The organism is Achromobacter sp. UMC71 (assembly GCF_014170305.1).
Taxonomy (GTDB): Bacteria; Pseudomonadota; Gammaproteobacteria; order Burkholderiales; family Burkholderiaceae_B; genus Achromobacter.
In genome coordinates this window covers 57,672-140,876 of sequence record NZ_LZZT01000050.1, presented here as the reverse complement: position 1 = coordinate 140,876, position 83,205 = coordinate 57,672, and the positions used below count along the sequence as shown (strand labels likewise).

Sequence of the window (83,205 nt, the reverse complement as noted above, 5' to 3'; positions counted from 1 at the left end):
GTGGCCGTCGAGCCTGCCAGCCAGGTTTCCGAGCCGGCCGCGCCCGTCGTGGCCCCGGTGGAGGCCGCTGCCGCCGAACCGATCGTGCCCCCCGTCTTGACAGCGCCGGTCGAACCCGTGGCCGCCCCCCCGGCCCCGGTCGCCGAAACGCCCGCGCCGGTCGCAGCGCCCGTGGTTGCCGCCCCGGTAGCCCCGGCCAGCGCCCAGCCCATCGTGGTGCCGGCAACGGCGCCCTCGGCCAAGGCGCAAGCCCTGCACGACGTGGTGAACGCCGCCGGACTGCAATGGGTGGAAACCGACCCTGAGCGCCACGCTCAGACGCAGGTGCGCATCGCCGCCGCGCACACGCCGGTCCGCCTGGGCCGCGAGCGCAAGCCGGTGGCCGCGGTGTCGAACGAACCCCTGGTTCAGGTCGAAACCCGCCACTAAGCCGCGCCACGCAGGCAAAAGCCCCCATCAATCGATGGGGGCTTTTTTATGGGCCGGCGGTTCGCTGCCAGCGCCCACCCTCACGCCATCCAGAAGGCGCACCTCGGCGTCCCGCCGCAAGTCGGCCTGAACGCCGAAGGACGCCCTCCCTCTGGACGAAAAAAAACCCTCGTTGCCGAGGGTCTTCTTCATGCCGATGCGGGAAGGATCAGAACTGGTACGTGTAGGTCAGCTGAACCGTATCCAGGCCCGGGTTCGGGCGCTTGATGCTGGCGTTGGAGAAGTGCGAGTAACGCACGCCGATGCGGTTGTTCGGGGTCAGGAGGAAACCCATGCCCACGTGGTCGCCGAACTGGAAGGCCGTGCTGATGTTTTCGTTGGCGAAGCGGGTGCTGGAGAACACTGTAGCCCCGATACCGGCTTCGAGGTAGAAGCGCTCGCCCGTCCACCAGCGGAACATCGGGATGGCGTTCAGTTGCCAGACGTGGCCCGGCGAACGGCCGCTGTTGGCCCACCAGTACGAGGCGCCGAGTTCGGGCGTGAGATCCAGCCGACCCCAATTGCCACCAAACTGGTACGTCCAGATCGACGGGGTTTCGTAGCTCAGGGTGAAACGCTGGTAGTGATCGCCAATGCCATAGTGGGCGCTTATCCCGCCCTGGGTTCCCTCGGACGACTGCGCACTAGCAAAAGTAGCGACACCGGCCAGGGCCAAACCGACAAGGCGCGCCAGCATTTTATTCTTCGTCGACTGCATTGGGTGTTGCTCCGTATTTTGTTGGGAATAAGCGTCTCGGTAATATTCACGAGCTTTTTTCCGGTACTGCACAACATAGCAAAAACCGGGCCAGAAGGCTCGCAATGTGTCGCAATATGGCAACAAAGCCGATGGAAAACACTGTTCCGCCGGCCAACAAAATCATGCTGTCACGATTGGCCTGACAAGCCCATGAAAACGCCGCCGGCACACGAAGGTAGCGGCGGCGTTCCATCGTCACGCCATCCACGCCAGCAACGCGTGGACGGACGTCGCGACGCGATCAGGCGGCGGTGACGACGTCAGCCGGCTGGTTGGTCAACAGCGCCAGCAGGCGGGCGATTTCCTCGCGCAGCTGGCGGCGGTCGACCACCATGTCGATGGCGCCCTTCTGCAGCAGGAATTCGGCGCGCTGGAAGCCTTCGGGCAGCTTTTCGCGCACGGTCTGTTCGATCACGCGCGGACCGGCGAAGCCGATCAGCGCCTTGGGCTCGGCGATGACCACGTCGCCCATGAAGGCGAAGCTGGCCGACACGCCGCCCATGGTGGGGTCGGTCAGCACGCTGATGAACGGCAGGCCGGCGGCCGACAGGCGCGTCAGCATGGCATTGGTCTTGGCCATCTGCATGAGCGACAACAGGCTTTCCTGCATGCGCGCGCCGCCCGAGGCAGCCACGCAGATGAAGGGAGTCTTGTTGTCCAGAGCGGCCTGGGCGCCGCGCGCAAAGCGCTCGCCCACGACCGAACCCATGGAACCGCCCATGAATTCGAATTCAAAGCAGGCCAGCGTTGCCGGCACGCCGCGGATGGAACCGCTGACGACCACCAGCGCGTCCGTTTCGCCCGTCTGCTTGACGGCCTCTTGCAGGCGCTCGGGGTACTTGCGGGTGTCCTTGAACTTCAGCGTGTCCACGGAACGCGTGGTCTGGCCGATTTCAACCCGGCCTTCGAGGTCGAGCAGGGAATCGATGCGGGCGCGGGACCCGATGCGCATATGGTGGTCGCACTTGGGGCAGACGTGCAGGTTGGCCGCCAAGTCTTCGCTGTACAGCACCGTTTCGCACGACGGGCATTTCACCCACAGGCCCTCGGGTACGCGGCGGGCGCCGCTGTCGCTGGTCTTGTTGATGCGAGGAGGCAGGAGTTTTTCGATCCAGCTCATTGTTTTTTCATCCCGTTAGGAGGTCGCGCCAAGCCGCTCAGGCGGACGCGTTTTGTCGTTTTACTTGATCCAGCGCCTGCCGGATGGTGCGCAGCCAGCCGCCTGCGGCGGAGACTGCGGCGTCGGTTTGTTGGGCCGCGGGGACGTTCGCCACCGCCTGCTCCATGGTTTCAATCAGTTTGCTGCCGATGACGACCGCGTCGGCCACGCCAGCCACGCGCTGCGCGCTTTCGGCGTCGCGGATGCCGAAGCCCACGCCGACCGGAATATCGCGCACGTAGCGGCGGATGACGGCCACGCGCTCGGCCACGTCGTCGGTATTGAGGGAACCGGCGCCCGTCACGCCCTTGAGCGAGACGTAGTAGACGTAGCCGCGGGCGACCTTGGCGACGGCCTGGATGCGGTCGTCGGTGGACGTGGGGGCCAGAAGGAAGATCGGGGCAATGCCATGCTGGCCGAGGGTGCCGGCAAACTCGACGATTTCTTCGGGCGGATAGTCGACCACCAGGACGCCGTCGACGCCGGCGGCTTCGGCGCGGCGGGCGAATTCGGCTTGACCCATGCGCTCGATGGGGTTGGCGTAGCCCATCAGCACCACCGGGGTGGCCGAGTCTTGGCGGCGGAAGTCGGCCACCAGGTCCAGCACGCGGCCCAGGCCCACGCCGTGGGCGATGGCGCGATCGGCGGCGCGTTGGATCACGGGGCCGTCGGCCATGGGATCGGAGAACGGCACGCCCAGTTCGAGCACGTCGGCGCCGGCCTGGACCAGCGCGTGCATCAGGGGCACGGTGGCTTCGGGCGACGGATCGCCGGCCGCGATGTAGGGGATCAGCGCCGCGGCGCGGCCGGATTCGGCGGTGCGCGCAAAGGCGGCTGCGATGCGGTCAGTGCGGGATGTCGTCATGTTAGAGCTCGATACCGGCACGTTCGGCGACGGTATGCATGTCTTTGTCGCCACGGCCCGACAGATTGACCAGGATGACGGCGTCGCGCGGCAGCGTGGCGGCCATCTTCACGGCTTGGGCAATGGCATGGGAGGATTCCAGCGCCGGCATGATGCCTTCGATGCGGCAGCAGTCGTGGAACGCCTTCAGGGCTTCATCGTCGGTGATGCCGACGTACTCGGCCCGACCCGAATCCTTCAGCCAGGCGTGCTCGGGGCCGACACCGGGGTAATCCAGCCCGGCCGAGACCGAATGCGTTTCCTGGACCTGGCCGTCGGCGTTCTGCATGACGTAAGTACGGTTGCCATGCAGCACGCCGACCTGGCCAGCCGCCAGCGAGGCGGCATGCTTGCCGCTGTCCATGCCCTCGCCCGCCGCCTCGACGCCGATCAGGCGCACGTTTTCGTAGGGGATGTAGGGATGGAAAATGCCCATGGCGTTGGAGCCGCCGCCCACCGCCGCCACGACGTAGTCGGGCTGGCGGCCGATGGCTTCGGGCATCTGCGTCAGGCATTCGTTGCCGATGACGGTCTGGAAGTCGCGCACCATGCGGGGATAGGGGTCGGGACCCGCTACGGTGCCGATGATGTAGAAGGTGTTTTCGATGTTGGTGACCCAGTCGCGCATCGCTTCGTTGAGCGCGTCCTTCAGGGTGCGGGAGCCGGAGGTGACCGGCACGACCTTGGCGCCCAGCAACTTCATGCGGTAGACGTTGGAGGCCTGGCGGCGAATGTCTTCGCTGCCCATGTAGACCACGCATTCCATGCCGTAGCGGGCGGCCACGGTGGCCGAGGCCACGCCGTGCTGGCCGGCGCCGGTTTCGGCGATGACGCGGGGCTTGCCCATGCGCTTGGCCAGGAGTGCCTGGCCGATGCAGTTGTTGACCTTGTGCGCGCCGGTGTGGTTCAAGTCTTCGCGCTTGAACCAGATCTGGGCGCCGCCGACCAGGTCCGACCAGCGGCGAGCATGGTAGACGGGGCTGGGACGGCCCACGAAATGCTTGAGTTCGTAGTTGAACTCTTCCAGGAAGGCGGGATCGACACGGTAATGGTCATAAGCCGCACGCAACTCGTCGAGCGCGTGCATCAGCGTTTCCGCCACGAAAACACCGCCATAGGGGCCGAAATGGCCCTTGGCATCTGGAAAGTCGTAAGGTTTCACCAAGCATCTCCCCCGGCATCGCGGCAGACCACTGCCAGCCGCAAATCCGGTTTGCAACCCGTCATTTTACCTGACGCCGTCGGCGGCGGGGCAGCACCCGCCGCCGCCAGGCGCGTCAGAGCGACTGCCCCAGACGGCGCAGGAAGGTTTCGCAGGACGCCAGCTGGTCGATCGCGACGAACTCGTCGGGCTTGTGGGCCTGCTCGATGTGGCCCGGACCGCAGACCACCGTGGGGATGCCAATGCCCTGGAACAGGCCGGCTTCGGTGCCGTAGGCCACTTTGCGGGTGGCGCGGTCTTCGGTCAGGGCCCGCACCAACTGGGTGATGGCGGCTTCTTCGGAGGCTTCCAGGGCCGGGGCGGCGGCGCCCGTCTCGATCTCGATGCTGGCGCCGTCGAATTCGGCCTTCATGCGCGGCAGGAGCTCATCGCGCACGTATTTTTCGACTTCGGCCTGGATCTCGTCGGGTTGCATGCCCGGCAGGTTGCGGAATTCGTAGGTGAATTCGCACAGTTCGGGAATGGTGTTGACCGCGATGCCGCCGCGGATCTGGTTGGTGGTCATGGTCGAGAACGGCACGTCGTAGAACTGGTCGTACGGGCCATTGGCCTTGAAGCTGTCGGCCAGGTCGCGGATGCGGCAGATCAGGCGGGCGGCGTATTCGATGGCGTTGCAGCCGCGCGGGGTCAGCGACGAATGCGCCGCCTTGCCGTGGACCTTGCAGCGGAACAGGTTGATGCCCTTGTGGGCCACCACCACCTGCATGCCGGTGGGCTCGCCCACCACGCAGCCTTCGGGGCGGATGCCGCGTTCGTGCAGGTCGGCCAGCATGTACGGCGCGCCGGCGCAGCCGACTTCCTCGTCGTAGGAAAACGCCAGGTGGATCGGTTTCTTGCGCGGCATGGCCAGGAATTCCGGCACCAGCGCCAGCGAACCGGCGATGAAGCCCTTCATGTCGCAGCTGCCGCGGCCGTAGAGCCGGCCGTCTTTTTCGACCAGCTTGAACGGATCCGTGCTCCAGTCCTGGCCGTCCACCGGCACCACGTCGGTATGGCCCGACAGGACGATGCCGCCCTGCTGGCCGCCGTCTTGCGCCGGCAGCGTGGCGAACAGGTTGGCCTTGGTGCGCTCGGGATTGTGCGCCAGCCACGCATCGACGCCCTGGCCCTTGAGCCAATCACGGACGGTTTCGATGAGGGCGAGATTGGAATTGCGGCTGGTGGTGTCAAAGCCGACCAGCGTCTCCAGCCAGGTGCGCGCGTTCATGTAGCAACTCTCTTGGGGAAAAAGAGGAGTGTAAAGCCAGGACGCGCTGGCGTCGCGGAGCCAGACCTGTGCCTGGGCATAGAATGTTGCCCTTCAAAGCAAAAGCCCCCCAAGGAGAACCCGTGCAGCACAAAGCAGTTCCCACGCGCAACATCGTGGCGGCAGTCATCGGCAACGCCCTCGAATGGTATGACTTCCTGGTGTTCGCGTTCATGACGCCGATCATCTCGAAACTGTTCTTTCCGACGGACCCCAGCGTCCCCGGCAGCGAACTGAACGCGATCCTGATGACCACGGCGATCTTCGGCGTCGGCTTTTTCATGCGTCCGGTCGGCGGCATCATCCTGGGCATGTACGGCGACAAGAAGGGCCGCAAGGCGGCCATGGTGATGGTGACTTCGCTGATGGCGGTGTCGATCGCGTTGATCACCGTGGCGCCCACCTACCACGCCGCCGGCATCCTGGCCCCTATCTTCATCCTGATCGCGCGCCTGCTGCAGGGCTTTTCGGCCGGCGGCGAATTCGGCACCTCGACCGCCCTGCTGATCGAGATGGCGCCCAACGGCAAGCGCGGCTTCTACGGGTCCTGGCAGATGGCCGGCCAGATGCTGGCGCTGCTGATCGGCGCGGCTTGCGGCACGCTGATCACCGAGTTCTTCACCCAGGAACAGATCGCCGCGTGGGCCTGGCGCCTGCCGTTCGCCTTCGGCCTGGTGATTGTGCCGATCGCCATCTATATCCGCCGCAACATCGACGAAACCGACGCCTTCAAGCAGATGAAGGAAGAAGAACGCCAGGCCGCCGCCCGCGGCGAAGTGCAGCGCCTGAGCCTGGTCGAGATGGTGCGCACGCACACCCGCGAAACGCTGATCGGCGTGGGACTGGTGGTGACGGCGACGGTATCGATCTACATCACCTTCACGTACCTGGTGACCTATTCGACCCAGATCCTGAAGCTGCCGCTGAACCAGACCTTTTTGGTGCAGATGGCGGGCGCGGCGCTGATGGTGCTGCTGACGCCGTTCATGGGCGCCTGGTCCGACCGCGTCGGCCGCCGCCCCATCGTGATCGGCTCGCTGATCGGCTACCTGCTGGTGCTGTATCCGCTGTACTACTGGCTGTCGGATGCGCCGTCGATCGGCCGCCTGCTGACCGTGCAGATTGTGGTGTGCTTCTTCGTGTCGGCCTTCTTCGGCGTCTTCAGCACGGTAATGGCCGAACTGTTCCCGGCCCGGGTACGCTCGGTGGGCTTGTCGCTGGCCTATAACGTGGCGGTGATGATCTTCGGCGGTTTCGCGCAGTTCATCGTGACCTGGCTGATCAAGACCACCGGCTCGCCAATGGCCCCTGCGTACTACGTGATGTTCGGCGTGGCGCTGGGCCTGGTGGCGTCGTTCTACATGCGCGAACGCGCGCACGAGCGGCTGGATCACTGATCCGTGCGCGGGCGCCCGGCGCCCGCGCGAGTCAAGGCGCGCGGCCTAGCGGCGCGTCGCCGACGACACGCCCTGCACCTCGGCCAGGGCGTCCAGCGCGCGGGCCAGCGATTCGCCCCCGCGCACCTCCACCGTGAACACCATGTGGGCCAGCGATTGCCGGCTTTGCGTGTTCACGCCCACCACGTTCAGGCGCAGCCGCGCGAAGACTTCGGACAGATCCCGCAACAAGCCCGAACGATCGTGCGCGCGCACGCTGATGTCGACCGGATAGAAGGTGTCGGCCGGGGTTTCGCCCCAGGCCACTTCGATCACGCGTTCGGGTTCGCGTTCGGCCAGCGCCAGGTAGCTGTGGCAATCGCTGCGGTGAATCGAAACGCCGCGTCCGCGCGTCACGAAGCCGGCGATGGCGTCGGGCGGCGCCGGACGGCAGCAGCGCGCCAACTGCGTCAAAAGCGAGCCCACGCCCACCACCAGCACGCCGCTCTTGCCGCTCTTTTCGGCGCTGCCCGCGCTGGCGTGGCGCAAGGCGGCCGGCTGCGGCTCGACCGCGGGGCCCGGCGCCTGGAACAGCGTATCGATCTGCCGCAGGCTGAATTCTTCCTTGGCGGCGGCCACGTACAGGTCGTCCGCGCGGGCAAAACCCAGGTTCTGCGCCAGCTGCTCCAGATTGACGGCGGTCTTGCCCAGCCGCTGCAATTCCTTTTCGACCAGCGCCTGGCCCTGGGTGATGCGCTGCTGCAGTTCGATGGCGTTGAACCACATGCGCACCTTGGCCCGGGAGCGCGAGCTGGCCAGAAACCCCAGCTGCGGATTGAGCCAGTCGCGCGACGGGCCGCCGGACTTGGCCGAGATGATCTCGACCGTCTGGCCGGTGGCCAGCCGCGTCTGCAGCGGCACCATCTGGCCGTCGACGCGGGCGCCCCGGCAACGGTGGCCCAGGTCGGTGTGCAGGTGGTACGCGAAATCGACGGGCGTGGCGCCCGCGGGCAGCTCGATCACCCGCGCCTGCGGCGTCAGCACGTAGATGCGGTCTTCCGAGGGCTCGGGCGCGGCGGCGTGGCGGCCGCGCCCGGTGGCGGCCCTGCCGGAAGCGGGCTTGCCGCCATCGGGTTTGCCAGCGTCCGCGGCCGGCGCCTCGCCGGATTCGACGTCGGTATTCCAGGCCAGCAGCTGGCGCATCCAGGCCAGTTGCCGGTCGTATTCGCTGGAGGCGGCCACCTGGCCGCCCTTGGCCCCGGCCTCTTTGTAGCGCCAGTGCGCGGCCATGCCGTATTCGGCGAACTGGTGCATTTCTTGCGTGCGGATCTGCACCTCGAACGGCCGGCCGTCATCGTCGGCCACCACCGTGTGCAAGGACCGGTAGCCGTTGGGCTTGGGGCGCGAAATATAGTCGTCGAACTCGTTGGACAGCGGCGTCCACATCTCGTGCACCATGCCCAGCGCCGTGTAGCAGGCGCGCACGTCGTCCACGATGATGCGCAGCGCGCGCAGGTCGTACATCTGGGCGAAGTCCAGCCGCTTGACCCGCATCTTGTTCCAGATGCTGTAGATATGCTTGGGCCGGCCGCTGACCTCGGCGTCGATGCCATGCTTGGCCAGCGCCGCCTGCAGGCGCTCGATAGCGCCGGCGATGAAGGCCTCGCGCTCGACCCGCTTTTCTTCGAGCAGGCGCGCGATCTGCTTGTATTTGTCCGGGTCCAGGAAGCGGAACGCCAGATCTTCCATTTCCCACTTGATCTGCCAGATACCCAGCCGGTTGGCCAGCGGCGCGTACAGGTCCAGAGTCTCGCGGGCAAAATCGGTCGAACACGGCGTCTTGCTTTCGGCGTGCCAGCGCAAGGTCTGCAGGCGCGACGCCAGGCGCATCAGCACGATGCGCAGATCGGCCGCCATGGCCAGCAGCATCTTGCGCTGCATTTCCTTTTGCGTGCCGGTCTCGGCTTCGGCGTCGCTGGCCTGGCGCGCCACCACGCCCAGCCGCAACAGCGCCCGGGCGCCCTGGACCAGCCGGGCAACTTCGGCGCCAAAGGCGGCGGCGACCGGATCATTGCGCAAGGCGGGCGCCGGCGCGGTCAGGTCGGTAGGCAGCGCGGCCAGCAGCGCCGCCGCACGGGTGGCCGAATCGGTGTGCAGGCCCGCCAGGATACGCACGACGCCGGCGCCGTGGGAGGCCAGCGGCTCGCCCGTCAGGGCCTGCTGGCCCTCGAACCGGGGAACCGACCAGGCCACGGCCCGGTCGATAAACCCAAGGCCGTCGGCATCCAGACCCGCGCCAGCCTCCTGTCGCCAGGAAGCGTCGAAAGGCGGAGGCGCATCGAGAACAGGCGGGGCGGACATCGCGGACGTATTGCGGGGTGGGAATGGAAGATTCCGACACTCTACACTAGGAAACAAGTACGGAAACGCCGGCAATGCCCGGGCATATATACAAGGAACTCAAGCTTATGTTGCGCTGGCTCAAGGGCCGGGGAGCACGCCCGTCGGAGGTGGCGGAAATGCAGGCCCGGATCGCTCCCGATCTCTGGCGGCAGGTGTTGCAGACCCACCCGTTCCTGGCGGCGCTGGACGCCGATGAAACCGCCCAGTTGCTGGCGCGGTCGGCGTGGCTGCTGGCCAGCAAGACCATCAACGGCGCCCAGGGCCTGGAGGTGTCCGACTTCATGCGGCTGTCGATCGCGGCCCAGGCCAGCCTGCCGATCCTGAACCTGACGCCTACGCTGTACGAAGGCTGGGACGAGATCATCGTCTACCCCGCCGGATTCCGCATCCCGCGCAAGCGCCTGGACGAAGACGGCGTCATGCACGAATACGTCGAGGACGCGGCCGGCGAAGCCTGGGAAGGCGGGCCGCTGGTGCTGTCCTGGGAAGACGCGCTGCTGTCCGAGGGCGGCTTCAACGTGGTGATCCACGAATTCGCGCACAAGCTGGACCTGCAATCGGGCTTTGCCGACGGCATGCCCTCGCTGGCCGCGCACGGCGACCTGAAGCCGCGCGACTGGCGACGTGTCCTGGACGACAGCCTGGACCGCTTCATCGCCGCGGTGGATGCGGTGGAGGCCGCCATTCCGCGCGACGTGGACCCCGAAAGCGAGGAAGCCGACGCCTGGTACGGGCAACTGCCGCTGGACCCCTACGCCGCCACGGACGAGGCCGAGTTCTTCGCCGTCAGCTCCGAACATTTCTTCGTCGACCCCCACCCCATGGCCGAAGCCCTGCCCGAATGGTTCGGCCTGCTGCAGGCCTACTATCGGCAAGACACCCTGAGGCGCTACCCGTGAAGCAACTGCTGATCGTCTGGCATTCCCGCACCGGCGCGGCCCGGCAGATGGCGCAGGCCGCCGCCCAAGGCGCCCTGGCCGCGGCCACATTGCTGGAGCAGCCGGACGCGTTGGCGGTGGTCCTGCGCCGCGCGGAAGACGCCACCGAGGCCGATGTCCTGGCCAGCGACGGATTCCTGTTCTGCGCGCCGGAAAACCTGGCCAGCCTGAGCGGCGAGATGAAGGAATTCTTCGACCGTTGCTACTACGGCGTGCTGGACCGCATTGCCGGCCGGCCCTATGCCTGCCTGATCAGCGCCGGCAGCGACGGCGCGGGTGCCGCCCGCCAGGTCGAGCGCATCTGCACCGGCTGGCGCCTGCGCGCCGCCGCGCCCGCCCTGATCGTCAATCTGGGCGCGCAGACGCCCGAACAGATCGCCGCCCCCAAGACCGTGGCGCCGGCCGAACTGGCGCGCTGCGAGGACGCCGGCGGCCTGCTGGCCGGCCTGTTGGTGACGGCCGCCTAGCGGCGCCCCCCATCCGGGGCGCAAGCCACGCGACGTGACGGCTTGCTTTCCCATTTGGAAAAAGGCTGGCGAAGCCGTTGCCAGAGGCGCGGATTTTTAAATCACAACAATATCAAAGCGTTTAAATCCCGCGATATTTCCCATGCTATTTCTTTTACCGGTGGCGGAAAGCCCAGCCTTTCCCACGCCCTCTCCCCTTTTGACCTTACCCACACCTCACATGGCAAAATCAAACACGATCAAGAAATTCGCAGTAGTGGCAACCCTGCTTTTCATGACAGGATGCGGCACGGTGGCGTTGCTGCAGGATCGCAATATCACCAGGCTGAGCGAGCCGGGCGTGAAGCAACCGGAAGTCACCGCGATGCTGGGCAAGCCCGTGGCCGTCCTGGATACGATGAACGGCCAGGGCGTCTGCAATGACTATCTGTACACACCGCCCAAGGGCTCCGAAACGCGAATCTGGGTCCATTTTCGCAAGAGCGATGACATGTTGGTGGCATTCAGCATGAACATTACCTGCGAGCAAGCCGGCAAGGCTGGCCATTTGAATACCCTGGTGCCCTACAGAGAAAGAAATAAATAGGGTTCGCCAGGCTGTCGACGCCCGGGCTGGGCCGAGGGCCGATTCGTTTTCACCTTGGAAACAAGGAACAACTACGCCCTCGCCGCAGGCGCCAGCGGGACGCGAAAAAAAAGCCCTCCGGCAGGCCGGAGGGCTTTTCATCGTGCACGCGCCAATCAGGCGACCGCAGCAGTCACGACGATCTCGACCTTGAAGTCGGGATTGGCCAGGCGGGCCTCGACGGTGGCGCGCGGGGGCGAGTTGCCGTCGGCAACCCAAGCGTCCCAGGCCTTGTTCATGCCGTCGAATTCCTTCATGTTGGCCACGTAGATCTGGGCCATCAGGATCTTGGTCTTGTCGGTGCCGGCTTCGGCCAGCAGGCGATCGATGGTCGCGAGCACTTGCTCGGTCTGGCCGGTGATGTCCAGCTTGGCATCGTCCGGCACCTGGCCTGCCAGGTATGCGACGCCGTTGTACACGGCCATGTCCGACAGGCGCTTGGCGACGTGGAAGCGCTTGATGCTGCTCATGAATATTCCCCTAGTGACGAGTTGACGGGTTGGAACAATGCGAAGAATGCCGAACTTTACCCTGCCGCGGCTTCAGGCGGGCGGTAGCTGGAAGACCTGGCGCAGATAGGCCAGGTAGGCCGGATCGTCGCACATGGTCTTTTCGGGCGCGTCGGAGACCTTGGCCACGGGCTGGCCGTTGCAGCGAACCATCTTCATGACGATCTGCAAAGGCTCGTGGCCCAGGTCGTTGGTCAGGTTGGTGCCGATGCCGAACGACACCTTGCAGCGCCCGGCGAACTGGCGCGCCAGCTCGATGGCGCGCGGGAAGGTCAGCGAATCCGAGAACACCAGCGTCTTGGCGCGCGGGTCGACCCGGTTCTTGCGGTAGTGCTCGAGCAAGCGCTCGCCCCAGACGAAGGGATCGCCGGAATCGTGGCGGGCGCCGTCGAACAGCTTGCAGAAATACATGTCGAAATCGCGCAGGAAGGCGTCCATGCCGTAGACGTCGGACAGTGCGATGCCCAGGTCGCCGCGGTACTCCTTGGCCCACACTTCCAGCGCGAAGACCTGCGAATCACGCAGCCGCGGGCCCAGCGCCTGGCAGGCCTGCAGGTATTCGTGGCCCATGGTGCCCAGCGGCAGCACCTCGTGCTGCTTGGCCAGCAGCACATTGCTGGTGCCGGCGAAGTGCGGCCCCATCTGCGCCTTCATGGTCGAGACGATTTCCTCATGCCACACCTTGGAGAAGCGGCGGCGGGTACCGTACTCAGCCACGCGGAAGTCGGCCAGCGCCGGATCGTCCAGCACCAGGTGCATCTTGGACTGCAGGCGCTTGCGGCCTTCGGCCCAGTCGGGATGCTTGCGGGTGTTGCGGAAATAGACCTCGTTGACGATGGCCAGCACGGGGATCTCGAACAGGATCGTGTGCAGCCACGGGCCTTTGACCTCGATGCTGATCTCGCCCGGCGCATCGCCTTCGCTGATGTGGATGCAGCGCTCGGGCAGATGGAACAGTTCGAGGAAATCGACGAAGTCGCTTTTGATAAAGCGCAAGCCGCCCAGATATTTAAGCTCGTCGGCAGTGAAGCGCAGCTGGCACAGCTGATGCACTTCTTCGCGGATTTCGTCCAGGTAGGGGCGCAGATTGGCCCCCGCCGTTCGGCATTTGTAACGGTACTCGACCTGGGCAGCGGGGAATTGATGCAGCACCACCTGCATCATGCTGAATTTGTACAGATCGGTGTCGAGCAGCGAGGTGATTATCATGATTGCGCGTATCGTTTCGCGACACCATAGCATGAAGGCGCCGTCCCACCCCCCAGTGCGCCACGATGTCAACACGGGTATTCACGGCGGTTTGGCGCTGCATTGGGTAAAATCCGCCCAACAAAACACAAATGCCGCCTGCCCGGAGTCCCTGAATGACCCACGTCGTCACCGAAAACTGTATCAAGTGCAAGTACACCGATTGCGTAGATGTGTGCCCGGTGGACTGTTTTCGTGAGGGTCCGAACTTCCTGGTGATCGACCCCGACGAATGCATCGATTGCGCCGTCTGCATCCCGGAATGCCCGGCCAACGCGATCTACGCCGAAGAAGACGTGCCGCAAGACCAATTGAACTTCATCGCCCTGAATGCCGAGCTCTCGCCCGAGTTCGCCAGCATCAGCCGCGCCAAGAAGCCGCTGCCCGACGCCGACGAGTGGAACGGCAAGCAGGACAAGCTGCAATACCTGGAAAAATAATCCGCGAACGCGGGGCCGTTCACGGCCCGCGACGCGCGATGCCCCGATGACCGACGATTCCAAATACACGCGCCAGACCGTCACCCATGTCCACACCTGGGTGCCCGACAAGTTGTTCTCCTTGCGGGTCACGCGCGACGACGCGTATACGTTCCAGCCGGGCCAGTTCGCCCGGGTCGGCCTGCCGGGCGCCGACGATCCCGACGGTCCGCCCACGCTGTGGCGCGCCTACTCGATGGTGTCGGCCCCGCAGGAGCCGTGGCTGGAGTTCTACTCCATCGTGGTTCCCGAAGGCCTGTTCAGCCCGCGCATGGCGCGGCTGCAGCCTGGCGACGCGCTCTACGTCGAAAAAGCGCCCTACGGCTTCCTGACGCTGGAGCGCTTCGCCCCCGGCGGCGACCTCTGGCTGCTGGCCTCGGGCACCGGACTGTCGGCCTACCTGTCGATCCTGCGCGACCCGGCCGTCTGGCGCGCCTATCGCCGCATCATCCTGGTGCACGGCGTGCGCACCGCGACCGAGCTGGCCTACCGCGACGAAATCGAAGGCTGGCGCCGCGATCCGGCCCTGGCCGAGCTGTTCGCGGCCGATCCGCACAAGCTGGTGTACCTGCCGATCGCCACCCGCGAAACCCTGCCCGGCATGCCGCAAGCGCGCCTGACCACGCTGATCGCCGATGGCGGGCTGGAACGGCTGGCGGGCGTGCCGCTGGACCCGGAGCAAGCAAAGATCATGCTTTGCGGCAATCCGGACATGCTGGCCGATGCCCGCAAGTTGCTGGGCGAACGCGGCTTCAAGCCGGGACGCCGCGGCATTCCCGGCAACCTGGCCGTGGAAAACTACTGGTGAATTCCAGTCCGGGCCAGGTGCTTTCCTGGCCCATCCGGCCTAGGCCGGAAATCCCCCTTTTTAGGCCGCTGCCCCCGCTTGATTCCGCCCTAAACTGGTGCACAAGGGATGACGGGTCGCATTTTTGCAACACAAAAGCCGATTTTCGGACGCTTTCGTCAGATGAATTGGAAATACCGTTACTCCCCGGCGCAATAATCGGGGCACACGCACGACCCAGAAGGACTTTCCCCAATGCTGTACCAATTGCACGAAATGCAGCGCGCCTTCCTGACTCCGTTCGCTGCTTTTACGGATGCCGGTTCCCAGCTGTTCTCCAGTCCCTACAGTCCCCTCGCCTACACCCCGATCTCGCGCCAGATGGCCGCGGGATACGAGTTGATGACGCGTATCGGCAAGGAATACCAGAAACCCGCCTGGAACCTGCCCGCCACCGAAATCGACGGCAAGTCCGTCCGGGTGACCGAATCGGTCGTGCTGGACAAGCCCTTCTGCCGGCTGGTGCACTTTCACCGCGATGTGCGCCAAACCCCGAAAAACGACCCCAAGGTGCTGTTGGTGGCGCCCATGTCGGGCCACCATGCCACGCTGCTGCGTGACACCGTGCGCGCCCTGCTGCCGAACCACGACATCTACGTGACCGACTGGATCGACGCCCGCATGGTGCCGCTGTCGGCCGGGCCGTTCCACCTGAACGACTACGTCCGCTACGTGCAGGATTTCATCCGGCACCTGGGTCCCGATGTCCACGTGATCTCGGTCTGCCAGCCGACCGTGCCCGTGCTGGCCGCCGTGTCGCTGATGGCCTCGGCCAACGATCCCTGCCAGCCCCGCAGCATGGTCATGATGGGCGGCCCCATCGATCCGCGCCAATCGCCCACGCAAGTGAACCGCCTGGCCACCACCAAGCCCTACTCGTGGTTCGAGAACCAGGTGATCCACCCGGTTCCGCCGCGTTACCCGGGGTCGGGCCGCAAGGTCTACCCGGGCTTCCTGCAGCACGCCGGGTTCATGGCCATGAACCCCGACCGCCACATGAAGTCGCACTACGAGTTCTACCTGGACCTGCTGCGCGGCGACGACAACGACGCCGAGGCGCATCGCCGCTTCTACGACGAATACAACGCCGTGCTGGACATGCCGGCCGAGTTCTACCTGGACACCATCCGCATGGTGTTCCAGGACTTCGCGCTGCCCAATGGCACCTGGGAGGTCGACGGCCAACTGGTGCGGCCGGCCGACATCAAGAAGGTCGCGCTGTTCACGATCGAAGGCGAACTGGACGACATCTCGGGCCAGGGCCAGACCCGCGCGGCCATCAAGCTGTGCAAGAACATCCCGGCCGAGCGCAAGACGCATTACACCGCCCCCAACTGCGGCCACTACGGGATTTTCTCGGGCCGCCGGTGGCGCGAAATGATCTGTCCTAAAATCGCGGAATTCATCCGGCAATCGGCCTGATCCGTTCTCCGAACCGTCTTCCACGGGGCCCGAGCGGCCCCTTTTCTTTTCATCGCCCGCCATGTCCTGTCGCACATTAGCCGACCGCATCGATGCCTTGCTGCCTCAGACGCAATGCACCAAGTGCGGTTTTGACGGCTGCCGGCCCTACGCCGACGCCATCGCCGAGGGCGCGGCCCCCATCAACCGCTGCCCGCCGGGCGGCGACGAAGGCATCGCCGCGCTGGCCAGCCTGCTCGATACGCCGCCGTTACCGCTGGACCTGTCCCGCGGCGAACCCGGCCCGCTGCTGGTCGCCCATATCGACGAGGCGCATTGCATCGGCTGTACGCTGTGCATCCAGGCCTGTCCGGTCGACGCCATCGTCGGCGCCAACAAGCACATGCATACCGTGCTGACCGACTGGTGCACCGGCTGCGACCTGTGCGTGGCGCCCTGCCCGGTCGACTGCATCCAGATGGTGCCCGCGGGCCGCGCCTGGACCGCCGAGGACGCCTTTGCTGGCCGCCAGCGCCATCGGCGCCACCTGGCGCGCATCGAACGCCTGGCCGCCGACAACACGCGCCTGATGGCCCCCGAGCCCGCCGGCGCGCCCACCGCCCCCGCCCCCGACGATGCGCAGGACGACGACCGCAAGCGCGCCGCCATTGAATCCGCCCTGGCCCGCGCCCGGGCCCGCCGCAACGCCCCGCGCCCATGAACGCCGCCAAACGCCGAGAGATATTCGCCCGCCTGCAGGCGGCCAATCCGCACCCGACCACCGAGCTCGAATACGACACGCCGTTCCAGCTGCTGATCGCGGTGCTGTTGTCGGCGCAGGCCACCGACAAGTCGGTGAACATCGCCACCCGCAAGTTCTTTCCGCGCTACGGCACGCCGCAAGCACTGCTGGCGCTGGGCGAGGAAGGCCTGGCGGACTACATCAAGACGATCGGCCTGTACCGCACCAAGGCCAAGAACACGATCGCCACCTGCCGCATCCTGATCGAACAGCACGGCGGCGAAGTGCCGCAGACCCGCGAAGCGCTGGAGGCGCTGCCGGGCGTGGGCCGCAAAACCGCCAACGTGGTGTTGAATACTGCATTCGGCCAACCCACCATGGCCGTGGACACGCACATTTTCCGGGTATCGAACCGCACGGGCATCGCCCCCGGCAAGAACGTGCTGGAAGTTGAATTGAAACTTGAAAAGTTCGTGCCGCGCGAATATATGCAGGACGCACATCACTGGCTGATCCTGCAGGGCCGCTACGTCTGCGTGGCGCGCAAACCGAAATGCCCGCAATGCGGTATTTCGGACCTGTGCGAATTCAAGGATAAAACGCCGGCGTAAATAACCGCGCGTTGAATTCCGTCTGCGCTGCGCGGGCTCGCGCAGCGCCAGCCAGCCGGGTTTTCCCCATGCCCGCCGTGATGACGGATTGATGACGATCAATGCGGATTTGCTGCAACGCATTGCATACGTATATCGGGTTTTTACCCAATGAGGATGCGAATTGTCAGCCACCCGACAATTCACCTTTCCGCACTGCAAAACCTATGACAAACCCTCATGGAATTTTGATCTGGAGGTGCGCATACTCGCCGGCAACTCTTGTAGAAAACTGAGCGGATAGGGCAGTTTTCAGACCCCACGGGGGCCCTGCGCATGACGCTGGGCAGAGTCCACATATAAATACAACGCCGGTGCAGCGGACATGGACGACACGATCCTGGAGACAAAAGGCCTCACCAAGGAATTCCGCGGTTTTGTCGCGGTCAATGGGGTCGATTTGCGTATCAAGCGAGGCGAGATTCATGCCTTGATCGGGCCGAACGGCGCGGGCAAGACCACATGCTTCAACCTGCTGACCAAATTCCTTTCCCCCACGTCGGGAACCATCAAATTCAACGGTCTGGACATCACGGGCGAACGCCCGGCGCAGATCGCGCGGCGCGGCGTGATCCGCTCGTTCCAGATCTCGGCGGTGTTCCCTCACCTGACCGTGCTCGAGAACGTGCGCATCGGCTTGCAGCGCAAGACGGGCCTGTCGTTTCACTTCTGGCGCAGCGACAAGCGCCTGGCCGAACTGAACGAACCCGCGCGCGCCCTGCTCGAGCAGGTGGACCTGGGCGCGTTCGCCAACGAAACCACGGTAAACCTGCCTTACGGCCGCAAGCGCGCGCTTGAAATCGCCACCACGTTGGCGATGGAACCCGAACTGATGCTGCTGGACGAGCCCACGCAAGGCATGGGCCACGAAGACGTCGACCGCGTGACGCAGTTGATCAAGCGCGTCAGCGCCGGCCGCACCATCCTGATGGTGGAACACAACATGAACGTCGTGTCCTCCATCGCCAACACCATTACCGTGCTGGCGCGCGGCGCGGTGCTGGCCGAGGGATCCTACGCCGAAGTCTCCCGCCATCCGGCCGTGATGCAAGCCTACATGGGCACCACCGACGGCGAACTTCAAGGAGCGCATGCATGAGTACCCCGGCACTGGAAATCTCGGGCCTGCAGGCCTGGTACGGGGAATCGCATATCCTGCACGGCGTGGATATGCGGGTCGCGCAAGGCGAAGTCGTGACGCTGCTGGGCCGCAATGGCGCCGGCCGCACCACCACGCTACGCGCCATCCTGGGCCTGACCGGGTCCCGCAAGGGCTCGGTGCGCATCCATGGCACCGAAGCCATCGACCTGCCCACCTACAAGATCGCGCATCTGGGCGTGGGCTACTGTCCCGAAGAGCGCGGTATTTTCGCCAGCCTGTCGTGCGAGGAAAACCTGCTGCTGCCGCCCGTCGTGGGTTCGCTGGGCGGCGGCATGTCGCTGGCCGAAATCTACGACATGTTCCCCAACCTGCAGGAACGCCGGCATTCGCCCGGCACCCGCCTGTCGGGTGGCGAACAGCAGATGCTGGCCGTGGCGCGCATCCTGCGCACCGGCGCGAACCTGCTGCTGCTGGACGAAATCTCTGAAGGCCTGGCCCCGGTCATCGTCCAGGCGCTGGCCCGCATGATCACCACGCTCAAGCAGCGCGGCTACACCATCGTCATGGTGGAGCAGAATTTCCGCTTCGCGGCGCCGCTGGCCGACCGCTTCTACGTCATGGAGCACGGCCAGATCGTCGAGCATTTCGAGGCGTCGGAACTTTCAGAAAAACAGGACACGCTCAACGAACTGCTGGGCGTCTAAAGGGCTATCGCCCGACATAACCTGTGTCACCCGCCGGACATCCCGGCACCATACACCGAAGGGAAGAGGAGTCATCCCATGAAGCTGCACACCATCACTGCTGCACTGGCCATGGCGGGCCTGGGATTTGCCGGGGCACCCGCTCAGGCGCAAGGCATCTCCGACGATGTCATCCGCATCGGCTTCATCACCGACATGTCGGGCGTGTATTCCGACATCGACGGCAAGGCCGGCCTGGATGCGATCCGCATGGCCATCGAGGATTTCGGCGGCTCGGTCAACGGCAAGAAGATCGAAGTGCTGTCGGCGGACCACCAGAACAAGGCGGACGTGGCCTCGGCCCGTGCCCGTGAGTGGTTCGACCAGCAGAAGGTCGACGTGATCATCGCTGGCACGAATTCCGCGACCAGCCTGGCGATGGCCGCCGTGGCGGCCGAGAAGAAAAAGCCCTTCATCGCCATCGGCGCGGGCGCGTCCGACCTGACCAACGCGCAATGTTCGCCCTACACCGTGCACTATGCCTACGACACCGTGGCGCTGGCGCGCGGCACCGGCTCGGCGGTGGTGAAGGACGGCGGCAAGAGCTGGTTCTTCCTGACCGCTGACTACGCCTTCGGCCATGCGCTGGAACGCGATACGATGGCCGTGGTGAAGGCCGCCGGCGGCGAGATCAAGGGCCAGGTGCGCGCACCGCTGGGCGCCTCCGACTTCTCGTCCTTCCTGCTGCAGGCACAGGCGTCCAAGGCACAGATCCTGGGCATGGCCAACGCGGGCGGCGACACCATCAACACCATCAAGGCCGCCAATGAGTTCGGCGTCACCAAGACGATGAAGATGGCCGGCCTGCTGGTGTTCATCAACGACGTGCACTCGCTGGGCCTGGAAGCCACCAAGGGCATGTACCTGACCGACGGCTGGTACTGGGACCAATCCGACGCCTCGCGCGCCTGGTCCAAGAAGTTCGAAGCCAAGGTCGGCCGCAAGCCTTCCATGCTGCAGGCGGGCGACTACTCGTCGGTCACGTTCTACCTGAACGGCGTGAAGGCCACCGGCACCGACGACGCCGACACTCTGATGAAGTGGATGAAGTCCAATAAGATCAACGACTTCTTCACGCAGGGCGGCTACGTGCGCGAAGACGGCCGCATGATCCACGACATGTACCTGATGCAGGTCAAGACGCCCGCCGAATCAAAGGGCCCGTGGGACTACTACAAGGTTGTCGCCACGCTGCCGGGCGACGAGGTCTACACCAAGCTGTCCGAGTCGACCTGCAAGCTGGTCAAGAAGTAATCCCCATGTGACCTTCTCGATGCGATCCGGCCCTTCCGGCCGGGTCGCCTCTTGAATTTGCCCGCTTCCCCTCGTACGCGCAGGATTTTCACAAGATGACTGATATTTTCGGCATCCCCATACAGGCCTTGTTCGGCCAGCTGTTGCTGGGCCTGGTCAATGGTTCGTTCTATGCCATGCTGTCGCTCGGCCTGGCCGTTATCTTCGGACTGCTGAACGTCATCAACTTCGCGCACGGTGCGCTCTACATGCTGGGCGCCTTCCTCGCCTGGATGGGGCTGTCGTACCTGGGGTTGAATTACTGGGTCATGCTGATCCTCGCGCCGTTGGTCGTCGGGCTGTTCGGCATCGTGATCGAAAAGCTGCTGCTCAAGCACCTGTACAAGCTGGACCACCTGTACGGCCTGCTCCTGACATTCGGACTGACACTGCTGATCGAGGGGCTGTTCCGCAGCTTCTATGGCGTGTCGGGCCAGCCCTACCCCACGCCCGATGCATTGCGCGGCGCCACCAACCTGGGCTTCATGGTGCTGCCCAACTACCGCGGCTGGGTCGTGGTGGCGTCGGTGGTGGTCTGCCTGGCGACCTGGTTCGTGATCGAACGCACCCGCCTGGGCGCCCTGCTGCGCGCCGGCACCGAGAACCCGCGGCTGGTCGAGGCCTTCGGCGTGAACGTGCCGCGCATGATCACGCTGACCTACGGCTTCGGCGTGGCACTGGCCGGCTTTGCCGGGGTGCTGGCGGCGCCGGTGCTGCAGATTTCCCCGCTGATGGGATCGAACCTCATCATTGTCGTATTCGCAGTGGTCGTGATCGGCGGCATGGGGTCCATCATGGGCGCCATCGTCACCGGGCTGGGCCTGGGTGTGATCGAAGGCCTGACCAAAGTGTTCTGGCCTGAAGCCTCCAGCACGGTCGTGTTCATCATCATGGCCATTGTTCTGTTGATCCGCCCGGCCGGGCTGTTCGGAAAAGAGAAATGAATCGTCAACTCCTGGGCTATGCAGTCCTGGCCGTCGTGGTGGCCATTCTTCCTTTCGTCGGGGTGTATCCGATCTTCGCCATGAAGATCATGTGCTATGCCCTGTTCGCCTGCGCCTTCAACCTGCTGCTGGGCTTCACGGGCCTCTTGTCGTTCGGGCACGCGGCCTTCCTGGGCAGCGCGGCCTACGCCACCGGCCACGCGCTGAAGGTCTGGGGCGTGCCCACGGAGATCGGCCTGCTGTTCGGCGTGGCCGTGGCCGCGCTGCTGGGCCTGGCGATGGGTGCGCTAGCCATCCGCCGCAGCGGCATCTATTTCGCGATGATTACGCTGGCCCTGGCGCAAATGGTGTTCTTCTTCTTCCTGCAGGCCAAGTTCACCGGCGGCGAAGACGGCCTGCAGAGCGTGCCGCGCGGCACCCTGCTGGGGATCATCGACCTGTCCAAGGACTTGAACCTGTACTACCTGGTGATGGGCGTGTTCATCATCGGCTACTTCATCATCTGGCGCACGGTGCATTCGCCGTTCGGCCAGGTGCTGCAGGCGCTGCGCGAGAACGAACCGCGCGCCGTCTCGCTGGGCTACGACGTGGACCGCTTCAAGCTGCTGGCCTTTGTGCTGTCGGCCGCCATCGCCGGCCTGGCCGGCGCCACCAAGACGCTGGTGTTCGTGTCGGCCACCCTGTCCGACGCGACCTGGCAGATGTCCGGCCTGGTCATCCTGATGACGCTGATCGGCGGCCTGGGCACCTTGACCGGGCCCATCCTGGGCGCCTTCATCGTGGTGCTGCTGGAAAACAAGGTGGGCGACTTCGGCCAGTTCATGGCCAACCTGACGGGCGTGGACTGGTTCCTGCGCCTGGGTGAATCCGTCACCATCGTGATCGGCCTGATCTTCGTCATCTGCGTGCTGGCGTTCCGCCGAGGCATCGTCGGCGAAATCAGCGCCTTCATCGAAAAGCGGCGCGCCGCGCGCGCCTGAGCCTGGCGGCCGTGCGCCGCACCCTCGCCAGACCCCTCGGGGCCGCTGATTGCGGCCCCGATCACATGGGGCGCCCCCGGCTCGGCCCGCATTCGGCCTTTACAATGGCCGGCACGCAATCCGAAAGGGGCTCCCCCATGCGCACGAAGCCTTTGCTCGCCGCCGTCCAAGGCGCCCTGGCGCTGACCGCCGCCCTGCTGCTGCCGCCCTCCGCCCACGCCGCCGGCCCCGCCTGCGAGGTCAACCGCCCGGTGCGATTCAGCGGCCTGAACTGGGAATCCAACCTGGTGCTGGCCGGCATCGAACGCTACGTGATGGAGCACGGCTACGGCTGCAAGACGTCAGTCGAGATCGGCGAGACACTGCCGATGCTGGCAGCGCTGCAACGCGGCGACGTGGACGTCACGCCCGAGGTCTGGCCCGGCCAGATCGAGGGCGCCTGGAAAAAGGCGCTGGCCAGCGGCCGCGTGCTGGGCGTGGGCCACGTCTACGACGCGGGCGAAGGCTGGTACGTGCCGCGCTACACCGTGCAGCGCCATCCCGAACTGAAAACTGCCGCCGACCTGGCGCGCTTCAAAGAAGTCTTCGCCGACCCCGAAGACCCGGGCCGCGGCCGCATCTACGGCTGCCCGGCAGGCTGGGCCTGCGGCACGCTCAACGACAACCTGCTGCGCGCCCTGGGGCTGGACCGCGACTACACGCTGTTCGCGCCCGGCTCGGGCGCCGCGCAGAAGGCCGCCATCATGTCCGCTTACAAGCGCAAGCGCGACATCGTCTTCTACTACTGGACGCCCACCGCCCTGGTCGGTGCGCTGGACCTGGTCAAACTGGAGCTGCCGGCCTTTGACCAGGCGGCCTACACCTGCCTGACGGACCCCAAGTGCGCCAAACCCGTCGCCACCGAATTCAAGCCCAATCCCGTGGTGACGGGGGTCAACGCGGCCTTCGCCAAGGAGGCGCCGCAATTGGCCGGATTCCTGGCCAAGCTGACCATCCCCAGCGACGCCATCGATGCCACCCTGGGCTGGCTGGAAACCGAAGGCAAGGAACCCGAGGACGCCGCGCGCTATTTCCTCAAGCAATACGGCCCGGTCTGGCGCCAATGGATGCCGGCGGATGCCGCCCAACGGGTACAGGCGGCCCTCGACAAGGAATGAGTCAGCGCGCTCATGTATCCTGACGTTTCGGCGCCTCGCGGCGCCATGACAAGACACGACGAGACAAGCTAAGGAAGCACACCATGGACGCCCTGTTCTGGCACAACGGTCACTGGACCACCGAAAACCCCAAACTGCTCGGCCCCGCCGACCATGCCTTCTGGATGGCCAGCATGGTCTTTGACGGCGCGCGCGCCTTTCGCGGCCTGACGCCCGACCTGGACCTGCACTGCCAGCGCGTGATCCGCTCGGCGGAAAAGATGCTGATGAAGCCGCAGCTGGGCTGGCAAGAGATCCAGGCGCTGTGCCTGCAAGCTGTCGCCAAGTTCCCCGAAGGCACCGAGCTCTATATCAAGCCCATGTTCTTCTGCGCCGACGGCTTCCTGCTGCCCGACGCCGACAAGACCCAATTCGTGCTGCACGTCTTCAAGGTGCCGATGCCGGGCGAACAGGGCTTTGCCGCCTGCTTCTCCAGTTTCGCGCGGTCCTGGCCCAACATGGCGCCCACCGACGCCAAGGCCTCGTGCCTGTACCCCAACGGCCAGCGCGCCATCCGCGAAGCGATGGACAAGGGCTTTGACAACGCCATCATGCTGGACGGCAATGGCAACGTGGCCGAGTTCGCGTCCAGCAACCTGTGGATCGCCAAGGACGGCGTGGTCTCCACGCCGGTGGACAACGGCACCTTCCTGAACGGCATCACCCGCCGCCGCGTGCTGGCCCTGCTGCAGGCAGACGGCGTGCAGGTGCAAGAGCGCAGCCTGACGCGCGCCGACATCGAGGCTGCCGACGAGGTTTTCTCGTCCGGCAATTACGGCAAGGTGGTCCACGTGAACCGCGTCGAAGACCGCAAGCTGGAATATGGCCCGCTGGCCCGCCGCGCGCACAAGCTGTACATGGACTACGCGGAAGGCACCCGCGGCAAGTAGGTCCGCGCCGCCCCGCCCATTCCTGCCCTGCTGCCCGCCTCGCGCGGGCAGCGCCGTATCCGCCGCAAGCCGTGTGACGCCAGCCGCAAGACCAGAGCCGGCATCGCGCCGCCTACCGCGGTACCGTGAAAAGGAAACCTGTCATGCACACCCGAAGAGCCTTCCTGCGCGGCAGCGCCGCGGCCGCCGGCGCCGGCAGCGCCCTGGCGCTGTTGCCGGCCTCGATCCGCCGGGCGCTGGCCATTCCCGCCAACCAGCGCAAGGGCACGATCGAAGACGTCGAGCACATCGTCATCTTCATGCAGGAAAACCGCTCGTTCGACCATTACTTCGGCGGACTGGCGGGCGTGCGCGGTTTCGGCGACCGCTTCCCCATTCCGGTGCCCGACAGCCCCGACCTCAAGCGCCGCACCGTCTGGGCCCAATACAACAGCCGGCCCGACGAGGGTTTGCCGCGCAGCGTGCTGCCGTTTCACCTGGACACCCGCGAAGCCTACGAGACCATGCGGGTGGCCAGCACGCCGCACACCTGGTCCAACGCCCAGGACGCCTGGGACGGTGGCCGCATGGGCCAGTGGCCGGCCGCCAAGAAGAACCATTCGATGGCGTATTTCACGGAAGGCGACATGCCCTTTCAGTACGCCATGGCCCGCGCATTCACGGTCTGCGACGCCTACCACTGCTCGTTCACCGGCGGCACCAACACCAACCGGCTGTTCGTCTGGAGCGGCACCAACGATGGTCTGGGCCGCGGCAACGGCCCGGCGCTGGGCAATATCTACAACAAACTGGGCAGCGGCGACCCGGCCGGCGCCTACACCTGGACCACCTATCCCGAACGCCTGGAACGCGCCGGCATCAGCTGGCGCATTTACCAGAACATGGCGGACAACTATTCACTCAACCCCACTGCCGGCTTCAAGGCCTACCGCGATGCGCATCAGGGCCTGCCAGGCTCGCTGGCCGCGTTGAAGGACAAGGCCCTGACCACCCGCGACCTGGACCTGCTGCGCCAGGACGTGCTGGACGGCAAGCTGCCGCAGGTGTCGTGGATCTGCGCCACCAAGGCGGGCTCCGAGCACCCCAGTCCCTCCAGCCCGGCGCAAGGGGCGGACTACACCGCCCACGTGCTGGACGCGCTGACCGCCAACCCCGAGGTCTGGAGCAAGACCGTCCTCTTGCTGATGTTCGACGAGAATGACGGCTTCTTCGATCACATGCCGCCGCCCGCGCCGCCATCGCGCCGGCCCGATGGCACGCTGGCAGGCGCGTCCACCGTGGACACCGCGGGCGAATACCACGAGATCATGACGGGGGTCGAGAAGGACGACACGCCGGCACACTTGCATGGCGTCTATGGGCTGGGGCCGCGGGTCCCGATGTACGTGCTGTCGCCATGGACCCGTGGCGGCTGGGTCAATTCCGAAGTGTTCGACCACACCTCGGTGCTGCGCTTCGTCGAGCGGCGCTTCGGCGTGGCGGAGAGCAATATCTCGCCCTGGCGTCGGGCGGTCTGCGGCGACCTGACGTCGATTTTCGATTTCGCCACGCCCAACCACGCCGATCTGTTGCGCGGCCTGCCGGCCACGGCCGAGCGCGCGGCCCAGGCCGCCGCGCTGCCCGGCACCGTGACGCCGCCCGCGCCCGACAGGCCCGCGCTGGCGCGCCAGCAACCCGGCACGCGGCCATCGCGCGCCCTGCCCTACGCGCTATCGCTGCGGTCGCGCGCCAACCGTGACGGCATCCTGCTGCGCTTCGACAACACCGGCACCGCCGGCGCGGTGCTGCACGTCTACGACCGCCTGCACCTGGAAGACGGACCACGCCGCTACACCGTGGAGACCGGCAAGCAACTCGAAGACGTATGGACCACCACACGCGACGAGGGGCGATACGACCTCTGGGTGCTGGGCCCCAACGGTTTTCACCGCCACGTGGCGGGCCGCCAGGGCACGGGTACCGGCCTGGAGGCCGAAGCCGCTAGCGAGTCGATCGGCCCGCGGCTGCGCGTCACCGTGCGCAACCCCGGCCCCCAGGCCCGCGTGTTCCGGATCGACGCCAACGCCTATGATTATCCGGGCCAGCCCGACGCTGCCCTGCCTGCCGGTGCCGAAGCCGTCTTCACCTGGGACTTGGCGCCCACCGGAGGCTGGTACGATTTCAGCCTGCACGCCAGCGACGAACCCGGCTTCGTGCGCCGGATGGCCGGCCGCATCGAAACCGGCGCGCCCTCCACCTCGGACCCCGCGATGGGGCAGGCACTCGTTGTGCAATGGGCACCGACCGCATGAAACCGCCCCCTCCCTATGAAGAAGCCGTAACCTTTCAGTTCGGCGATTCGCCTGAACTGGCGGACAAACTGCTGGCGTTGGTGCTGTCAGGCGCCAAGACGGCAACCTGCGGGGCGCTGCGTGATTTCACCGAGCAGGAACCGGTACCCGAAGCCGGCCGGCGCGACGTGGTGCTCGATGGCCGCGGCCGCCCGGCCTGCGTCATCGAGACGCTCAGCGTGATGATCCAGCGCTTCGACCAGGTTGACGACGCCTTTGCAGTGGCCGAGGGCGAAGGTCCGTACGAGGTATGGCGGTCGGAACACATTGCGTATTTCGACCGCAACGGCGGCTATGCGCCCGACATGATGCTGGTGTGCGAACGCTTCCGCGTGGTTGAGGTGTTCGAGCGCGGGACGGACTGAACGCCCGTCCCGCCAGGTGGCCGGGGCGCCGTCAGGCGGCTTCTTCGGCCGCGGCCTTGCCCAGGCCCAGATAGCTTTCGATCACCTTGGGGTCGCCGGCCAATTCACGCGCCGGGCCGTGCAGAATGACCTCGCCGGTTTCCAGCACGTAGCCGTAGTCCGCCACCTGCAGCGCCGCGCGGGCGTTCTGCTCGACCAGCAGGATTGCCACGCCGGTCTCGCGCAGCCGCGCGATGATGTGGAAGATCTCGCGCACGATGCGCGGCGCCAGCCCCAGGCTGGGCTCGTCCAGCATCAGCAAGGTAGGCTTGGCCATCAGCGCGCGCCCGACCGCCAGCATCTGGCGTTCGCCGCCCGACAGCGTGCCGGCCTGCTGGGCACGGCGCTCGCGCAACCGCGGAAACAGATCGAAGACCTCGTTCAGCGTATCGCGCCAGCCGCTTTCGCGGGCGCGGTAGCGGCGAAAGCCCCCCAGCAGCAGATTGTCTTCGACCGACATCGTGCCGAACAGCTCGCGCCGTTCAGGCACCAGCGACATGCCCGCGGCGACGCGGCGTTCGACCTGCCAGCCGGACACGTCGGTGCCCGCGTACTGCACGGTACCCGCCGCATGGCCGGTCTGGGGCAAGGAGCCCATCACGGCGTTCAGCATGGTGGACTTGCCGGCGCCATTGGCGCCGATGACGGTGACGATACTGCCGGCCGGCACGGTCAGGGTAGCGCCGGCCAGCGCGCCGACCTTGCCATAGCGGGCCGACAGGTTGCTGACTTCAAGAACAGGTTTGGACGCGCTCATTGCACACCTCCCGCGGTCACGGGCTTGGCCTGGTCGGCTTCGGGCAGGTCGTCGTCGATGCCGCCCAGGTAGGCTTCCAGCACTGCGGGGTTCTGCTGCACCTCGGCCGGCACGCCTTCGGCCAGCTTGGTGCCGAAATCCATCACCACCAGGTGGTTGGTCAGACGCATCACAAAATCCATGTCGTGTTCCACCAGCAAAATGCTCATGCCCTCGGCGCGCAGCTGTTCCAGCACGCGGGCCAGGTCCTGCTTTTCCTTGTAGCGCAGGCCGGCCGCGGGTTCGTCCAGCAACAGCAGCACCGGATCGCTGGCCAGGGCCCGCGCGATTTCCAGGATGCGCTGCTGGCCCAGGGCCAGGTTGCCCGCCTGCTCGTACAGGTATTCGCCCAGGCCAACGCGCTTGATCTGCTCGGCCGCTTCGTGCAGCAGCTGCGCCTCGCGCGAACGGTCCGCATGCAGGGCGCCCGCCCAGACGCCGACGTCCGAGCGCAGGTGCGCGCCCAGCGCCACGTTTTCCAGCACCGTCATGCCCGGCAGCAGCTGCACGTGCTGGAAGGTACGGCCGACGCCCAGCTTGGCGATCTCGCGCGCCGAGCGGTTGTCGATGCGCTCGCCCATGAACGTGACCTTGCCGCGCGTCACCGGTAGCACGCCGCTGATCAGGTTGAAGGTCGTGCTCTTGCCGGCGCCGTTGGGGCCGATCAGGCCCATGATTTCGCCCGAGCGCACCTTGAAGGTGATGTCATTGACGGCAACCAGGCCGCCGAATTCCTTGCGGATGGCGTCCACTTCCAGCACCACCTGCCCCGCCTGGGGCCGCGGGCGCAGCGGCAAGGCCGGCGCCGGCGCGGGCGGCGCCAGGTTGCGGCGCGAACCATCGGTGCGCGTAAGGCTGCCCCACCAGCCGGCCAGAATGGGCCACAGGCCATTGCGGGCGTATTGCAGCATCAGGATCAGCAGCACGCCGAAGACGATCATCTCGAAGTTGGCGTTGGTGTCCAGCAGCTTGGGCAACAGGTTCTGCAACTGGTCTTTCAGCACCAGAATGACGCTGGAGCCGAGCAAGGCGCCCCAGACGTAGCCCGCGCCGCCCACCACCGCCATGAACAGGTATTCGATGCCGTAGTTGATGCCGAACGGGCTGGGGCTGACCGCGCGCTGCATGTGCGCGTAGAGCCAGCCCGACACGCATGCCAGCAAGGCGGCCCAGACGAAGATCACGACCTTGTACGCGGCCGTGTTCACGCCCATCGACTCGGCCATGCCCGCGCCGCTCTTGAGCGCGCGGATGGCGCGGCCCGGACGCGAATTCAACAGGTTGCGGGTCGCCCACAGCGCCAGCAGCACGAACACCCAGATCAGGTAATAGATGTGGCGGCCGCTGGCCAGCGACATGGCGAACAGGCTGATGGGCTCGATGCCGGCGATGCCGTCATGCTTGCCCAGCGCGTCCAGGTTGCCAAACAGGAAGAACAGGGACAGGCCCCAGGCGATCGTGCCCAGCGGCAGGTAGTGGCCGGACAGGCGCAGCGTGATCGCGCCCAGCAGGTAGGCCACCACCGCCGTCAGGATCAGGCCGGCAGGCAGCGCCAGCCAGGGCGACACGTCGTATTGCGTGGTCAGGTAGGCGGTGGTGTAGGCGCCCAGGCCGACGAACGCGGCCTGGCCGAAGGACGTCAACCCGCCCACGCCGGTCAGCAGCACCAGGCCCAGCACGACCAGGCTGGCCAGGCCGATGTAATTCAGCTGCGTCACCCAGAACTCGGGCGTGACCGGCAGCAGCGGCAAGCCGGCCAGGACCACGATGAAAACGGCAAGCAAAATGCGGTTCATGACGTTTATTCCTCTTCGTCCACGTGATGGGTGCTGAACGAACGCCAGACCAGAACCGGGATAATCAAGGTGAAGACGATCACTTCCTTGTAGGCGCTGGCCCAGAAGGACGAGAACGATTCCAGCACGCCCACCAGCAGCGAGCCGGCGGCCGCCACGGGGTAGCTGGCCAGGCCGCCGATGATGGCGCCGACGAAGCCCTTCAGGCCGATCAGGAAGCCCGTGTCGTAGTAAACCGTGGTGATGGGCGCGATCAGCATGCCGGACATGGCGCCGATGGCCACCGCCAGCGTGAACGTCAGGCTGCCGGACATGCTGGTGCTGATGCCCACCAGGCGGGCGCCGCGGCGATTGACCGCCGTGGCGCGCAAGGCGCGGCCATACAGCGTCTTGCCGAAGAACAGCCACAGCGCAATGATCAAGAGCGCGCAGGTCGCGACCACGAACAGGCTCTGCGCCGACCACGTCATGAAGCCCAGGTCGACCTGGCCGCTCACGAACGCCGGCGTGCGCCAGCCTTCGGCGCCGAAGAACACCAGGGCCAGGCCAGTCAGCGCGAAGTGCACGGCCACCGACACGATCAGCAGCACCAGCACGGTGGCTTCAGCCAGCGGCTGGTAGACGATGCGATAGACCATCGGCCCCATCGGGATCACCAACAGCAGCGTCAGCAGCATATTCAGCCACAGCGAATTGCCGGCGGCGGTATAGGTGACGGTCAGCCACAGCAGCGCGAGCGGCAGGACGACACAGGTCACGACAGCGCGCAGCAAGCCTGCCGCGTTGCGGGTGCGCAGCGCGCGCAGCAGTTCCAGGACCAGGCAAACGACACCCAGCAGCGGCAGCAGGTAGGCGGTGCCGGGCACCTTGCCATCGACCAGCATCGCCAGCGTCAGGGCGCCGAACGCCACGAACTCGCCCTGGGGAATGAAAATGACGCGCGTAACGGCGAATACCAGCACCAGAGCCATGCCCAACAGGGCATAGATAGCGCCGTTGACGACACCGTCTTGCAGCAGGATCAGCGCAATTGAGGAATCCATCTAACAACCTATTTAGTTCTTGGTGCGCCGGCCGCGCCCGGGACACTTGATACGACGCACCGGCCGGAAAGGCCGGTGCGAAGCATTGCTCGGGCGCCCAGGCGGGCGCCCGTGGATCGGGCAATCCGGAGGGATTACAGGCCGGGCTGGTAGACCCACTTGCCGCCTTCCACCTTGACGATGACGCGCGAACGCTCGTCAAAGCCGGCGTGGTCCGTGGGCGACATGTTGAACACGCCTTGCGAAGCCGCCAGGTCCTTGACGTTTTCCAGGGCGTCGCGCATGGCTGCGCGGAATTCCGGCGTGCCCGGCTTGGCGCCGGATTTCAGGGCCACCGGCAAAGCCGCCACGACCAGTTGGCCGGCATCCCACATGTGGCCGCCGAAGGTGTTGGTCGAACCGGCGCCGTTGGCCTTCTCGTAGGTTTCCACGTAGGCCAGGGCCGACTTCTTGACCGGGTTGCTGTCGGGCAGTTGGGCCGCGACCAGCAGCGGGCCGGCCGGCAGGTACATGCCGTCGCAGTCCTTGCCGCAGACGCGCAGCACGTCGTTGTTGGCGGCGCCGTGGGTCTGGTAGATGGTGCCGCCGTAGTTGCGGGCCTTCAGTTCCTTTTGCGGCAGCGCCGACGGGGTGCCAGCGCCGGCGATCAGGATGGCGTCCGGCTTGGCGCCGACCAGCTTGAGCACCTGGCCCGTCACGCTGGTGTCGGTACGGCTGTATTTTTCGATGGCGACGATCTCGATGCCCTTGGCCTTGGCGGCCTTTTGCATCACGTCCAGCCAGCCGTCGCCGTAGGCGTCGGCAAAGCCGATGAAGCCCAGTGTCTTGACCTTGGACTTGGCCATGGCGTCAGCCAGCGCGCCGGCCATCAGGGCGTCGTTCTGCGGGGTCTTGAAGACCCAGCGGCGCTTGTCGTCCACGGGTTCGACGATCTTGGCGCTGGCGGCCACGCTGATCATCGGCACCTTGGCTTCGGCGGCCACGTCCACCATGGCCAGCGAGCCCGGTGTGACCGAGGTGCCGATCAGCACGTCGACCTTGTCGTCGGAGGCAAGTTTGCGCGAGTTTTTGACGGCTTGCGTCGTGTCGGTGGCGTCGTCCAGGACGATCCATTCGATCTTCTGACCGGCCACTTCCTTGGGCAGCAGCGCGACGGTGTTGCGCTCGGGGATACCCAGCGAAGCGGCGGGGCCGGTGCTGGATACCGTGACGCCCACCTTGACCTGGGCGCTGGCGAGCAGCGGCAGGGTCAGGGCAACAGCGGCGGCGGCCGCGGTCAAGCCGAAGTGCTTGCGCATATTTTGTCTCCTGTGGTGGCTCTTATGTGCCTCGGTCGAGGCGAAGCGAGCCTAGTTAAAGTTATACAGAAAAAATTATTATAGGATTAAAACCGTATCAAATGACTTCGCTCAAGTACGGTAAATCCCTGACGTGCTACGGCAACCGTGGTTTAGCAAATGCATTTGTTAATGGCGAACTTGTACTTGAAAGGCCAACGGGCGTCAGTTGGGGGATTCCCTTGTGCGGAGCCGCAAGCGCCTAACGGCCCAGCATCGGCCAGACCCGCTCGACCCGCGCCGCCACCCACGCGGCCAGCACCGCCTTGAGCAGATCGCCCGGCACGAACACCGCCACGGCAACCGCCGCCTTGGCCAGGCCCATCTTGGTGACGGTCGCCAGCCACGGCACACCGAACGCGTAGACCACCACGATGCCGCCGATGACGCAGGCGGTCACGTAGCCCGCCAAGGCCGCCCAGAAGCTCGTGGCGCGGCCAGCCAGGCGCCGCGCCAGCATACCGGTCACCCAGGCCCCCGCGACCAGCCCCACCAGGAAGCCGCCCGTCGGGCCGAAAAACGCGCCCAGGCCGCCCCGGCCGCCGGGCAGCACCGGCAGGCCGATGGCCGCCAGCACCAGATACAGCAGGCAGGCCAGAGCGCCGCGGCTTGGGCCCAGCATGGCGCCGGCCAGCATGGCGCCCAGCGTCTGCAGCGTGATCGGCACCGGAATGCCCGGCAGCGGGATCGGCGGAATCAGGCTCAGCACGACGATCAACGCGGCGAACAGCGCCACCAGCACGGTATTGTTGGATTTCATGGCAAGGCCTTTTCGATATCGAGAGCGGAAGATCAGGGACTGCGGGCGTCGATGGCCTCGGCCACTTCCTGGGCCCGCTTCAGGGTCAGCACCACCAGGGGCACGATCAGCGCGATGGGATTGGCGCCCAGGCCGCGCGCGGCCTGCGCCTCGCGGATCTCCTGGAAATTTCGCCATATCTCGGGCACGAAGCGCAAGGCCAGCGCCAGGGCCAGGGCGACCTTGCCCGCGTCGACCAACCCGATGCGCTGCAGCGGCATCAGCGCGCGTTCGCACACGGAGATCAGGTCGGACGTGCGGGTCGATAGCGTCACCGCCAGCGCCAGGCCCACCATGGCGGCGATCCGCAACAGCACCGTCAGCGCCGCCAGCCAGCCCTGGAAGACTCCTGTGAACAGCCCCACGGCCAGCAGCACCCAGACCAGGCCGCGCACCTGGCGCCAGACGCCGGCGGGCGACGCGCCCGCGACGCGCAACAGCAGCACCGTCGCCAGGCAGACCAGCGCCAGCCAACGCGGATCGTGCAGCAGGAACAGGCCGGCGCCAGCCGCGGTCAGCGCCAGCAGCTTGAACCAGGCGGGCAGACGGTGCAGCGGCGAATCGCCGGGAATATAAAGGGGCTCGATCACGCGCAGTGATTCCGGTACCAGCGCAGCGCGGCCGCGGGCTGGTCGTCGGCGGCGATGGCGCCGTCCCGCACCACCACCACGCGCTCGAAGTCTTCCAGCAGGTCCAGGTCGTGGCTGACCACGATGGCATCCTGCGGCAGCGCGGCGATGGCGTCGCGCACCCGGTTGCGATTGCGCAGGTCCAGCTGGGTGGTGGGTTCGTCGAACACCACCAGCGCCGGCCGCATGACCAGCACCGCGGCCAGGGCCACCAGTTGGCGCTCGCCGCCGGACAGGGTGTGGCTAGTGCGGTCCGCCAGGTGCGCCACGCCCAGGGCGGCCAATTGGGTATCTATGCGGGCTTCGCGCTGGCCGCGGTCGGGCTCCAGATGCTTCAGGCCGAACGCCAGGTCTTCGCGCACGATGGGAAAGACAATCTGGTTTTCGGGGTTCTGAAACACGAATCCGACCTGGCGCCGCACGGCTTTCAGATCCTGCCGGGTATCCAGGCCATCGACCCGCACGCTGCCCGAGGTGGGCAGCACCAGACCGTTGACCAGCCGCGCCAGCGTGCTCTTGCCGGCCCCGTTCGGACCGACGATGCCGACCCGGCGGCCGGCAAGCTGAAGGCTCACCCCGCGCAACACTTCCGCCTGGGGCGTCGATACAATCGCCTGGTCAAACTCGATTAACATGGGGCGGGATTATGCCCGAACCATTTCGGGCATCGGGACTCCAAGAGCTGATATGGACAAAGTACGCAAAACCGACGCCGAATGGCGGGCCCAGCTGTCCCCGGAAGAATACGTCGTCACCCGAGAAAAGGGTACTGAACGCGCATTCACCGGGCGCTACTGGAATACCTTTACCCCGGGCATCTACCGCTGCGTGGGCTGTGGCACCGCGCTGTTCGCATCCGACACCAAATTCGACGCGGGCTGCGGCTGGCCCAGCTACTTCCAGGCGCTGGACCCGGAACTGGTGCGCGAAGAGCGCGATACCACCCATGGCATGGTGCGCACCGAAGTGCTGTGCAATGTCTGCGACTCGCACCTGGGCCACGTCTTCCCCGACGGCCCCGAGCCCACCGGCCTGCGCTACTGCATCAATTCCCTGTCGATGACGTTCGAACCCATAGAAGAATGAAGAAGTTCCTGTTCGACCTCTTTCCGCTGTTCCTGTTCTTCCTGGCCTACCGGTTCACGGACATCTTCATCGCGACCGGCGTGGCCATGGCGGCGGCGGTCCTGCAGATCGTCTGGCTCAAGGCCACTGGCCGCGCCACCGAAGCCATGCACTGGATCAACCTGACGGTGATCCTGGTGTTTGGCGGCGCCACCATCTGGCTGCACAGCGATGTCTTCATCAAATGGAAGCCCACGGTGCTGTACTGGCTGTTCGGCGGCGCGCTGGTGTTTGCCCGCCTGCTGTTCGGCCGCAACCTGATCCGCCGCCTGATGGAAAAGCAGATCCAGTTGCCGGACGCCGCCTGGGAAAAGCTCAATCTGGTGTGGGCCGCGTTCTTCCTGGTGGCGGGCGCCATCAACCTGTACGTGGCGTTTTCGGGTCATTTCACCGAATCCCAGTGGGTCAGCTTCAAGGCCTTCGGCCTGATGGGCCTGATGGTCGTGTTCGTCATCGGCCAGTCGATCTGGCTGGGCAAGCACATCCAGACCGAAGACAACGCCGCATCGGGCTCGGCCCCGCCCAAGCCCTGAGACCCGCCGACATGTCAGAAAATACCGACCGCATCACCCTGATCCGGGAGCGCCTGGCTGCCCTGGAACCGGTTTCCCTGGATATCCAGGACGAATCCCATTTGCATGCCGGCCACGAAGGCAGTAAAAACGGCGCCGGCCATTACCGTGTGCACATCGTAGCGTCTTGCTTTGCGGGGCTCTCCGCCGTGGCGCGGCATCGGCTGGTGTATCATCATTTGCAAGATTTGATCCCCTATCCGATTCATGCGCTTGCGCTAGACGCCCAGGCTCCCAAATAGTTAGTAAAAGGATATTCATGAAACGCATCGTCATGCTGGCCGCCGCCTGCGTCATCGCTGTGCCTGCTTTTGCTCAGAACGTGGCTACCGTGAATGGCAAGGCCATTCCGCAAAAGAACCTGGATCAATTCGTCAAGCTGCTGGTCAGCCAAGGCGCTACCGATTCGCCCCAGCTGCGTGAACAAGTCAAGCAAGAAATGATCAACCGTCAGGTCTTCGTGCAAGCCGCCGAAACCAACGGCATCGCCAAGCAAGCCGACGTTCAGACCGAAATCGAACTGGCCCGCCAAGGCATCCTGGTGCGCGCCCTGATGGCCGACTACCTGGCCAAGCACCCGGTGTCGGATGCCAAGGTCACGGCCGAATACGACAAGATCAAGAAAGAACAGGCCGGCAAGATGGAGTACAAGGTCCGTCACATCCTGGTCGAAGACGAAAAGACCGCCAACGACCTGCTGGCCCAGCTCAAGAGCAACAAGGGCAAGTTCGACGACCTGGCCAAGAAGAACTCGAAGGACCCCGGCAGCGCCGAAAAGGGTGGCGACCTGGGTTGGGCTCCCCCGACCAACTACGTCCAGCCGTTCGCGCAAGCCGTGACCCAGCTGAAGAAGGGCCAACTGGTCGACAAGCCGGTCCAGACCCAGTTCGGCTGGCACATCATCATGGTTGACGACACCCGCCCGGTGGAATTCCCGCCGCTGGACCAAGTGCGTCCGCAACTGGAAGAAATGCTGCGCCAGCAAACCCTGGCCGACTACCAGAAGGAACTGCGCGAAAAGGCCAAGATTCAATAAGCCCGCCGCCTCCCCGAAAAACTGCCCGCAAATTTGCGGGCAGTTTTTTTTGCGCGGCAATACCTGCCCAGGCGTCATCCAGGATGGGGCTTTTTCCGGGGGCCAGCCGCGTGACCCGCCTGGATCACGTTGGCAGATCGCCTGTGCCCTGGCGCGCACCAGCCCTGCTGCCCGTCGCATCCATGAAAACGGGCTGCGCTCCGATGAGGAGGCAGCCCGTCAGACTCACTGCGGCGGCCCGGGCCGGGGGTAGTCCCGCCAGCCGTGCCAGGGGCGCCCTAGGACTCGCCCAGCAACGCCTTGAGCGCGTCTTCGTCCAGCACCGTCACGCCCAGCTCCTGGGCCTTGGTGAGCTTGCTGCCGGCGTCTTCGCCGGCCACCAGATAGGCGGTTTTCTTGGACACCGAGCCGCTGACCTTGCCACCGGCCGCCTGGATGCGCATCGAGGCCTCTTCGCGCGTCCAGTTGGGCAGCGTGCCGGTCAGGACGAAGGTCTTGCCCGCCAGCGTGGTGTCTTGCGGCACGGCTTCGGCCACGGGCTGCACGCCCTGGGCCTTGAGCTGGTCGATCACGTCGCGGTTGTGTTGCTCGGCAAAGAAACGGCGAATCGAGCCGGCCACGACCGGGCCGACATCGGGCACGGAAGACAGGGCGTCTTCGTCGGCGTCCATGATGGCCTCGATGCTGCCGAAATGCCGGGCTACGTCGCGCGCGGTGGTTTCGCCCACATGGCGTATGCCCAGGGCGAACAGCAGCCGCCCCAACGCCGGGGCGCGGGCCTTGTCGATGGCTTCGACGAGGTTGTCTGCCGACTTCTGGCCCATGCGGTCCAACCCCACCAATTCCAGCGGGCGCAGGCTGAACAGGTCGGCCAGCGACTTGACCCGGCCGCTGTCCACCAGTTGCTCGACCAGCTTTTCGCCCAGGCCTTCGATATCCAACGCCTTGCGGCTGGCGGCGTGCCACAGGGTCTGCTTGCGCTGGGCCGCGCAGAACAGGCCGCCGGTGCAGCGGGCAATGGTTTCGTCTTCCAGGCGTTCGATCGCCGATCCGCAGACCGGGCATTCCTTGGGCATGACGAATTCGCGCGCATCGGCGGGCCGCTTGTCGAGCACGGCGCTGACGACTTCGGGAATCACGTCGCCAGCACGCCGCACGATGACCGTGTCGCCGATGCGTACATCCTTGCGGCGGATCTCGTCTTCGTTGTGCAGCGTGGCGTTGGTGACGGTAACGCCTCCCACGAACACCGGCTTGAGCCGGGCCACCGGGGTGATGGCGCCCGTACGGCCGACCTGCACTTCGATGTCCAGCAGTGTCGTGGTGGCCTCTTCGGCAGGGAACTTGTGCGCCAGCGCGAAGCGGGGCGCGCGCGCCACGAAACCCAGCAGTTTCTGGGCCGGCAGCGAGTCGACCTTGTAGACCACGCCGTCGATGTCGTAGGGCAAGGACGCGCGCAACGCGCCGACCTTGGCATAGAAGGCCATCAGGCCCTCGGCGCCGGTGGCGCGCAGGTTGTGCTTGACGTTGACGGGCAGGCCCAGCGACGCTAGCCAGTCCAGCATGGCGCCATGGAATTTCTCGGGCAGGGGCGAGGCTTCGGCGGCGCCGGCGGGCGCCTCGTCGAACAGGCCGTTCTGCCCGCCGGGCAGGCCCTGGACCTCGCCCCAGCCGTAGGCAAAAAAGCGCAGCGGCCGCTTGGCGGTGATGCGCGGATCCAGCTGCCGCAGGCTGCCGGCGGCCGCGTTGCGCGGATTGACGAACACTTTCTCGTCGCGCTTGGCCTGGGCCGCGTTCAGTTTTTCAAAATCGGCGCGGTTCATCAGGACTTCGCCGCGCACTTCCAGCACCTTGGGCGCCGGCCCCGTCAGCTGCAGCGGGATCGCCTTGATGGTGCGGATATTGGACGTGACATCTTCGCCCGTCTGGCCATCGCCGCGGGTGGCCGCCTGCACCAGGCGACCGTCCTCGTAGCGCAGGCTGATCGCCAGGCCGTCGAGCTTCAGTTCACAGAAATATTCGGTTTGCTGCGCTGGGCCCAGCAGGCCCGCGCCGCGCAGCGTGTCGGTGACGCGGCGGTCGAACGCCGTCACGTCTTCTTCGTCGAAGGCGTTGCCCAGCGAGAGCATGGGCACCGCATGGCGCACGCTGCCAAACGCCGATACCGGCGCCGCGCCCACGCGCTGCGTCGGCGATTCGGGCGTGACCAGTTCGGGGTGCGCGGCTTCCAGGTCCTGCAGCTCGCGCATCAGGCGGTCGTAGTCGGCATCCGAGATCGACGGGTCGTCGTAGACGTAGTAGCGGACGTTGTGCTGCTCGATTTCCGCGCGCAGGCGCGCCGCGGTTTCCGCCGCAGGGGTCCCTCCGGCCTGGCTCATTACGCAAACACCCGTTGAGCGCGCTCGCTGCCGGCCGGCAAGCCGGCTTGTTCGAGCTGGCCGAACAGCACTTGCAGCCGTTCGTCGATGACGCTTTCAGAACCATCAGCCAGGGGCTTGCCCTGGTCGTCGACCAGATCCGCGCGCAGGCGGGCGGCCAGTTCGCGGCCTACATCCACCATGCGGCCGAAGGCCCGGCTGTCGGCAGGGCTGCATGGCACGTCCAGCAGCAGGTACAGGCGTTCGATGCCGCCCATGCCGGCATCGAAGGCGGCGCCGTCGGCGCGCGCCAGCGTGAAGCGGGCCACGCCGTTCTCGGCCGGCCAGGCCAGGCGGTTGCCGTCGGCCACGAAGCCGGCGTCGCGGGCGACGTTCAGGACTTCGGCGGCCGGCTGGGCGGCGCCCAGCAGCAAGGTCAGGCCGACCTGGGTGTCCAGGGCGGCGCAGGTATCGTCCAGACGGGCGGCCTGTTCCAGCACGGCCTGCTGATCGGGGCCTTCGATCAGGGCGTCAAAGCGTTCGGCCATGTCCTGGGCGCGGGCCCAGGCTTGCGACCATTCGATGGCGGTCAGCGGACCGCTGCGGTTGGCCAGCAGCACGGCCAGCTGCATCGAGGCGTAGGACTCGCCCGCATGCACGCGCGCACGGTGGCGGCGCTGGTCGGTTTCGGCGAACACACGCATGGGCTTGCGGCCCACGTGGCGCAGGCTCTGCATGTAGGGCAGCAGGTCGGCGCCGCGCACCGGTTCGGCAAAGTTGATTTCGATGACCACCTCGCAGGCCGGATCGGGCTCTTCGGCGTCGTCGGCATCGCTGCCCGGATCGACCGGCTTGGGTTGCTCGGGATGCGCCTTGGGCGCATCGCCCATGCCCGGCTCTCGGCGCACGGCCGCGCCGCCCGCGGCGGCGCCTGTGGCCGCAGCGGCTCCCGCGCCCAGCAGGGGATCCTGCTCGGAGGTGGGGAAATGGCTTTGCATCTTGCGGCGGACGCGGCGGTCTTGCCACCAATTGAAGCCCAGCACCAGCAGTATCAGCAAGACGCCCAGGGCAATCAGCCCGATCTGCAAATCACTCATGTGTAAATCCCGCGCCATGAAGCCGGCGCCATTCTGAATATTGGGTTTATGCCGCTTCGGAGGCCATCATCTGGACGGCCGAATCTATGTCTACCGCAACGATACGCGAAACCCCCTGCTCTTGCATGGTCACGCCGATCAGTTGCTTGGCCATCTGCATCGCGATCTTGTTGTGCGAGATGAACAGGAACTGGGTCTGCTCGCTCATGTTGGCGACCAGGTTGGCGTAGCGCTCGGTGTTGGCGTCGTCCAGCGGCGCGTCCACTTCGTCCAGCAGGCAGAACGGCGCGGGGTTCAGCTTGAACAACGCGAACACCAGCGCGGTCGCGGTCAGCGCCTTTTCGCCGCCCGACAGCAGGTGGATGGTGCTGTTGCGCTTGCCCGGGGGCTGCGCCATCACCTGCACGCCTGCGTCCAGGATTTCCTCGCCAGTCATGGTCAGCTTGGCCTCGCCCCCGCCGAACAGCTTGGGGAAGAGTTCGCCGAAGTGGCCGTTGACGACGTTGAAGGTCTCTTGCAGCAGTTCGCGGGTTTCGCGGTCGATCTTGCGGATCGCGTCTTCGAGGGTCTCGATGGCGGTCATCAGGTCCTGGTGCTGGGCATCCAGGAAACCCTTGCGCTCGCGCGAAGTGTTCAGTTCGTCCAGCGCGGCCAGGTTGACCGAGCCCAGGGATTCGATCTGGCGCGAAATCCGCGTGACTTCCGATTGCAGCCAGCTCGCGCGGCGCCATTCGTCGGGCTGGTTGGCCAGGTCCTGGGCCAGGGCCTCGCGGTCGACTTCGCGGGCGTTGAGCTGTTCGGTGAATTGTTCTTCGGCCAGGCGCGCGGCCTGTTCCTGCAGCTGCAATTCGGTGATGCGGGCGCGGCGCGGCTCGAGCGTGCGCTCTTGCTGCATGCGGTCTTCGTCGGCGCCACGCAGCAGCGCCGACAGGTTTTCCATTTCCTGACGGGCGCGCGACAGCGCGTCTTCGCGCTCGGCGCGCAATTCCAGGGCGTCCTGCAGGCCGGCCTGGGACGCCGAGGCGTCCAGGTCGACCAGGTCGGCCATCAATTGTTCGAGTTCGACGCCGGCGCGTTGGCTCTGGTCGGCCGCCAGTTGCTGGTTGCGCTGCAGGTCGGTGATGCGAACCTGGATGCCGCGCTCGGCAAATTCGGCTTCCTGGGCGGCGCGTTCGAGCTCGCGCAGGCGGGTCCGAGCGGCCTCGGCCTGGGCGGCCAGGGTTTCGCCGTCCATTTCGGCATCGGCGAACCTGGACTGGTGTTCGGCCAGCTCTTCGTCCAGGGTTTCGAAGCGCGCCTCGGCTTCTTCGCGGGTGGCGCGCAGGTCTTCTTCGTGGACCGAGATTTCTTCCAGGTCCTGGCGCAGGCGCGAGGCGCGTTCGCCGGACTGCTCGGCCTGCTGTTGCAGGCGGGAATGCTCGAGCTGGATATCGTGCACCCGGCGGGTCACTTCGGCCACGCGCTGGCGTGCCGGCGCGATGGCCTGGCTGACCTGCTGCCAGGCCGCCTCGGCGCGGGCGACCGCGGCGCGGGCCTGGTCGGTGATCAGCTGCTGTGCCTTGATCTCGCGCTGCAGGTTTTCGATTTCCTGCTGGCGCGCCAACAGGCCGGCCTGTTCGGAATCCGGGGCGTAGAAGCGCACGCTGTGCGCGTCGACCAGGTGGCCGGCCTTGACCACGCAGGCCGAACCGGCCGGCAAGGTGGCGCGCAGGGACAGCGCCTGGGTCAGGTCGGTGGCGGTGTAGATGCCGCCCAGCCATTCGTTAAGCAGCGTGCGCAGGTCGGGATCGGTGATGCGCAGCAGGCTGGCCAGCGACGTCATGCCCGCAGGCGCGGCCGGGGCAGGCGCCGCCGGCGGCAATTGGTAGAAGGCCAGGCGGGCGGGCGGCGCGTCCTCGGAGAAAGCGCGCGCCCAATCCAGGTTGCGCACTTCCAGCGAGGCCATGCGTTCGCGCAGGGCGGCTTCCAGGGCGGTTTCCCAACCCGGTTCCACATGCAGCTTCTGCCACAGGCGCGCCAGGCCGGCCAGCTCGTGCTTGGCCAGCCAGGGTTCCAGGGCGCCCTGCTTCTGCACGTCTTCCTGCAGCTTCACCAGCGCGGACAGGCGGGCTTCCAGGCGCGCCAGGTTCTGCGCGTCGGTCTGGGCGGCCGCCTGGGCGCGGCTGCGCTCGGCGTCGGCTTCGGGCACCCGGCCTTCCAGGGTGGCCAGCTCTTCCTGGGCTTCTTCCAGCTGGTCTTCGCCCGCCACGCGGTCGCCGGCCAGTTGTTCCAGGCGCACCGGGTCGGGGCTATGCAATTCGCGCAGTTCCTGTTGCAGGCGCTCGCGGCGCTGCTCCAGGGTCTGCATCTGGCGGTCGGCGTCGCGCTGGGTCTGCGCCACCAGGGCCAGATTCTGTTCCACCCGGGCCAGGGCGGCGCGCATTTCGTCGCGGCCGGAGGCGGCTTCGCGGACCCGTTGCTCGACCGCCGGCAAGGCGGCCTGGGCATCTTCAGCCGTGGCGCGGGCCTCTTCGGTGCGGGCCGCGCCAGTAGCCAGGTCGTCTTCGGCCTGCGCGATCTGCTCGGTGCAGTGCTCGCGCTGGGTGGTCCATTCGGCGATCTGCTGCTGCAGCTGGTCGCGGCGCGCCTGCAGGCGGTTGCGGGAATCCACGACGTGGCGGATCTCGGCCTCGAGGCGGCTGACCTGGGCATTGGCCTCGTAGAGGGAGCCCTGGGCCGCGTGCACCGCGTCGCTGGCGGCATAGTGGGCCTGGCGCCGGGACTCGAGCGCCGCTTCGCCGGCCCGCAGACCGGCGATGGCGGCTTCCAGTTCGTTCTGGGCCTGCGCCATTTCCTGGGTTTTCTTGGCGCGCTCTTCGCGGGCGCCGGTTTCCTTCAGGAACCACAGCGCATGCTGCTTTTTCTCGCCGTCGGCCTGCAGCTCGCGGTAGCGTGTGGCGACCTCGGCCTGGGCTTCCAGCTTTTCGAGCTGGCTGTTCAGTTCGCGCAGGATGTCTTCGACGCGGGTCAGGTTCTCGCGCGTGTCGGACAGGCGGTTTTCGGTTTCGCGGCGGCGCTCTTTGTAGCGCGACACGCCCGCGGCCTCTTCCAGGAACACCCGCAATTCCTCGGGGCGCGCCTCGATCAGGCGGTTGATCATGCCCTGGCCGATGATGGCGTAGCCGCGCGCGCCCAGGCCGGTGCCCAGGAAGATGTCGTGGATGTCGCGGCGGCGGACCTGCTGGTTATTGACGAAATAGCTGCTGGTGCCGTCGCGCGTCAGCACGCGGCGCACCGCGATTTCGGCGTAGGTGCTCCATTGCCCGGCGGCGCGGCCTTCGCTGTTGTCGAACACCATTTCGACCGACGCCCGGGCCGCCGGCTTGCGGTTGCCCGAGCCATTGAAGATGACGTCCTGCATGGACTCGCCGCGCAGCTCCGAGGCCTTGGCCTCGCCGAGCACCCAGCGCACCGCGTCGATGATGTTCGATTTGCCGCAGCCATTGGGACCCACCACGCCCACCAGTTGGCTGGGCACGGGAATCACGGTGGGATCGACGAAAGACTTGAAGCCGGCGAGTTTTAGCTGAGTAAGACGCACAGTACGATGACGACGGGGTGGGTTGAACGAAAGGCGTTAACGGACCTGCCGCACACATTGCAAACCGGCCCTGGGAGGGCCGGCTTACGGATGGGTCGTATGATACCGCAGGCAGTCTGTCCCCAAACGTGAACAACGGTCAAGCCGGGGCTGCCCGCATCCGGACCCGCGCCCACCTGCCCCGTGGCTGACCTGCCGCAACCCGCGGGCAAACGCTGAATAGCCCTACCCTCGCCACGGGCTATACTCGCTGACACTTTTTAGCAAGACACATAATTTTCACGCAGACTGACCGGGCTCAGGTCAAAGAACGGGGACATTCTTGAAACGAGGTTTCTATCTGGTCATGGCCGCGCAGGCCTTCTCGTCATTGGCGGACAACGCGCTGTTCATCGCAGCGATCGCCTTGATACAGGAGCTGCATGGCCCCGACTGGTTAGCGCCCTTGATGAAATGGTCCTTCGCGCTGGCCTACGTGGTGCTGGCGGCCTTCGTCGGCGCCCTGGCCGACTCCTTCCCCAAGGGCCGCGTGATGTTCTCGACCAACGCCCTGAAGGTCGCCGGCTGTCTGCTGATGTTCTCCTACGCCAGCATCGGCGTCGCCCCCCAATATCAAACCTATCTCGTCTGCGCCGCCTACGCGGTCGTGGGCATCGGCGCCGCGGCCTATTCCCCGGCCAAGTACGGCATCGTCACCGAAATGCTGCCCCCGTCCATGCTGGTCAAGGGCAACAGCTGGATCGAAGGCCTGACTGTCTTCTCCATCATTCTGGGCACGGTGCTGGGCGGCCTGCTGATTTCCACCACGGTCTCCACCGCGCTGCTGAACCACTCGTTCATCGGCAAGCTGGTGCACACCCCGGCCGAGGCCGCCATCCTGGTCATCGCCTTCGTCTACCTGCTGGCGGCCCTGTGCAACCTGCTGATCCCGCGTACTCACGTGCGCTATCCGCCCCAGCAGAAGAACCCGGTCCGCCTCATCCGCACGTTCTGGGGTTACGTGTGCGTGCTCTGGCGCGACAAGCTGGGCCAGATCTCCCTGGCGGTCACCACGCTGTTCTGGGGCGCGGGCGCTACTTTGCAACTTATTGTCATCGAATGGGGCCGCAGCCACCTGGGTTATCAGCTGGACAAGGCCTCGATGCTGATGGGCGTGGCCGCCCTGGGCACGGTGGTGGGCTCGATACTGGCCGGCCGCATTCCGCTGCGCCGCGCCCTGGCCGTGCTGCCGGTCGGCGCCGCGATGGGCCTGGTCGTGCTGCTGATGCCACTGGTCTATTCGCCCTGGAGCGTCTACCTGCTGTTGCTGCTTACCGGCGGCCTGGCGGGCTTTTTCGTGGTCCCCATGAACGCCCTGCTGCAGCACCGCGGCCACGTGCTGCTGTCGGCCGGCCACTCGATCGCCGTGCAGAACTTCAACGAGCAGCTCAACATCCTGCTGATGGTGGCCATGTACACGCTGCTGCTGTGGCTGCAACTGCCCATCAACGTCATCATCGTGATCTTCGGCACCGTGGTGGCCGTGCTGATGGTGGTGTTCATGCGCTGGAGCAAGCGCAATCTGGCGGCCAATCCCGAGCTGCACGACCAGATCGGCCAGGAAGGCCACGGCCACGCGCTGGACTCGGCCAAGAACCACTGATCGTCCTGGCGCGGTCCGCCTGGCTGGCGGCGCCCCGCTACCCGCCCTTTTCGCTCCTGGCACGCGCCGGGCAGCCTGACCCGGATCCCGGGCCGGGCTGTCCGCCTACATGCGCGCGGCCAGTTTCAGATCCTGCCAGGCGCGCGCCTTCTCGACCGGGCTGCGCAGCAGATAGGCCGGGTGGTAACTCACGATCACGGGAATCTCGCGGCCCTCGTCCGTCTTCATCTGGTGCACGCGGCCGCGCAGGCTGCCGATGGTGGCATCCGTGCCCAGCAGCGCCTGGGCCGCGAACCGGCCCAGCACCAGGATGCGTTCGGGCTTGAGCAGCGCGATCTGGCGCATCAGGTACGGACTGCAGGCGGCGATTTCCTCGGGCTTGGGATTGCGGTTGCCCGGTGGCCGGCACTTGATGACATTGGCGATGAACACGTCGCGCTCGCGGCTCATGCCCACCGCCGACAGCATCGCGTCCAGCAATTGTCCGGAACGGCCCACGAAGGGTTGCCCCTGGCGGTCTTCCTGTTCGCCCGGCGCCTCGCCCACCACCAGCCAGCGGGTGGGCTGGCCGCCGTGGCCGAACACGGCATGGCGGCGGCCTTCGCACAAGCCGCAGGCGGTGCAGGCCACCACCTGCTCGCGCAGTTCGTCCAGCGTGGCGTGCTTGACCGATTCTGCCACCGGCACCCGCACGGGCGCGGTGTCGGGCGCGGGATCGGCCTTCGCCGCGGGACGCGGCGGCGGACCGCTGCGCACGGCGGGAACGGGGTTGCCGGCGCGGGCCACTGCGGCGGGCGCGGCGGAAGTCGCGGCCGCGGGCGCGACAGGTGCCATGGCGCGCGCCGGCGCGGCGTCGGGCGCTTGCGCAACCACGGCAGAATCAGGTTTGGAAACAAGGACTTGCGGTGCAGGCGCGACCACCGCCGGCGCAGCGGCGGGCCGCAGCCACAGGCGTTCCATGCCGATCTCGCGCAGCCACAGGCGCTGCAACGGATTGACGCGGGGCGTGATCGATGCCGGCACGGCGTTCGGGGCCGTCATGCCGCGGCTCCCTGGGACGCGCCAGCCGCGTCAAAGCGCTTCTGCATGACCAGCGCATCCTCGCGCCCGCCCTTCTCGGCCGGGTAGTAGCCCCGCCTCAGGCCGATCTGCAGATAGCCGCGGGCCTTGTAGAACTCGACCGCGGACACATTGGACGGGCGCACCTCGAGCAGCACGCCTTCCAGGCCGCGCTCGCGCGCCTGCTGCTCGCACCAGTCGAGCAAGACGCTGCCCAGCCCCTGGCGGTGCAGGCTGCGGGCCACGGCGATCACCAGCAGATGGGCCACATCGGGCGCGAACATCAGAATACAGAACCCCGCCACCCGGCCATCGCGCCGCAGGGTCCAGGCGCCGTAGCCGGCCGCCAGCGCGTCGGCGAAATTGCCGCGGGTCCAGGGAAAGGCCTGCACATTCGCTTCCAGCGACACGACCTCGTCGAGGTCAGCGTCGGTCAGGGGCTGGGGGCAGACCGGGGCCAGGGTGGACGGCGCCTTGGGGTTGCCGCCCTCGCCGCGCTGGCGTTCGGCGGTGGTGAAGGCCACCTTGTCGCGCACGTACAGCGGCGCGGCCTGTTCCGGCGGCACGGCCTCGCCCCGCAGCCAGCCCTGGCGCGCCAGGCGCGCCACGCTGGCCGCCTCGGGCCGCAAGGCGTCGGTGGCGCGGCGCCAGGAGGCGGGCGCGGCCATGTCGGCGGCGTAGGCATCCCAGGCGTCACCGGCCAGCACCACGGCCAGCGGCCGCCCGGCACGGCGGGACCACTCGGACAGGTGATGCGCCGTCCACGGCACAACTTCGGCGGCGGCGATCAACAGGGGCGCCTGTAGCGTCTCCCAGGCGGCATCGTCGCCCGCCGCGCCAGCCTGGCGGTACACCGCCAGATAGACCTCGTTCATGCGGGCGTCCAGCGCCACCACGATGGCCTCGTCCGGCCCGCCGCCCGCCTGGGCGGCGACGGCCTGGTGGGACACGATAGGCAGGACAGGAATGCCCAGCCCCATGCCCATGCCCTGGGCCACGCCGCAGGCCACCCGCAGGCCCGTGAAGCCGCCCGGCCCCTGGCCGAATGCCACTGCGTGCAGGGCGCCCGGCGGCAATCCAGCCTGGGCGAGCAGCTCGTTTGCCATGGGCAACAGCCGTTCCGCGTGCTCCTGGGACCCCTCGTGCTCCCGCAGGCTGACCTCCAGCCGCCCATCCGACGCGCGCAAAAGGGCCACGCCGCAGCGCGACGAAGAGGTTTCCAGAGCCAGCAGGTTTAGTTCCATAGGAGCAGATTGTACGAAATACCGTGGCGTTCCCCCGTATGTAAGGGGGATTTCAACCATGGTTCGCAATGTGTAATATCTTGTGAACGCCTACTAGCCGCTGGTTCTTGTCACTGTTACATTTCCGGCCATGAATACGCAAAACACCACCCCCACCCGAAAAATCCTCGTCGTTGACGATGATCCGCGCTTGCGCGATTTACTGCGTCGGTACTTGTCCGAACAGGGATTCAACGTTTTCGTTGCCGAAGACGCCAAAGAGATGGGCAAACTCTGGCAACGCGAGCACTTCGACCTGCTCGTGCTGGATCTGATGCTGCCCGGCGAAGATGGCCTGTCCATTTGCCGCCGGCTGCGCGGTGGCCACGACAATACCCCCATCATCATGCTGACGGCCAAGGCGGAAGAAATCGACCGCATCGTCGGCCTGGAGATGGGCGCGGACGACTACCTGTCCAAACCGTTCAACCCCCGGGAACTGCTGGCTCGGATCAACGCGATCCTGCGCCGCCGCGGCACCGAGGAACATCCCGGCGCTCCCAGCCAGGAAAACGAATCCATCGCCTTCGGCCCCTACGTGCTCAACCTGTCGACCCGTACGCTCACGCGCAACGGCGAGCAGGTGCCGATCACCACGGGCGAATTCTCGGTGCTCAAGGTCTTTGCCCGTCACCCGAAGATTCCGCTCTCGCGCGACAAGCTCATGGAACTGGCGCGCGGCCGCGAATACGAAGCCTTCGACCGCAGCCTCGACGTGCAGATCTCGCGCCTGCGCAAGCTGATCGAACCGAATCCGTCCAAGCCCGTATTCATCCAGACCGTCTGGGGTCTCGGATACGTGTTTGTGCCGGACGGTGGTAGTTGATCGACTCGCCCGCCCCGGGCAGGAGCGCAGCCTCGTGCCCCGCTTGCGCAGAACCTTCAGGAACCTGACTTCACGTTTGCGGCTCGGCTTGTTCGGCCGCACGTTCCTGTTGCTGGCCGCGCTGATGCTGGTCAGCTTAGGGGCGTGGCTACAAGTCTTCTTCAGCATGGAGCTGGGCCCGCGCGCCAATCAAATGGCGCAGCGGGTGATCACGGCCGTCAATATCACCCGCACGGCCCTGATCTACTCCCATAACGGCGAACGCAGCAAGCTCCTTCTGGACCTGGCCACCAACGAAGGCATCCAGGTCTATCCGCGCGAAGTCACCGACTTCGCCGAAGCCCTTCCCGACGACGATTACTGGCAACGCGTCGCCCAGCACATCCGCACGCGCTTCGGTCCCGAAACGCAGATCGCATGGGGGGTGAACCAGGTACCCGGCTTCTGGGTCAGTTTCCAGATAGAAAAAGACCTGTACTGGCTGGTGTTCGAGCGCGAGCAGATCGGCCTGACCGGCGGTATCGAATGGCTGGGCTGGGGCGCCACGGCGCTGCTGCTGTCCCTTGTCGGGGCGGCGGTGAGCGTGGGCTTCGTCAACCGGCCGTTGTCGCGCCTGGCGCGGGCGGCCCAGGTGCTGTCGCGCGGTGAAACGCCTGCTCCCCTGCCCGAGCAGGGGCCGCTGGAAATCCGCGACCTCAACGCCTCGTTCAACCGCATGGCGAAAGACTTGCGGCAGGCCGAGGCCGACCGGGAACTGATGCTGGCCGGCATTTCGCACGACCTGCGAACGCCGCTGGCGCGCATGCGCCTGGAAATCGAGCTGAGCGGCGTCTCCGAAGACGCCCGCCAGGCCATCGACGAAGACCTCGGCCAGATCGACCACAGCATTGGCCAACTGATGGAATACGCCCGGCCGGCAGGCACCCTGCCCCAGCTGGCGACCGATATTTCAGCGGTGCTGGCCGAACTCTACGAGCGCGAACGCAGCCATACCTCGTCGCTGGGCGGCGAACTCGAAGCCTTGCTCGAACCCGGCCTGCGCGCCCGCATCACGGCGCTGGACCTCAAGCGCATCGTCAGCAACCTGATCGAAAACGCGCGCCGCTATGGCCGGTCCAATGACGGCATGGCCCATTTGGTCATGACACTGCAAGCTGAGGGCGGCATGATCGTCATCGAAGTGTCGGACCGCGGCCCCGGTATCGCCCCCGAGGACGTCGACCGCCTGCTGCGGCCGTTCTCGCGCGGCGAGGCTGCCCGCACCGGCGTCAGCGGCGCGGGCCTGGGCCTGGCCATCGTCGAGCGCCTGCTCAAGCACGTGGGCGGCGCCCTGCGAATGCTCCCCCGCGAGGGAGGTGGTTTGACCGCCCGCATAGAGTTGCCCAAAGCGAAATTTAGGAATTATCAATTAGACAACGATAATCCATAGCGTAGAATTTATGGTTTGAGGCACAGCCTTAAATTCCACCAACAACTACTGGGAGTAAACATGAAAACTGTTGGCGACAAACTCGAGCCCTTCAAGGTTACCGGCGTCAAGCCCGGCTTCAACCAGCACGAAGAAAACGGCGTGTCCGCATTCGAAGACATCACCGAAAGCTCGTTCCCCGGCAAGTGGAAGGTGATCTACTTCTACCCGAAAGACTTCACGTTTGTGTGCCCGACCGAAATCGTCGGCTTCAACAAGCTGGCCAAGGATTTCGAAGACCGTGATGCCGTCCTGCTGGGCGGTTCGAGCGACAACGAGTTCGTCAAGCTGGCCTGGCGCCGTGAGCACCCGGACCTGAACAAGCTGGGTCACTACCAATTCGGCGACACCACCGGTGCCCTGATCGACCAACTGGGCGTCCGTGAAAAGGGTGCTGGCGTTGCGCTGCGCGCCACCTTCATCGTTGACCCGGACAACACGATCCAGCACGTTTCGGTGAACAACCTGAACGTCGGCCGTAACCCGGAAGAAGTTCTGCGTCTGCTCGACGGTCTGCAAACCGACGAGCTGTGCCCGTGCAACCGTACGGTTGGCGGCGCCACGCTGTAATTTCCAGCCCGGCCGAGGACCTGCCCGCAGGTCCTACGCTGGGCTTTAACTGCTCTAGATTATAGGTAAAAACTATGGAATTTCTTACGACCATTAAGGAACAGCTGCCGGATTGGGCCAAGGACATCCGCCTGAATCTGGACGCCGTGATTGCCCGCTCGACGCTCGCCCCGGAAGACGCCGTCGGCGCCGCCTTGTCGGCCGCCTATGCCGCGCGCAGCCCGGTGCTGGTCGAGGCCTTCAAGAGCGGCCTGTCTGAAACCGACGCCAATGCCGCGCTGACCGCCTCGGCGCTGATGGGCATGAACAACACCTGGTACCCCTACGTAGAAATGACCGGCGACGCCCAGCTCAAGAGCCTGCCGGCCCAGCTGCGCATGAACGCCTACGCCACTCACGGCGGTGTCGACAAGAAGCGCTTCGAACTGTTCGCGCTGGTGGCCTCCATCATCGGCAAGTGCCACTTCTGCGTGGCCTCGCACTACGAAAACCTGAAGAAGGACGGCCTGTCGACGGAACAGCTGCGTGACGCCGGCCGCATCGCCTCGGTGGTGAACGCAGCCGCACTGGCGCTGACCGCACAAGGCAAGTAAATCCGCCTGACGGCAATAAAAAAGCCCGCCTGTGCGACACAGGCGGGCTTTTTGCTGGGTGACGCCTTGCGGCGATCCGGCCAGGCATGCGCCCAGGCGCACCGGCGTCGATCAGTTGCCGGAGGCCGCCTTGACCGGGACGGTCGGCAAACCATTGGCAACCCAGGCCTCGATACCACCGCGGTACCAGTAGGCCGGCCAGCCCAGCGTGCCGGCGCGCAGCGCCGCGTTGTAGGACGTGCGGTCGTTCATGCCGCCGCCGATGAACACCAGCGGCACGTTGTGCTCTTTCTCGGTGCCGGTCTTCTTGTGCAGCCAGCCATCGAACGCGTTCTGCATCTGGTCGGCGACACTGCCGTCCTGCCCCGCGTCGCTCAGCGGATAGGCGTCGGGCACCGTTTCGCGCAGCCCGCTGGTGTCGATCATCAAGAGGTTCTTCTCGTTCTTGAGCAGATAGACCAGATCCTTGGTGGTGATCACCTTGGCGCGGGGATGGCTGGTGGGCGTCGGACCCTTGTACGGCGCCGAGAACAGCAGGCTCGTCGGCGGCACGCCGCTGTCCTGCAGCTCGTCGAAGCCGCCGGCCGGCGCGCGTTGCGGCTGGCCACCAGACGGTTGCTGGCGAGGTTGCTGCTGGGGCTGCTGCTGGGGCGCTGCGCCGCCCTGCTTGACCTCGCCGCCGACGGTGCCCATTTCGATATCGGAAATCATCACTGCGATGTTCTCGATCAGCTCGTAGCACATCGTGATGGTGCCTTCGCGCGGGCTGTACCAGGCGTTCAGCTTGCCGCAGTCCTTGAAGGTCACGTTCACCGGCCGTGGCAGGACGTAGGTCTTGCCCAGCAGCTTGATGTTGTCGCCGATGGCTTGCGACAGGTTGTTGGCGAACAGGTTGCCGATGCGGCGCGACGACGGCTCGAAGGTCACGTTGACCGGCGCGCCGGGCGCATTCGCCGGCTGCTGGCCATCGGGCGTCCAGGCGCCGACGCGGGTGTAGGGAGCCAGGATCCGGCGCCAGGCGCGGTTCTGCTTGGTGAACTCGTCGCCGCAACGCGCCTTGGTGCGGTCTTCGAAGCCGACCTCCTGGACCAGCGATTCGAACACGGCCGGGTTGCCGCCGTACATGATGCAAAGCATGTTGCGGAAACGCTTGAGATCGCCCGTGTGCTCGTCCTGCCAGGGCGAATTGCCTGCGCCCTTGGCTTCGGCCAGCTTGCCGTTGTAGTACCACTGCAGGGCCGCGTACTTGGCGGCGCCCTGGACCATGGCGTTGGTGTCCTTGTCGTCGGACGGGTACATAGTCGGCTCGACCACATGCAGCGCCGAATAGATATCGACCGCGTCCTCTTCGGCGCCCGTCGACGGCAGCTCCAGTTCGCCGATCAGGGCGTGGCCGAACTCGTGCAGGAAGATACTGCGCATGATCCCGACATAGACCGCCACGATGCGGGTGGAGTCGCCGCCAAAACGCGGATAGGGGCCGGTGCCCGGCAAGCCGCTGTTGTCGCTGGACGCGGGCGCGCGGGCCGGCGCCGTCTGCTGGCCGCCCGAACCGCCACCACCACCGCCGCTACGCGCCGGCAGCCCGCCCGATTGGCTGTTGCCGCCACCGGATTGGGCCGGCGCCAGGTTGGAATTGACGCTGAAATCGGCGATGCCGAACGTGCCCACGTCGTAGGCCATGATGCCGACTTCGGAGCCCAGTGCGGGAGCATCCTCGACGTCGCCGATCTTCTGGCCGTTCACGATGAAGCGCGCGGCGCCTGGCACCTCGACCACCTTGATGCGGTCGGAGCCATCCAGCTTGGCCAGGTTGGGCACGGACGCGATGTCGCGGCGGTTCTGCCCATCCAGGCAGAACAGCTGCGTGTTCTTGTCGGCGGTGATTTCGATCAGGCACAGGCCCTTGCGCGCGCGGTTGGTCAGCGCGACGCCAATGGAAGCCTTGGGTTTCTGCGAATTCAGGACGACGTTGACGTCGATGATGCGGCCCGTTTCCGGCGCCGGACCGAGATTCAGGTACAGCGTCTGTTCGCTGCCGCTGGCCTCTTTGTTGCGCAAGGTGAACCAGCCATCCTGGACCCCTGCGGTCCAGCCTTGCAGCATTTGCTGCCTTACCGAGCCCGCCAGCGGGCCGAGTTGCTGCTCGTATTCAGCATGTGCTGGCGAACCAAATGCGACGAGGGCCAAAAACAGGGCAACGCCACGTACATGCATCCTAGTGTCCCTAATATTCACGCGAGAATAGCGGGAGAATATTCCAGTTCAAACCGCCTCGCAAGACGAAAACAAGCCGTGTTTTCGGCCGTTTCGCCCAAAGCGCGCGGCATCTGCGCCAAGCCGCAATAAGGACGCCACTTGCGCCCTGTTTTGCCGATTGTTAATTAGTTATAGACATGTATCAGCGCATATAAAAAACAACGGTCATGCGCGCGCCAGCAGGGCCACGACGGTGGCCGAGATGCCTTCCTTGCGGCCCAGGTAGCCCAAGCCCTCGTTGGTCTTGGCCTTGATGTTGACCTCGGTCTCGGCAAGGCCCGTATCGGCCGCGATGTTGCGCACCATGGCCGGCGCATGCGGGCCGATCTTAGGCGCCTGCGCATGCACGGTGGCGTCGATGTTGACCGGCACCCAGCCGGCGGCGCGCACGCGGGCCATGGCCTCGCGCAGCAGCGCCCGGCTGTCCGCGCCCTTGAAGGCAGGATCCGTGTCCGGGAAATGCCGGCCGATGTCGCCCAGGCCCGCCGCGCCCAGCAGCGCGTCGGTAATGGCGTGCAGCAGCACATCCGCATCGGAATGGCCCAACAGGCCGTGCGTGTGGGGGATGGTCACGCCGCCGATGATCAGCGGCCGGCCCTCGACCAGCGCGTGTACGTCAAAACCTTGTCCGACGCGGAAGGGAATACTCATAGCCATTTTTCCATCAGTTCGAAATCGTCCGGCCAGGTCACTTTGAAATTGCGCATGGCGCCCGGCACCAGCAGCGGCGCGTAGCCCGCCGCCTCGATGGCCGAGGCCTCGTCGGTCACCGTCACATCGTTCATGGCGGCAGCCGTCAGGGCATCACGCAGCGCGCCCGCCCGGAACATCTGCGGCGTCTGCGCCAGCCACAGGCCATTGCGGTCCAGCGTGCGCTCGACCCGGTCGTGACCGCCTTTGACGGTATCGGCGACAGGCAACGCCAGCAGGCCGCCCACAGGGTCGCGCAGGCACGCGTCGATCAGACGCCCCAGGGCGGCGGCCGGCAGCCCGGGACGGGCCGCGTCGTGCACCAGCACCCAGGTATCGTCGGCCACGCCGCTATCGGCCAGGGCCCCGGCCACGGTGTCGGCCCGGGTGGCGCCGCCGCAGGCGCGCCAGACGGTGCGCGGCAGGCCCGCCAGGGCCGCGTCCACCCAGCCGTCGCCGGGCGTCACCGCCACGCGGACTTGGGACACGCGTTCGTCGGCCAGCAAGGCGCAGACGGCGTGGCGCAGCATGGGCTGTCCGGCTAGCGGACGATACTGTTTGGGCACGGTCTCGGCCCCGGGCCGGCTGGCGCGGGCGCCGACGCCGGCGGCGGGAACGATCGCAATGATTGAGTCAGACATGGTTCGGTGATTTTATAATCTTCCGCTTGATGCCTGCTCCCAGCCTGATGCCCACCCCCACTCCCTCCGCCACGGCAGCGCCGCCCGTCCCCGCGACCGCCCCCACTCTTGCCGCGCTGAAAGCCGGCACGCGCTACGCCCAGCCCCGCCCGCCGGGCTCTGGCGACGCCTGGTTGCTGGCCGACCTGGCCCGGCAGGCGGCCGCGCCCCTGGTGGTGCTGACCGCCGAGCCGCTCGAGGCGCAGCGCCTGGCCGAAGAGATTGCGCTGTTCGCCCCCGGACTGCGGGTGCGCCAGCTGCCCGACTGGGAAACGCTGCCCTATGACGCCTTTTCGCCCCACCAGGACCTGATCTCCGAGCGCCTGCACACCCTGCATTCGCTGATGACGAAGTCGGTGGACGTGCTGACGGTGCCGGTGACCACGGCGCTGTACCGGCTGGCGCCGCCCTCGTTCCTGGCGGCCTACACGTTTTCCTTCAAGCAGAAGGACAAGCTCAACGAATCGGCGCTGCGCGCGCAACTGACGCTGGCCAACTACAACCACGTCACCCAGGTCACCGCCCCCGGCGAATTCTGCCTGCGCGGGGGGCTGATCGACCTGTTCCCGATGGGCTCGGCGCTGCCCTACCGGCTGGACCTGTTCGACGACGAGATCGAAACCATCCGCAGCTTCGACGTGGACACCCAGCGCAGCCTGTATCCGGTGCGCGAGGTCCAACTGCTGCCCGGCCGCGAGTTCCCCATGGACGAGGAATCGCGCAACCGGTTTCGCGCGCGCTTTCGCGAAGTCTTCGAAGGCGACCCCTCGCGCGCCCTGCCCTACAAGGACATCGGCAACGGCATCCCGTTCGCCGGGGTCGAGTACTACCTGCCGCTGTTCTTTGAAGAAACCGCCACGCTGTTCGACTACCTGACCGAGGGCACCATCACCGTCACCGTCGGCGACATCGACGATGCGATGCTGCGCTTCAGCCAGGACACGGGCAGCCGCTACACCTTCCTCAAGAGCGACCGCGAACGCCCGGTGCTGCCGCCATCCGCCCTGTTCCTGGACGAACAGGCCCTGTACGGCCACCTGAAGGGCTTCCGGCGCCTGTCGCTGGCCGCCGGCCAGCCTCACCCCGATTTCCGCGCCGCGCCCGATGTCAGCGTGGCACGCCGGTCAGAAGACCCAATCGCCAAGCTGCGCACGCTGGTGGGCAAGCATCAAGGCCGCGTGCTGCTGTGCGCGGACTCCGCCGGCCGCCGCGAGACGCTGGTGCAGATGCTGAACGAGTTCGGCGTCACCCCGGACGCCCAGCCGGACACGGTGGAAGCCTTCCTGGCTTCGGACGCGCATTTCGGCATCGTCGCGGCGCCCCTGGGCACCGGCTTCGAGCTGCCCCAGGCCAACCTGGCCTTCCTGACCGAAAACGACCTGTATCCGGGCCTGGCCAACACCGGCCGGCGCGGCAAGCGCGACCAGGAACGCGCCAGCAACGTCGAAGCGATGGTGCGCGACCTGTCCGAGCTGCGCGCCGGCGACCCCGTGGTCCATGCGCAGCACGGCATCGGGCGCTACCACGGCCTGGTCAACATGGACATGGGCGAAGGCGAGATGGAGTTCCTGCATCTCGAATACGCCAACGGCAGCACGCTCTATGTGCCGGTGTCGCAACTGCACGTGATCGCGCGCTACAGCGGCGCCGATCCGGAAGCCGCGCCGCTGCACCAGCTGGGCTCGGGCCAATGGGACAAGGCGCGCCGCAAGGCGGCCAAGCAGGTGCGCGATACCGCCGCCGAACTGCTGGCGCTGTACGCCCAGCGCGCCGCGCGCGAAGGCTTCGCGTTCAACCTGCCGCTCAACGACTACCAGGCCTTCGCCGAAGGCTTCGGCTTCGAGGAAACCGCCGACCAGGCCGCCGCCATCGAGGCCGTGCTGGCCGACATGACCTCGGGCCGGCCGATGGACCGCCTGGTCTGTGGCGACGTCGGTTTCGGCAAGACCGAAGTCGCCCTGCGCGCGGCCTTCCTGGCCGTGGCCAACGGCAAGCAGGTCGCCCTGCTCTGCCCCACCACGCTGCTGGCCGAACAGCATGCCCAGACCTTCTCCGACCGCTTCGCCGATTGGCCCGTGCGGGTCGTGGAGCTGTCGCGCTTCCGTTCGCCCAAGGAAGTGGCGGCCGCCATCGAAGGCATCAACGACGGCCGGGTCGACATCGTCATCGGCACCCACAAGATCCTGTCCAAGGACGTCAAGTTCAAGCGCCTGGGGCTGGTCATCATCGACGAAGAACACCGCTTCGGCGTGCGCCAGAAAGAGGCGCTGAAGGCGCTGCGCGCCGAGGTCGATGTGCTGACCCTGACCGCCACGCCGATCCCGCGCACGCTGGGCATGTCGCTGGAAGGCATCCGCGATTTCTCGGTCATCGCCACCGCGCCGCAAAAGCGCCTGGCCATCAAGACCTTCGTACGGCGCGAAGACGGCAGCACGCTGCGCGAGGCGCTGCTGCGCGAACTCAAGCGCGGCGGCCAGTGCTACTTCCTGCACAACGAGGTCGAAACCATCCACAACCGCCGTGCCCGCCTGGAAGAACTGGTGCCCGAGGCCCGCATCGCGGTGGCCCACGGCCAGATGCCCGAGCGCGAGCTCGAACAGGTGATGAAGGGCTTCTACCAGCAGCGCTACAACGTGCTGCTATGCACCACCATCATCGAAACCGGCATCGACGTTCCCAGCGCCAACACCATCGTGATCCACCGCGCCGACCGCTTCGGCCTGGCGCAACTACACCAGTTGCGAGGCAGGGTCGGCCGCTCGCACCACCAGGCCTATGCCTACCTGCTGACGCCCGGCGAGGACGCCATCACCAGCAACGCCAAGAAGCGGCTCGAGGCCATCCAGGCCATGGAAGAACTGGGCTCGGGCTTTTACCTGGCCATGCATGACCTGGAGATCCGCGGCACCGGCGAAGTGCTGGGCGATTCGCAGTCCGGCAACATCCAGGAAATCGGCTTCTCGATGTACAACGAGATGCTCAACGAGGCCGTGCGCGCCCTGCGCGCCGGCGAAGAGCCCGACCTGGACGCACCGTTCAACCTGGCCTGCGAAGTCAACCTGCATGCGCCCGCGCTGCTGCCCTCCGACTACTGCGCGGACGTGCACGCGCGCCTGGGCGTGTACAAGCGCCTGGCCCATGCCGCCGACGAAGACGACCTGATCCACATCCAGGAAGAGCTGATCGACCGCTTCGGCAAGCTGCCCGACGCCGCGCAGACCTTGCTGACCACGCATCGCCTGCGCCTGGCCGCGCAACCGCTGGGCATCATCAAGATCGACGCCAGCGAAACCCAGGCGCTGCTGCAATTCGGCGCCAAGACCAGCGTCGATCCCGCCAAGATCATCGAGCTGGTGCAACGGCAACGCCACATCAAACTCGCTGGACAGGATAAATTGCGGGTTGAGATCAAGGCCGCGCAGATCCCGGCCCGTGCCGATGCCGTGCGCGCCGTGCTGCGCGCCTTGAAGTAACCCGCCCCGACCTTCGCATCTTTATGACTATCCACCACCTTGTCGTTCAATCTCCCGGCCTGACCGTCGAACACGCGGAGCAGATCGCCGCCTTGGCCCAAGCCCAGGGCGTGGCCCGTATCAGCGCCACGGCCGCCCGCCTGCTCGACGTGCAGCACGACAGCGCCACCCGCGCCGAAGTGACCGCCTGGGCCGAACGCCACGGCATCGACATCGCCTTCCTGCCCGCGGGCCTGAAGCTGGCACACTGCAAAGTGCTGGCCATGGACATGGATTCCACGCTGATCAACATCGAATGCATCGACGAGATCGCGGGTGTGGCCGGCGTCAAGGACAAGGTCTCCGAGATCACCGAGGCGGCGATGCGCGGCGAGATCAAGGACTTCTCCGAAAGCCTGCGGCGCCGGGTCGCCCTGCTCAAGGACGTGCCTGCCGACGCGCTGGAACAGGTCTACACCGAGAAGCTGCGCCTCAATCCTGGCGCCGAACGCCTGATCACCACCGCCCAGGCGGCGGGCATCAAGGTGCTGCTGGTGTCGGGCGGCTTCACCTTCTTCACCGATCGCCTGCGCGAACGCCTGAAGCTGGACAGCGCGCACGCCAACACGCTGGAAATCGACAACGGCGTGCTGACCGGCCGCGTGCTGGGCGACATCCTGGATGCGGACGCCAAGGCCGTCTACCTGCGTGAATTCGCGCGCACGCACGGTGCCACCAAAGAGCAGATCATCGCGATGGGCGACGGCGCCAACGACCTGAAGATGCTCGGCGCCGCGGGCATCCCCGTGGCCTACCACGCCAAGCCCCTGGTGCGGCAGCAGACGCGCTACGCCCTGAACGTGTCGGGCCTGGACGGCGTGCTGAACTGGTTCGAAAGCTGATACCCGCCTGCCGCAAGACGTAAAAAAAAGCCACCTTTTCCAAGGTGGCTTTTTCTTGCCCTGCCGCCCCGTGAGGCGGCGGTATCGCCCCGGGCCGCGCAGATGCGGCACGGGACCCGCGATCGTTCAATAGCGCATGTTCACGCTCAGGATCGCCGAGCGTCCTGGCGCGATGTTGGCGTAGTGGGCCGGATACGCCTTGTCGTAGTAGGTTTTGTCGAACAGGTTGAACACGTTCAGCTGCACGTTCCAGTTCTTGTTGAAGCGGTAGCCGGCCATGGCATCGAAACGCCAGTACGACGGAATGTACGTGGTGTTGGCGGTGTTGCCGAACTGCTTGCCGACGTAATAGGCGCCGCCGCCCAGCATCAGGTCCTGCGTCACCGCATAGGTGGACCAGAGGCTGAAGCTGTTTTCCGGCGTATTGGGGAAGTTGTTGCCTTCATCCGTGCCCGCGCCGTCCTTCAGCTTGCTCTTCATGTAGGTGTAGCCGCCGAACACTTGCCAGGCGGGCGTGATGGCGCCCGAAAAGCCCAGCTCCAGGCCGTTGACTTCCTTCTTGCCGGCCATGGCGTAGTCGCCGGTAGGCAGCGTGACCCGCGCGTTGGTCGTCTCGGTGCGGAACAAGGCGGCCGTCAGGGTCATGCGGCGATCCAGCACGTCCCACTTGGTGCCGACTTCATAGGTCTTGTTCTTTTCCGGCGCCAGGTCGGCGGCGTTCAGGCCCACGTTGCCGCGTCCCGGCGTCAGCGCGAGGCTTTCGCTGCCCTCACCCAGCGTTGCATTGGACGGCGTGGACGAGGTGGCGTAGGACACGTAGATGCTGCCGTTATCCGTCGGCTTGAACACCAGGCCCAGTTGGTAGTTCACCAGCGTGTCGTCACGCTTGATGACCTGGAAGTTGTTGGCAGGCGTATTGGTGAACTTGGTCTCGTAGCGATCCAGGCGCAGGCCGCCGTTGATCAGCCATTGGGGCGTGAGTTCTACGGTGTCGAACGCGTAGATCGACTTGGTGATCGTGCGCGACTTGGTGGGTTGGCCGACGCGATCGCCGTCCAGGGTGTTGACCCAGGGATCGTGCGGATTCGGATCGTACAGGCTGGTGCAGTTGTAGCCCGAGGCCGCGCCCAGGAAATTGCAGGCGTTGTTCTTGCCCGGCGTGCCCGAGCCGCGATTGACCGCCAGGGAATCCTTCTTGCCCTCTTCCTTGGACAGTTCAATGCCTACGTTGAAACTGTGCTTGAACGAACCGGTGTCGAACTTGCCCACCAGCTCGGTCTGGTTGGCCAGGCTGTCGACACTGCTGCTGCGGGTATTGGCACGGCGCCAGACGCGGCCGTTGAGCACGTTGCCCTGGCTATCGTCGGGTTGGGTCCACACGTAATCCTGGGTGGAATAGGTGTAACGGGTCATGTTGCGCAGCGTCAGGCGATCCGAGAAGTCATGCTCGATGCCGATCGTGCCCATATCGGACGTGGTCTTGCGATAGTCGCTGGCCAGGCCGTAGAAATTGTTGCGGTTGACGCTGGCGGGGCCCGTTTCCTTGATGCCCATGTAGCTGCCGTTGCGCTGCACCTTGGTGCTCGGATACGCATACGGGATGCCGCTATCGGGCAAGTCGTCCGACTGCATGTGGTAGTAGCTCAGCGTCACGCGGGTCGGCGAATTGACGCCGAAGGTGATCGTGGGCGCCACGCCCCAGCGGCTGTTGTTGACCATGTCCCGGCCGGCGACATCGGCGTCGTGATACATGGCATTCAGGCGGAACGCCGTCTTTTCGCCCAGCAGCCAGTTGCTGTCGATGGTGCCGCGGTAATAGTTGTCGGTGCCGATGCCCAGGCTGGCGGCCGTGAAATTCTCGGCCTTTGCCGTCTTGCTGATCAGGTTGATGCTGCCGCCGGCGCCACCACGGCCGCCATAGGCGCCGTCCGAGCCCTTGATGACCTCGATCTGCTCCAGGTTGAAGACTTCGCGCGAGGTCGCGCCGATGTCGCGCATGCCATCCACGTAGGTGCTGGCCTGGGCGTCATAGCCGCGGATGATGGGACGGTCACCCAGCGGGTTGCCGCCTTCGCCGGCGCCGAACGTGATGCCGGGCGAGTTGCGCAGCGCTTCCGTCAGTGTGGACGCCGCCTGGTTCTGGATCACTTCCTGGGGAATCACCTGGACCGACTTGGGCGTGTCCAGCAGCGGCGCGGTGAACTTCTTGGAGGCGGAATCCTTGACGTCATACGGCGTGTACGAGTCGCCCTGCACTTGCACGGGCGCCAACTGCGTCACACCCTGGCCGCCCGACTGCGCATGCGCGGTCGGGGCCAGGAACAGCGCCGGCGTAGCCAGCACCGCAGCCAGCGATCCGCTGAGCGAGGTGACGGCGAAGGAGTCTTCGGATTTCAATGGCTTCTCCAGAATATGAATAACAACGATTCTTGTTTTTTGACAGGTTGCGATTCTGGACGCTGAAGCTGAAAGACTCCTGAAAGGAGCTTGAAATAAGACCAAAAGGCGAAAAAACAACACGAGTTAAAGAAGTTTTCCCGATGTAGTGCAGTACATAACGACGGCATCCGCTCGGGCCCTGTGTTCACTTTTCATAGGGGTTTGCACTGAGTTATATGGTTTTCAGAGAATATAAGATTGCCACATGCATCTGGCCTCCCGCCCCCTCACACTGACCGAACGGGTCATCCAGGATCTGCGTTCCAAGATCGAACGTAGCGTGTATGCGCTGGGCGACCGGCTGCCGACCGGCAAACAACTGGCGGCCGAGTACGGGGTCAGCGCCATGGTCATACGCGAAGTGACCGAGCACTTGCGCACCCAGGGCTATATCGAGAGCCGCCAGGGCGTGGGCTGCACGGTCCGGGCCCGCACGTCACAGGCTGGCTTCCAGTTGCCGCCACGCCAGACGCTGGATGCGACCGAGCTGGCAGAGGTATATGAATTGCGCCTGGATCTGGAAAGCGCCGTCGCCGAGCTGGCTGCCCTGCGCCGCGACGCCCGCGACGTCGCTGAACTGGGCGCCATCCTGCTGCGCCTGGAGCGAAGCTTGCACGATCCACGCAGCACCGAAGCCGATGCGCAATTTCATTTGCGCATCGCCGCCGCCACCCGCAACAAGTACCACCAGCAACTACTGCAATACCTGAACACGCAACTGCATGAGACCGTCCGCGTGGCGCGCCAGAACACGATGCGCCAAGCGGGCCTGCCGGAGCAGGTGCACCAGGAGCACGTGATGCTGTATGACGCAATCAAGGCAGGAGATCCCGTACTTGCCCGCGCGGCCGCCACGTCGCACCTGCTGCGGGCGATGGCGCGCCTGGACCTGCGCCGCCCCTCTTGAACACCCGCTGACGGCCTTACCCCGGAGAAAACATGACCCTCGATTCCACGCGTCCTCGCGAGGACGTCCCCTTCTGCCTGCCGCCCCTGGAACGCATGGCCCCCTCGTCCTTCGCGGTTCCGCCCGGTGCCGTTGACACGCATGCGCACGTGGTCGCTGCGGACCGCGATGCCTACCCCATGGTGACCGAGCGAACCTACACACCGCACCCCGCCACGGAGCAGGCCTACCTGTCCATGCTCGACGCGCAAGGCATGGCTCGCGGAGTGCTGGTGCAGATCAGCGTGTACGGGACCGACAACCGCTACATGCTGCAGGTACTGCGCCGCCACCCGGACCGCCTGCGAGGCATTGGCGTGGTAGCCCCCTCGGTAACGGACGCCGAACTGGAGGCCATGCATGCCGCGGGCGTGCGCGGGCTGCGCATCAATGTCCTGTTCGGCGGTGGCATCGGCTTCGATGCGATGGAAACCCTGGCACACCGCATCGCGGGCCTGGGCTGGCATATGCAATTCCTGATGGACGCGCGGCAACTGCCCGCGCTCATGCCGCGCATGCGCAAGCTGCCAGTGCCCGGCGTGATTGACCACATGGGCCACATGCCCGTGTCCGAAGGCATCGACAGCGCGGGATTCCAGGCCATGCGCAGCCTGCTGCAGGACCACGGCTGGTGGGCCAAGCTGTCCGGCGCCTACCGCATCAGCGAACGCCACGACGACTACGGTGACGTCACGGCCTGGGCGCGCGCGCTGATCGACGCCGCGCCCGACCAACTGGTCTGGGGTAGCGACTGGCCCCATGTGCACCTGCCACGCATGGTAGACACCGGCAAGCTGCGCAATCAGTTGACGGACTGGGCGCCGGCCCCCGAAGTCCGCCGCCGCATCCTCGTGGACAACCCGCAGCGCCTATACGACTTTCGACCCGTTTGATCTTCCGCCGGGCCGCCTCGCGCGCGCCGAGCCCTTCCCGCGGAGCAGCGCCCCAGGCGCGCGCAGATACTGATAATTCAAGAGACTAATCCATGCAATGGTACAGAGAACTTAGCGCCACCGAGCGCCGGACTTTCATCGGCGCGTTCGGTGGCTGGGCCATCGATGCGCTCGACTTCATGGTCTTTACTTTCGTGATTTCCACGTTGATCACCCTCTGGGGAATCGACAAGGGCCAGGCGGGCATGCTGGGTACGGTGACGCTGCTGTTTTCGGCGATAGGCGGCTGGCTAGCGGGCATCCTGGCCGATCGCTATGGCCGCGTGCGCGTCCTGCAATACACCATCCTGTGGTTTTCCGCCTGCACCGTGGCCATCGGCTTCGCGCAGAATTTCGAACAGTTGTTCGTGCTGCGCGCGCTGCAAGGGCTGGGCTTCGGCGGCGAGTGGGCAGTCGGCTCGGTGCTGATGGGCGAAATCGTGCGCGCCGAGCACCGCGGCAAGGCCGTGGGTACGGTCCAGAGCGGCTGGGCGGTGGGCTGGGGCGCAGCGGCGATCCTCTATACCCTGGCGTTTTCGCTCCTGCCGCCCGAATGGGCCTGGCGCAGCCTCTTCTGGATCGGCGTGCTGCCAGCCTTCCTGGTGTTGTACATCCGCAAACACGTGCCTGAGCCCGAAGTATTCCAACGCACGCTCGCGCAGCGGGCCAATGGGGAACAGCGGCCGTCTTTCTGGACCATCTTTTCACCGGCGCTGCTCAAGACCACGGTGGTGACGTCGCTGCTGTGCACCGGTGTGCAAGGCGGCTATTATGCGATCACGACTTGGCTGCCTACCTTCCTCAAGACCGAGCGGCAGTTGTCCGTGCTTAACACCGGCGGCTACCTCCTCGTCATCATCATTGGTTCGTTTTGCGGCTATATCGCCGGGGCCTACCTGGCCGATCGCCTGGGCCGGCGCGCGAACCTGCTCATCTTCTCGGTGTTGTCGGCGGCCAGCGTCTATCTGTATACGCAGGTGCCGCTGTCGAACGAACAAATGCTGGTGCTGGGCTTCCCGCTCGGTTTTGCCGCCTCGGGCATCTTCAGCGGCATCGGCGCATACCTGACCGAGCTGTTTCCGTCCTCGGTGCGAGCCACCGGCCAGGGCTTTGCCTACAATTTCGGCCGTGGCATCGGCGCGCTGTTCCCCAGCCTGGTAGGCTTTCTGAGCCAGACGCATGGATTGGCCTGGGCCATTGGCGCGTTCGCCACGGGAGCCTACGTGGTGGTGATCGTCACCGCGCTGCTGCTGCCCGAGACCAAGGGGCGGGAATTGACGTGAGCGGGTGCCGACTCCCGCAGGTCGCAGCGGAAACGCAAATGCGCGCCGGTTAAGCGTAGACGCGTTGGTCGGCCGCGGTCGCCATGACCTGCGTCAAGCGGAACCCCCGCGCGTAGACGCTGTTCAGTTGCAGTCCGTTTTCGGGCTGCAACTGCAGCTTCGTGCGCAGGCGGTATACGTGCGTATCCAGCGTCTTGGAATCGAATTCCAGCAGGCGGCCCCATATCGCCTTTTCGAGCGCGATGCGCGGCACCAGGCGGCCGAGGTTGCGGAACAGGTACAGGCCAAGGTCGAATTCCCGGCGCGACAGCTTCATGGCCTGCCCTCGCAGCGTGACGATCCGGCCTACGGAATCCAGGTGATAGTCCCCGACCTGGATCGAATCGGCGGGCAGCACCGAATGAGGGTAAGCACGGCGCAACAACGCGTTGACCCGCGCGGCCATCTCTCCGAGGCGCACCGGCTTGCTCATGCAATCGTCGGCACCCGCCGCAAGCCCCGCGGTGACATCGCCGTCATCGTTCGCACAGCCAACCAGCAAGATCACGGGTTGAGCCCGTTTGCCGGCACTCCTGACGCGCTCGATGATTGGCGCGACCATGCTGTCCACAGTTGTGCCCAGATCCAGGATGAACAGGTCATACTCCACCGCGCGGCCCGATTCCAGGAACAAGTTGCACTGCTCGTAGATCGAAACCTCATGCCCCATTGCATTCAGCAAGAAGGTCATCACCTCCGCCTGCTCACGCTTGCCACTCAATACTGCGATCTTCATAAATCACCTCAAGGCACCCCGCGACTGAGCAGCCGCATGGTGCGCAAAACACAACTCGGGATGACCCGCTGCTGTATAAAAAAAATGAACTGATATAAATTGAAAGAATGACGGAATAGCATCCTGCTCACGCCAAGGCGTTACGCTCCGTCATCACGATTCACCACGGGACAAACCGTATGCCCCCGCCCAATGAGCTCCTGCGCAACAAAGCGAAATAATGCAAAAATGCGCGCCATTCAAGGTAGATGCCCGCATATTCACAGCACATCGTTGCTCGGCAGCCACTAATCTAAGCAGAGATCGCGCCGGAAACAATCGACAATGCGGCCCCAACCTATGACGCCGCGGAATATCACCCGGGCCTCCCCATGAGACTGCAGCTCCCTTCCATGCCCGAGCTCCATGCCTTCATCGCCGTGGCGCGATCGGGCAGCTTTTCCGCCGCGGCGCACACGCTCTTCGTCACCCAGGGCGGCGTCAGCCGTTGCGTCCAACGCCTGGAAAGCCGACTGGGCACACCGCTGTTTGTGCGCAACAGCCGCGGCGTGTCACTGACGCCGGCCGGGCAACGGCTCTACGATCAGGTCGAGCCCGCCATGCAGACGCTGTCGGACGCGATCGCGGGCGTGCAAACGGACAGCGCCCCAGGCGGCGTACTGCGCCTGCGCACTGTGTCCACGCTATCCATGCGCTGGCTGGTGCCACGCCTGCCACTGTTTCATGAGCGCATGCCCGGCGTACGCGTGACCATCCAGCCCAACTTGCTGGATGATGATTTTCTGGAGACCGACGTAGACTGCTGGCTCTATTGGCGCAAGTCGGCCACCGGCCAGTGGCCCCGCCATCTACGTGCCACCTACATCATTGGCCGCGAGACCGTGCCGGTCTGTCATCCTTCGGTGCTGCCGTGCATCAAGACGCCCGCGGACCTGCTGCGCTATCCGCTGCTGTATCACGCCGAAGTGCCCGAGTTCTGGTCGCAATGGTGCGAGGCCTACGGCCTGCCTCCCCCCCAGACGCTGGACTCCGAATTCAACATCATGGCCGGCGCCATCGATGCGGTCGCAGACAACTTCGGCGTCACGCTCTCGCCGGCCTGCCTGCTGCAGATGGATTTGCGCGCGGGCCGCATTGCCGTACCGCCAAACATGGCGTATTCCAGCCGCCGCGGCTACTACCTGTGCACGCCCAAGACGCGTGACGGCGACCCGGTCATCGAGGCCTTTCGGGACTGGCTGCTGGAATGCGCCGAAAGCGACTTCGAAACGGACTGAATCGCAGCCTCTACTCCGTAGGCGCACGCTGCGCGGCCGCCACGCCGCGTACACCCGCAACGGCCAGGCACAGCGAGGAGTTTTAATTTCAACGCGTCTTGCGCGTCTACACTGGTCCTGACCAGCCGCCAGCGACCCCGGCGGGCTGGAACATTCCTCTTTTCCGCTCTGTTTCCGGGCGGACTCCGCCACACCCAGGCTCGCCGACACCCGCCATGCGCCTGCTGCTCCCCTCCATGCCCGAACTGCACGCCTTCGTCGCCGTCGCCCGAGCGGGAAGCATCAGTACATCGGCGCAGAGCCTGGGCATGACCCAAGGCGGCGTCAGCCGCTGTATCCGGCGGCTGGAATCGCGCCTGGGAGTGATGCTGTTCGTGCGGCGCGGCTATGGCGTCACGCTGACGGATGCCGGGCGCCGCCTGTTCGATCGGATCGATCCTGCGCTGCACCGGCTACATGAGGCGATGGTGCACATCGGCTCGGACGCATCGACCCGCAGCCGACTGATCATCAACGCGGCATCGACGCTGGCCACGCGTTGGCTGATCCCGAAGCTGCCGGAATTCAATGCGCTGGTGCCGAACGTTCGCGTGGTATTGCAGCCTTACATGCCCGCCAGTGATTTCCTGGATCCGCAGACCGATTGCTGGATCGTACCGCCACCAGCCAATGGCGGGGCCTGGCCGCCCCACATCCTGTCCGAGTATCTGGCCGGCAAACATATCGTCCCGATCTGCCATCCTAAGCTCACCGCGAGGCTGCGAACGCCCGAGGACCTGCTTGAACACCCGCTGCTGCACCACCTGGAACAGCCTGGCAACTGGAAGGAATGGATACACGCGCAAGGCTGCGCGCAGCCCTTCTCGCTCGACTCCGGATTCAGCACCGTGGCCGACATCATCGATGCGGTCGCGGAAGGGTTCGGCGTGGGGATCGTGCCGCGCTGTCTGCTGGAAGTGGATCTGCGCGCGCGCCGCGTCGCACTGCCCTTTCCGCGCCCGGTATCGACGGATGGCGGCTACTTCATCTGCACGCCGAAGGCTCGCGCAGACGATCCCGTGCTGGAGAAATTCTCACGTTGGCTGCTGCGGCGGGCCCGCAAGGATCTCAAGGGAACCTAAGAGACTTGCAGGAACCGGCGCTGCCCTGCGTGCACCCGGGCCGTCCGCCATCTTTGCTGTGTCGAATCGCTCGTCCGCGATCTGCAATGCCCCCACGAAAGCATACCCACGTCCCCGTACGCTCCTGATCGGCAACACGACCCCCTGCATTTCGGCCCTGCGTCTCAGCCGGTTCACCACCACATCGATGGTGCGCCCTGTCAGGCGTTCTCCCCTGGAGCCCTCTAGCGGTTCCCCGCGGTAGACCGCCATGCCATGGTTGCGCGCGAACGCCAGCAACAGGAGGCGTTCGGACTTTCTCAGCGACAACTGCGGGCCGTCCGTCGACGCCAACGTCCAACCATCCTCGGTCAAGACCCAGGAGCCAGTCTGTTCGAGCGCGCCTGCACGATCTGCTTCGGCGTCGGCCGCGCCGGCGATCCGTTGTGCGCCTTTGCGGCGAATGGCCAGCAGGATGGAGGCAAGCTCTTCCGGACCTGACTGGGCCGACAGGCAATTGTCCGAGCCAGCCAGATAGGCATGGATGCGGCGCTCCATGTCGAAAAACTCCCCCACGGCCACCACCGCCGCATCCGGAAAGCTGGTGCGGATCTGGCTTACTGTGACAAGGAAATTCAAACCGACGGAGAGGACAAGGTAAATCGCTCCGCCCCCCCTGGCGCGAAACTCTCGATGCAACGGTTCCGGACCGACGTCCCGCTCCAGAAACGTAAACCCCAGGCAGCCCAGCAACGAAGCGTAGCGACGCCTGCTTTCCGGCGCTTCGAATAAGACAAATGTTCCATTTTCGGTCGTCATGATCGTTACTATCGCCTCCTATTGAATGTCGACCGCTCCCCAACTGGCCGGGTGGCCCCCTACGCTTGCCGCTGCAGGAATGCCCCGCTCATGCTTGTGACAGGACCTGGATCAAGCGGAACCCTTGCGCGTACACGCTCGCGAGCTGCAGGCCATTTTCGGGCTGCAACCGGAGCTTGACCCGCAAACGATAGACGTGCGTGTCCAGGGTCTTGGAATCGATGCCCAGTTCTCTCCCCCAGATCGCCTTCTCCAGCGTCGCCCGGCTGACCAGCCGGCCGACATTGTTGAACAGGTACAGTGCCAATTCATATTCCCGGCTCGAAAGTTTGATGAGCTGCCCGTCGAGCCGCAACTGTCGCGCGGCCAGATCGATGACGTAGGCGCCCACCTCCAACATGCCCGAGAAGGGTTCGGCATCCGAGTAGACCCGGCGCGCCAACGCCTGCAGACGCGCGGAAAACACCGCGACGCGCAATGGCTTGAACATGACATCGTCCGCTCCCGCGTCGTAGAGGCTGGCCAGCTCACCTTCAGCCAGTTCGTCCGCCAGTACCAGGATGGGCGGAATCGTCGTGACGTGCGCCCTGATGCGCGAAATCAAGGCAACGCCCGCGTCATCCCTCGCTCGGGGCAGGTCCAGGACGACCAAGTCAACACGCTCCATGCCCGGCGTGCCATCGACGCGTTCCGGCCAAGTGTCCATGACGCAGGCCTGATACCCCTGAGCCGCCAGCAACTGCGTCAGCAAGTCCGCCTGCGCAAAGCCATGGCCGACCAACGCGACATGCCGCGTCGCGGTGACGGGCTTGCCGGTTCTGGCACCGGCACCATCAGTATCTTCTCCTTGATCCGGATTCGCCTGGGTGCCGAGTGAATCGGCAGGCATCACGTCAGCGTGCATCTGGAAATTCTTGAACAACATGGCAATTCCAATACCTTTATTTCCCTGCGATTAGGTATCCACTAAGCATTTCTTACGCCCGTGACGGGCATCTCGTGACCCCGCGGGTCGGGGAGAAAATTACGCGTACGAGTGACGCGAACTCCCTGAAAAACACATGAGGCCGCCTCATGCGCACAGCGTTTCGTCCGCACCGGCGACTGACGCGCCTTCGGGGCGCAGACCAGGACATACCTCTCGTTCTCCAAGCCCTTGCTCGCGGCATATTTCGTGTGGTGAAGTTGGAAATACTACTCACCCAAATGGGTTGAATTTCGAACAATAGTCAAAGCCCGGCACCGGGCAGATGGCCCTCGCCATAGCGCAACCCTGCCGCGCCCGGCCTGCCCGCTCGAATACCTAGGACAGGGCTGATTCAAGCCGCCGCCGCCCAGTGAAAGAATCACGGCCATCTCTTGCGGCAGGCAGCCACACAGGCTCTGCCCTCTTTCGCACGCGTTATCGCGCGGCGCGACCCAGAACCAGACGCCATTCGCGGGCCACCATGATCAATACCATTCTTGTCGTCGATGAATACGACACCCATCGCGTGAGCCTCTCCACTGTGCTGCGCAAGGCCACCGGCGCGCATATCGGCGCGGCGCGCAACGGCCAGGAGGCGTTGGCACAAATGCGCGGACGACACTGGGACGTGGTGGTGCTCGACCTGGATATGCCCGACATGACTGGCTTGCAGCTGATCGACGCACTCACCCGGCAAGGTGGCGCCGGCGGCATTGTCATCACCAGCCGGCACCAGGCCCGCGTCGTGCAGGCCGCAGCGGCCTATGCTCAATCTTGCGGCCTGCCGACCTTTGCCACGCTGGAGAAACCGCTGAAGATCAGCCGCATGCGCGATGTGGCAGCATCGCTGGCGCGGAACCTGCGGGCACATCGGCAGACCACCGTAGCCGGCGCATTGCGCGAATCCTCATTGCCACAACCTACCCGCGCGGACCTGCTTGAAGCGCTGGAGACGCACCGCATAGAAGGGTTCCTGCAACCCCAGCACTACGCCGACAATGGCGCGCTGCGCGGTGCCGAGATGCTGGCCCGATGGCGTTGCGACGATGGCTCCCTGCTCGAGCCATCTGCCTTCCTGCCTGCCTTCGAAGAGGAAGGTCTGATGCAAGCGCTGACTGATCACATGCTGCGGCTGGCGTTCTCGGCGCAGGTCCGTTTCTCCGGCATTCGCAACCTCACGATCAGCATCAACATCCCGACCGGCATCGCCTGCTCCGTAGACTGGGCCCAGCACATGGCCGAATGCGCCAGGCGGGCCGGCGCCGATCCGGCGCGCATGGTCATCGAAATCATCGAAGACGGCGACGCGTCAGCCATCCCCACCCTGACGGGCGCGGTCACGCAATTGCGCCTGCGCGGCTTCAATTGCGCCATCGACGATTTCGGCACGGGCGGATCCTCTTTGGACCGCCTGCTGTGGGTACCCTTCAATGAGCTCAAGATCGACCGCCACCTCATCAGCCATGCACGGCATCACCCGCATGCGCGCCGCATCTTGTGGAGCACCATCAACATGGCGCGCGCGCTCGGCACGCTTGTCGTGGTCGAGGGCGTCGAGTTGGAAGAGGACCTGAAACTCGTGAAGAGCATGGGTGGGCAGGTTACCCAGGGCTATTTGCACGGCAAGGCAATGACAGCCGACGCCTTCGAGGGCTATGCCACCGCAGGGCGGGCCTCCGCGCCCCGACCGCCCGGGCTGGCCACTGGCATTGCGCTATTGCTGGGCTCGTCACTGATCAGCGAGTGAAGCGCCTGCCCGTTTCCGATACATCACTCGCATTTTGCATCCCACGCCCCGTAGGACAATCACCTCAGGCGGCGTTGATACGGCCTGGCCTCACGCAAAAAAAATGCGGCGTAAACACGACACTGGACGAGTTGAAAATAAACGCGATTGCATCAATGAGCAATGTGGCCGCGCATTTATTCCCGAATATCTCTCAATTTCCCAGATCGGAATACCGCCAGCGAATTGGCAAATACAACAATAGTTAAAGTCAATTTTTGACCGCGTTCACTGACATAGACTGCGTTCGCCATTTGGCAAACCCATCGCAACCATCCATTCAAGGAACGCAATGAAACACCTCACCATCGCCAAGATCGCCACCATTGCCGCGCTGTCCGCCGCTGCCCAAGGCGCGCTCGCCGCCGATGGCACGATCAACTTCATCGGCGAAATCGTCGACGCGCCGTGCTCGATCGCCCCCCAAAACCAGAACCTGACCGTTCCTCTGGGCAAGATCTCCCGCGCCACGCTGGACGGCGCCGCCGGCAAGGTGTCCCCGGCCGCCAAGTTCACCATCAATCTGATGGATTGCGGCGCCACCGCCAAGGGCGCCACGGTGACCTTCGCGGCGCCCGCCGACGCCGTCAACAAGAACCTGCTGCGCGTTGGCATTGGCGAGGTCGACGGCAGCTTCGCCACTGGCGTGGGCATTCAGATCGCCGATTCCAGCGGCAAGCAGATCCCCGTCGGCACGGCGTCGGGCAACTACACGCTGGGCCAGGGTGACAACGCTCTGCAATTCCAGGCCAACTACATGTCGACCGGCGCCGCCGTGAAGGTGGGTCAAGCCAACGCCATGGCGCAATTCACCGTCGCCTACAAGTAATCACACCTCAGGGCGTCCGGCCCAGGCCGGATGCCGACTGCGCTGCAAAGAGAATGCGTGCCCCGGGGCTTCCCGGTGGCACGCGCTCGCCTCCCCCCGAATCAAACGCCATGCCGTGCGGCGGGAACGCAGCGCCGCAGGTCAAGTTTTGTGCATGTGCAGGACGCCCATGCACCGGAGATATTCATGCTGTTCAAGCGTGCCACTTCCTTTCTTGCCACGCCGCTCGTGGCGGTCAGCCTCCTGTCCGCAGGCACCGCTCCCGCTGGCGCGGCCATCATGCTGGGCGGCACCCGCGTCATCATCAACGAACGGGATCGAGAGGCCTCGATCTCGATGAAGAACGAAGCCAAGGCGCCGTTCGTGGTGCAGGCATGGATCGACGCGGGGGAAGGGAAGACCAAGACCCCATTCCTGGTAACGCCGCCGCTATCGCGACTGGATCCGGGCGTGGAGAACATATTGCGCGTGCTGCGGACATCCAGCGACCTGCCACGCGACCGTGAATCCGTATTCTGGCTCAACGTCAAAGAGATTCCGGAACGGACTCAGGAAGAGAACGTGTTGCAGGTCGCCGTGCGCAGCCGCATCAAGCTGTTCTATCGCCCCTCGACGTTGAATGCCGACGAGGCCCTTGCCGCTCGAAACCAACTGAAGTGGGCCGTGGCCGCGGAAGCCAGCGGCAAGGGCGCCGTGCTGAAAATTGTCAATCCCACGCCGTTCCACATCACCTTCACTTTCCTCCAAACCAACAACGGCTCGCAACCAATCAATCCGGACATGGTTCCGCCGCTGGGGGAACTCGTCATCCCGCTGCCGTCCGTCAAGACGCCGCAAGCCATGTCGCTGCGCTTCACCACGATCAACGACTACGGCGGAGAAACGGCCGAGGAAATCGTCGACGTTCCCGTGACCAACGAGCCGGTGACCGTCGTGCCGCGCCCCGTGCCTGAAGTCAAGAAGCCCTGATACCTGGATAGGTGAGCTTGTGAGTCGTGTTCCATCCCCCTTGCGCGCTGGCGGCCATGCGCTGTCCGTTCTGGCCCTCGCGCTTTATGCACAGAGCGGCAGCGCCCAGCAGCCGCAGGCCAGCACTTTCAACGAGGGTTTTCTTGAAATCGGCGGCGACCAGCAAGGCGCGGACCTGTCGCTGTTCTCTTTTGGCAACCAGGTCCTGCCGGGCGAGTACCTGGTAGACGTGGTGCGGAACGACTTGCGGCTTGGCCAGTCGCGATTGCGCTTTGTCCCCGCCCCGGAAAAGCGCGATGCGGTGCCGTGCCTGACGGCCAGCATGCTGTCGTCCTGGGGCGTGAACGTGGCCGCGTTTCCTGGTCTGTCGTCGCAGCCGGAAGAGGCATGCGTCGACCTCGCCGCCACGATACCGGAAGCGAGTTCGCACTATGACGGCGGACGTCAACAGCTTACGCTGAGCATTCCGCAGGCGGCTCTGGCGAGATCGGCCCGTGGCGCCGTCGATCCTGCCAAGTGGGACCGCGGCATCACCGCGGCGATGCTGGACTATCAACTGAACGTAACGCGCTATGACGGCACCAACTATAACGAGGCCAACCGCAACACTTATATGGCTGGCGCTTTCGGCGCGCCGTACGAAGACAAGAAGCCGCGGCGCGACTCGGTATTCGGCAGCGTGCGCGGCGGCTTCAACCTTGGCGACTGGCGCTTCCGCAACTACTCGACCTATAGCCGTGACCTGACGGGGGAAAGCCGCTGGGAAGCCGTCCAGACTTATGCCCAGCGCGACTTGAAATCGATCAACGGCCAGCTGCTGCTGGGCGATGGCTATACCTCCGGCGATCTGTTCGACGGTTTCCAGTTCCGTGGCGTGCAGATTTCTTCCGACGAGTCCATGCTGCCGGACAGTCTGCGCGGCTATGCTCCCACCATCCGCGGTATCGCGCAGACCAACGCGCGCGTCACGGTGCGCCAGAACGGCTACATCATCTACAACACCTACGTGGCGCCCGGCCCCTTTGTGCTGGACGATCTCTACCCCACGTCCGCCGGCGGCGACCTGGAAGTCACCATCACCGAGGCGGACGGCCGCGAGACGCGGTACGTCCAGGCCTACTCCGCCGTGCCCACGCTGTTGCGCGAGGGCACTTGGCGCTACAGCGCAACCGGCGGCCAGTACCGTGAGGGCTACGGCCGCTATGAAAGCGACAGGCCGCGGCCGTACTTCTTTCAGGGCACGCTGGCCCGCGGGTTGCCTAAGGAATTTTCGCTGTATGGCGGCACCACGCTGTCGCAGAAATACCAGGCCGCCATGATCGGTATCGGCAAGAACATGCAAAGCCTGGGTGCCGTTTCGGTGGATCTCACCCATGCACGGACCAAGGGCGATACAGGCGAAACCCTCAACGGCCAGTCGCTACGCTTCCTGTATGCGAAGTCGCTGGAGCAAACCGACACCACGTTCCGCATGGCCGGCTATCGCTACTCCACCAGCGACTACCGCACATTTCCCGAATCCGTGGGCATGCGCTATGCGCAGGAGAACGGGTTTCCGTTCACCAACAGGCGCAACGAACTGCGGCTGGAAGTGTCCCAATCACTGGGACGCTGGGGCACGCTCTACGGCTCCGCTCGGCAACAGAGTTATTGGCACAGCGACCGCAAGGACCGGCTGATCCAGGTCGGCTATTCGGGCAGCTACCAGCGGCTTACCTACAACCTCTACTACAACCAGTACTCGAATCTGTACGGCCCCACAAACCGGCAAGTCATGCTGACCTTGTCGATGCCGCTGGGCCGCAGCAACGCCTCGGCCATGTATTCGGTCTCGCGCGACAGCGACGGCCGCGTGGCCCAACAGGCCAGCGTGTTCGGCAGCGCTTTCGAAGACCATCGCATGACCTACGGCGTGACGGTGGACCACGCCAATCAGAACGGCACCAGTGGCAGCGGCAATCTCAGCTACAAGGGCCAATACGGCCGCCTCGACCTGGGCCGCAGCCAGGGCCGAGGCTACGGCCAGACCAACCTGGGCGTGGCTGGCGGCATCCTCGTGCACGCCGATGGCGTCACGCTGTCCCAGCCCCTGGGCGAGACCATCGCGCTGGTGCGCGCGCCGCAAGCTGCCGGCGTGGGGGTGGAATCGCAATCTGGCGTGCGCACCGACTGGAACGGCAGCGCCGTGGTACCCAGCATCACGCCCTATCGCAGCAACCGGATCGCGCTGCTGACGCAGGATCTGGGTGACAAGGTGGAAGTCAAGCATGCGGCGCTTGACGTGGTGCCCACGCGTGGCGCCGTGGTCCTGGCGTCGTTCGAGACATCGGTGGGCTATCGCCTGATGCTGGTGCTCAAGGACGCCGATGGTCGGCCGCTGCCCTTCGGATCGCGCATCGAGAATGAAGCCGGTCAGGAAGTCGGTGTTGTCGGACCGGAGGGCCAAGCCTATGTGACCGGCGCACCGGAGGCCGGCACGCTGAAGGTGATCTGGGGCAGAAGCGAATCCACGCAGTGCACGCTGAAGTATACGTTGCCGCAAGAAGAGCATCCGTCGCCGATCCGTCATTACGAGGGTATCTGCCCATGAAGTGGCGGGCCTACCTCAATCTCTGCCCGCAGCAGGATCATGCTTCCTTGGAAGGGGGGCGATCACTGCATATGACGCGGCCTTTGCCAATAGCTTCACGGATCCCGTATATGAAAACTAACCCCCTTTGCATTGTTGCCGCTTCACTGCTGGCATTCGGCTCGGTAGTCCCTCGTATGGCATTGGCGGAGTGCTTCTACCGCCCTCAAGCCAATATAGGGACGAAAGCCATCAACCTCGGCACGGTCATCGTCAGCCAGAATGCTGCGGTGGGTGACGTCATTCACCGCAGTTCATTCATCGCCGGTTGGCCCGAGACTGCACACTGCACGCCCCCAGGAGGCACCATGACGTACCAGAATCAGATACTCTGGGGGGAGGAAGTCAATGGAATCAATAGGGTCTACTCCACGAATATTCCAGGAATCGGCTATAGGGTTATCGTGCCTGGGGTCATCAATAAGTATTTCCCTGGGACATATACAAAAAACTTCTCCGTCTCGGGTCTCGAGTCGTGGGGGGCAGCGACTCGCTGGACAGTTCAGTTTGAACTTGTGAAGACGGCATCGCGAGTCGGCAACGGCCCTCTGGATCGCTTGACATTCGCGCGCGCTCAATCTGGTGCAGGTCCCTCCGAACCCTATCTGGTCCTGCAGATTGGCGACATTCGCATTCTCGCTCCGTCGTGTCAGGTGGCCATTGGCTCACGCAACCAGACCGTGAATCTCGGGCAGGAATTCCGCAATCGATTCCGTGGCGTCGGCAGTACCACAGCCAGCAAGGATTTCCAGGTGATCGTCAATTGCCAGGCCTCACCGAACGGTATCGAGAACACCGTTTCGCTGACCATGGATGCGACGTCGGATACCTCAAATGCACCTGGTGTTCTGGGCATCGACTCCGGTACAGGGACGGCAACGGGTGTCGGCATTCAGGTGCTCGATAATGATGGCCAGCCCGTGACATTCGGCCAGCCAAGGCAGCTGGGCCAGTCGAAGGACGGCGACTACCTGGTGCCCTTCAAGGCACGCTATTACCAGGTCGCCAACACGGTTACCGGCGGCAAGGCCGATGGCAGAGCGACCGTGACCCTGACCTATAAATAGGAACATGCCGTTGGACCTTGGGCGCTATGGACGCTACGCGCCCACCAATCCCGTTTCGATGCCATAGCGCAATAGTTCAATATCGCGCTGCAAGCCAAGCTTGAGCATGGCGGTGGACTTCTGCGTGCTGATCGTCTTCTTGCTACGGTCCAAGCGGGACGCAATTTCGTTGACGGTCATGCCGGACAGGAACAGCCGCACGACCTCCAATTCGCGCCCCGTCAGCGCCGCAGGACCTTTCCTGCATCGTGGGATCGACTGCGCCACCGCTTCGATACGTGGTGAAAGATAGCGGCTGTCGGAGCGCGCGCGCAGAATGGCCGGCATCAGATGGCTGAGTTCGTCGAGCTTGCTGACAATGCACTGCACGCCGCGCGCAAGCAGCGCGTGCACCACGCCGGCATTCTCGAGACAGGTGAGAATGACGATGCGCAGCCCCGGATAGCGCCGCCGGATTGTTTCCTGGCTGAGAACGACATCATCGAGCAATCCGTCGAGCATGGCGTACTCACAGACCAGCACATCATAGGCCCGTGCATCCAGTGCCTGCTGCATGCCACCCGCGCCGCGCGAAGCGCATGTCACGTCGATCGCGGTGCCTTGGGACAGGGCATGCCGCACGCCCAGGCATATAGCGGGGTGGTCGTCCGCGACCAGAACTCGGAAATTGAGGTGATTCATGATTTGAGCATCTTGGAAAAGAACGAGCGCCGTGCGCGTATCTGAACCGGCCGAAAACGCGTGCACGCACGACAGCATTCAAGCCTCCGTCTTAGCCGGAAATCCTAGGACTTTCCCGACATCGAAACGGAGTGTAGGGACGAGAACGCGGTCACAAATTGAACCTTTACGATTGTTCAATCTTCAAGTTCCGGCGCAGTTCCCTGCCCCGGGGAACCCACGCGTGATTCCTCTTGGCCGTTCACCATTGGACACCGCAGCCATGTTGTTTTTTTGCGGTCTTCAGCACGCAGGTCCACTGCCCTTGTCAGCGTGGCGGATGGCAGCTCGCGCCGTCAGGCGTTCTTTGCATATGTTTACTTTTGCACTGCCATATCGAGCCATAAACTTCTCGCTCGTCGTTGCTCGAACGGCACTCATGAAACCTTGCTTGGAACCCATCAATGATCAATTCTTCTTCTGAGAATGACGCCCCCCTCACCGAAGCAGAACGGCGAGCGCTACGCACGCGTCTCGCGGCCAGCAAGCTGCTGAAAACCTCGGGCCTGCACTGGGAAATCAAAGACCCTTGGGAAATCGAAGCGCCGCGCGCCGCTCAGCCACACGTCATGCGGACGCCATCCCCAGTGGAAGCCGAGCTCCGCGCGTACATGGCGGAAATGAAGAAACCTTGGCCAATCACGAAATGAAAAGAGACCGGAGTGTTCCGGTCTCTTTTTTTGATGCTCCTCAACCATCAATAGGCTTGCGAGCCATGCGCTTGAACAGCTCGGCGACCATCCGCCGTTGTCGCGCGAATATCTGGTCCGCCGCGTCCTGGCTGTCGATCGACCGCGCGACGATGCGCCCTTCGGATTCCAGCCGCGTCCGGATGCCGGGAACATTCAAGACTTCGCCAATCGCTTTGCGAAGCACTGCCACTCGATCCTGCGGCACCTGCGGCCTGAAGTAGTAACCTTCACCGATCGTGTACTCGAAGTCTGGGACAAGCCGGCTCTGGGAGATCAGGGGAATATGCTGCATCGGCGGCGGCAATACTGTAGAGAAACTACTCAGGATCTTGATTCGCCCCTGCTCGCGCATACCCTCGAAACGGGACTGATATGCCTGCAGGGAAAAATCGATCTGCCCCCCAGCCAGATCCTGCAACGCCGCCGATACCCCTTTGTAAGGCACGTGCAGGAACGGCAGATTCAAGCGAGCCGCCAGCGCCTCCCCCATCAGATGAAAGAGGGAGTCCACGCCCGACGTGGCATAGGTGAGTCCGACATCCCTATCAAGGCGGCCGGCATAATCGAGGAACTCGTCCAGCGTATCAACCGGAATATCCTTTCTGACCAGGAGCACCAGGTTGATGTCCGCAAGGGGGGCGGCCAAGCTGAAGTCATTGGGCTTGTAGCGGGCGGCCTCATTGAGCGCCGGCACCAGGAACACCTCGTTGATCGTCCCTTGCAAGAAGGTATAGCCATCAGCGGGCGAGTCCAGGAACTTCTGCGAACCAATCAAACCAGTGGCGCCACCGACATTTTCCACCGCGACTGTCTGGCCGAGCCGGCCCTCCAGCGAATCGGCAATAATGCGCGCTGCGGCGTCGCTCGAACCGCCGGCGGGATACGGCACGAGCAGCGACAGGGGATGCGCGGGAAAACTGCCCGCGGCAGTCGCTGCGCAAGTGCCCCCGCCCATCGCCAAACCGGCGGCCCAGCCCATGCATTGGAGAAAGCGACGACGGTCAAGGACGTCCATGTCTACCTCCAGCCGATTCAACCCGATAAGAATGTGGCCCCCGAGGCGGGTGCCAATGACGCCTCACGGTGACAAGATTATGCCGAAATCTTCGACTCGGAGCCACGCGTAGGGCCATGAAAAACGCCCCTGGCGGGGCGTCTGGTGTGTTCTGCGCGTGTGCCGGTGACGCACTCAGGCCCGCAGGCGCGGATGGCGCTTAAACAGATACCGGTACACGAACCCCGGATAAGCCAGCACCAGGTACAGGCTCAGGGTGATGGCGTAGAACTCCCAGGTCTGCGCGAAGCGGTTGCCCAGCGTGGACTCGAACGTGAAACCCAGGGCGCCCACGATCAGGTAGAACACCAGCACTTCGATCAGGCGCATCCAGAACGGTTTGACGGCGGCTCCGTCGCCCTGCTTCCAGGGCAGCACGGCGAATACGCGCTCCGTCAGGAAAGGCAGGTTCGCGCTGACAAGCGCCAGCGCGATCAGGAGCCATACCGCCAAGGTCTGGTTCATGGCCCGGTTCGCTTACAGGCTGAGCGAGCTGCGGATGGCCTGCACGCACAGGGCCATCAGGCCGCCCGGCAGCAGGCCCAGTACCAGGATCAACAGGCCGTTGACCGACAGCACGCCGCGCTGGCCGCAGGTAGCCGCCATCGGGGCCGCATCGGCCGCGGGTTCGTCGAAGTACACGACCTTGACCACGCGCAGGTAGTAGAACGCGCCGATCAGCGAGAACATCACCGCGACCACGGCCAGCGTGACGTGACCGGCGCTGATCAGGGCCTGCAGCACGGCCAGCTTGGCATAGAAGCCCACCAGCGGCGGAATGCCGGCCAGCGAGAACATCAGCAGCAGCACGATGGCGGCATGCCACGGGCTGCGGCGGTTCAGGCCCTTCAGGTCGTCGATGTGCTCGCACTCGAAACCCTGGCGCGACAGCAGCAACACGATGCCGAAGCTGGCCAGCGTGGTCAGCACATAGGTCAGCATGTAGAACAGCGACGCGCCGTAGGCGGACGAGGCCAGTTCCGGCTTGCCCGCGACCGAACCCGACATCAGGCCCAGCAGCACGAAGCCCATGTGCGAGATGGTCGAATAAGCCAGCATGCGCTTGAAGTTGGTCTGCGCGATGGCGGTCAGGTTACCGATGGCCAGCGACAACACCGCCAGGATCATCAGCATCGGCTGCCAGTCGGCGGCCAGGCCGTGCAGGCCGTCGACCAAGAGGCGCAGCGTGATGGCAAAGGCCGCCAGCTTGGGCGCGCCGCCCAGGATCAGCGTCACCGCCGTGGGCGAACCCTGGTAGACGTCCGGCACCCACATGTGGAACGGCACGGCGCCCAGCTTGAATGCCAGACCCGACACCAGGAACACGATGCCGAACACCAGGGCCAGCTTCTCGGCCTTGCCGGCGGCGATGACCTTGGAGACTTCAGCCAGGTCCAGATGGCCCGTGGCGCCGTAGACCATCGACATACCGTACAGCAGGAAACCGGAGGCCAGCGCGCCCAGCACGAAGTACTTCATGGCGGCTTCGGTGGCCACGACGTTGTCGCGGCGCAGGGCGATCAGCGCGTACAGCGCCAGGGACATCAGTTCCAGGCCCAGGTAGATCGAGATCAGGTTCCCGGAGGAGATCATGACCATCTGGCCCAACAGGGCAAACAGCGTCAGGACGTAGAGTTCACCGCCCTTGAGCATGTCGCGCAACTGGGCGTAGACCCGGCCGTAGACCAGCGTGACGGCCACGGCGATGTACGAGGCGATCTTCAGCAGATGCGACAGTTCGTCGGTGACGTACAGGCCGTTGAAGGTCGAACCGGCAACGCCGTTCTTCCATTGGACGACCGACACGACGGTCAGCACGCCCAAGGCGAGCAGGGTCAGCAGGAACGTCGGCTTGCGCTCGGGGTGATTGCTGACCGCGTCGACGAGCAGGATAGCCAGGCCGAAAATCAGCAGAAGGATTTCCGGCGTCGCCAGGGCGAAATCGATTTGGGATTGCATCATTGTCTTGTCTTACAGTTTCGAGACGGCAACGTGTTGCAGCAGGGCCTCGACCGACACGTGCATCACGTCGGTGAAGGGCTTGGGATAGATCCCCATGTACAACACGGCGATCGCCATCACGCCAAGAATCACGAATTCGCGGCGGTTGATATCGGTCAGTTCGCGGACGTGGTCGTTGGCGATGTCGCCCAGGACAACCCGCTTGACCATCCACAGCGAATACGACGCACCCAGGATCAGGGCGGTTGCGGCAAGCAGGCCGATCCAGAAGTTGTGCTCGACCGCGCCCATGATCACCATGAACTCGCCGACGAAACCGCTGGTGGCCGGCAGGCCGCTATTGGCCATGGAGAACAGGATGAAGAACGTGGCGAAACGCGGCATGACGTTGACCACGCCGCCGTAGTCGGCGATGCGGCGCGAGTGCATGCGGTCGTAGAGCACCCCGATACACATGAACATGGCGCCCGACACGAAACCGTGCGAGATCATCTGCACGATGGCGCCTTCGACGCCGGCCGTATTGAAGATGAAGAAGCCCAGGGTCACGAAGCCCATGTGGGCGACCGACGAATAAGCCACCAGCTTTTTCATGTCGTCCTGGACGATCGCGACCAGGCCGATGTAGATCACCGCGATCAACGACAGCGTGATCATCATGCCGGCCAGGCTGTGCGAGGCGTCGGGCGCGATCGGCAGCGAGAAACGCAGGAAACCGTAGGCGCCCAGCTTCAGCATGATCGCGGCCAGCACGATGGAGCCGCCCGTGGGCGCCTCGACGTGGGCGTCGGGCAACCAGGTGTGCACCGGCCACATCGGCACCTTGACCGCGAACGCCGCCAGCAACGCCACGAAGATCAGGATCTGCGGGGTGTAGCCCAGCTTGGTCTGCTGCCAGGTCAGGATGTCGAACGAACCACCCGAGGCGTGCCACAGGTAGATGAACGCGACCAGGGTCAGCAGCGAGCCCATCAGCGTGTACAGGAAGAACTTGAACGCCGCATAGACGCGGTTCGGTCCGCCCCAGACGCCGATGATGATGTACATCGGGATCAGCGTGGCTTCGAAGAACACATAGAACAGCATGCCGTCCAGCGCGGCGAACACGCCCACCATCAGACCCGACAGGATCAGGAAGGCGGCCATGTACTGCGCCACGCGGCTGGTGATGACTTCCCAGCCGGCCAGCACCACGATGATGGTGATGAACGCTGTCAGGAGCACGAACCATAGCGAAATGCCGTCAATGCCCAGGTGGTAATTGACGTTGAAGGCTTCGATCCAGGAGGTCTTCTCGACGAACTGCATGGCAGCCGTCTTGGAGTCGAATCCGGTGTACAGCGGGATCGTGACGAGGAAGCCGGCGATCGAGCCGATCAGCGACAGGCCGCGCGTCAGACCGGGACGGTCGTCACGGCCCACCGCCAGCACCAGCAGGCCGAATACGATCGGGACAAAGATCGCAAGCGTGAGCCAGGGGAAAGTGTTGGATGCCATCTCGCTTGCCATCATTGGGGAATCAGCACAAAGAAAGTCACCAGCGCCATGATGCCGATGATCATCGCGAACGCGTAGTGATAGATGAAGCCGGACTGCAGGTGACGGCTGATCGCAGCCACCCAGCCCACCACGCGGGCGCTACCGTTGATCAGGAAGCCATCGATGATGCCGCGGTCGCCGGTCTGCCACAGGCCACGGCCCAGGCAGCGCAGGCCGCGCGCGATGATCTGCTCGTTGACCCAGTCGACGTAGTACTTGTTTTCAAGCACCTTGTTCACGCCCGACAGGCTCGACTTGATCGCGGCCGGCACCTTCGGATTGATCAGGTAGCAGTACCAGGCGATAACCGCGCCGGCGACAACCAGCCAGAACGGCAGGGTCTGGAAGGCGTGCAGGCCGAAGGCCACCCAGCCGTGCCATTCTTCATGCAGCTCGTGCATGGCGGGATGCTGCGGCAGCACCGTGATCACGCCGTTGAAGAACTTGCCGAACAGCATGGGATCGACAGCCCAGGCGCCCACCAGCACCGACGGGATCGCGAG

At 65.1% G+C, this 83,205-nt stretch carries 75 protein-coding genes and 1 pseudogene (1 of these 76 cut by a window edge); 41 read left to right on the top strand and 35 right to left on the bottom strand.

Annotated features, from left to right (window positions below; all coding sequences use genetic code 11):
- Positions 1–429: pseudogene (locus tag A9974_RS29555) on the top strand (ribonuclease E/G); the annotation flags it as partial.
- Between the two features lie 27 nt (positions 430–456).
- Here A9974_RS29555 and A9974_RS25690 read toward each other — a convergent pair.
- The 7 genes from A9974_RS25690 to argE form a co-directional block, all read right to left on the bottom strand.
- Positions 457–621 (bottom strand): hypothetical protein, encoded by a 165-nt coding sequence (locus A9974_RS25690; protein ID WP_183007000.1) that lies wholly within the window; start codon positions 619–621, stop codon positions 457–459.
- Positions 622–637: 16 nt separating this feature from the next.
- A complete protein-coding gene (locus tag A9974_RS25685) occupies positions 638–1,186 on the bottom strand; it encodes an acyloxyacyl hydrolase (protein WP_183006999.1) in 549 nt (182 codons plus the stop codon).
- A 46-nt stretch (positions 1,187–1,232) separates the two neighbouring features.
- Entirely contained in the window at positions 1,233–1,421 is a 189-nt protein-coding gene (locus tag A9974_RS25680) for a hypothetical protein (protein WP_183006998.1), read from the bottom strand.
- Positions 1,422–1,469: 48 nt separating this feature from the next.
- Positions 1,470–2,348 (bottom strand): acetyl-CoA carboxylase, carboxyltransferase subunit beta, encoded by an 879-nt coding sequence (accD, locus tag A9974_RS25675; protein ID WP_183006997.1) that lies wholly within the window; start codon positions 2,346–2,348, stop codon positions 1,470–1,472.
- Positions 2,349–2,385: 37 nt separating this feature from the next.
- Entirely contained in the window at positions 2,386–3,252 is an 867-nt protein-coding gene (gene trpA / locus A9974_RS25670; protein WP_183006996.1) for a tryptophan synthase subunit alpha, read from the bottom strand.
- Position 3,253: 1 nt separating this feature from the next.
- Positions 3,254–4,453: a tryptophan synthase subunit beta gene (gene trpB, locus A9974_RS25665; RefSeq protein WP_183006995.1), complete on the bottom strand. Its 1,200-nt coding sequence runs from the start codon at positions 4,451–4,453 to the stop codon at positions 3,254–3,256.
- A gap of 115 nt (positions 4,454–4,568) precedes the next feature.
- Positions 4,569–5,720 (bottom strand): acetylornithine deacetylase, encoded by a 1,152-nt coding sequence (gene argE, locus A9974_RS25660; protein WP_183006994.1) that lies wholly within the window; start codon positions 5,718–5,720, stop codon positions 4,569–4,571.
- 122 nt (positions 5,721–5,842) lie between these two features.
- Here argE and A9974_RS25655 point away from each other — a divergent pair, with 122 nt between their 5' ends.
- Positions 5,843–7,156 carry an MFS transporter gene (locus tag A9974_RS25655; protein ID WP_183006993.1) on the top strand — a complete coding sequence of 438 codons (1,314 nt, stop codon included), beginning with the start codon at positions 5,843–5,845 and terminating at the stop codon, positions 7,154–7,156.
- Between the two features lie 45 nt (positions 7,157–7,201).
- Here the strand turns inward: A9974_RS25655 and A9974_RS25650 are convergent, their stop codons facing one another.
- Positions 7,202–9,496, bottom strand: a complete 2,295-nt coding sequence (locus tag A9974_RS25650; RefSeq protein WP_183006992.1) for a bifunctional (p)ppGpp synthetase/guanosine-3',5'-bis(diphosphate) 3'-pyrophosphohydrolase — start codon at positions 9,494–9,496, stop codon at positions 7,202–7,204.
- Positions 9,497–9,603: 107 nt separating this feature from the next.
- Between A9974_RS25650 and A9974_RS25645 the strand changes: the two genes are divergently transcribed.
- From A9974_RS25645 to A9974_RS25635, 3 genes are all read left to right on the top strand, one after another.
- Positions 9,604–10,437, top strand: a complete 834-nt coding sequence (locus A9974_RS25645; protein WP_183006991.1) for a zinc-dependent peptidase — start codon at positions 9,604–9,606, stop codon at positions 10,435–10,437.
- Complete coding sequence (locus A9974_RS25640; RefSeq protein ID WP_183006990.1) at positions 10,434–10,943, top strand: NAD(P)H-dependent oxidoreductase; 510 nt, start codon at positions 10,434–10,436, stop codon at positions 10,941–10,943. The genes A9974_RS25645 and A9974_RS25640 overlap by 4 nt, the downstream gene beginning before the upstream one ends.
- A gap of 142 nt (positions 10,944–11,085) precedes the next feature.
- Complete coding sequence (locus A9974_RS25635) at positions 11,086–11,529, top strand: hypothetical protein (RefSeq protein ID WP_183006989.1); 444 nt, start codon at positions 11,086–11,088, stop codon at positions 11,527–11,529.
- Between the two features lie 155 nt (positions 11,530–11,684).
- Here A9974_RS25635 and A9974_RS25630 read toward each other — a convergent pair whose 3' ends face one another.
- Positions 11,685–12,038, bottom strand: coding sequence for a RidA family protein (locus A9974_RS25630; RefSeq protein WP_025137108.1), 354 nt, complete (start codon positions 12,036–12,038; stop codon positions 11,685–11,687).
- 72 nt (positions 12,039–12,110) lie between these two features.
- Positions 12,111–13,286: a nicotinate phosphoribosyltransferase gene (pncB, locus tag A9974_RS25625; protein WP_183006988.1), complete on the bottom strand. Its 1,176-nt coding sequence runs from the start codon at positions 13,284–13,286 to the stop codon at positions 12,111–12,113.
- Positions 13,287–13,441: 155 nt separating this feature from the next.
- Here pncB and fdxA point away from each other — a divergent pair, with 155 nt between their 5' ends.
- The 14 genes from fdxA (at position 13,442) to A9974_RS25555 (ending at position 27,287) form a co-directional block, all read left to right on the top strand.
- Positions 13,442–13,765, top strand: a complete 324-nt coding sequence (gene fdxA / locus A9974_RS25620; protein WP_006389264.1) for a ferredoxin FdxA — start codon at positions 13,442–13,444, stop codon at positions 13,763–13,765.
- A 46-nt stretch (positions 13,766–13,811) separates the two neighbouring features.
- Positions 13,812–14,612: a ferredoxin--NADP reductase gene (locus A9974_RS25615; RefSeq protein WP_183006987.1), complete on the top strand. Its 801-nt coding sequence runs from the start codon at positions 13,812–13,814 to the stop codon at positions 14,610–14,612.
- A gap of 234 nt (positions 14,613–14,846) precedes the next feature.
- Positions 14,847–16,073: a polyhydroxyalkanoate depolymerase gene (locus tag A9974_RS25610; RefSeq protein WP_183006986.1), complete on the top strand. Its 1,227-nt coding sequence runs from the start codon at positions 14,847–14,849 to the stop codon at positions 16,071–16,073.
- Positions 16,074–16,134: 61 nt separating this feature from the next.
- The gene (gene rsxB, locus A9974_RS25605; RefSeq protein ID WP_183006985.1) at positions 16,135–16,773 is read left to right on the top strand and encodes an electron transport complex subunit RsxB; all 639 of its coding nucleotides are present in this window, start codon (positions 16,135–16,137) and stop codon (positions 16,771–16,773) included.
- Positions 16,770–17,405 carry an endonuclease III gene (gene nth / locus A9974_RS25600; protein ID WP_183006984.1) on the top strand — a complete coding sequence of 212 codons (636 nt, stop codon included), beginning with the start codon at positions 16,770–16,772 and terminating at the stop codon, positions 17,403–17,405. Before rsxB ends, nth begins: the two co-directional genes overlap by 4 nt.
- 364 nt (positions 17,406–17,769) lie before the next feature.
- Positions 17,770–18,543, top strand: coding sequence for an ABC transporter ATP-binding protein (locus A9974_RS25595; RefSeq protein ID WP_183006983.1), 774 nt, complete (start codon positions 17,770–17,772; stop codon positions 18,541–18,543).
- Positions 18,540–19,250, top strand: coding sequence for an ABC transporter ATP-binding protein (locus A9974_RS25590; protein WP_183006982.1), 711 nt, complete (start codon positions 18,540–18,542; stop codon positions 19,248–19,250). The genes A9974_RS25595 and A9974_RS25590 overlap by 4 nt, the downstream gene beginning before the upstream one ends.
- A gap of 78 nt (positions 19,251–19,328) precedes the next feature.
- Positions 19,329–20,543, top strand: a complete 1,215-nt coding sequence (locus A9974_RS25585) for an ABC transporter substrate-binding protein (RefSeq protein ID WP_183006981.1) — start codon at positions 19,329–19,331, stop codon at positions 20,541–20,543.
- Positions 20,544–20,638: 95 nt separating this feature from the next.
- Positions 20,639–21,526: a branched-chain amino acid ABC transporter permease gene (locus A9974_RS25580; protein WP_183006980.1), complete on the top strand. Its 888-nt coding sequence runs from the start codon at positions 20,639–20,641 to the stop codon at positions 21,524–21,526.
- The gene (locus A9974_RS25575) at positions 21,523–22,506 is read left to right on the top strand and encodes a branched-chain amino acid ABC transporter permease (RefSeq protein WP_183006979.1); all 984 of its coding nucleotides are present in this window, start codon (positions 21,523–21,525) and stop codon (positions 22,504–22,506) included. Before A9974_RS25580 ends, A9974_RS25575 begins: the two co-directional genes overlap by 4 nt.
- Positions 22,507–22,643: 137 nt before the next feature.
- Positions 22,644–23,663 (top strand): ABC transporter substrate-binding protein, encoded by a 1,020-nt coding sequence (locus tag A9974_RS25570; protein WP_183006978.1) that lies wholly within the window; start codon positions 22,644–22,646, stop codon positions 23,661–23,663.
- An 83-nt stretch (positions 23,664–23,746) separates the two neighbouring features.
- The gene (locus A9974_RS25565) at positions 23,747–24,592 is read left to right on the top strand and encodes a branched-chain amino acid aminotransferase (protein ID WP_183006977.1); all 846 of its coding nucleotides are present in this window, start codon (positions 23,747–23,749) and stop codon (positions 24,590–24,592) included.
- A gap of 143 nt (positions 24,593–24,735) precedes the next feature.
- On the top strand, positions 24,736–26,883 hold the full coding sequence (locus tag A9974_RS25560; protein ID WP_183006976.1) for a phosphocholine-specific phospholipase C: 2,148 nt from the start codon (positions 24,736–24,738) through the stop codon (positions 26,881–26,883).
- Positions 26,880–27,287: an ASCH domain-containing protein gene (locus A9974_RS25555; protein WP_183006975.1), complete on the top strand. Its 408-nt coding sequence runs from the start codon at positions 26,880–26,882 to the stop codon at positions 27,285–27,287. The genes A9974_RS25560 and A9974_RS25555 overlap by 4 nt, the downstream gene beginning before the upstream one ends.
- A 31-nt stretch (positions 27,288–27,318) precedes the next feature.
- Here the strand turns inward: A9974_RS25555 and A9974_RS25550 are convergent, their stop codons facing one another.
- From A9974_RS25550 to A9974_RS25520, 7 genes are all read right to left on the bottom strand, one after another.
- Positions 27,319–28,083 (bottom strand): ABC transporter ATP-binding protein, encoded by a 765-nt coding sequence (locus tag A9974_RS25550; protein ID WP_183006974.1) that lies wholly within the window; start codon positions 28,081–28,083, stop codon positions 27,319–27,321.
- Positions 28,080–29,918: an ATP-binding cassette domain-containing protein gene (locus tag A9974_RS25545; RefSeq protein ID WP_183006973.1), complete on the bottom strand. Its 1,839-nt coding sequence runs from the start codon at positions 29,916–29,918 to the stop codon at positions 28,080–28,082. Before A9974_RS25545 ends, A9974_RS25550 begins: the two co-directional genes overlap by 4 nt.
- 5 nt (positions 29,919–29,923) lie before the next feature.
- Entirely contained in the window at positions 29,924–30,961 is a 1,038-nt protein-coding gene (locus A9974_RS25540) for a branched-chain amino acid ABC transporter permease (RefSeq protein ID WP_183006972.1), read from the bottom strand.
- A gap of 134 nt (positions 30,962–31,095) precedes the next feature.
- Positions 31,096–32,259 carry an ABC transporter substrate-binding protein gene (locus tag A9974_RS25535; protein ID WP_183006971.1) on the bottom strand — a complete coding sequence of 388 codons (1,164 nt, stop codon included), beginning with the start codon at positions 32,257–32,259 and terminating at the stop codon, positions 31,096–31,098.
- A 241-nt stretch (positions 32,260–32,500) separates the two neighbouring features.
- Complete coding sequence (locus tag A9974_RS25530; RefSeq protein ID WP_183006970.1) at positions 32,501–33,058, bottom strand: biotin transporter BioY; 558 nt, start codon at positions 33,056–33,058, stop codon at positions 32,501–32,503.
- Between the two features lie 32 nt (positions 33,059–33,090).
- On the bottom strand, positions 33,091–33,687 hold the full coding sequence (locus A9974_RS25525) for an energy-coupling factor transporter transmembrane protein EcfT (protein WP_183006969.1): 597 nt from the start codon (positions 33,685–33,687) through the stop codon (positions 33,091–33,093).
- The gene (locus tag A9974_RS25520; RefSeq protein ID WP_183006968.1) at positions 33,684–34,361 is read right to left on the bottom strand and encodes an energy-coupling factor ABC transporter ATP-binding protein; all 678 of its coding nucleotides are present in this window, start codon (positions 34,359–34,361) and stop codon (positions 33,684–33,686) included. Before A9974_RS25520 ends, A9974_RS25525 begins: the two co-directional genes overlap by 4 nt.
- 52 nt (positions 34,362–34,413) lie before the next feature.
- On the opposite strand from A9974_RS25520, the gene msrB reads away from it, so the two are divergent.
- Genes msrB through A9974_RS25500 form a run of 4 tightly spaced genes read left to right on the top strand, consistent with a single transcriptional unit; the run spans position 34,414 to position 36,459 of the window.
- The gene (gene msrB, locus A9974_RS25515) at positions 34,414–34,812 is read left to right on the top strand and encodes a peptide-methionine (R)-S-oxide reductase MsrB (RefSeq protein ID WP_183006967.1); all 399 of its coding nucleotides are present in this window, start codon (positions 34,414–34,416) and stop codon (positions 34,810–34,812) included.
- Positions 34,809–35,384 (top strand): septation protein A, encoded by a 576-nt coding sequence (locus A9974_RS25510; protein WP_183006966.1) that lies wholly within the window; start codon positions 34,809–34,811, stop codon positions 35,382–35,384. Before msrB ends, A9974_RS25510 begins: the two co-directional genes overlap by 4 nt.
- 11 nt (positions 35,385–35,395) lie before the next feature.
- Positions 35,396–35,665 carry a BolA family transcriptional regulator gene (locus A9974_RS25505; RefSeq protein ID WP_183006965.1) on the top strand — a complete coding sequence of 90 codons (270 nt, stop codon included), beginning with the start codon at positions 35,396–35,398 and terminating at the stop codon, positions 35,663–35,665.
- 17 nt (positions 35,666–35,682) lie between these two features.
- Entirely contained in the window at positions 35,683–36,459 is a 777-nt protein-coding gene (locus tag A9974_RS25500; RefSeq protein ID WP_183006964.1) for a peptidylprolyl isomerase, read from the top strand.
- 278 nt (positions 36,460–36,737) lie between these two features.
- On the opposite strand, the gene ligA is transcribed toward A9974_RS25500, so the two are convergent.
- Genes ligA through smc form a run of 3 tightly spaced genes read right to left on the bottom strand, consistent with a single transcriptional unit; the run spans position 36,738 to position 43,493 of the window.
- On the bottom strand, positions 36,738–38,837 hold the full coding sequence (gene ligA, locus A9974_RS25495; RefSeq protein ID WP_183006963.1) for an NAD-dependent DNA ligase LigA: 2,100 nt from the start codon (positions 38,835–38,837) through the stop codon (positions 36,738–36,740).
- Entirely contained in the window at positions 38,837–39,913 is a 1,077-nt protein-coding gene (locus A9974_RS25490) for a cell division protein ZipA C-terminal FtsZ-binding domain-containing protein (RefSeq protein WP_183006962.1), read from the bottom strand. The genes ligA and A9974_RS25490 overlap by 1 nt, the downstream gene beginning before the upstream one ends.
- A 46-nt stretch (positions 39,914–39,959) precedes the next feature.
- Positions 39,960–43,493 (bottom strand): chromosome segregation protein SMC, encoded by a 3,534-nt coding sequence (smc, locus tag A9974_RS25485; protein WP_183006961.1) that lies wholly within the window; start codon positions 43,491–43,493, stop codon positions 39,960–39,962.
- Positions 43,494–43,815: 322 nt separating this feature from the next.
- On the opposite strand from smc, the gene lplT reads away from it, so the two are divergent.
- Positions 43,816–45,135, top strand: coding sequence for a lysophospholipid transporter LplT (gene lplT, locus A9974_RS25480; RefSeq protein ID WP_183006960.1), 1,320 nt, complete (start codon positions 43,816–43,818; stop codon positions 45,133–45,135).
- Positions 45,136–45,240: 105 nt separating this feature from the next.
- Here the strand turns inward: lplT and A9974_RS25475 are convergent, their stop codons facing one another.
- Positions 45,241–46,176 carry a uracil-DNA glycosylase family protein gene (locus tag A9974_RS25475; protein ID WP_183006959.1) on the bottom strand — a complete coding sequence of 312 codons (936 nt, stop codon included), beginning with the start codon at positions 46,174–46,176 and terminating at the stop codon, positions 45,241–45,243.
- The gene (gene tsaB / locus A9974_RS25470) at positions 46,173–47,438 is read right to left on the bottom strand and encodes a tRNA (adenosine(37)-N6)-threonylcarbamoyltransferase complex dimerization subunit type 1 TsaB (protein WP_183006958.1); all 1,266 of its coding nucleotides are present in this window, start codon (positions 47,436–47,438) and stop codon (positions 46,173–46,175) included. The genes A9974_RS25475 and tsaB overlap by 4 nt, the downstream gene beginning before the upstream one ends.
- Before the next feature lie 130 nt (positions 47,439–47,568).
- Here tsaB and ompR point away from each other — a divergent pair, with 130 nt between their 5' ends.
- The 4 genes from ompR to A9974_RS25450 all read left to right on the top strand — a co-directional run bounded on the left by ompR (position 47,569) and on the right by A9974_RS25450 (position 50,934).
- On the top strand, positions 47,569–48,303 hold the full coding sequence (gene ompR, locus A9974_RS25465; protein WP_003813882.1) for a two-component system response regulator OmpR: 735 nt from the start codon (positions 47,569–47,571) through the stop codon (positions 48,301–48,303).
- Positions 48,304–48,337: 34 nt separating this feature from the next.
- Positions 48,338–49,732, top strand: a complete 1,395-nt coding sequence (locus tag A9974_RS25460; RefSeq protein ID WP_183006957.1) for an ATP-binding protein — start codon at positions 48,338–48,340, stop codon at positions 49,730–49,732.
- A gap of 60 nt (positions 49,733–49,792) precedes the next feature.
- Positions 49,793–50,341 (top strand): peroxiredoxin, encoded by a 549-nt coding sequence (locus A9974_RS25455; protein ID WP_006389231.1) that lies wholly within the window; start codon positions 49,793–49,795, stop codon positions 50,339–50,341.
- A gap of 74 nt (positions 50,342–50,415) precedes the next feature.
- Positions 50,416–50,934 carry a carboxymuconolactone decarboxylase family protein gene (locus tag A9974_RS25450; RefSeq protein ID WP_183006956.1) on the top strand — a complete coding sequence of 173 codons (519 nt, stop codon included), beginning with the start codon at positions 50,416–50,418 and terminating at the stop codon, positions 50,932–50,934.
- 111 nt (positions 50,935–51,045) lie between these two features.
- Here A9974_RS25450 and A9974_RS25445 read toward each other — a convergent pair whose 3' ends face one another.
- The 3 genes from A9974_RS25445 to ispD all read right to left on the bottom strand — a co-directional run bounded on the left by A9974_RS25445 (position 51,046) and on the right by ispD (position 54,524).
- Complete coding sequence (locus A9974_RS25445; protein WP_255468322.1) at positions 51,046–53,040, bottom strand: DUF4344 domain-containing metallopeptidase; 1,995 nt, start codon at positions 53,038–53,040, stop codon at positions 51,046–51,048.
- A gap of 318 nt (positions 53,041–53,358) precedes the next feature.
- Positions 53,359–53,844, bottom strand: a complete 486-nt coding sequence (ispF, locus tag A9974_RS25440; RefSeq protein WP_183006954.1) for a 2-C-methyl-D-erythritol 2,4-cyclodiphosphate synthase — start codon at positions 53,842–53,844, stop codon at positions 53,359–53,361.
- Positions 53,841–54,524, bottom strand: coding sequence for a 2-C-methyl-D-erythritol 4-phosphate cytidylyltransferase (ispD, locus tag A9974_RS25435; RefSeq protein ID WP_183006953.1), 684 nt, complete (start codon positions 54,522–54,524; stop codon positions 53,841–53,843). The genes ispF and ispD overlap by 4 nt, the downstream gene beginning before the upstream one ends.
- 47 nt (positions 54,525–54,571) lie before the next feature.
- Here ispD and mfd point away from each other — a divergent pair, with 47 nt between their 5' ends.
- Both mfd and serB read left to right on the top strand, forming a co-directional pair.
- Entirely contained in the window at positions 54,572–58,036 is a 3,465-nt protein-coding gene (mfd, locus tag A9974_RS25430) for a transcription-repair coupling factor (protein WP_183006952.1), read from the top strand.
- Positions 58,037–58,059: 23 nt separating this feature from the next.
- The gene (serB, locus tag A9974_RS25425) at positions 58,060–58,917 is read left to right on the top strand and encodes a phosphoserine phosphatase SerB (RefSeq protein WP_183006951.1); all 858 of its coding nucleotides are present in this window, start codon (positions 58,060–58,062) and stop codon (positions 58,915–58,917) included.
- A 126-nt stretch (positions 58,918–59,043) separates the two neighbouring features.
- Here serB and A9974_RS25420 read toward each other — a convergent pair whose 3' ends face one another.
- Positions 59,044–61,314, bottom strand: a complete 2,271-nt coding sequence (locus A9974_RS25420) for a TonB-dependent siderophore receptor (protein ID WP_183006950.1) — start codon at positions 61,312–61,314, stop codon at positions 59,044–59,046.
- A gap of 247 nt (positions 61,315–61,561) precedes the next feature.
- Here A9974_RS25420 and A9974_RS25415 point away from each other — a divergent pair, with 247 nt between their 5' ends.
- From A9974_RS25415 to A9974_RS25405, 3 genes are all read left to right on the top strand, one after another.
- A complete protein-coding gene (locus A9974_RS25415; protein WP_370539682.1) occupies positions 61,562–62,263 on the top strand; it encodes a FadR/GntR family transcriptional regulator in 702 nt (233 codons plus the stop codon).
- 32 nt (positions 62,264–62,295) lie between these two features.
- Positions 62,296–63,195: an amidohydrolase gene (locus tag A9974_RS25410; protein WP_220806120.1), complete on the top strand. Its 900-nt coding sequence runs from the start codon at positions 62,296–62,298 to the stop codon at positions 63,193–63,195.
- A gap of 92 nt (positions 63,196–63,287) precedes the next feature.
- Positions 63,288–64,517: an MFS transporter gene (locus tag A9974_RS25405; RefSeq protein ID WP_183006949.1), complete on the top strand. Its 1,230-nt coding sequence runs from the start codon at positions 63,288–63,290 to the stop codon at positions 64,515–64,517.
- A gap of 49 nt (positions 64,518–64,566) precedes the next feature.
- Here the strand turns inward: A9974_RS25405 and A9974_RS25400 are convergent, their stop codons facing one another.
- A complete protein-coding gene (locus A9974_RS25400; RefSeq protein WP_183006948.1) occupies positions 64,567–65,292 on the bottom strand; it encodes a response regulator transcription factor in 726 nt (241 codons plus the stop codon).
- A 392-nt stretch (positions 65,293–65,684) separates the two neighbouring features.
- Between A9974_RS25400 and A9974_RS25395 the strand changes: the two genes are divergently transcribed.
- Both A9974_RS25395 and A9974_RS25390 read left to right on the top strand, forming a co-directional pair.
- Entirely contained in the window at positions 65,685–66,569 is an 885-nt protein-coding gene (locus A9974_RS25395) for a LysR substrate-binding domain-containing protein (RefSeq protein WP_183006947.1), read from the top strand.
- 215 nt (positions 66,570–66,784) lie between these two features.
- Positions 66,785–67,690, top strand: a complete 906-nt coding sequence (locus tag A9974_RS25390) for a LysR substrate-binding domain-containing protein (protein ID WP_183006946.1) — start codon at positions 66,785–66,787, stop codon at positions 67,688–67,690.
- Here A9974_RS25390 and A9974_RS25385 read toward each other — a convergent pair.
- The gene (locus A9974_RS25385) at positions 67,643–68,488 is read right to left on the bottom strand and encodes a winged helix-turn-helix domain-containing protein (protein WP_183006945.1); all 846 of its coding nucleotides are present in this window, start codon (positions 68,486–68,488) and stop codon (positions 67,643–67,645) included. The two genes, A9974_RS25390 and A9974_RS25385, sit on opposite strands and share 48 nt — an antisense overlap.
- Before the next feature lie 88 nt (positions 68,489–68,576).
- Positions 68,577–69,413, bottom strand: coding sequence for a response regulator transcription factor (locus tag A9974_RS25380; protein WP_183006944.1), 837 nt, complete (start codon positions 69,411–69,413; stop codon positions 68,577–68,579).
- A 523-nt stretch (positions 69,414–69,936) separates the two neighbouring features.
- Between A9974_RS25380 and A9974_RS25375 the strand changes: the two genes are divergently transcribed.
- The 5 genes from A9974_RS25375 to A9974_RS25355 all read left to right on the top strand — a co-directional run bounded on the left by A9974_RS25375 (position 69,937) and on the right by A9974_RS25355 (position 76,735).
- A complete protein-coding gene (locus tag A9974_RS25375; RefSeq protein WP_183006943.1) occupies positions 69,937–71,202 on the top strand; it encodes an EAL domain-containing protein in 1,266 nt (421 codons plus the stop codon).
- A 331-nt stretch (positions 71,203–71,533) separates the two neighbouring features.
- Complete coding sequence (locus A9974_RS25370; protein WP_183006942.1) at positions 71,534–72,070, top strand: fimbrial protein; 537 nt, start codon at positions 71,534–71,536, stop codon at positions 72,068–72,070.
- Between the two features lie 186 nt (positions 72,071–72,256).
- Positions 72,257–73,039, top strand: coding sequence for a molecular chaperone (locus A9974_RS25365; RefSeq protein WP_183006941.1), 783 nt, complete (start codon positions 72,257–72,259; stop codon positions 73,037–73,039).
- A gap of 19 nt (positions 73,040–73,058) precedes the next feature.
- The gene (locus A9974_RS25360) at positions 73,059–75,629 is read left to right on the top strand and encodes a fimbria/pilus outer membrane usher protein (protein WP_183006940.1); all 2,571 of its coding nucleotides are present in this window, start codon (positions 73,059–73,061) and stop codon (positions 75,627–75,629) included.
- 110 nt (positions 75,630–75,739) lie between these two features.
- Positions 75,740–76,735 carry a fimbrial protein gene (locus A9974_RS25355; protein ID WP_183006939.1) on the top strand — a complete coding sequence of 332 codons (996 nt, stop codon included), beginning with the start codon at positions 75,740–75,742 and terminating at the stop codon, positions 76,733–76,735.
- A 33-nt stretch (positions 76,736–76,768) separates the two neighbouring features.
- Here the strand turns inward: A9974_RS25355 and A9974_RS25350 are convergent, their stop codons facing one another.
- A complete protein-coding gene (locus A9974_RS25350; RefSeq protein WP_183006938.1) occupies positions 76,769–77,494 on the bottom strand; it encodes a response regulator transcription factor in 726 nt (241 codons plus the stop codon).
- Between the two features lie 365 nt (positions 77,495–77,859).
- Between A9974_RS25350 and A9974_RS25345 the strand changes: the two genes are divergently transcribed.
- Positions 77,860–78,105, top strand: a complete 246-nt coding sequence (locus A9974_RS25345; protein ID WP_183006937.1) for a hypothetical protein — start codon at positions 77,860–77,862, stop codon at positions 78,103–78,105.
- 40 nt (positions 78,106–78,145) lie between these two features.
- Here A9974_RS25345 and A9974_RS25340 read toward each other — a convergent pair whose 3' ends face one another.
- The 5 genes from A9974_RS25340 to nuoL all read right to left on the bottom strand — a co-directional run.
- Entirely contained in the window at positions 78,146–79,162 is a 1,017-nt protein-coding gene (locus A9974_RS25340; RefSeq protein WP_183006936.1) for a tripartite tricarboxylate transporter substrate binding protein, read from the bottom strand.
- 174 nt (positions 79,163–79,336) lie between these two features.
- The gene (locus A9974_RS25335) at positions 79,337–79,666 is read right to left on the bottom strand and encodes a DUF2818 family protein (protein ID WP_183006935.1); all 330 of its coding nucleotides are present in this window, start codon (positions 79,664–79,666) and stop codon (positions 79,337–79,339) included.
- Between the two features lie 12 nt (positions 79,667–79,678).
- Complete coding sequence (gene nuoN, locus A9974_RS25330; RefSeq protein WP_183006934.1) at positions 79,679–81,163, bottom strand: NADH-quinone oxidoreductase subunit NuoN; 1,485 nt, start codon at positions 81,161–81,163, stop codon at positions 79,679–79,681.
- Positions 81,164–81,172: 9 nt separating this feature from the next.
- Positions 81,173–82,675, bottom strand: coding sequence for an NADH-quinone oxidoreductase subunit M (locus A9974_RS25325; RefSeq protein WP_175190980.1), 1,503 nt, complete (start codon positions 82,673–82,675; stop codon positions 81,173–81,175).
- A protein-coding gene (gene nuoL / locus A9974_RS25320) for an NADH-quinone oxidoreductase subunit L (protein WP_183006933.1) crosses the window boundary here: on the bottom strand, positions 82,672–83,205 show its end. 1,488 nt of this gene lie beyond the right edge of the window; 534 of the gene's 2,022 nt are visible here — the last part of the coding sequence; the start codon falls outside the window, past its right edge; it ends in the stop codon at positions 82,672–82,674. Before nuoL ends, A9974_RS25325 begins: the two co-directional genes overlap by 4 nt.

Coding starts and splice junctions, on each gene's coding strand:
- A9974_RS25690 (WP_183007000.1), bottom strand. CDS start 621: ATGAAGAAGACCCTCGGCAACGAGGGTTTTTTTTCGTCCAGAGGGAGG.
- A9974_RS25685 (WP_183006999.1), bottom strand. CDS start 1,186: ATGCAGTCGACGAAGAATAAAATGCTGGCGCGCCTTGTCGGTTTGGCC.
- A9974_RS25680 (WP_183006998.1), bottom strand. CDS start 1,421: ATGGAACGCCGCCGCTACCTTCGTGTGCCGGCGGCGTTTTCATGGGCT.
- accD (WP_183006997.1), bottom strand. CDS start 2,348: ATGAGCTGGATCGAAAAACTCCTGCCTCCTCGCATCAACAAGACCAGC.
- trpA (WP_183006996.1), bottom strand. CDS start 3,252: ATGACGACATCCCGCACTGACCGCATCGCAGCCGCCTTTGCGCGCACC.
- argE (WP_183006994.1), bottom strand. CDS start 5,720: ATGAACGCGCGCACCTGGCTGGAGACGCTGGTCGGCTTTGACACCACC.
- A9974_RS25650 (WP_183006992.1), bottom strand. CDS start 9,496: ATGTCCGCCCCGCCTGTTCTCGATGCGCCTCCGCCTTTCGACGCTTCC.
- A9974_RS25645 (WP_183006991.1), top strand. CDS start 9,604: ATGTTGCGCTGGCTCAAGGGCCGGGGAGCACGCCCGTCGGAGGTGGCG.
- A9974_RS25635 (WP_183006989.1), top strand. CDS start 11,086: ATGCTATTTCTTTTACCGGTGGCGGAAAGCCCAGCCTTTCCCACGCCC.
- A9974_RS25630 (WP_025137108.1), bottom strand. CDS start 12,038: ATGAGCAGCATCAAGCGCTTCCACGTCGCCAAGCGCCTGTCGGACATG.
- pncB (WP_183006988.1), bottom strand. CDS start 13,286: ATGATAATCACCTCGCTGCTCGACACCGATCTGTACAAATTCAGCATG.
- fdxA (WP_006389264.1), top strand. CDS start 13,442: ATGACCCACGTCGTCACCGAAAACTGTATCAAGTGCAAGTACACCGAT.
- A9974_RS25615 (WP_183006987.1), top strand. CDS start 13,812: ATGACCGACGATTCCAAATACACGCGCCAGACCGTCACCCATGTCCAC.
- A9974_RS25610 (WP_183006986.1), top strand. CDS start 14,847: ATGCTGTACCAATTGCACGAAATGCAGCGCGCCTTCCTGACTCCGTTC.
- rsxB (WP_183006985.1), top strand. CDS start 16,135: ATGTCCTGTCGCACATTAGCCGACCGCATCGATGCCTTGCTGCCTCAG.
- nth (WP_183006984.1), top strand. CDS start 16,770: ATGAACGCCGCCAAACGCCGAGAGATATTCGCCCGCCTGCAGGCGGCC.
- A9974_RS25595 (WP_183006983.1), top strand. CDS start 17,770: ATGGACGACACGATCCTGGAGACAAAAGGCCTCACCAAGGAATTCCGC.
- A9974_RS25590 (WP_183006982.1), top strand. CDS start 18,540: ATGAGTACCCCGGCACTGGAAATCTCGGGCCTGCAGGCCTGGTACGGG.
- A9974_RS25585 (WP_183006981.1), top strand. CDS start 19,329: ATGAAGCTGCACACCATCACTGCTGCACTGGCCATGGCGGGCCTGGGA.
- A9974_RS25580 (WP_183006980.1), top strand. CDS start 20,639: ATGACTGATATTTTCGGCATCCCCATACAGGCCTTGTTCGGCCAGCTG.
- A9974_RS25575 (WP_183006979.1), top strand. CDS start 21,523: ATGAATCGTCAACTCCTGGGCTATGCAGTCCTGGCCGTCGTGGTGGCC.
- A9974_RS25570 (WP_183006978.1), top strand. CDS start 22,644: ATGCGCACGAAGCCTTTGCTCGCCGCCGTCCAAGGCGCCCTGGCGCTG.
- A9974_RS25565 (WP_183006977.1), top strand. CDS start 23,747: ATGGACGCCCTGTTCTGGCACAACGGTCACTGGACCACCGAAAACCCC.
- A9974_RS25560 (WP_183006976.1), top strand. CDS start 24,736: ATGCACACCCGAAGAGCCTTCCTGCGCGGCAGCGCCGCGGCCGCCGGC.
- A9974_RS25555 (WP_183006975.1), top strand. CDS start 26,880: ATGAAACCGCCCCCTCCCTATGAAGAAGCCGTAACCTTTCAGTTCGGC.
- A9974_RS25550 (WP_183006974.1), bottom strand. CDS start 28,083: ATGAGCGCGTCCAAACCTGTTCTTGAAGTCAGCAACCTGTCGGCCCGC.
- A9974_RS25545 (WP_183006973.1), bottom strand. CDS start 29,918: ATGAACCGCATTTTGCTTGCCGTTTTCATCGTGGTCCTGGCCGGCTTG.
- A9974_RS25540 (WP_183006972.1), bottom strand. CDS start 30,961: ATGGATTCCTCAATTGCGCTGATCCTGCTGCAAGACGGTGTCGTCAAC.
- A9974_RS25535 (WP_183006971.1), bottom strand. CDS start 32,259: ATGCGCAAGCACTTCGGCTTGACCGCGGCCGCCGCCGCTGTTGCCCTG.
- A9974_RS25530 (WP_183006970.1), bottom strand. CDS start 33,058: ATGAAATCCAACAATACCGTGCTGGTGGCGCTGTTCGCCGCGTTGATC.
- A9974_RS25520 (WP_183006968.1), bottom strand. CDS start 34,361: ATGTTAATCGAGTTTGACCAGGCGATTGTATCGACGCCCCAGGCGGAA.
- msrB (WP_183006967.1), top strand. CDS start 34,414: ATGGACAAAGTACGCAAAACCGACGCCGAATGGCGGGCCCAGCTGTCC.
- A9974_RS25510 (WP_183006966.1), top strand. CDS start 34,809: ATGAAGAAGTTCCTGTTCGACCTCTTTCCGCTGTTCCTGTTCTTCCTG.
- A9974_RS25505 (WP_183006965.1), top strand. CDS start 35,396: ATGTCAGAAAATACCGACCGCATCACCCTGATCCGGGAGCGCCTGGCT.
- A9974_RS25500 (WP_183006964.1), top strand. CDS start 35,683: ATGAAACGCATCGTCATGCTGGCCGCCGCCTGCGTCATCGCTGTGCCT.
- ligA (WP_183006963.1), bottom strand. CDS start 38,837: ATGAGCCAGGCCGGAGGGACCCCTGCGGCGGAAACCGCGGCGCGCCTG.
- A9974_RS25490 (WP_183006962.1), bottom strand. CDS start 39,913: ATGAGTGATTTGCAGATCGGGCTGATTGCCCTGGGCGTCTTGCTGATA.
- A9974_RS25475 (WP_183006959.1), bottom strand. CDS start 46,176: ATGACGGCCCCGAACGCCGTGCCGGCATCGATCACGCCCCGCGTCAAT.
- tsaB (WP_183006958.1), bottom strand. CDS start 47,438: ATGGAACTAAACCTGCTGGCTCTGGAAACCTCTTCGTCGCGCTGCGGC.
- ompR (WP_003813882.1), top strand. CDS start 47,569: ATGAATACGCAAAACACCACCCCCACCCGAAAAATCCTCGTCGTTGAC.
- A9974_RS25455 (WP_006389231.1), top strand. CDS start 49,793: ATGAAAACTGTTGGCGACAAACTCGAGCCCTTCAAGGTTACCGGCGTC.
- A9974_RS25450 (WP_183006956.1), top strand. CDS start 50,416: ATGGAATTTCTTACGACCATTAAGGAACAGCTGCCGGATTGGGCCAAG.
- A9974_RS25445 (WP_255468322.1), bottom strand. CDS start 53,040: ATGCTGCAAGGCTGGACCGCAGGGGTCCAGGATGGCTGGTTCACCTTG.
- ispF (WP_183006954.1), bottom strand. CDS start 53,844: ATGAGTATTCCCTTCCGCGTCGGACAAGGTTTTGACGTACACGCGCTG.
- ispD (WP_183006953.1), bottom strand. CDS start 54,524: ATGTCTGACTCAATCATTGCGATCGTTCCCGCCGCCGGCGTCGGCGCC.
- mfd (WP_183006952.1), top strand. CDS start 54,572: ATGCCCACCCCCACTCCCTCCGCCACGGCAGCGCCGCCCGTCCCCGCG.
- serB (WP_183006951.1), top strand. CDS start 58,060: ATGACTATCCACCACCTTGTCGTTCAATCTCCCGGCCTGACCGTCGAA.
- A9974_RS25415 (WP_370539682.1), top strand. CDS start 61,562: ATGCATCTGGCCTCCCGCCCCCTCACACTGACCGAACGGGTCATCCAG.
- A9974_RS25410 (WP_220806120.1), top strand. CDS start 62,296: ATGACCCTCGATTCCACGCGTCCTCGCGAGGACGTCCCCTTCTGCCTG.
- A9974_RS25405 (WP_183006949.1), top strand. CDS start 63,288: ATGCAATGGTACAGAGAACTTAGCGCCACCGAGCGCCGGACTTTCATC.
- A9974_RS25400 (WP_183006948.1), bottom strand. CDS start 65,292: ATGAAGATCGCAGTATTGAGTGGCAAGCGTGAGCAGGCGGAGGTGATG.
- A9974_RS25395 (WP_183006947.1), top strand. CDS start 65,685: ATGCCCGAGCTCCATGCCTTCATCGCCGTGGCGCGATCGGGCAGCTTT.
- A9974_RS25390 (WP_183006946.1), top strand. CDS start 66,785: ATGCGCCTGCTGCTCCCCTCCATGCCCGAACTGCACGCCTTCGTCGCC.
- A9974_RS25385 (WP_183006945.1), bottom strand. CDS start 68,488: ATGACGACCGAAAATGGAACATTTGTCTTATTCGAAGCGCCGGAAAGC.
- A9974_RS25380 (WP_183006944.1), bottom strand. CDS start 69,413: ATGTTGTTCAAGAATTTCCAGATGCACGCTGACGTGATGCCTGCCGAT.
- A9974_RS25375 (WP_183006943.1), top strand. CDS start 69,937: ATGATCAATACCATTCTTGTCGTCGATGAATACGACACCCATCGCGTG.
- A9974_RS25370 (WP_183006942.1), top strand. CDS start 71,534: ATGAAACACCTCACCATCGCCAAGATCGCCACCATTGCCGCGCTGTCC.
- A9974_RS25365 (WP_183006941.1), top strand. CDS start 72,257: ATGCTGTTCAAGCGTGCCACTTCCTTTCTTGCCACGCCGCTCGTGGCG.
- A9974_RS25355 (WP_183006939.1), top strand. CDS start 75,740: ATGAAAACTAACCCCCTTTGCATTGTTGCCGCTTCACTGCTGGCATTC.
- A9974_RS25350 (WP_183006938.1), bottom strand. CDS start 77,494: ATGCTGTCGTGCGTGCACGCGTTTTCGGCCGGTTCAGATACGCGCACG.
- A9974_RS25345 (WP_183006937.1), top strand. CDS start 77,860: ATGATCAATTCTTCTTCTGAGAATGACGCCCCCCTCACCGAAGCAGAA.
- A9974_RS25340 (WP_183006936.1), bottom strand. CDS start 79,162: ATGGACGTCCTTGACCGTCGTCGCTTTCTCCAATGCATGGGCTGGGCC.
- A9974_RS25335 (WP_183006935.1), bottom strand. CDS start 79,666: ATGAACCAGACCTTGGCGGTATGGCTCCTGATCGCGCTGGCGCTTGTC.
- nuoN (WP_183006934.1), bottom strand. CDS start 81,163: ATGATGCAATCCCAAATCGATTTCGCCCTGGCGACGCCGGAAATCCTT.
- A9974_RS25325 (WP_175190980.1), bottom strand. CDS start 82,675: ATGATGGCAAGCGAGATGGCATCCAACACTTTCCCCTGGCTCACGCTT.